The sequence below is a fragment of the Mesorhizobium sp. CO1-1-7 genome, assembly GCF_020164885.1.
GTDB lineage: Bacteria > Pseudomonadota > Alphaproteobacteria > Rhizobiales > Rhizobiaceae > Mesorhizobium > Mesorhizobium australicum.
Window position 1 is genome coordinate 224,754 of the sequence record NZ_JAIUHA010000007.1, and the last position, 112,126, is coordinate 336,879.

At 62.0% G+C, this 112,126-nt stretch carries 119 protein-coding genes and 1 tRNA gene (1 of these 120 running past the window's edge); 95 read left to right on the forward strand and 25 right to left on the reverse strand.

What is annotated here, in order from left to right; translation table 11 throughout:
* From LB516_RS17300 to LB516_RS17350, 11 genes are all read left to right on the forward strand, one after another.
* A protein-coding gene (locus LB516_RS17300; protein WP_224720060.1) for a group II truncated hemoglobin crosses the window boundary here: on the forward strand, nt 1-411 show its 3' portion. The gene continues 72 nt to the left of window position 1, outside the view; the window shows 411 of its 483 coding nt (coding positions 73-483); its start codon lies beyond the left edge, outside the window; it ends in the stop codon at nt 409-411.
* Between the two features lie 191 nt (nt 412-602).
* Nucleotides 603-678: transfer RNA gene (locus LB516_RS17305), tRNA-Trp, on the forward strand.
* A gap of 361 nt (nt 679-1,039) precedes the next feature.
* Nucleotides 1,040-1,243 (forward strand): preprotein translocase subunit SecE, encoded by a 204-nt coding sequence (secE, locus tag LB516_RS17310; RefSeq protein ID WP_013531408.1) that lies wholly within the window; start codon nt 1,040-1,042, stop codon nt 1,241-1,243.
* 27 nt (nt 1,244-1,270) lie between these two features.
* A complete protein-coding gene (nusG, locus tag LB516_RS17315; protein WP_015317996.1) occupies nt 1,271-1,798 on the forward strand; it encodes a transcription termination/antitermination protein NusG in 528 nt (175 codons plus the stop codon).
* 174 nt (nt 1,799-1,972) lie between these two features.
* The gene (rplK, locus tag LB516_RS17320) at nt 1,973-2,401 is read left to right on the forward strand and encodes a 50S ribosomal protein L11 (protein WP_010909262.1); all 429 of its coding nucleotides are present in this window, start codon (nt 1,973-1,975) and stop codon (nt 2,399-2,401) included.
* Nucleotides 2,402-2,405: 4 nt separating this feature from the next.
* Nucleotides 2,406-3,104 (forward strand): 50S ribosomal protein L1, encoded by a 699-nt coding sequence (gene rplA, locus LB516_RS17325; RefSeq protein ID WP_023775355.1) that lies wholly within the window; start codon nt 2,406-2,408, stop codon nt 3,102-3,104.
* Nucleotides 3,105-3,511: 407 nt separating this feature from the next.
* Entirely contained in the window at nt 3,512-4,030 is a 519-nt protein-coding gene (gene rplJ / locus LB516_RS17330; protein ID WP_015317994.1) for a 50S ribosomal protein L10, read from the forward strand.
* Between the two features lie 54 nt (nt 4,031-4,084).
* The gene (gene rplL / locus LB516_RS17335) at nt 4,085-4,462 is read left to right on the forward strand and encodes a 50S ribosomal protein L7/L12 (RefSeq protein ID WP_015317993.1); all 378 of its coding nucleotides are present in this window, start codon (nt 4,085-4,087) and stop codon (nt 4,460-4,462) included.
* Nucleotides 4,463-4,728: 266 nt separating this feature from the next.
* On the forward strand, nt 4,729-8,865 hold the full coding sequence (rpoB, locus tag LB516_RS17340) for a DNA-directed RNA polymerase subunit beta (RefSeq protein ID WP_140666025.1): 4,137 nt from the start codon (nt 4,729-4,731) through the stop codon (nt 8,863-8,865).
* A gap of 152 nt (nt 8,866-9,017) precedes the next feature.
* Nucleotides 9,018-13,214 carry a DNA-directed RNA polymerase subunit beta' gene (rpoC, locus tag LB516_RS17345; protein WP_224720061.1) on the forward strand — a complete coding sequence of 1,399 codons (4,197 nt, stop codon included), beginning with the start codon at nt 9,018-9,020 and terminating at the stop codon, nt 13,212-13,214.
* 82 nt (nt 13,215-13,296) lie between these two features.
* The gene (locus tag LB516_RS17350; RefSeq protein ID WP_224720062.1) at nt 13,297-13,962 is read left to right on the forward strand and encodes an O-methyltransferase; all 666 of its coding nucleotides are present in this window, start codon (nt 13,297-13,299) and stop codon (nt 13,960-13,962) included.
* 21 nt (nt 13,963-13,983) lie between these two features.
* Here LB516_RS17350 and LB516_RS17355 read toward each other — a convergent pair whose 3' ends face one another.
* A complete protein-coding gene (locus tag LB516_RS17355) occupies nt 13,984-14,907 on the reverse strand; it encodes a Gfo/Idh/MocA family protein (protein ID WP_224720128.1) in 924 nt (307 codons plus the stop codon).
* Between the two features lie 155 nt (nt 14,908-15,062).
* Entirely contained in the window at nt 15,063-15,344 is a 282-nt protein-coding gene (locus tag LB516_RS17360) for a hypothetical protein (RefSeq protein WP_015317988.1), read from the reverse strand.
* Between the two features lie 473 nt (nt 15,345-15,817).
* On the opposite strand from LB516_RS17360, the gene rpsL reads away from it, so the two are divergent.
* From rpsL to rplQ, 31 genes are all read left to right on the forward strand, one after another.
* The gene (rpsL, locus tag LB516_RS17365; RefSeq protein ID WP_006333356.1) at nt 15,818-16,189 is read left to right on the forward strand and encodes a 30S ribosomal protein S12; all 372 of its coding nucleotides are present in this window, start codon (nt 15,818-15,820) and stop codon (nt 16,187-16,189) included.
* 74 nt (nt 16,190-16,263) lie between these two features.
* Nucleotides 16,264-16,734 carry a 30S ribosomal protein S7 gene (gene rpsG / locus LB516_RS17370; RefSeq protein ID WP_008875664.1) on the forward strand — a complete coding sequence of 157 codons (471 nt, stop codon included), beginning with the start codon at nt 16,264-16,266 and terminating at the stop codon, nt 16,732-16,734.
* 29 nt (nt 16,735-16,763) lie between these two features.
* Nucleotides 16,764-18,854 (forward strand): elongation factor G, encoded by a 2,091-nt coding sequence (gene fusA / locus LB516_RS17375; protein ID WP_015317987.1) that lies wholly within the window; start codon nt 16,764-16,766, stop codon nt 18,852-18,854.
* A gap of 66 nt (nt 18,855-18,920) precedes the next feature.
* Nucleotides 18,921-20,096 carry an elongation factor Tu gene (gene tuf / locus LB516_RS17380; protein WP_015317986.1) on the forward strand — a complete coding sequence of 392 codons (1,176 nt, stop codon included), beginning with the start codon at nt 18,921-18,923 and terminating at the stop codon, nt 20,094-20,096.
* Nucleotides 20,097-20,165: 69 nt separating this feature from the next.
* Complete coding sequence (rpsJ, locus tag LB516_RS17385) at nt 20,166-20,474, forward strand: 30S ribosomal protein S10 (RefSeq protein WP_010909272.1); 309 nt, start codon at nt 20,166-20,168, stop codon at nt 20,472-20,474.
* A gap of 61 nt (nt 20,475-20,535) precedes the next feature.
* Nucleotides 20,536-21,258 carry a 50S ribosomal protein L3 gene (gene rplC / locus LB516_RS17390; RefSeq protein WP_015317985.1) on the forward strand — a complete coding sequence of 241 codons (723 nt, stop codon included), beginning with the start codon at nt 20,536-20,538 and terminating at the stop codon, nt 21,256-21,258.
* Nucleotides 21,258-21,878: a 50S ribosomal protein L4 gene (gene rplD / locus LB516_RS17395; RefSeq protein WP_224720063.1), complete on the forward strand. Its 621-nt coding sequence runs from the start codon at nt 21,258-21,260 to the stop codon at nt 21,876-21,878. The genes rplC and rplD overlap by 1 nt, the downstream gene beginning before the upstream one ends.
* Entirely contained in the window at nt 21,875-22,168 is a 294-nt protein-coding gene (locus LB516_RS17400) for a 50S ribosomal protein L23 (RefSeq protein WP_010909275.1), read from the forward strand. Before rplD ends, LB516_RS17400 begins: the two co-directional genes overlap by 4 nt.
* A gap of 23 nt (nt 22,169-22,191) precedes the next feature.
* The gene (gene rplB / locus LB516_RS17405) at nt 22,192-23,025 is read left to right on the forward strand and encodes a 50S ribosomal protein L2 (RefSeq protein WP_224720064.1); all 834 of its coding nucleotides are present in this window, start codon (nt 22,192-22,194) and stop codon (nt 23,023-23,025) included.
* A gap of 16 nt (nt 23,026-23,041) precedes the next feature.
* Entirely contained in the window at nt 23,042-23,320 is a 279-nt protein-coding gene (rpsS, locus tag LB516_RS17410; RefSeq protein ID WP_015317982.1) for a 30S ribosomal protein S19, read from the forward strand.
* Nucleotides 23,321-23,322: 2 nt separating this feature from the next.
* Complete coding sequence (gene rplV / locus LB516_RS17415; RefSeq protein ID WP_010909277.1) at nt 23,323-23,712, forward strand: 50S ribosomal protein L22; 390 nt, start codon at nt 23,323-23,325, stop codon at nt 23,710-23,712.
* Nucleotides 23,712-24,437 (forward strand): 30S ribosomal protein S3, encoded by a 726-nt coding sequence (gene rpsC / locus LB516_RS17420; protein ID WP_013895697.1) that lies wholly within the window; start codon nt 23,712-23,714, stop codon nt 24,435-24,437. Before rplV ends, rpsC begins: the two co-directional genes overlap by 1 nt.
* 27 nt (nt 24,438-24,464) lie before the next feature.
* Nucleotides 24,465-24,878: a 50S ribosomal protein L16 gene (gene rplP / locus LB516_RS17425; RefSeq protein ID WP_006205460.1), complete on the forward strand. Its 414-nt coding sequence runs from the start codon at nt 24,465-24,467 to the stop codon at nt 24,876-24,878.
* 13 nt (nt 24,879-24,891) lie between these two features.
* A complete protein-coding gene (gene rpmC, locus LB516_RS17430) occupies nt 24,892-25,092 on the forward strand; it encodes a 50S ribosomal protein L29 (protein WP_006205459.1) in 201 nt (66 codons plus the stop codon).
* Between the two features lie 11 nt (nt 25,093-25,103).
* The gene (gene rpsQ, locus LB516_RS17435; RefSeq protein ID WP_010909280.1) at nt 25,104-25,343 is read left to right on the forward strand and encodes a 30S ribosomal protein S17; all 240 of its coding nucleotides are present in this window, start codon (nt 25,104-25,106) and stop codon (nt 25,341-25,343) included.
* Nucleotides 25,344-25,415: 72 nt separating this feature from the next.
* Nucleotides 25,416-25,784 carry a 50S ribosomal protein L14 gene (gene rplN, locus LB516_RS17440; RefSeq protein ID WP_006205457.1) on the forward strand — a complete coding sequence of 123 codons (369 nt, stop codon included), beginning with the start codon at nt 25,416-25,418 and terminating at the stop codon, nt 25,782-25,784.
* 12 nt (nt 25,785-25,796) lie between these two features.
* Nucleotides 25,797-26,111, forward strand: a complete 315-nt coding sequence (gene rplX, locus LB516_RS17445; protein ID WP_006205456.1) for a 50S ribosomal protein L24 — start codon at nt 25,797-25,799, stop codon at nt 26,109-26,111.
* Complete coding sequence (gene rplE, locus LB516_RS17450; RefSeq protein WP_023773630.1) at nt 26,104-26,682, forward strand: 50S ribosomal protein L5; 579 nt, start codon at nt 26,104-26,106, stop codon at nt 26,680-26,682. Before rplX ends, rplE begins: the two co-directional genes overlap by 8 nt.
* Nucleotides 26,683-26,709: 27 nt before the next feature.
* Nucleotides 26,710-27,015 (forward strand): 30S ribosomal protein S14, encoded by a 306-nt coding sequence (gene rpsN, locus LB516_RS17455; protein WP_013895695.1) that lies wholly within the window; start codon nt 26,710-26,712, stop codon nt 27,013-27,015.
* Between the two features lie 12 nt (nt 27,016-27,027).
* On the forward strand, nt 27,028-27,426 hold the full coding sequence (gene rpsH / locus LB516_RS17460) for a 30S ribosomal protein S8 (protein ID WP_006205453.1): 399 nt from the start codon (nt 27,028-27,030) through the stop codon (nt 27,424-27,426).
* Between the two features lie 88 nt (nt 27,427-27,514).
* Complete coding sequence (gene rplF, locus LB516_RS17465) at nt 27,515-28,048, forward strand: 50S ribosomal protein L6 (RefSeq protein WP_013895694.1); 534 nt, start codon at nt 27,515-27,517, stop codon at nt 28,046-28,048.
* A gap of 137 nt (nt 28,049-28,185) precedes the next feature.
* The gene (gene rplR, locus LB516_RS17470) at nt 28,186-28,545 is read left to right on the forward strand and encodes a 50S ribosomal protein L18 (protein WP_015317978.1); all 360 of its coding nucleotides are present in this window, start codon (nt 28,186-28,188) and stop codon (nt 28,543-28,545) included.
* A gap of 132 nt (nt 28,546-28,677) precedes the next feature.
* Nucleotides 28,678-29,241, forward strand: coding sequence for a 30S ribosomal protein S5 (gene rpsE / locus LB516_RS17475; RefSeq protein WP_006333394.1), 564 nt, complete (start codon nt 28,678-28,680; stop codon nt 29,239-29,241).
* 24 nt (nt 29,242-29,265) lie between these two features.
* Complete coding sequence (rpmD, locus tag LB516_RS17480) at nt 29,266-29,463, forward strand: 50S ribosomal protein L30 (protein ID WP_006205449.1); 198 nt, start codon at nt 29,266-29,268, stop codon at nt 29,461-29,463.
* A gap of 22 nt (nt 29,464-29,485) precedes the next feature.
* Nucleotides 29,486-29,959, forward strand: a complete 474-nt coding sequence (gene rplO, locus LB516_RS17485) for a 50S ribosomal protein L15 (RefSeq protein WP_140720528.1) — start codon at nt 29,486-29,488, stop codon at nt 29,957-29,959.
* A 193-nt stretch (nt 29,960-30,152) separates the two neighbouring features.
* The gene (gene secY, locus LB516_RS17490; protein ID WP_015317976.1) at nt 30,153-31,493 is read left to right on the forward strand and encodes a preprotein translocase subunit SecY; all 1,341 of its coding nucleotides are present in this window, start codon (nt 30,153-30,155) and stop codon (nt 31,491-31,493) included.
* Nucleotides 31,490-32,086 (forward strand): adenylate kinase, encoded by a 597-nt coding sequence (locus LB516_RS17495; RefSeq protein WP_015317975.1) that lies wholly within the window; start codon nt 31,490-31,492, stop codon nt 32,084-32,086. Before secY ends, LB516_RS17495 begins: the two co-directional genes overlap by 4 nt.
* Before the next feature lie 199 nt (nt 32,087-32,285).
* On the forward strand, nt 32,286-32,654 hold the full coding sequence (gene rpsM / locus LB516_RS17500; RefSeq protein ID WP_006205445.1) for a 30S ribosomal protein S13: 369 nt from the start codon (nt 32,286-32,288) through the stop codon (nt 32,652-32,654).
* A gap of 122 nt (nt 32,655-32,776) precedes the next feature.
* The gene (gene rpsK, locus LB516_RS17505; RefSeq protein WP_006205444.1) at nt 32,777-33,166 is read left to right on the forward strand and encodes a 30S ribosomal protein S11; all 390 of its coding nucleotides are present in this window, start codon (nt 32,777-32,779) and stop codon (nt 33,164-33,166) included.
* 103 nt (nt 33,167-33,269) lie between these two features.
* Nucleotides 33,270-34,280: a DNA-directed RNA polymerase subunit alpha gene (locus LB516_RS17510; RefSeq protein ID WP_006205443.1), complete on the forward strand. Its 1,011-nt coding sequence runs from the start codon at nt 33,270-33,272 to the stop codon at nt 34,278-34,280.
* Between the two features lie 104 nt (nt 34,281-34,384).
* Entirely contained in the window at nt 34,385-34,816 is a 432-nt protein-coding gene (gene rplQ / locus LB516_RS17515; protein WP_015317974.1) for a 50S ribosomal protein L17, read from the forward strand.
* Nucleotides 34,817-34,879: 63 nt separating this feature from the next.
* Here rplQ and LB516_RS17520 read toward each other — a convergent pair whose 3' ends face one another.
* Nucleotides 34,880-35,491 (reverse strand): hypothetical protein, encoded by a 612-nt coding sequence (locus LB516_RS17520; RefSeq protein WP_140720527.1) that lies wholly within the window; start codon nt 35,489-35,491, stop codon nt 34,880-34,882.
* Between the two features lie 137 nt (nt 35,492-35,628).
* On the opposite strand from LB516_RS17520, the gene LB516_RS17525 reads away from it, so the two are divergent.
* The 9 genes from LB516_RS17525 to LB516_RS17565 all read left to right on the forward strand — a co-directional run bounded on the left by LB516_RS17525 (nt 35,629) and on the right by LB516_RS17565 (nt 45,643).
* On the forward strand, nt 35,629-37,122 hold the full coding sequence (locus LB516_RS17525; RefSeq protein WP_140720525.1) for a DegQ family serine endoprotease: 1,494 nt from the start codon (nt 35,629-35,631) through the stop codon (nt 37,120-37,122).
* Nucleotides 37,123-37,266: 144 nt separating this feature from the next.
* Entirely contained in the window at nt 37,267-38,574 is a 1,308-nt protein-coding gene (locus LB516_RS17530; protein ID WP_224720065.1) for a replication-associated recombination protein A, read from the forward strand.
* A gap of 293 nt (nt 38,575-38,867) precedes the next feature.
* Entirely contained in the window at nt 38,868-39,251 is a 384-nt protein-coding gene (locus LB516_RS17535) for a DUF930 domain-containing protein (protein WP_224720066.1), read from the forward strand.
* Between the two features lie 155 nt (nt 39,252-39,406).
* Nucleotides 39,407-40,237, forward strand: a complete 831-nt coding sequence (locus LB516_RS17540) for an aspartyl/asparaginyl beta-hydroxylase domain-containing protein (RefSeq protein WP_224720067.1) — start codon at nt 39,407-39,409, stop codon at nt 40,235-40,237.
* 196 nt (nt 40,238-40,433) lie between these two features.
* A complete protein-coding gene (gene crcB / locus LB516_RS17545) occupies nt 40,434-40,808 on the forward strand; it encodes a fluoride efflux transporter CrcB (protein ID WP_141907139.1) in 375 nt (124 codons plus the stop codon).
* 63 nt (nt 40,809-40,871) lie between these two features.
* A complete protein-coding gene (locus tag LB516_RS17550) occupies nt 40,872-41,852 on the forward strand; it encodes an RluA family pseudouridine synthase (protein ID WP_015317967.1) in 981 nt (326 codons plus the stop codon).
* A gap of 47 nt (nt 41,853-41,899) precedes the next feature.
* On the forward strand, nt 41,900-42,772 hold the full coding sequence (locus tag LB516_RS17555; RefSeq protein WP_224720129.1) for a DMT family transporter: 873 nt from the start codon (nt 41,900-41,902) through the stop codon (nt 42,770-42,772).
* 12 nt (nt 42,773-42,784) lie between these two features.
* The gene (locus tag LB516_RS17560) at nt 42,785-43,576 is read left to right on the forward strand and encodes an ATP12 family chaperone protein (protein ID WP_015317965.1); all 792 of its coding nucleotides are present in this window, start codon (nt 42,785-42,787) and stop codon (nt 43,574-43,576) included.
* Between the two features lie 177 nt (nt 43,577-43,753).
* Entirely contained in the window at nt 43,754-45,643 is a 1,890-nt protein-coding gene (locus tag LB516_RS17565) for an MFS transporter (RefSeq protein ID WP_015317964.1), read from the forward strand.
* A 75-nt stretch (nt 45,644-45,718) separates the two neighbouring features.
* Here LB516_RS17565 and LB516_RS17570 read toward each other — a convergent pair whose 3' ends face one another.
* The gene (locus LB516_RS17570; protein WP_140664352.1) at nt 45,719-45,913 is read right to left on the reverse strand and encodes a DUF2735 domain-containing protein; all 195 of its coding nucleotides are present in this window, start codon (nt 45,911-45,913) and stop codon (nt 45,719-45,721) included.
* 313 nt (nt 45,914-46,226) lie between these two features.
* On the opposite strand from LB516_RS17570, the gene LB516_RS17575 reads away from it, so the two are divergent.
* Nucleotides 46,227-47,267 (forward strand): glutamine synthetase beta-grasp domain-containing protein, encoded by a 1,041-nt coding sequence (locus LB516_RS17575; protein ID WP_015317962.1) that lies wholly within the window; start codon nt 46,227-46,229, stop codon nt 47,265-47,267.
* A gap of 666 nt (nt 47,268-47,933) precedes the next feature.
* On the opposite strand, the gene glnA is transcribed toward LB516_RS17575, so the two are convergent.
* Nucleotides 47,934-49,343: a type I glutamate--ammonia ligase gene (gene glnA / locus LB516_RS17580; protein WP_015317961.1), complete on the reverse strand. Its 1,410-nt coding sequence runs from the start codon at nt 49,341-49,343 to the stop codon at nt 47,934-47,936.
* A 67-nt stretch (nt 49,344-49,410) separates the two neighbouring features.
* A complete protein-coding gene (locus LB516_RS17585; RefSeq protein WP_006205430.1) occupies nt 49,411-49,749 on the reverse strand; it encodes a P-II family nitrogen regulator in 339 nt (112 codons plus the stop codon).
* A 357-nt stretch (nt 49,750-50,106) separates the two neighbouring features.
* Here LB516_RS17585 and LB516_RS17590 point away from each other — a divergent pair, with 357 nt between their 5' ends.
* Nucleotides 50,107-51,654, forward strand: coding sequence for an NAD(P)H-hydrate dehydratase (locus tag LB516_RS17590; protein WP_224720069.1), 1,548 nt, complete (start codon nt 50,107-50,109; stop codon nt 51,652-51,654).
* A 12-nt stretch (nt 51,655-51,666) separates the two neighbouring features.
* Here LB516_RS17590 and LB516_RS17595 read toward each other — a convergent pair whose 3' ends face one another.
* Nucleotides 51,667-53,199, reverse strand: coding sequence for an acyl-CoA carboxylase subunit beta (locus LB516_RS17595; RefSeq protein WP_224720070.1), 1,533 nt, complete (start codon nt 53,197-53,199; stop codon nt 51,667-51,669).
* Nucleotides 53,200-53,608: 409 nt separating this feature from the next.
* Between LB516_RS17595 and LB516_RS17600 the strand changes: the two genes are divergently transcribed.
* Nucleotides 53,609-55,030 carry a DEAD/DEAH box helicase gene (locus tag LB516_RS17600; protein WP_224720071.1) on the forward strand — a complete coding sequence of 474 codons (1,422 nt, stop codon included), beginning with the start codon at nt 53,609-53,611 and terminating at the stop codon, nt 55,028-55,030.
* 103 nt (nt 55,031-55,133) lie between these two features.
* Here LB516_RS17600 and LB516_RS17605 read toward each other — a convergent pair whose 3' ends face one another.
* Both LB516_RS17605 and LB516_RS17610 read right to left on the reverse strand, forming a co-directional pair.
* Nucleotides 55,134-56,108 (reverse strand): alpha/beta hydrolase, encoded by a 975-nt coding sequence (locus LB516_RS17605; protein ID WP_224530752.1) that lies wholly within the window; start codon nt 56,106-56,108, stop codon nt 55,134-55,136.
* A 91-nt stretch (nt 56,109-56,199) separates the two neighbouring features.
* Nucleotides 56,200-57,021: an SDR family oxidoreductase gene (locus LB516_RS17610; protein WP_140619562.1), complete on the reverse strand. Its 822-nt coding sequence runs from the start codon at nt 57,019-57,021 to the stop codon at nt 56,200-56,202.
* A 225-nt stretch (nt 57,022-57,246) separates the two neighbouring features.
* Between LB516_RS17610 and LB516_RS17615 the strand changes: the two genes are divergently transcribed.
* The 5 genes from LB516_RS17615 (at nt 57,247) to LB516_RS17635 (ending at nt 61,193) form a co-directional block, all read left to right on the forward strand.
* Nucleotides 57,247-58,281 (forward strand): cysteine synthase A, encoded by a 1,035-nt coding sequence (locus LB516_RS17615; protein WP_224720072.1) that lies wholly within the window; start codon nt 57,247-57,249, stop codon nt 58,279-58,281.
* Nucleotides 58,281-59,024: an alanyl-tRNA editing protein gene (locus LB516_RS17620; protein WP_140664369.1), complete on the forward strand. Its 744-nt coding sequence runs from the start codon at nt 58,281-58,283 to the stop codon at nt 59,022-59,024. Before LB516_RS17615 ends, LB516_RS17620 begins: the two co-directional genes overlap by 1 nt.
* Nucleotides 59,025-59,061: 37 nt before the next feature.
* The gene (gene sseA, locus LB516_RS17625) at nt 59,062-59,958 is read left to right on the forward strand and encodes a 3-mercaptopyruvate sulfurtransferase (RefSeq protein WP_015317953.1); all 897 of its coding nucleotides are present in this window, start codon (nt 59,062-59,064) and stop codon (nt 59,956-59,958) included.
* A gap of 4 nt (nt 59,959-59,962) precedes the next feature.
* Entirely contained in the window at nt 59,963-60,526 is a 564-nt protein-coding gene (locus LB516_RS17630) for a GNAT family N-acetyltransferase (protein WP_015317952.1), read from the forward strand.
* Between the two features lie 199 nt (nt 60,527-60,725).
* A complete protein-coding gene (locus LB516_RS17635) occupies nt 60,726-61,193 on the forward strand; it encodes a DUF1203 domain-containing protein (RefSeq protein WP_140664374.1) in 468 nt (155 codons plus the stop codon).
* A gap of 232 nt (nt 61,194-61,425) precedes the next feature.
* On the opposite strand, the gene LB516_RS17640 is transcribed toward LB516_RS17635, so the two are convergent.
* Nucleotides 61,426-62,730: an outer membrane protein gene (locus LB516_RS17640; protein WP_224720073.1), complete on the reverse strand. Its 1,305-nt coding sequence runs from the start codon at nt 62,728-62,730 to the stop codon at nt 61,426-61,428.
* A 225-nt stretch (nt 62,731-62,955) separates the two neighbouring features.
* Nucleotides 62,956-64,071 (reverse strand): alanine dehydrogenase, encoded by a 1,116-nt coding sequence (gene ald, locus LB516_RS17645; RefSeq protein ID WP_140793731.1) that lies wholly within the window; start codon nt 64,069-64,071, stop codon nt 62,956-62,958.
* 157 nt (nt 64,072-64,228) lie between these two features.
* Here ald and LB516_RS17650 point away from each other — a divergent pair, with 157 nt between their 5' ends.
* Nucleotides 64,229-64,702 carry an Lrp/AsnC family transcriptional regulator gene (locus tag LB516_RS17650; protein ID WP_224720074.1) on the forward strand — a complete coding sequence of 158 codons (474 nt, stop codon included), beginning with the start codon at nt 64,229-64,231 and terminating at the stop codon, nt 64,700-64,702.
* Nucleotides 64,703-64,705: 3 nt separating this feature from the next.
* Here the strand turns inward: LB516_RS17650 and LB516_RS17655 are convergent, their stop codons facing one another.
* Nucleotides 64,706-65,365: a 5-formyltetrahydrofolate cyclo-ligase gene (locus tag LB516_RS17655; RefSeq protein ID WP_140619572.1), complete on the reverse strand. Its 660-nt coding sequence runs from the start codon at nt 65,363-65,365 to the stop codon at nt 64,706-64,708.
* Nucleotides 65,366-65,529: 164 nt separating this feature from the next.
* On the opposite strand from LB516_RS17655, the gene LB516_RS17660 reads away from it, so the two are divergent.
* A complete protein-coding gene (locus LB516_RS17660) occupies nt 65,530-66,795 on the forward strand; it encodes an NAD(P)/FAD-dependent oxidoreductase (RefSeq protein ID WP_224720075.1) in 1,266 nt (421 codons plus the stop codon).
* A gap of 150 nt (nt 66,796-66,945) precedes the next feature.
* Nucleotides 66,946-68,925 (forward strand): bifunctional 2',3'-cyclic-nucleotide 2'-phosphodiesterase/3'-nucleotidase, encoded by a 1,980-nt coding sequence (locus LB516_RS17665; protein ID WP_224720077.1) that lies wholly within the window; start codon nt 66,946-66,948, stop codon nt 68,923-68,925.
* Between the two features lie 125 nt (nt 68,926-69,050).
* On the opposite strand, the gene LB516_RS17670 is transcribed toward LB516_RS17665, so the two are convergent.
* The gene (locus LB516_RS17670; protein ID WP_224720078.1) at nt 69,051-70,307 is read right to left on the reverse strand and encodes an SAM-dependent methyltransferase; all 1,257 of its coding nucleotides are present in this window, start codon (nt 70,305-70,307) and stop codon (nt 69,051-69,053) included.
* A 335-nt stretch (nt 70,308-70,642) separates the two neighbouring features.
* On the opposite strand from LB516_RS17670, the gene LB516_RS28890 reads away from it, so the two are divergent.
* The 6 genes from LB516_RS28890 to LB516_RS17695 all read left to right on the forward strand — a co-directional run bounded on the left by LB516_RS28890 (nt 70,643) and on the right by LB516_RS17695 (nt 73,834).
* Nucleotides 70,643-70,777, forward strand: coding sequence for a hypothetical protein (locus LB516_RS28890; RefSeq protein ID WP_023773660.1), 135 nt, complete (start codon nt 70,643-70,645; stop codon nt 70,775-70,777).
* 169 nt (nt 70,778-70,946) lie between these two features.
* Complete coding sequence (locus tag LB516_RS17675) at nt 70,947-71,237, forward strand: Dabb family protein (RefSeq protein ID WP_015317942.1); 291 nt, start codon at nt 70,947-70,949, stop codon at nt 71,235-71,237.
* Nucleotides 71,238-71,384: 147 nt separating this feature from the next.
* The gene (locus LB516_RS17680) at nt 71,385-72,266 is read left to right on the forward strand and encodes a VOC family protein (RefSeq protein WP_224720079.1); all 882 of its coding nucleotides are present in this window, start codon (nt 71,385-71,387) and stop codon (nt 72,264-72,266) included.
* Nucleotides 72,263-73,105, forward strand: coding sequence for a 3-deoxy-8-phosphooctulonate synthase (kdsA, locus tag LB516_RS17685; RefSeq protein ID WP_140664385.1), 843 nt, complete (start codon nt 72,263-72,265; stop codon nt 73,103-73,105). The genes LB516_RS17680 and kdsA overlap by 4 nt, the downstream gene beginning before the upstream one ends.
* Before the next feature lie 75 nt (nt 73,106-73,180).
* On the forward strand, nt 73,181-73,384 hold the full coding sequence (locus tag LB516_RS17690; RefSeq protein ID WP_015317939.1) for a dodecin family protein: 204 nt from the start codon (nt 73,181-73,183) through the stop codon (nt 73,382-73,384).
* Nucleotides 73,385-73,468: 84 nt separating this feature from the next.
* On the forward strand, nt 73,469-73,834 hold the full coding sequence (locus tag LB516_RS17695) for a PRC-barrel domain-containing protein (protein WP_015317938.1): 366 nt from the start codon (nt 73,469-73,471) through the stop codon (nt 73,832-73,834).
* Between the two features lie 56 nt (nt 73,835-73,890).
* Here the strand turns inward: LB516_RS17695 and LB516_RS28895 are convergent, their stop codons facing one another.
* Nucleotides 73,891-74,016, reverse strand: coding sequence for a hypothetical protein (locus LB516_RS28895; RefSeq protein WP_140619584.1), 126 nt, complete (start codon nt 74,014-74,016; stop codon nt 73,891-73,893).
* Between the two features lie 197 nt (nt 74,017-74,213).
* Between LB516_RS28895 and eno the strand changes: the two genes are divergently transcribed.
* The 11 genes from eno to LB516_RS17750 all read left to right on the forward strand — a co-directional run bounded on the left by eno (nt 74,214) and on the right by LB516_RS17750 (nt 84,493).
* Nucleotides 74,214-75,488: a phosphopyruvate hydratase gene (eno, locus tag LB516_RS17700; protein WP_015317936.1), complete on the forward strand. Its 1,275-nt coding sequence runs from the start codon at nt 74,214-74,216 to the stop codon at nt 75,486-75,488.
* A gap of 150 nt (nt 75,489-75,638) precedes the next feature.
* Nucleotides 75,639-75,962, forward strand: coding sequence for an FtsB family cell division protein (locus tag LB516_RS17705; RefSeq protein ID WP_140619588.1), 324 nt, complete (start codon nt 75,639-75,641; stop codon nt 75,960-75,962).
* A gap of 191 nt (nt 75,963-76,153) precedes the next feature.
* On the forward strand, nt 76,154-77,191 hold the full coding sequence (gene pdhA / locus LB516_RS17710; RefSeq protein ID WP_015317934.1) for a pyruvate dehydrogenase (acetyl-transferring) E1 component subunit alpha: 1,038 nt from the start codon (nt 76,154-76,156) through the stop codon (nt 77,189-77,191).
* Nucleotides 77,192-77,205: 14 nt separating this feature from the next.
* On the forward strand, nt 77,206-78,636 hold the full coding sequence (locus LB516_RS17715; RefSeq protein WP_224720080.1) for a pyruvate dehydrogenase complex E1 component subunit beta: 1,431 nt from the start codon (nt 77,206-77,208) through the stop codon (nt 78,634-78,636).
* An 18-nt stretch (nt 78,637-78,654) separates the two neighbouring features.
* Nucleotides 78,655-80,031 carry a pyruvate dehydrogenase complex dihydrolipoamide acetyltransferase gene (locus tag LB516_RS17720; RefSeq protein WP_224720082.1) on the forward strand — a complete coding sequence of 459 codons (1,377 nt, stop codon included), beginning with the start codon at nt 78,655-78,657 and terminating at the stop codon, nt 80,029-80,031.
* A gap of 14 nt (nt 80,032-80,045) precedes the next feature.
* Entirely contained in the window at nt 80,046-80,459 is a 414-nt protein-coding gene (locus LB516_RS17725) for a hypothetical protein (protein WP_224720084.1), read from the forward strand.
* A 4-nt stretch (nt 80,460-80,463) separates the two neighbouring features.
* Complete coding sequence (locus tag LB516_RS17730) at nt 80,464-81,099, forward strand: SGNH/GDSL hydrolase family protein (protein ID WP_140619598.1); 636 nt, start codon at nt 80,464-80,466, stop codon at nt 81,097-81,099.
* Between the two features lie 16 nt (nt 81,100-81,115).
* A complete protein-coding gene (gene lpdA, locus LB516_RS17735) occupies nt 81,116-82,564 on the forward strand; it encodes a dihydrolipoyl dehydrogenase (RefSeq protein WP_224720085.1) in 1,449 nt (482 codons plus the stop codon).
* A gap of 99 nt (nt 82,565-82,663) precedes the next feature.
* Nucleotides 82,664-82,921 carry a GlsB/YeaQ/YmgE family stress response membrane protein gene (locus LB516_RS17740; protein ID WP_140619600.1) on the forward strand — a complete coding sequence of 86 codons (258 nt, stop codon included), beginning with the start codon at nt 82,664-82,666 and terminating at the stop codon, nt 82,919-82,921.
* A gap of 137 nt (nt 82,922-83,058) precedes the next feature.
* Entirely contained in the window at nt 83,059-84,024 is a 966-nt protein-coding gene (gene lipA, locus LB516_RS17745) for a lipoyl synthase (protein ID WP_224720086.1), read from the forward strand.
* Between the two features lie 10 nt (nt 84,025-84,034).
* On the forward strand, nt 84,035-84,493 hold the full coding sequence (locus tag LB516_RS17750; protein WP_015317926.1) for a type II toxin-antitoxin system RatA family toxin: 459 nt from the start codon (nt 84,035-84,037) through the stop codon (nt 84,491-84,493).
* Here LB516_RS17750 and LB516_RS17755 read toward each other — a convergent pair.
* Entirely contained in the window at nt 84,469-84,978 is a 510-nt protein-coding gene (locus LB516_RS17755) for a CinA family protein (protein ID WP_224720087.1), read from the reverse strand. The two genes, LB516_RS17750 and LB516_RS17755, sit on opposite strands and share 25 nt — an antisense overlap.
* Nucleotides 84,975-86,204, reverse strand: coding sequence for a bifunctional 2-C-methyl-D-erythritol 4-phosphate cytidylyltransferase/2-C-methyl-D-erythritol 2,4-cyclodiphosphate synthase (locus LB516_RS17760; protein ID WP_015317924.1), 1,230 nt, complete (start codon nt 86,202-86,204; stop codon nt 84,975-84,977). The genes LB516_RS17755 and LB516_RS17760 overlap by 4 nt, the downstream gene beginning before the upstream one ends.
* Before the next feature lie 140 nt (nt 86,205-86,344).
* Here LB516_RS17760 and dusB point away from each other — a divergent pair, with 140 nt between their 5' ends.
* The 8 genes from dusB to hflX all read left to right on the forward strand — a co-directional run bounded on the left by dusB (nt 86,345) and on the right by hflX (nt 96,467).
* Nucleotides 86,345-87,373 (forward strand): tRNA dihydrouridine synthase DusB, encoded by a 1,029-nt coding sequence (gene dusB, locus LB516_RS17765; protein ID WP_224720088.1) that lies wholly within the window; start codon nt 86,345-86,347, stop codon nt 87,371-87,373.
* Nucleotides 87,370-88,512 carry a two-component system sensor histidine kinase NtrB gene (locus tag LB516_RS17770; protein WP_224720089.1) on the forward strand — a complete coding sequence of 381 codons (1,143 nt, stop codon included), beginning with the start codon at nt 87,370-87,372 and terminating at the stop codon, nt 88,510-88,512. The genes dusB and LB516_RS17770 overlap by 4 nt, the downstream gene beginning before the upstream one ends.
* Entirely contained in the window at nt 88,509-89,969 is a 1,461-nt protein-coding gene (gene ntrC / locus LB516_RS17775; protein ID WP_023783973.1) for a nitrogen regulation protein NR(I), read from the forward strand. The genes LB516_RS17770 and ntrC overlap by 4 nt, the downstream gene beginning before the upstream one ends.
* Before the next feature lie 84 nt (nt 89,970-90,053).
* Nucleotides 90,054-92,384, forward strand: coding sequence for an ATP-binding protein (locus LB516_RS17780; RefSeq protein ID WP_411969401.1), 2,331 nt, complete (start codon nt 90,054-90,056; stop codon nt 92,382-92,384).
* Complete coding sequence (locus LB516_RS17785) at nt 92,374-93,735, forward strand: sigma-54-dependent transcriptional regulator (protein ID WP_224720091.1); 1,362 nt, start codon at nt 92,374-92,376, stop codon at nt 93,733-93,735. The genes LB516_RS17780 and LB516_RS17785 overlap by 11 nt, the downstream gene beginning before the upstream one ends.
* 86 nt (nt 93,736-93,821) lie before the next feature.
* Complete coding sequence (locus LB516_RS17790; protein WP_015317918.1) at nt 93,822-94,685, forward strand: D-amino-acid transaminase; 864 nt, start codon at nt 93,822-93,824, stop codon at nt 94,683-94,685.
* Nucleotides 94,686-94,829: 144 nt separating this feature from the next.
* The gene (gene hfq / locus LB516_RS17795; protein WP_006202172.1) at nt 94,830-95,075 is read left to right on the forward strand and encodes an RNA chaperone Hfq; all 246 of its coding nucleotides are present in this window, start codon (nt 94,830-94,832) and stop codon (nt 95,073-95,075) included.
* Nucleotides 95,076-96,467: a GTPase HflX gene (gene hflX / locus LB516_RS17800; protein ID WP_015317917.1), complete on the forward strand. Its 1,392-nt coding sequence runs from the start codon at nt 95,076-95,078 to the stop codon at nt 96,465-96,467. It abuts the gene before it with no gap.
* 60 nt (nt 96,468-96,527) lie between these two features.
* Here hflX and mazG read toward each other — a convergent pair whose 3' ends face one another.
* Entirely contained in the window at nt 96,528-97,352 is an 825-nt protein-coding gene (gene mazG, locus LB516_RS17805) for a nucleoside triphosphate pyrophosphohydrolase (RefSeq protein ID WP_224597229.1), read from the reverse strand.
* A gap of 89 nt (nt 97,353-97,441) precedes the next feature.
* Nucleotides 97,442-98,626, reverse strand: a complete 1,185-nt coding sequence (locus LB516_RS17810) for an aromatic amino acid transaminase (RefSeq protein WP_224720130.1) — start codon at nt 98,624-98,626, stop codon at nt 97,442-97,444.
* A 130-nt stretch (nt 98,627-98,756) separates the two neighbouring features.
* Between LB516_RS17810 and LB516_RS17815 the strand changes: the two genes are divergently transcribed.
* The 5 genes from LB516_RS17815 (at nt 98,757) to LB516_RS17835 (ending at nt 102,582) form a co-directional block, all read left to right on the forward strand.
* Entirely contained in the window at nt 98,757-99,368 is a 612-nt protein-coding gene (locus LB516_RS17815; protein WP_224720093.1) for a histidine phosphatase family protein, read from the forward strand.
* A 90-nt stretch (nt 99,369-99,458) separates the two neighbouring features.
* Complete coding sequence (locus LB516_RS17820) at nt 99,459-99,989, forward strand: sigma-70 family RNA polymerase sigma factor (protein ID WP_411969405.1); 531 nt, start codon at nt 99,459-99,461, stop codon at nt 99,987-99,989.
* Nucleotides 99,986-100,759 (forward strand): anti-sigma factor family protein, encoded by a 774-nt coding sequence (locus LB516_RS17825; RefSeq protein ID WP_224720094.1) that lies wholly within the window; start codon nt 99,986-99,988, stop codon nt 100,757-100,759. The genes LB516_RS17820 and LB516_RS17825 overlap by 4 nt, the downstream gene beginning before the upstream one ends.
* Nucleotides 100,760-100,782: 23 nt before the next feature.
* Complete coding sequence (locus LB516_RS17830; RefSeq protein WP_015317911.1) at nt 100,783-101,499, forward strand: Bax inhibitor-1/YccA family protein; 717 nt, start codon at nt 100,783-100,785, stop codon at nt 101,497-101,499.
* A gap of 198 nt (nt 101,500-101,697) precedes the next feature.
* A complete protein-coding gene (locus LB516_RS17835) occupies nt 101,698-102,582 on the forward strand; it encodes an aldose 1-epimerase family protein (RefSeq protein ID WP_224720095.1) in 885 nt (294 codons plus the stop codon).
* A gap of 69 nt (nt 102,583-102,651) precedes the next feature.
* Here LB516_RS17835 and LB516_RS17840 read toward each other — a convergent pair whose 3' ends face one another.
* Nucleotides 102,652-103,563, reverse strand: a complete 912-nt coding sequence (locus LB516_RS17840) for an agmatinase (protein ID WP_224720096.1) — start codon at nt 103,561-103,563, stop codon at nt 102,652-102,654.
* Nucleotides 103,564-103,861: 298 nt separating this feature from the next.
* Between LB516_RS17840 and LB516_RS17845 the strand changes: the two genes are divergently transcribed.
* From LB516_RS17845 to LB516_RS17860, 3 genes are all read left to right on the forward strand, one after another.
* The gene (locus LB516_RS17845; RefSeq protein ID WP_015317908.1) at nt 103,862-104,185 is read left to right on the forward strand and encodes a hypothetical protein; all 324 of its coding nucleotides are present in this window, start codon (nt 103,862-103,864) and stop codon (nt 104,183-104,185) included.
* A gap of 272 nt (nt 104,186-104,457) precedes the next feature.
* Nucleotides 104,458-104,784, forward strand: coding sequence for a hypothetical protein (locus LB516_RS17855; RefSeq protein WP_140717220.1), 327 nt, complete (start codon nt 104,458-104,460; stop codon nt 104,782-104,784).
* A 151-nt stretch (nt 104,785-104,935) separates the two neighbouring features.
* Nucleotides 104,936-105,595 (forward strand): imm11 family protein, encoded by a 660-nt coding sequence (locus LB516_RS17860; protein ID WP_140664439.1) that lies wholly within the window; start codon nt 104,936-104,938, stop codon nt 105,593-105,595.
* A gap of 218 nt (nt 105,596-105,813) precedes the next feature.
* On the opposite strand, the gene LB516_RS17865 is transcribed toward LB516_RS17860, so the two are convergent.
* From LB516_RS17865 to LB516_RS17890, 6 genes are all read right to left on the reverse strand, one after another.
* Entirely contained in the window at nt 105,814-106,635 is an 822-nt protein-coding gene (locus tag LB516_RS17865; protein ID WP_224720097.1) for an MBL fold metallo-hydrolase, read from the reverse strand.
* The gene (locus tag LB516_RS17870) at nt 106,632-107,426 is read right to left on the reverse strand and encodes a TatD family hydrolase (RefSeq protein WP_015317903.1); all 795 of its coding nucleotides are present in this window, start codon (nt 107,424-107,426) and stop codon (nt 106,632-106,634) included. The genes LB516_RS17865 and LB516_RS17870 overlap by 4 nt, the downstream gene beginning before the upstream one ends.
* On the reverse strand, nt 107,426-108,979 hold the full coding sequence (metG, locus tag LB516_RS17875) for a methionine--tRNA ligase (protein ID WP_015317902.1): 1,554 nt from the start codon (nt 108,977-108,979) through the stop codon (nt 107,426-107,428). The genes LB516_RS17870 and metG overlap by 1 nt, the downstream gene beginning before the upstream one ends.
* A gap of 141 nt (nt 108,980-109,120) precedes the next feature.
* The gene (locus LB516_RS17880; RefSeq protein WP_224587338.1) at nt 109,121-110,176 is read right to left on the reverse strand and encodes a DNA polymerase III subunit delta'; all 1,056 of its coding nucleotides are present in this window, start codon (nt 110,174-110,176) and stop codon (nt 109,121-109,123) included.
* Entirely contained in the window at nt 110,173-110,847 is a 675-nt protein-coding gene (gene tmk / locus LB516_RS17885) for a dTMP kinase (protein ID WP_224720098.1), read from the reverse strand. The genes LB516_RS17880 and tmk overlap by 4 nt, the downstream gene beginning before the upstream one ends.
* 80 nt (nt 110,848-110,927) lie before the next feature.
* A complete protein-coding gene (locus LB516_RS17890) occupies nt 110,928-112,091 on the reverse strand; it encodes a D-alanyl-D-alanine carboxypeptidase family protein (RefSeq protein WP_015317899.1) in 1,164 nt (387 codons plus the stop codon).
* Nucleotides 112,092-112,126: the final 35 nt, after the last annotated feature.

The following is a 112,126-nucleotide window of genomic DNA, read 5'->3' on the forward strand; positions in this document are numbered from 1 at the left end:
TTCTACGACAAGGTGGCGCAAGATCCGGTCGTTGGCCCAGTGTTCAAGCACATGTCGCCGGACCACCCCGCCCATGTCGCGGCCTTCATCGGCGAGGTTTTCGGCGGACCGAAAACCTACAGCGAAACCTTTGGCGGCCACCGCGAAATGGTCATGCATCATCTGGGCAAGCACCTGACGGAGGAGCAACGCCGCCGCTGGATCAACCTTCTGGCCGACGCCGCGGATGAGGTCGGTCTGCCGGACGATCCGGAATTCCGTTCAGCATTCATGGGCTACGTCGAATGGGGATCGCGGCTGGCCAAGATGAATTCCAATCTCGGCGAGACCTGCGATCCCGAGACCGAACCGATGCCGGCCTGGGGCTGGGGCGTGCCTGGCGGTCCGTACCGGGTGCCGGACGCAAAATAGCTTCGGCTGCCGGCGATACCTCTATGAATCGCGCGCCAGCGACTTCAGGCGGGAGCTGGAGATCGATGCCGAGGGGCTGGTCGCCGACCATCTCGATTTCTGGCGCAGGGGTTAAGCACGTTTGCCTGCAAACCGCTCTTTACAGAGCGCGCGGAAGCTTTTAGGAAGCGCCTGCGCCGAAGCGCGCGTGTACGGGCATAGCTCAGTTGGTAGAGCGGCGGTCTCCAAAACCGCAGGTCGTAGGTTCGAGCCCTGCTGCCCGTGCCATTTCCTAAGACTGGCATCAAAACGATGTTTCGCGGGCCAGCCTTTGAAAATCGGCGAGCCGCTTGCCATATTAGCCCGATTGGGGCATAAGGGCGCCATAGCCGGGACGGAACGACTGGATGGTTCCGAGGCGGTGTTTGGTCATAAAGCGGGCACTTGCCACTTGCGTGGATCAAGAATCGGTTTTATGTAGACGAAACAGACACGCGACGCGTGGAGCTGGGAAGCCGGCTTTACGCGTCTGATTTGCATGGGCGAAATGATTGTGCTGATTCGGCGCAAGATTGGGCTCAGGCGGCACGTCCCGGCCAGCGGGATCATCCAGGGGGCCCGGCCAACGGGTCTTGAAGACAGGCGGCATATGGCTTCGAAAACCACAAATCCTTTCGTCTTTCTCCAGCAGGTGCGCGCGGAGACAGCCAAGGTGACTTGGCCGTCGCGCCGCGAGACGATGATCTCGACGGTCATGGTCCTGGCCTTTGCTGTGATTGCGATGATCTTCTTCTTCACCGCCGATCAGCTCATGGGCCTCGCGGTCGAGCAGATTCTGGGCATTGGACGCTAAGTCCGGCGATTAGGAGAAGTCGAAAAAATGGCTACGCGCTGGTACATCGTCCACGCCTATTCGAACTTCGAGAAGAAGGTCGCCGAGGACATCGAGAACAAGGCCAAGCAGAAGGGCCTGTCCGCCGATATCGAGCAGATCGTGGTGCCGACCGAGAAGGTCGTCGAGGTTCGTCGCGGCCGGAAGGTCGACGCCGAGCGCAAGTTCTTCCCGGGCTACGTGCTCTTGAAGGCCAACTTGACCGACGCCGTGTTCTCGCTGGTCAAGAACACGCCGAAGGTCACAGGTTTTCTCGGCGACTCCAAGCCGGTGCCGATCACCGAGGCCGAAGCCCAGCGCATCCTGAACCAGGTGCAGGAAGGCGTCGAGCGGCCGAAGCCCTCGGTCACTTTCGAGATCGGCGAGGCGATCCGCGTTTCGGATGGTCCCTTCGCGTCGTTCAACGGTTTCGTCCAGGAAGTGGACGAGGAGCGGGCGCGGCTCAAGGTGGAAGTTTCGATCTTCGGGCGCGCTGTGCCCGTCGATCTGGAATTCGGACAGGTCGAAAAGGGCTGATCCGAAATCCCTGATGCCGGTCCGGCGATCAGGGGAGGCGGCGCGGCAACGCGCGGCTTGAGAACGGTGGGAGGCGAAGGCGGCTTTAGCCGGCCGCAAGAACCGCACCACCAGACTGCAACCGCCGGTGTTTCCCAGATCGTGGAGCCGGCATAGACAAAGGCAGGAAAAGAGATGGCTAAGAAAATTGCAGGCCAGCTCAAGCTCCAGGTCTCCGCGGGATCGGCCACGCCGTCTCCCCCGATCGGCCCGGCACTTGGTCAGCGTGGCATCAACATCATGGAATTCTGCAAGGCGTTCAACGCGCAGACCCAGGAAATGGAAAAGGGATCGCCGGTTCCGGTCGTCATCACCTATTACCAGGACAAGTCGTTCACCTTCGTCATGAAGACGCCCCCGGTGAGCTACTTCCTGAAGAAGGCCGCGAACCTGAAGTCGGGCTCGAAGGAGCCGGGCAAGGTCAAGGCTGGCACGGTTTCGCGCGACAAGGTTCGCGAAATCGCGACCGCCAAGATGAAGGATCTGAACGCGAACGACGTCGAAGCGGCCATGCGCATGGTCGAGGGCTCCGCCCGCTCGATGGGTCTGGAAGTGGTGGGCTAAGATCATGGCAAAGATTGCAAAGCGTGTATCGAAGACCCGTGAAGGCATCGATCCCAACAAGGCTTATGCGCTCGGTGATGCGCTGAAGCTGCTCAAGGATCGTTCCTCGGTCAAGTTCGACGAGACCATCGAAGTGGCCATGAACCTCGGCGTCGACCCGCGTCATGCCGACCAGATGGTTCGCGGCGTGGTCAACCTGCCGAACGGCACCGGCCGCTCGGTCCGTGTCGCCGTGTTCGCCCGTGGCGACAAGGCCGAAGAGGCCAAGGCCGCCGGTGCCGACATCGTCGGTGCCGAGGATCTGGTCGACATCGTCCAGAAGGGCACGATCGATTTCGATCGCTGCATCGCCACGCCGGACATGATGCCGCTCGTCGGCCGTCTCGGTAAGGTGCTCGGCCCGCGCGGCATGATGCCGAACCCGAAGGTCGGCACCGTCACCACCGATGTCGCCGCGGCCGTCAAGGCTTCGAAGGGCGGCGCGGTCGAGTTCCGTGTCGAGAAGGCCGGCATCGTTCATGCCGGTGTCGGCAAGGTCTCTTTCGACGTCAAGGCGCTGGAAGAGAACGTCCGTGCCTTCGCCGATGCGGTGACCAAGGCAAAGCCGGCTGGCGCCAAGGGCAACTACGTCAAGAAGGTGTCCGTCACCTCGACGATGGGCCCGGGCCTCAAGCTCGACGTCTCGACGCTCGCCGCGTCCTGATTGGATTTGGATTGGCCTTTCGAAGGCTGATCCGTGACTGAATTCCGGGCCTTGGATTTATCCTGGGCCCGGTACCGGAAGCCGGAAGGCTTCCGGACATCCTGTCCGAGATTGCGGGCGGCCCGAACCTTGATTCAAGAGGAGGGCCTTAATTCATGTGGGCCTGCATGAGACGGGTGAAAACCGGACAACGGGGCAGCAAGCTCCAATGAAAGGTTCGAACCGTGTTTGCCTTTTGTCTGCGCATCGCCGGCTTTGCCGTCGATGTGGCGAAAGGGGGCAGGATCCTCGAGCGTCGTTCGGGAGATCCGTTACTGGATGGCCCGGCCGGCAAAAGGCAACCCGACGCCTGTCCTCGAAATGGGAATGTTCCCATTGGCAGGACTGGGGTCAACTGGAGATAGGCAGTGGACAGAGCGGAAAAACGCGAACTCGTCACGGGCCTGAATGATGCGTTTTCGGGCGCGGGTTCAGTCGTCGTGGCCCACTATGCCGGTATCACCGTCGCGCAAATGAACGACCTTCGGTCGAAGATGCGCGCTGCCGGTGGCACCGTTAAAGTCGCGAAGAACCGTCTCGCCAAAATCGCTCTTCAGGGCACGGACTCCGCATCGATCATCGAGCTGTTCAAGGGACAGACGCTGATCGCCTATTCGGAGGATCCGATTGCGGCGCCGAAGGTCGCGTCCGATTTCGCCAAGGGGAATGACAAGCTCGTCATTCTCGGCGGCGCAATGGGCACCACCTCGCTCAACGCCGACGGTGTGAAGGCACTCGCCACACTTCCGTCGCTCGATGAGCTGCGCGCCAGGCTGGTTGGCATGATCGCCACGCCGGCAACCCGGATCGCCCAGATCGTCAATGCGCCAGCGGCTTCGGTCGCGCGCGTCATCGGCGCTTACGCCCGGAAGGACGAGGCGGCATGAGGCCGTTCCTCGCTATCAAAAACACACGTTCGAACCTAACGAAGGAACACAACAATGGCTGATCTGGCAAAGATCGTAGACGACCTTTCGAAGCTGACCGTCCTCGAGGCGGCTGAGCTGTCGAAGCTTCTGGAAGAAAAGTGGGGCGTTTCGGCTGCTGCTCCGGTGGCGGTTGCCGCTGCTGGCGGTGCTGCCGCTGCTGCTGCTCCGGTCGAGGAAAAGACGGAATTCGACGTCGTTCTCACCGAGGCCGGCGCTCAGAAGATCAACGTCATCAAGGAAGTCCGCGCCATCACCGGCCTTGGCCTCAAGGAAGCCAAGGACCTGGTCGAAGCGGCTCCGAAGCCGGTCAAGGAAGGCGTTTCCAAGGCCGACGCTGACAAGTTCAAGGCCCAGCTGGAAGCAGCCGGCGCCAAGGTCGACCTGAAGTAAGCGTAAAAAGCGGCGGGCGGCCTCGCGCCGTCCGCCACTCCCTTGGGTGATCAGGGGAGGCTGCGTGACGCGAGATGTACGAGAACCTCTTTCTTGAGGGCCGTAACCCGGCCTTCAGGAAACGGGTTTTCTCCCGTTTTAGCCGGTAACCGCCAAGCAATTGGAGAGGCGGCCGGAGAACAGACAGAGAGCCGCCGCCCAGGTGGCTCAGTATGCAAGACGAACCGCGGCGAGGTTCGTCCCGAGTTTAGAGCTAAGGAGCGACGATGGCCCAGACCCAGACTTTCAATGGCCGCAGACGCGTACGCAAGTTCTTCGGGAAGATCCCGGAAGTTGCGGAGATGCCGAACCTTATCGAGGTTCAGAAGGCATCCTATGACCAGTTCCTGATGGTGGACGAGCCCAAGGGCGGACGTCCCGACGAAGGACTGCAGGCTGTTTTCAAGTCGGTCTTCCCGATCTCCGATTTTTCCGGCTCCTCCATGCTGGAGTTCGTGAAGTACGAGTTCGAAGGACCGAAATTCGACGTTGACGAATGCCGTCAGCGCGACCTGACCTATGCCGCGCCGCTGAAGGTGACGCTGCGCCTCATCGTGTTCGATATCGACGAGGATACCGGTGCCAAGTCGATCAAGGACATCAAGGAGCAGGACGTCTACATGGGCGACATGCCGCTCATGACCTTGAACGGCACCTTTATCGTCAACGGCACCGAGCGCGTCATCGTCTCGCAGATGCACCGCTCGCCGGGCGTCTTCTTCGACCACGACAAGGGCAAGTCGCACTCGTCGGGCAAGCTTCTGTTTGCCGCCCGTGTAATTCCCTACCGTGGCTCGTGGCTCGACATCGAGTTCGATTCCAAGGACGTCGTGCACGCCCGCATCGACCGTCGCCGCAAAATTCCGGTGACGTCGCTGCTGATGGCGCTCGGCATGGACGGCGAGGAGATCCTGTCGACCTTCTACAACAAGATCACCTACAAGCGCGCCGGCGACCATTGGCGCATTCCCTTCAACGTCGAGCGTTTCCGCGGCCTCAAGGCCGTCGGCGACCTGGTCGATGCCGACACCGGCGAGATCGTCGTCGAGGCGGGCAAGAAGATCACCGCTCGCCAGGCACGCCAGCTCGGCGAAAAGGGTCTCAAGGCGATCAAGGCGACCGACGAGGATCTGCTCGGCAACTACCTGGCCGAGGACATCGTCAACTACGCCACCGGCGAGATTTTCCTCGAGGCCGGCGATGAGATCGACGACAAGACGCTCAAGGTGCTGCTCGGCACCGGCGAGCAGGAGATCCAGGTCCTCGACATCGACCATGTCAATGTCGGCGCCTATATCCGCAACACGCTCGCCGTCGACAAGAACGAGAGCCGCCAGGACGCGCTGTTCGACATCTACCGTGTCATGCGCCCGGGCGAGCCGCCTACGCTCGAGACCGCCGAAGCCATGTTCAACTCGCTGTTCTTCGACAGCGAGCGCTACGACCTGTCCGCCGTCGGCCGCGTCAAGATGAACATGCGCCTCGAGCTCAAGGCCGAGGACACCGTGCGCGTGCTGCGCAAGGACGACATCCTGGCCGTGGTCAGGACGCTGGTCGAACTGCGTGATGGCAAGGGCGAGATCGACGACATCGACAATCTCGGCAACCGCCGCGTGCGTTCGGTCGGCGAGCTGATGGAGAACCAGTACCGCGTCGGCCTGCTGCGCATGGAGCGCGCGATCAAGGAACGCATGTCCTCGATCGAGATCGACACGGTCATGCCGCAGGACCTGATCAACGCCAAGCCGGCGGCCGCCGCCGTGCGCGAGTTCTTCGGTTCCTCGCAGCTGTCGCAGTTCATGGACCAGACCAACCCGCTGTCGGAGATCACCCACAAGCGTCGTCTCTCGGCGCTTGGACCGGGCGGTCTGACCCGCGAGCGTGCCGGCTTCGAAGTGCGCGACGTGCACCCGACGCATTACGGCCGTATCTGCCCGATCGAGACGCCGGAAGGCCCGAATATCGGTCTGATCAACTCGCTGGCGACCTTCGCGCGCGTCAACAAGTACGGCTTCATCGAAAGCCCGTACCGCAAGATCGTCGACGGCAAGCTGACCAATGACGTCGTCTATCTCTCGGCGATGGAAGAGGCCAAGCACCATGTCGCGCAGGCCAACGCCGAGCTCGACAAGAATGGCGGCTTCGTCGACGAGTTCGTCATTTGCCGCAGCGCCGGCGAAGTGATGATGGCGCCGCGCGAAAACGTCGACCTGATGGACGTGTCGCCCAAGCAGATGGTGTCTGTTGCCGCGGCGCTCATCCCGTTCCTCGAGAACGACGACGCCAACCGCGCTCTAATGGGCTCGAACATGCAGCGCCAGGCCGTGCCGCTGGTGCGCGCCGAGGCGCCGTTCGTCGGCACCGGCATGGAGCCGATCGTCGCCCGTGACTCGGGCGCCGCCATCGGCGCGCGTCGTGGCGGCATCGTCGACCAGGTGGACGCGACGCGTATCGTTATCCGCGCCACCGAGGATCTCGATCCGGGCAAGTCCGGCGTCGACATCTACCGGCTGATGAAGTTCCAGCGTTCGAACCAGAACACCTGCATCAACCAGCGTCCGCTGGTGCGCATGGGTGACCGGGTCAACAAGGGCGACATCATCGCCGATGGTCCCTCGACCGAACTCGGTGATCTGGCGCTCGGCCGCAACGTGCTGGTCGCGTTCATGCCGTGGAACGGCTACAACTACGAGGACTCGATCCTGCTCTCCGAGCGTATCGTGGCCGACGACGTCTTCACCTCGATCCACATCGAGGAGTTCGAGGTCATGGCGCGCGATACCAAGCTCGGTCCGGAGGAAATCACGCGCGATATTCCAAACGTCTCGGAAGAAGCGCTGAAGAACCTCGACGAAGCCGGCATCGTCTATATCGGTGCGGAAGTGCAGCCGGGCGACATCCTGGTCGGCAAGATCACGCCGAAGGGCGAGAGCCCGATGACGCCGGAAGAGAAGCTTCTGCGCGCCATCTTCGGCGAAAAGGCTTCCGACGTGCGCGACACTTCGATGCGCATGCCTCCGGGCACTTTCGGCACCGTCGTCGAGGTGCGCGTGTTCAATCGCCACGGTGTGGAGAAGGATGAGCGCGCCATGGCGATCGAGCGCGAGGAGATCGAACGCCTCGCCAAGGATCGCGACGACGAGCAGGCCATTCTGGACCGTAATGTCTATGCGCGTCTTTCCGACGTTCTCGTCGGCAAGGAAGCGATCGCTGGACCGAAGGGCTTCAAGAAGGGCTCGACGCTGTCCAAGGACACGCTCGACGAGTATCCGCGTTCGCAGTGGTGGCAGTTTGCGGTGGAGAACGAAAAGCTCCAAAGCGAACTGGAAGCCCTGCGTGGCCAGTACGACGATTCCAAGAAGGCGCTCGAACAGCGCTTCATGGACAAGGTCGAGAAGGTGCAGCGCGGCGACGAAATGCCTCCGGGCGTCATGAAGATGGTCAAGGTCTTCGTGGCGGTGAAGCGCAAGATGCAGCCCGGCGACAAGATGGCCGGCCGTCACGGCAACAAGGGTGTCGTGTCGCGTATCGTTCCGGTCGAGGACATGCCTTTCCTCGAGGACGGCACGCATGCCGATATCGTGCTCAACCCGCTGGGTGTGCCGAGCCGCATGAATGTCGGCCAGATCCTGGAAACGCATCTGGGCTGGGCCTGCGCTGGCATGGGCAGGAAGATCGGCGAGCTTATCGATGCGTACAAGACAGCCGGCGACATCAAGCCGCTGCGCAAGACGCTCGAGAGCTTCATGCCGGCCAACGACCGCAACGAGCCGGTTCGCGAATATGACGACGAGAGCATCGTTCGCCTGAGCGAGCAGATGCGCCGCGGCGTCTCCATCGCGACCCCGGTGTTCGACGGCGCGCATGAGGCTGACATCAACATCATGCTGGAGCAGGCGGGCCTGCACACCAGCGGTCAGTCGCAGCTCTATGACGGACGCACCGGCGAGCCGTTCGATCGCAAGGTGACGATGGGCTATATCTACATGCTCAAGCTTCACCACCTCGTGGACGACAAGATCCACGCGCGTTCGATCGGTCCGTACTCGCTCGTCACTCAGCAGCCGCTGGGCGGCAAGGCGCAGTTCGGCGGCCAGCGCTTCGGCGAGATGGAGGTCTGGGCACTGGAAGCCTACGGCGCCGCTTACACGCTGCAGGAAATGCTGACGGTGAAGTCGGACGACGTCGCCGGCCGCACCAAGGTCTACGAGGCGATCGTGCGTGGCGACGACACGTTCGAGGCAGGCATTCCCGAGAGCTTCAACGTGCTCGTCAAGGAAATGCGGTCTCTCGGCCTCAATGTCGAGCTCGAGAACACCAAGCTCGACGAAAACCCGATCCGGCTGCCCGATGCTGCCGAATAGGGGCGCGGCCGAGTAAACAAGACATCCGGGCGCGGGAGAGGGCTCTCGCGACCGGACGCACCAATTCTTCGGCCGGTGGGCCGACCACTCAGCGGGCATTCGGCCCGCGTTAGATGCAAGGGGTTTTCGAGGACCCCGAAAAGGAGAACGGCATGAACCAAGAGGTCATGAATCTCTTCAATCCGCAGGCGCCTGCGCAGGTGTTCGATTCCATCCGGATTTCGCTTGCCAGCCCTGAGAAGATTCTGTCCTGGTCGTTCGGCGAGATCAAAAAGCCGGAGACCATTAACTACCGCACCTTCAAGCCGGAGCGTGACGGTCTGTTCTGCGCGCGCATTTTTGGCCCGATCAAGGACTATGAATGCCTGTGCGGCAAGTACAAGCGCATGAAGTACAAGGGCGTGATCTGCGAGAAGTGCGGCGTCGAAGTCACGCTGTCGCGCGTCCGCCGCGAGCGCATGGGCCATATCGAGCTGGCGGCTCCCGTCGCTCACATCTGGTTCCTGAAGTCGCTGCCCTCGCGCATCGGCACGCTGCTCGACATGACGCTGAAGGACATCGAGCGCGTCCTCTACTTCGAGAACTACATCGTCACCGAGCCTGGCCTCACCGCGCTGAAGGAGCACCAGCTGCTCAGCGAGGAAGAGTACATGATCGCCGTCGACGAATATGGCGAGGATAGTTTCACCGCCATGATCGGCGCCGAGGCCATTCATGACCTTCTGGCCGGCATGGACCTGGAGAAGATCGCCGGCGACCTGCGTTCGGAACTGGCATCGACCACGTCCGAGCTGAAGCAGAAAAAGTATCTGAAGCGGCTCAAGGTCGTCGAGAACTTCATGGAATCCGGCAACCGTCCGGAATGGATGATCATGAAGGTGGTTCCGGTGATCCCGCCGGACCTGCGCCCGCTCGTCCCGCTGGACGGCGGTCGTTTCGCGACGTCCGATCTGAACGATCTCTACCGCCGCGTCATCAACCGCAACAACCGCCTGAAGCGGCTGATCGAGCTGCGGGCGCCGGGCATTATCGTGCGCAATGAAAAGCGCATGCTGCAGGAAGCCGTCGATGCGCTGTTCGACAACGGCCGTCGCGGCCGCGTCATCACCGGCGCCAACAAGCGTCCGCTGAAGTCGCTGTCCGACATGCTCAAGGGCAAGCAGGGCCGGTTCCGTCAGAACCTGCTCGGCAAGCGCGTCGACTATTCCGGACGCTCGGTTATCGTCACCGGTCCGGAGCTCAAGCTGCACCAGTGCGGCCTGCCGAAGAAGATGGCGCTCGAACTGTTCAAGCCCTTCATCTACGCCCGTCTCGACGCCAAGGGTTACTCCTCGACCGTCAAGCAGGCCAAGAAGCTGGTCGAGAAGGAGCGTCCGGAAGTCTGGGATATCCTCGATGAGGTCATCCGCGAGCATCCGGTGCTGCTCAACCGCGCGCCGACGCTGCACCGCCTGGGCATCCAGGCGTTCGAGCCGATCCTGATCGAAGGCAAGGCGATCCAGCTTCACCCGCTGGTCTGCACGGCCTTCAACGCCGACTTCGACGGCGACCAGATGGCCGTTCACGTGCCGCTGTCGCTGGAAGCGCAGTTGGAAGCCCGCGTGCTGATGATGTCGACCAACAACATCCTGCACCCGGCTTCCGGCGCGCCGATCATCGTGCCGTCGCAGGACATGGTCCTGGGTCTCTACTACCTCTCGATCGTCAACCAGAACGAGCCGGGCGAGGGCATGGTGTTTGCCGACATGGGCGAACTCCAGCACGCGCTCGAGACCAAGGCTGTGACCCTGCACGCCAAGATCAAGGGCCGCTTCCGCACGGTCGACGCCCAAGGAAAGGTCGTGTCGAAGATCCATGACACCACGCCTGGCCGCATGATCATTGGCGAGCTTCTGCCGAAGAACGTCAACGTGCCCTATGAGACCGCCAACCAGGAGATGACCAAGAAGAACATCTCCAAGATGATCGACACCGTCTACCGCCATTGCGGTCAGAAGGAGACGGTCATTTTCTGCGACCGCATCATGGCGCTCGGCTTTGCCCATGCCTGCCGTGCCGGCATTTCGTTCGGCAAGGACGACATGCTGATCCCGGACACCAAGATCAAGCTGGTGTCGGATACCGAGGCTTTGGCCAAGGAGTACGAGCAGCAGTACAATGACGGCCTGATCACGCAGGGCGAGAAGTACAATAAGGTCGTCGACGCCTGGGCCAAGTGCTCGGAAAAGGTCGCCGACGAAATGATGGCCCGCATCAAGGCGGTCGAGTTCGAGGACAACGGCCGTCAGAAGCCGATGAACTCGATCTACATGATGTCGCACTCCGGTGCGCGCGGCTCGCCCACCCAGATGCGCCAGCTCGCTGGCATGCGCGGCCTGATGGCCAAGCCGTCGGGTGAAATCATCGAGACGCCGATCATCTCGAACTTCAAGGAAGGCCTGACCGTGCTCGAGTACTTCAACTCGACCCACGGCGCCCGCAAGGGTCTGGCCGATACCGCCTTGAAGACGGCGAACTCGGGTTACCTCACCCGTCGTCTGGTCGACGTGGCGCAGGACTGCATCGTCAACTCCGTGGATTGCGGCACCGACAAGGGCCTCACCATGCAGCCGATCGTCGATGCCGGTCAGGTCGTTGCTTCGGTCGGCCAGCGCGTGCTGGGCCGTACATCGCTCGACGACATCACCCATCCGGTGTCGGGCGAGGTCCTGGTCAAGGCCGGAACGCTGATGGACGAGCGTGACGTGGAGCAGATCGAAAAGGCCGGCGTGCAGTCGGTCCGCATCCGCTCGGCCCTGACCTGCGAAGTCAGGATCGGCGTCTGCGCGGTCTGCTACGGACGCGATCTGGCCCGCGGCACCCCGGTCAACCAGGGCGAAGCCGTCGGCGTCATCGCGGCGCAGTCGATCGGCGAGCCGGGCACGCAGCTCACCATGCGTACCTTCCACATGGGCGGTACGGCGCAGGTGGTAGACAGCTCGTTCCTTGAAGCCTCCTATGAGGGCAAGGTCGAGATCCGCAACCGCAACGTGGTGCGCAACTCGGACGGCCAGCAGATGGTCATGGGCCGCAACATGGCGGTGCTGATCCTCGACGAAGCCGGCAAGGAGCGCGCCACGCACCGTGTCACCTATGGTTCGCGCATCTTCGTGGACGATGGCGACAAGGTGAAGCGCGGTCAGCGTATCGCCGAGTGGGATCCCTATACGCGTCCTGTCCTCACTGAAATCGAGGGCAAGGTGTCGTATGAGGATCTGGTCGACGGCATTTCCGTTCAGGAAACGGCCGACGAGTCGACCGGCATCACCAAGCGTGAGGTCATCGACTGGCGTTCGACGCCGCGCGGCAACGACCTCAAGCCCGCGATTGCCATCCTTGACACCAAGGGCAAGGTCGGCAAGCTGTCGAAGGGTGGCGACGCCCGCTTCCTGCTCTCGGTCGAGGCCATTCTCTCGGTCGAGCCGGGTGCTCAGGTTCGCCCCGGCGACGTGCTGGCGCGTATCCCGATGGAAAGCGCCAAGACCAAGGACATCACCGGCGGTCTGCCGCGTGTTGCCGAACTGTTCGAGGCACGTCGTCCGAAGGATCACGCCATCATCGCCGAGATCGATGGCACGATCCGCTTCGGCCGCGACTACAAGAACAAGCGCCGCATCATCATCGAGCCGCACGACTCGACGCTCGAGCCGGTCGAGTACCTGATCCCGAAGGGCAAGCCGTTCCATCTCCAGGACGGCGACGTCATCGAGAAGGGCGACTACATCCTCGACGGCAACCCGGCGCCGCACGACATCCTGGCGATCAAGGGCGTGGAGGCACTTGCTTCCTACCTCGTCAACGAGATCCAGGAAGTCTACCGCCTGCAGGGCGTCTCGATCAACGACAAGCACATCGAGGTGATCGTTCGCCAGATGCTGCAGAAGGTCGAGATCACGGTGCAGGGCGACTCGACCTATATCCCGGGCGACCACGTCGACGTGATCGAACTGGAAGAGGTCAACGAGCGCCTAGTCGAGGACGGCAAGAAGCCGGCCGAAGGCCAGCCGGTGCTCTTGGGCATCACCAAGGCATCGCTGCAGACGCCGTCCTTCATCTCGGCCGCCTCCTTCCAGGAGACGACCAGGGTGCTGACGGAAGCCGCGGTTGCCGGCAAGACCGACATGCTGCAGGGCTTGAAGGAAAACGTCATCGTCGGCCGGCTGATCCCGGCCGGTACCGGCGGCACGATGAGCCAGATCCGGCGCATCGCCACCTCGCGCGACGAACTGATCATCGACGAGCGCCGCAAGGCCTCCGGTGTGGAAGTCGCCGAGCCGATGCTGGCGGACATGACAACCGCCGCGCAGTAGGCGCGGCGGCAAAAATCTCAGGCAACAGAAGCCGTCGGGGCAACCCGGCGGCTTTTTCATTTTTGCGATCGGAGGAAAGCGGATGAACACGAAGACCTGGACGGCTGTCGATGACTACATCGTTTCTTCTCTTTTCGAGGCGGATCCCGTTCTCGACGCGGTTCTGGCGGCCAACCGCGGGCAGGGCCTGCCGGCGATCGACGTCTCGGCGGCGCAAGGAAAGCTGCTCTCGCTGCTGGTGCGCATCAGCGACGCGAAGAAGGTGCTCGAGATCGGCACGCTGGGTGGCTATTCGACCATCTGGATGGCGCGGGGATTGCCTGCTGACGGCAAGGTCGTGACACTCGAACTCGATCCGCACCATGCCAAGGTCGCGCGCTCGAATTTCGAGCGGGCAGGGGTTGCGGACCGTGTGGACCTGCGTGTCGGTTCGGCGCTCCAGTCGCTGACAGAACTGGGCGGCGAGAATGCCGGCCCGTTCGATCTCGTCTTCATCGACGCGGACAAGCCGAACAACCCGAACTATCTGGCCTGGGCCTTGCGGCTGTCGCGGTCAGGAACGGTCATCGTCTGCGATAACGTCATCCGCGATGGTGCCGTTCTGGATGAAGACGGACGCGATGCCAATGTTGAGGGCGCTCGCGCGGCATTTTCATTCATCGGTGGCGACAAACGGCTGGATGGCACCGCCATCCAGACGGTGGGCGCCAAGGGCTATGACGGGTTTGCGATTGCGATTGTCGACTGATGCCAGGGCGGCCCGGCGACCTCAGTCGAAAAACGCCTCGACCACGTTGCGCTTGCCGAGCATGAAGGCGTCGGCGACGTGCTGGAGCGGCGCAAGGTCCACATCCGACGTCCCGGCGTGCACGATTTCGGCAAAGCGCCGGTAGAGCATCGGATATTCCGCTTCCGGCTCCTCGTGTACGATATTGCCCTCGACGGCGAGCTTCGAGCCGCCACCCGAGAGCACCATCTGTCCGGCATCCGTATCGGCCAGGATGTCCCAGCTCTGCGGTCCGGTCTGCAACCAGTCGAGATCCATCGTCACATCCGATCCGTTCGCGGCCCGGAACGCGACCTGGGCCGCGATCGGCGCGTCACGGTTCGCCGGAAAGTCGAGCACGGCCGAAGTGATGTACATTGCCGGCAGGATGTAGGTTGCGATCGACAGCGCGTTGATGCCGGGATCGAAGACGCCGAAGCCGCCAGGCTGCCAGATCCAGTCCTGGTTTGGGTGCCAGCGGCGCACATCTTCCTTCCAGACGATCGCCGCCGATTTGATTTTGGTCGAAGCGAGGAATGTCCGCGCCGCTTCGACCGCCGGCGCGTAGCGCGAATGCCAGCTTGCGAACAGTGAGACGCCTTGTTTTGCCGCGAGCGCCTTCAGGTCCTCGACCTCGCTGACCGTGGCACCGGGCGGCTTTTCCAGGAAAACGTGCTTCCCAGCCTCGAGCGCCTTGCGCGCGGCGTCATAGCGGAACTGCGGCGGCATGCACAGCGACACTGCATCGAGTTCGGGGACCGCGCCAAGCATCGTCTCGATGTCGGGGAAATTCACAATGCCGTCGACCTTGCCGTGCCGGCTGGCCGCCGCGATCAGCTGGTAATCCCGATCCTTGGCCAGGGCGGGAAGGTGTTGGTCGCGGACGATCTTGCCGACGCCGACAATGCCGATTCTGATGGGCGAGATGGATGAGGACATGAGGCTCCGCCGGGTTTGGACGACTGCGCGTCTCTTAGCAGATCGGCCATGACGGGCAAGCGTCGGCCGTGCCGGCTATCCGAACGAATCGCGTCACGGCAAGCACGGCAAGGAAGGACACCGCGCCCATGACACGCCCATGATCAGATCGGCGCGTCGAAGGTGACGATCGACACTTCGCCTTCGAGCGCGCCCTGGTAGGCCGACAGATGCGGCTCGTCGTCGGGCACCCCGTCCATATCGCCGATCTGGTCGAGCTCGGCTTCGGCATAGCCTTCCGCCGCCAGCGATTCGAGGGCGCGTCGCACCGCCGAATCGTCATCAGGAGCGACCAGCATGACATGCACGCCTTCCACCTTGCCGCCTTTGCGCTTCCACACCCGGCCGGTGATGATGGTGACCGGGCGTTCTTCGTTGTCGTTCACGGCTGATTCCTCCTGGCAAGCGCGGGCGAGGGGATGTTGAGTGCTCAGGCCGCCTTTTCGCATAGAGAAAGGGCGCGCAAAAGCCAAAAGCCGGTCACTTTCTTCCTCGGTATTGCAAAATCGCGAAAGAAAATTACATGCGGTTTTCGCATGGCTGCCAAGTCCCGGCTTCGATGCAATATTTGCCACTGCGGGCTTGACGGTTCGCGGGCTTACGAGTAGAAGCCGCCCAGTCAGAACCGATGTGAGGCTCTCCCTTCCGAAGCGACACGCTTTGGAGTTTGCCTCAAACAGGGTTCGTTTTACGAGCGAAAAGACATTTCCGGCGTGCACGAAGCGGTTTCCGCTTCCTCTGCGATTTGTTCGGGCAAGACCGCGAGGCGCGGTTTGTGGCCCGAATTTGCGTATGGAAATGACGCTTTGAGCGAGCCTTGACCGGCACGAGACACGGAATTGAGAGACAAGAGGGTTTAATGCCTACCGTCAACCAGCTGATCCGCAAGCCGCGCATTGCGCCGGTGAAGCGCAACAAGGTCCCGGCCATGCAGCAGAACCCGCAGAAGCGGGGCGTCTGCACGCGCGTCTATACAACGACGCCGAAGAAGCCGAACTCGGCGCTGCGCAAGGTGGCCAAGATCCGCCTGACCAATGGTTTTGAAGTGATCGGTTACATCCCCGGCGAAGGTCACAACCTTCAGGAGCACTCCGTGGTCATGATCCGCGGCGGCCGCGTCAAGGATCTTCCGGGCGTGCGCTACCACATCATCCGCGGCGTGCTCGACACGCAGGGTGTGAAGAACCGCAAGCAGCGCCGTTCGAAGTACGGCGCCAAGCGTCCGAAGTAAGGCGTCCGAAGTAAGATTTTTCGGCCTTGGTGCTGCTTGAATGCGCCGGGCTACGAGATTGAGAGACAAAAGCCATGTCGCGTCGTCACAGTGCAGAAAAGCGTGAGATCAACCCGGATCCCAAGTTCGGCGATCTGATCGTCACCAAGTTCATGAATGCCGTCATGTATGACGGCAAGAAGTCGGTTGCCGAGACCATCGTCTACGGCGCGCTGGACCAGGTCCAGTCGAAGACCAAGCAGGAGCCGGTCACCGTCTTCCATCAGGCGCTCGACAATGTCGCGCCGCATGTGGAAGTGCGTTCGCGTCGCGTCGGCGGCGCCACCTACCAGGTTCCGGTCGACGTGCGCCCCGAGCGCCGCCAGGCGCTGGCGATCCGTTGGCTGATCGCCGCGGCCCGCAACCGCAACGAGACCACCATGGTCGACCGCCTCTCCGGCGAACTGATGGACGCGGCCAACAACCGCGGCACCGCCGTGAAGAAGCGTGAAGACACCCACAAGATGGCAGAAGCCAACCGCGCTTTCGCGCACTACCGCTGGTAAAGCGCGAACGAGACTGAGAGGCAGCTACGATGGCCCGCGAATACAAAATCGAAGACTACCGCAATTTCGGTATCATGGCGCATATTGACGCCGGCAAGACGACGACCACCGAGCGCGTCCTCTATTACACGGGCAAGTCGCACAAGATCGGCGAAGTGCACGACGGCGCTGCCACCATGGATTGGATGGAGCAGGAGCAGGAGCGCGGCATCACCATCACGTCCGCCGCGACCACGACCTTCTGGAAGGCTCGTGACGGCAAGATGCACCGCTTCAACATCATCGACACCCCCGGACACGTCGACTTCACCATCGAAGTCGAGCGTTCGCTGCGCGTGCTCGACGGCGCCATTGCGCTGCTCGATGCCAATGCCGGTGTCGAGCCGCAGACGGAAACCGTCTGGCGCCAGGCGGACAAGTACCGCGTTCCGCGCATGATCTTCTGCAACAAGATGGACAAGATTGGCGCCGACTTCTATCGCTCGGTCGAAATGATCGGTTCGCGCCTCGGCGCACATGCCGTCGTCATGCAGCTGCCGATCGGCGCCGAGACCGAATTCAAGGGCGTCGTCGACCTGGTCGAGATGAACGCGCTGGTCTGGCGCGACGAGACGCTGGGCGCTGCCTGGGACGTCGTCGAGATCCCGGCCGACCTTCAGGCTCGTGCGGAAGAATATCGCGAGAAGATGATCGAAGCCGCCGTCGAAATGGACGAGACGGCGCTTGAGAATTACCTCGAAGGCAAGATGCCGTCGAATGACGAGATCCGCGCGCTGATCCGCAAGGGCACCATCGCGGTGAAGTTCTACCCGATGTTTTGCGGCTCGGCCTTCAAGAACAAGGGCGTGCAGCCGCTGCTCGACGCCGTCGTCGAATACCTGCCGTCGCCGGCCGATGTTCCGGCCATCAAGGGCGTCGATGCCAAGACCGATGCCGAGATCGAGCGTCACGCCGACGACAACGAGCCGCTTTCGATGCTCGCCTTCAAGATCATGAACGACCCGTTCGTTGGTTCGTTGACCTTTGCCCGCATCTACTCGGGCAAGCTCACCAAGGGCATCTCGGTTGACAACACCGTGAAGGGCAAGAAGGAGCGCATTGGCCGCATGCTTCAGATGCATGCGAACTCGCGCGCCGACGTCGAAGAGGCTTTTGCCGGCGACATCGTCGCCCTGGCCGGCCTCAAGGACACCACCACCGGCGATACGCTGAGCGATCCGCTGCACCCGGTCATCCTCGAGCGCATGGAATTCCCCGATCCGGTCATCCAGATCGCCATCGAGCCGAAGACCAAGAACGACCAGGAAAAGATGGGCCTGGCCCTTCATCGCTTGGCCGCCGAGGACCCCTCCTTCCGCGTCAAGACCGACGAGGAATCAGGCCAGACCATCATTTCTGGCATGGGCGAGCTTCACCTCGACATCATCGTCGACCGCATGCGCCGCGAGTTCAAGGTTGAAGCCAACGTCGGTGCGCCGCAGGTGGCTTACCGTGAAACGATCACTCGCAAGCACGAGCAGGACTACACGCACAAGAAGCAGACCGGCGGTACCGGTCAGTTCGCCCGCGTCAAGATCCTGTTCGAGCCGAACCCGGAAAGCCCCGAGTTCGAGTTCGATACCAAGATCGTCGGCGGTGCTGTTCCGAAGGAATACATCCCGGGTGTCGAAAAGGGCATCAACAGCGTCATGTCGTCGGGTCCGTTCGCCGGCTTCCCGATGATCGGTGTCAAGGCGACGCTCATCGACGGCGCATACCACGACGTCGACTCCTCGGTGCTCGCCTTCGAAATCGCCGGCCGTGCCTGCTTCCGTGAAGCGGCGCCCAAGCTTGGCGTGCAGCTGCTCGAGCCGATCATGAAGGTCGAGGTCGTCACGCCGGAAGATTACGTCGGCAGCGTCATCGGTGACCTGAACGGCCGTCGCGGCCAGATCCAGGGCCAGGAAGCACGTGGCGTAGCGGTGGTTATCAACGCGATGGTGCCGCTCGCCAACATGTTCAAGTATGTCGACAACCTGCGCTCGATGAGCCAGGGCCGCGCGGCCTACACGATGCAGTTCGATCACTACGAGCCTGTGCCGACCGCGGTCGCCCAGGAAGTCCAGAAGAAATACGCGTAGCCCCGACGGGTTGCAGCAGTAACTTAAATCAAGGCCCGCACGGGCGAGCAGGATTGGAGACATCACATGGCAAAAGGTAAATTCGAGCGCACCAAGCCTCATGTGAACATCGGCACGATTGGTCACGTCGACCATGGCAAGACGTCGCTGACGGCGGCGATCACCAAGTATTTTGGCGAATACAAGCGCTATGACCAGATCGACGCGGCGCCTGAAGAGAAGGCGCGCGGCATCACGATCTCGACGGCTCACGTCGAATACGAGACCGCCAACCGCCACTATGCCCACGTCGACTGCCCCGGCCACGCCGACTATGTGAAGAACATGATCACCGGTGCCGCGCAGATGGACGGCGCGATCCTGGTCGTGTCGGCCGCCGACGGCCCGATGCCGCAGACCCGCGAGCATATCCTGCTTGCCCGTCAGGTCGGCGTGCCGTCGATCGTTGTGTTCCTGAACAAGGTCGACCAGGTCGACGACGCCGAGCTGCTCGAACTGGTCGAGCTCGAGGTTCGCGAACTGCTGTCGAAGAACGAATTCCCCGGCGACGACATTCCGATCGTCAAGGGTTCGGCGCTGGCTGCACTGGAAGATTCGGACAAGAAGATCGGTGAGGACGCGATCCGCGAGCTGATGGCTGCGGTCGACGCCTACATCCCGACGCCGGTTCGTCCGCTCGACAAGCCGTTCCTGATGCCGATCGAGGACGTGTTCTCGATCTCGGGCCGCGGCACGGTCGTCACCGGCCGCGTCGAGCGCGGCGTGGTCAAGGTCGGCGAGGAACTGGAGATCATCGGCATCCGTCCGACCACCAAGACGACCTGCACGGGCGTGGAAATGTTCCGCAAGCTGCTCGACCAGGGCCAGGCTGGCGACAACATCGGCGCGCTGCTGCGCGGCGTTGACCGTGAAGGTGTCGAGCGCGGCCAGGTTCTGGCCAAGCCGGGCACGGTGAAGCCGCACAAGAAGTTCGTGGCCGAAGCCTACATCCTGACCAAGGACGAAGGTGGCCGTCATACGCCGTTCTTCACCAACTACCGTCCGCAGTTCTACTTCCGCACGACCGACGTGACCGGCATCGTGTCGCTGCCGGAAGGCACCGAGATGGTGATGCCCGGCGACAACATCACGGTCGATGTCGAGCTGATCGTGCCGATCGCCATGGAAGAGAAGCTGCGCTTCGCCATCCGTGAAGGCGGCCGCACCGTCGGTGCCGGCATCGTCGTCACCATCAAAGAGTAATTTGGACTTAAACCGATCTGTCGCGGGCGCCGGAGTTGCCCGCGCCGCGCCAGAACAAGGAAGTGACGCATGAACGGACAGAATATCCGCATCCGCCTGAAGGCGTTTGATCACCGCGTGCTCGACGCCTCGACGAAGGAAATCGTGTCGACGGCCAAGCGCACCGGGGCAAACGTCCGCGGCCCCATTCCGCTGCCGACGCGGATCGAAAAGTTCACGGTCAACCGGTCGCCCCACGTCGACAAGAAGAGCCGCGAGCAGTTCGAGATGCGCACGCACAAGCGTCTGCTCGACATCGTCGATCCGACCCCGCAGACGGTCGATGCTTTGATGAAGCTCGATCTGGCCGCCGGCGTCGACGTCGAGATCAAGCTCTAAGGGAATGAGAGCGCGGTAAGGGGCGGTGCCCCTGGCCCGGAACTCTAAAGGAATTGAACCGATGCGTTCAGGTGTGATTGCAAAGAAGGTGGGAATGACCCGCATCTATAATGATGCCGGGGAACATGTTCCCGTCACCGTTCTCCAGATGGAGAACTGCCAGGTCGTGGCACAGCGCACGCAGGAGAAGAATGGCTACACCGCCGTTCAGCTCGGCGTTGGCCTCGCCAAGGTGAAGAACACGTCGAAGGCGATGCGCGGCCATTTCGCGACCGCCTCCGTCGAGCCGAAGGCGAAGGTCGCCGAGTTCCGCGTCTCTGCCGACAACATGATCGACGTCGGCGCCGAGATCACCGTCGACCATTTTGTCGCCGGCCAGAAGGTCGATGTGACGGGCACGACGATCGGCAAGGGTTTCCAGGGCGTCATCAAGCGCCACCACATGGGTGGTGGCCGCGCGACCCACGGTAACTCGGTCTCGCACCGTACACACGGCTCGACCGGTCAGCGCCAGGACCCGGGCAAGGTGTTCAAGGGCAAGCATATGGCTGGTCACATGGGCGACACCCGCGTGACAACACAGAATGTCGAGGTCGTTTCGACCGATGCCGACCGCGGCCTTATCCTGATCCGCGGTGCGGTTCCCGGATCGAAGGGCGCCTGGATCCTGGTCCGCGACGCGGCCAAGGTGGCACTGCCGGCCAATGCGCCGAAGCCCGCCGCGATCCGCGCCGTTGCGGCAGCTGCTAAGAACGAGGCTCCGGCCACAGAGGGAGCGGAATAATGGATCTCAAGATCACAACGCTCGGCGGCAAAGACGCCGGCAAGGTGGAACTTTCCGACGGAATTTTCGGCCTTGATCCGCGCGAGGACATCCTGCAGCGCGTCGTGCGCTGGCAGCTTGCCAAGAAGCAGCAGGGCACGCACAAGGCCAAGGGCCGCGCCGAAATCGCGCGCACCGGTGCCAAGATGTACAAGCAGAAGGGTACGGGCCGCGCCCGTCACCACTCGGCACGCGCTCCGCAGTTCCGCGGCGGCGGCAAGGCCCACGGCCCGGTCGTTCGCAGCCATGAGCATGAACTGCCCAAGAAGGTTCGTACGCTCGGCCTCAAGCATGCCCTTTCGGCCAAGGCCAAGAGCGCGTCGATCATCATCATCGACGAGCTGAAGCTGACCGAGGCCAAGACCAAGGCGCTGATCGCGAATTTCGCGACGCTGGGCCTGACCAACGCCCTGGTGATTGGCGGCGCCGAGCTTGACAAGAACTTCAAGCTGGCAGCCACCAACATCCCCAACATCGACGTGCTGCCCATCCAGGGCATCAACGTCTACGACATTCTGCGCCGCGGCACGCTGGTCCTTTCGAAGGCCGCCGTCGAGGCTCTCGAGGAGCGCTTTAAATGACCGACCTTCGTCACTACGACGTGATCGTCTCGCCGGCGATCACTGAAAAGTCGACCATGGCCTCCGAGCAGAACCAGGTCGTCTTCAACGTCGCCAAGAAGGCGTCGAAGCCCGAAATCAAGGCCGCCGTCGAAGCGCTGTTCGGCGTCAAGGTGATGGCCGTGAACACGCTTGTCCGCAAGGGCAAGATCAAGCGCTTCCGCGGCACGATCGGCCGCCAGAGCGACGTCAAGAAGGCGATCGTGACGCTGGCCGACGGCCAGTCGATCGACGTCGCGACGGGTCTCTGAGCAAGGCCGCGAGGACAACAACAATGACACTGAAAAAATTCAACCCGGTAACGCCGAGCACCCGCCAGCTGGTCATCGTCGACCGCTCGGGCCTCTACAAGGGCAAGCCCGTCAAGGGCCTGACCGAGGGTCTGACTAAGTCGGGCGGCCGCAACAATCACGGCCGTATCACCGCCCGCTTCATTGGTGGTGGCCACAAGCGTTCGTACCGCATCATCGACTTCAAGCGTCGCAAGTTCGACGTTGTCGGCACGGTCGAGCGCATTGAATACGATCCGAACCGCACCGCCTTCATCGCACTGATCAAGTATGATGATGGTGAGCTGTCCTACATCATCGCTCCGCAGCGCCTGGCTCCCGGCGACAAGATCGTGGCTGGCGAAGCGGTCGACGTGAAGCCGGGCAATGCGATGCCGCTGGCCTCGATGCCGGTCGGCACCATCGTCCACAACATCGAGTTGAAGCCGGGCAAGGGCGCCCAGGTCGCTCGTTCGGCAGGTGGCTACGGCCAGTTGGTCGGCCGTGACCAGGGCATGGCGATCCTGCGCCTCAACTCGGGCGAGCAGCGTGTCGTTCACGGCTCCTGCATGGCCACCGTCGGTGCCGTGTCCAATCCGGACCACGGCAACATCAACGACGGCAAGGCCGGCCGCACGGTTTGGCGTGGCAAGCGTCCGCACAATCGCGGCGTGACCATGAACCCGGTCGACCACCCGCATGGCGGTGGTGAAGGCCGCACCTCCGGTGGCCGTCATCCGGTCAGCCCGTGGGGCAAGCCGACCAAGGGCAAGAAGACGCGGTCCAACAAGGCGACCGACAAGTTCATCCTGCGCTCGCGCCATCAGCGCAAGAGCTAAGAAGAGGTAACGCCAAGTGACTCGTTCTATTTGGAAAGGCCCCTTCATCGACGGCTACCTTCTCAAGAAGGTGGATAAGGTTCGTGAAGGCGGTCGCAATGAGGTGATCAAGATGTGGAGCCGTCGCTCCACCATCCTGCCGCAGTTCGTCGGCCTCACCTTCGGTGTCTACAACGGCCAGAAGCATGTTCCCGTTTCGGTGAACGAGGACATGGTCGGTCACAAGTTCGGTGAATTCGCTCCGACCCGGACCTATTACGGTCACGGCGCGGATAAGAAGGCGAAGAGGAAATAATCATGGGCAAGGCCAAAGCTCCGCGCAGGCTTGCTGACAACGAAGCGCGCGCCGTGTTGCGCACGATCCGTATCAGCCCGCAGAAGCTGAACCTGGTTGCCGCGCTGATCCGCGGCAAGAAGGTCGCGACAGCGCTTTCCGATCTCGAATTCTCGGCCAAGCGGATTTCCGGCACGGTCAAGAAGACGCTGGAATCGGCAATCGCCAACGCGGAAAACAACCACGACCTCGATGTCGATGCGCTGGTGGTGGCGGAAGCCTATGTCGGCAAGTCGATCGTCATGAAGCGGTTCCACGCTCGTGGCCGTGGTCGCGCCAGCCGTATCGAGAAGCCGTTCTCGCACCTCACGATCGTCGTTCGTGAAGTCGAAGAAAAAGGGGAGGCCGCATAATGGGCCAGAAAGTCAATCCGATCGGTCTTCGCCTCGGCATCAACCGCACCTGGGATTCGCGCTGGTTCGCGAACACCGGCGAGTACGGCAAGCTGCTGCATGAGGACATCAAGATCCGCAAGTATCTTGAGAAGGAACTCAAGCAGGCCGCGATCTCGAAGGTCGTGATCGAGCGTCCGCACAAGAAGTGCCGCGTCACCATCCATGCCGCGCGCCCGGGTCTGATCATCGGCAAGAAGGGCGCCGACATCGAGAAGCTTCGCAAGAAGCTGATGGAGATGACGAAGTCCGAGACGCACCTCAACATCGTTGAAGTGCGCAAGCCGGAAATCGACGCGACCCTGGTCGCCCAGTCGATCGCCCAGCAGCTCGAGCGCCGTATCGCGTTCCGCCGCGCCATGAAGCGTGCCGTGCAGTCGGCCATGCGCCTCGGTGCCGAAGGCATCCGCATCAACTGCGCCGGCCGTCTTGGCGGCGCCGAGATCGCGCGTATGGAATGGTACCGTGAAGGTCGCGTGCCGCTGCATACGCTGCGCGCCGATGTCGATTACGGTACGGCCGAGGCGAACACGGCGTATGGCATCTGCGGCGTCAAGGTCTGGGTATTCAAGGGCGAGATCCTCGAGCACGATCCGATGGCTTCGGAACGTCGCGCGACCGAGGGTGATGCCGCGCATGGCGGTGGTGGTGATCGCGAACGCGGTCGTCGTCGCGAAAACGCCTGAGACATTTAGGAATTTGGAGTTAGAACGATGCTGCAGCCAAAGCGCACAAAGTTCCGCAAGCAGTTCAAGGGCCGTATCCATGGTACCGCAAAGGGCGGCACCAACCTGGATTTCGGTGGTTTCGGGCTGAAGGCGCTTGAGCCGAACCGCGTCACCGCGCGTGAGATCGAGGCGGCCCGCCGCGCGATCACTCGCGAAATGAAGCGTGCCGGCCGCGTCTGGATCCGCATTTTCCCGGACGTGCCGGTCACTTCGAAGCCGACCGAAGTCCGCATGGGCAAGGGCAAGGGCGCGGTCGATTACTGGGCGGCGCGCGTCAAGCCGGGCCGCATCATGTTCGAGATCGACGGCGTCAATGAAGAAACCGCCCGTGAGGCGCTGCGTCTCGGCGCGGCCAAGCTCTCGGTCAGGACGCGCTTCGTACAGCGCATCGCAGAATAAGGACGGGCTGATCATGAAAGCCGAAGACATCCGGACCAAGACCCAGGACCAGCTGACCGACGACCTGGCCAGCCTGAAGAAGGAGCAGTTCAACCTGCGCTTCCAGAAGGCCACCGGCCAGCTCGAGAAGACCGCGCGCGTGAGGCAGGTCCGCAAGGACATTGCGCGTATCAAGACCATCGCTGCGGAAAAGTCCGCGGCCAAGAAGGCTTAAGGACGAAAACCATGCCAAAGCGCATTCTGCAGGGCACCGTCGTCAGCGACAAGAACGAGAAGACGGTTGTCGTCAAGGTCGAACGGCGCTTCACGCATCCCGTGATGAAGAAGACCGTGCGCATGACCAAGAAGTACAAGGCGCACGACGAGAACAACGCCCACAAGGTCGGCGATCAGGTGTTCATCCAGGAATCGAAGCCGATTTCCAAGGATAAGCGCTGGATCGTCGTATCCTCGGATCAGGCGTAAACAAACGAATTTTGGACAGACCGGGGAGGGGCTTCGAGCCCATCCCGTTAGAAAAGAAGAAGGCGGCCAGTCATGATTCAGATGCAAACAAACCTCGACGTGGCGGATAATTCCGGCGCGCGTCGTGTCATGTGCATCAAGGTGCTGGGCGGCTCGAAGCGGAAATACGCTTCCGTGGGCGACATCATCGTGGTGTCGATCAAGGAAGCCATTCCGCGCGGCCGCGTTAAGAAGGGCGATGTGATGAAGGCGGTCGTGGTTCGCACGGCCAAGGACATCCGCCGCCCGGACGGCAGCGTGATCCGTTTCGACAAGAACGCGGCCGTTCTCGTCGACAACAAGAAAGAGCCGATCGGCACGCGTATCTTCGGACCGGTTCCGCGCGAACTTCGCGCCAAGAACCACATGAAGATCATCTCGCTCGCGCCTGAAGTGCTGTAAGGAGCCGGACCAATGCAAAAGATTAGAAAAGGCGACAAGGTCGTCGTGCTGGCTGGCAAGGACAAGGGCCGTTCGGGCGAAGTCCTCTCGGTTCAGCCGAAGGATGACACCGCGCTGGTGCGCGGCGTCAACATGATCCGTCGTCACCAGAAGCAGTCCCAGTCCCAAGAGGGCGGGATCATCACCAAGGAAGCGCCGATCCAGCTGTCGAACATCGCGCTGGCCGACCCGAAGGATGGCAAGCCGACCCGCGTCGGTTTCATCTTCCAGAAGGACGGCAAGAAGGTGCGCGTCGCCAAGCGCTCGGGAGAAGTCATCAATGGCTAAGGCTCAAACCAAGCAGGCGACTGCCAACAACACGCCGCGCCTCAAGCAGGTCTACAACGAGACCATCCGCAAGGCGCTGCAGGAGCAGTTCGGCTACGACAACGAGATGCAGGTTCCGCGCCTCGACAAGATCGTGCTGAACATGGGTGTGGGCGAAGCGACCGCCGATTCGAAGAAGCCTTCGGTCGCGGCCGAGGACCTGGCGATGATCGCCGGCCAGAAGGCCGTCGTCACCCGCGCCCGCAATTCGATCGCGGGCTTCAAGGTTCGCGAGAAGATGCCGATCGGCGCCAAGGTCACGCTGCGCAAGGAACGCATGTACGAGTTCCTCGACCGCCTCGTGAACATCGCGCTGCCGCGCGTCCGCGACTTCCGCGGACTGAACCCCAAGAGCTTCGATGGCCGTGGCAACTACGCCATGGGCATCAAGGAGCACATCGTGTTTCCGGAGATCAACTACGACAAGGTTGATCAGATCTGGGGCATGGACGTCATCGTTTGTACGACTGCGAAGACGGACGACGAAGCCAGGGCTTTGCTCAAGGCTTTCAACTTCCCCTTCCGCCAGTAACGGCAGCGAGAAAAGGAAAAATCTGAAATGGCAAAGACCAGCTCAGTCGAGAAGAACAACAGGCGCCGCAAGCTTGCCGACCAGTACGGTCCCAAGCGCGCTGCGCTCAAGGCGATCATCATGGATCAATCCAAGCCGATGGAAGAGCGCTTCCGCGCTCAGCTCAAGCTTGCCGCCATGCCGCGCAACTCGGCCAAAATCCGCATCCGCAACCGCTGCGAAGTCACCGGCCGCCCGCGTGCCTACTATCGCAAGCTCAAAGTATCGCGCATCGCGCTTCGGGACCTCGGCAATAACGGCCAGATCCCGGGCCTGGTCAAGTCGAGCTGGTAAGGAGGACATAACATGTCATTGAGCGATCCTCTCGGCGATATGCTGACCCGCATCCGCAACGCCTATGGCCGCAAGAAGTCGAGTGTCTCGACGCCGGCCTCGCGTCTGCGCACCCGCGTCCTCGACGTGCTGAAGGCTGAAGGCTATATCCGCGATTACAGCCAGACCGATTTCGACAACGGCAAGTCCGAGATCGAAATCGAGCTGAAGTATTTCGACGGTGCCCCGGTCGTGCGCGAAATCGCCCGCGTTTCGAAGCCCGGCCGCCGCGTTTACGTCTCGGCCAAGTCGATCCCGCACGTTGCCAACGGCCTCGGCATTGCCATCCTTTCGACACCGAAGGGCGTGATGGCCGACCATGAAGCACGCGAACAGAACGTCGGCGGCGAGATCCTCTGCCAGATCTTCTGATCCGGCAGCTTACCGCACGTGGAATTCGGTCTTCGGATCGTTCCCGAAGACAGAGACCTGAAACAAGAGAAGTGACGAGGACAACCTGATGTCTCGTATTGGAAAGAAACCCGTTTCGCTGCCGCAGGGCGTGACCGCGACCGTCAATGGCCAGACCGTGACGGCGAAGGGCCCCAAGGGCGAGCTGAAGTTCGTGGTGAACGACGAAGTCCTGGTCAAGATGGAAGGCAGCGAAATCGCTGTCCAGCCGCGCGACCAGACCAAGACCGCCCGCTCCAAGTGGGGCATGTCGCGCACGCAGATCGTCAACATCCTGCAGGGCGTGAAGGACGGTTTCGAGAAGAAGCTCGAGATCACCGGCGTCGGCTATCGCGCCGCCTTGCAGGGCAAGAACCTGCAACTGGCCCTTGGCTTCAGCCATGATGTCGTCTACGAGACGCCGGCCGGCATCACGATCACCGTGCCGAAGCCGACCGAAATCACCGTGGCCGGCATCGACAAGCAGCAGGTCGGCCAGGTCGCGGCGGAGATCCGCGAATACCGCGGTCCCGAGCCCTACAAGGGCAAGGGCGTCCGTTACGCTGGCGAGAAGATCGTCCGCAAGGAAGGCAAGAAGAAGTAATCGGCTTGGCCCTGAAAAGTTGCAGACTTTTGGCACAGGGACCAAGCCACGGAAGTTAACGCCGCGGGGAGCGGTCGCGGGAGGCGCTTCGCCTACCGCATATGGCGGCCCCCGTTTTTTGAAGGCAAGGGACTATCATGGCTATCAAGGAATCCATCCAGCGCCGCGCGCAGCGCGTGCGCCGTCAGATCAAGAAAGTCGCCGGCGAGCGTCCGCGTCTGTCGGTTCATCGCACGTCGAAGAACATCTACGTTCAGGTCATCGACGACGCCAAAGGCCACACCATTGCCGCCGCCTCGACGCTCGAGAAGGACCTCAAGGGGTCGCTCAAGACCGGCGCTGACACTGCTGCCGCCGCTGCGATCGGCAAGCTGATCGCCGAGCGCGCCACTAAGGCTGGCGTCAAGGAAGTCGTCTTCGATCGCGGCGCCTACATCTATCACGGCCGCGTCAAGGCGCTGGCTGAAGCGGCCCGCGAAGGCGGTCTCAGCTTCTAAGCATGACCCCGAAAAGTTGCAGACTTTTCGGATAAGATCATGCAAGGGAAGAACTAATTTTCACCGTCGGCGACCCAAAGCGGCGCCGGCAATCAGCAACCCGTGCTTCCGGAAAAGAACAAGGAACAGGATATGGCACAGGAACGTAGGGATGGCGGCCGCGGCCGCGATCGTGAAGAACGCGATGACGGCATGGTGGACAAGCTTGTCCACATCAACCGGGTCGCCAAGGTCGTCAAGGGCGGCCGTCGCTTTGGTTTTGCCGCGCTCGTCGTCGTCGGCGACCAGAAGGGCCGTGTTGGCTTTGGTCACGGCAAGGCGCGCGAAGTGCCGGAAGCTATCCGCAAGGCAACTGAATCCGCAAAGCGCGACATGATCTTCGTGCCGTTGCGCTCGGGCCGCACGCTGCACCATGACGTCGAGGGACGTTGGGGCGCTGGCCGCGTTCTGCTGCGCGCTGCCAAGCAGGGTACTGGCATCATCGCCGGCGGCCCGATGCGCGCCGTCTTCGAGACGCTCGGCATGCACGACGTGGTTGCCAAGTCGATGGGTTCGTCGAACCCGTACAACATGGTTCGCGCCACCTTCGACGCGCTGAAGAGCCAGATGCATCCCAAGGATGTGGCTGCCGCGCGTGGTATCAAGTATTCGACCCTTCAGGCCCGCCGCGGCACCGCCGTTGCGGCTGAAGAATAGTCGATCTGACCAGGGATTTTGACCATGGCCAAGAAAGCAACCAAGACCATCACCGTTGAGCAGATCGGTTCGCCGATCCGCCGCCCGAAGGAACAGCGCGCAACGCTGGTCGGCCTCGGCCTCAACAAGATGCACAAGCAGCGCACGCTGGAAGATACGCCTTCCGTGCGCGGCATGATCGCTGCCGTCCAGCATCTCGTCCGCGTCGTGGACGAGGGCTGAGCAAGAGCGCAGGAGAACCCAGATGAAACTCAATGATCTGCGTGACAAGGACGGCGCGACGCACTCCAAGAAGCGTCTCGGCCGCGGCATCGGCTCCGGCTCGGGCAAGACCGCCGGTCGCGGCGTCAAGGGCCAGAAGGCGCGCTCCGGCGTCGCCGTCAACGGCTTCGAGGGTGGCCAGATGCCGCTCTACAGGCGTCTGCCGAAGCGTGGCTTCAACAACATCTTCGCCAAGAGCTTCACCGTCGTGTCGCTGGCCCGTATCCAGGAAGCCGTCGATGCCAAGAAGCTTGACGTCAAGGCGACCGTGACGGCCGAGGCGCTTGTCGCCGCCGGCGTCATCCGTCGCGTCAAGGATGGCGTGCGCGTGCTGTCCGATGGCGAACTCAAAGCCAAGCTCGCCTTCGACGTCGCCGGCGCCTCCAAGGCCGCGATCGAGAAGATCGAAAAGGCCGGCGGTTCGGTCAAGCTGCCGGAAAAGGCACCCGCCGAGTAACGGCAATTTGAAGAGCGGTCGGCAAGAGTGGTATCCGTTTTTGCTTCCGATCGCGCTTTGACCTGCTCAATTTAGCGGCCGCGTCGACGCGGCCGCTTGCATGTTTACAGCCCGGAGCTTATCTCGTGAGCTTCGGTGAAACGCACCGCCTGACCTCACGGGCCATCAAGCGTTACCAAGCGGAGAATCAGGCATGGCTTCGGCTGCTGAACAACTAGCCTCGAATCTGAATTTCTCGGCCTTCGCCAAGGCGGAGGACCTTAAGAAACGCATCTGGTTCACCATCGGCGCGTTGCTCGTCTATCGCCTCGGCACCTACATCCCGCTTCCCGGCATCAATCCCGACGCTTTCGCCCAGGCCTTCTCCTCGCAGAGCAAGGGCGTGCTCGGCATGTTCAACATGTTCGCCGGCGGTGCCGTGCAGCGCATGGCGATCTTTGCACTCGGCATCATGCCCTACATCTCCGCTTCCATCATCATGCAGCTGATGACCTCGGTCATTCCCTCGCTGGAAGCGCTGAAGAAGGAAGGCGAGCAGGGCCGCAAGGTCATCAACCAGTACACGCGCTACGGCACCGTGCTCCTGGCGCTGGTACAGGCCTATGGCATTTCGGTGGGACTGGAGAACGGCAACGGCATCGTCAGCGATCCCGGCATGTTCTTCCGCATCTCCACCGTCGTCACGCTGGTCGGCGGCACCATGTTCCTGATGTGGCTGGGCGAGCAGATCACAGCGCGCGGCATCGGCAACGGCATTTCGCTGATCATCTTCTCCGGCATCGTCGCCGGCTTGCCGCATGCCATTTCCGGCACACTGGAACTCGGCCGTACCGGCGCCCTGTCGACCGGCCTGATCCTGGCGATCATCGTGCTGGCCATCGTCGTCATAGCGCTTATCGTGTTCTTCGAGCGCGCCCAGCGCCGCCTGCTGATCCAGTATCCGAAGCGCCAGGTCGGCAACCGCATGTTCCAGGGCGATACCTCGCATCTGCCGCTTAAGCTCAACACCTCGGGCGTCATCCCGCCGATCTTCGCGTCGTCGCTGCTTCTGCTGCCGGCCACCGTCGCCGGCTTCTCGCAGACGACCAACATGCCGGCCTGGGCCAGCACCATCCTGGCCTCGCTTGGCCACGGCCAGCCGCTCTACATGGCATTCTATGCGGCGATGATCGTGTTCTTCGCCTTCTTCTACACAGCGATCGTGTTCAACCCGAAGGACACCGCCGACCAGCTCAAGAAGCATTCGGGCTTCATCCCTGGCTATCGTCCGGGCGAGCGCACCGCCGACTATATTGATTACGTCCTTACCCGCATCACCGTCGTCGGCGCCATCTACCTGGTGCTGGTGTGCCTGCTGCCGGAGTTCCTGATCTCGGCGACTGGCGTACCATTCTACCTCGGTGGCACATCGCTTCTGATCGTGGTCAGTGTCACGCTCGATACGGTTGCGCAGATTCAGGGTCACCTGATCGCGCACCAGTATGAAGGCCTGATCAAGAAGTCGAAGCTGCGCGGGGGGAAGAAAGCCAGATGAGGTTGATTTTGCTTGGGCCGCCAGGAGCGGGCAAGGGGACACAAGCACAAAGACTGGTAGAAAAACACGGCATACCCCAGCTCTCGACGGGTGATATGCTGCGTGCCGCCGTTCAGGCCGGTACCGAGGTCGGCAAGCGTGCCAAGGCGGTGATGGATGCCGGCGAGCTGGTGTCCGACGCCATCGTCAACGCCATCGTCGCCGAGCGTATCGATCAGGCTGACTGCGCCAAGGGTTTTATCCTCGACGGCTATCCGCGCACGCTGGTGCAGGCGGATGCGGTTGAATCGATGCTTTCAGAGCGCGGCATTGGTCTCGACACCGTCATCGAACTGGTCGTCGACGACAGGGCCCTGGTTGGTCGAATCGTCAAGCGCGCCGATGATGCAAAGGCCGCCGGCCAGCCGGTGCGCAAGGACGACAATCCCGCCGTGTTCGAAGAGCGGCTGCGGGAGTACTACAAGAAGACCGCTCCGCTGACCGGCTACTATTACGCCAAGGGCAAGCTCAAGACTGTGGACGGCATGGCCAGTATCGACGCGGTAACCGCCGAGATTGAAGCCGTTCTCGCGGCGGCCGAGAAGGCGCGGTAGGGGAATTTAAAGATTAAGCTTGACGGAGACGACTTGCTGCGGTATGGCGGCCCGTCTTCCTATCAGATGCGCGCTTTGCCTGTCCGCAAGGGCAGGGCAGTCGCTTTGAACTGGAAACTCCCGCAAGGGCCGGCCTCCACCGGACGCGGGGCAATCTGAATAATGCCGGCTTGTCCGGCCCACATGGAGAAGAGAAGATATGGCTCGTATAGCCGGCGTCAACATTCCGACCAACAAGCGCGTCGTCATCGCCCTTCAGTACATTCACGGCATTGGCAAGAAGTTCGCCCAGGAGATCGTCGACAAGGTCGGCATCCCGGCCGAGCGCCGCGTCAACCAGCTGACCGATGCGGAGGTGCTGCAGATCCGCGAGACCATCGACCGCGACTATCAGGTCGAAGGCGACCTGCGCCGCGAAGTGTCGATGAACATCAAGCGGCTCATGGACCTTGGCTGCTACCGCGGCCTGCGTCACCGCCGCTCGCTGCCGGTTCGCGGCCAGCGCACGCACACCAATGCACGTACCCGCAAGGGCCCGGCCAAGTCGATCGCCGGCAAGAAGAAGTAATAAGAGTGAGTGGCTGGTAGTGGGTGGTGAGGACGTCATCGCTACTCACTAATTCACTATTCACTTTTCCAGGTGGAGCCGCTGGCATTACGGCGGTGTAGAGATCAACTGAAAGGACTATCATGGCCAAGGAAGCCGCTCGTGTTCGCCGTCGCGAACGCAAGAACATTTCGTCGGGCGTTGCCCACGTCAATTCGACCTTCAACAACACGATGATCACCATCACCGACGCGCAGGGCAATTCGATTGCCTGGTCGTCGGCCGGTGCCCAGGGCTTCAAGGGTTCGCGCAAGTCGACCCCGTTCGCCGCCCAGATGGCTGCCGAGGACGTTGCCAAGAAGGCCCAGGAACACGGCATGCGCATGCTCGAAGTCGAGGTCTGCGGACCGGGCTCCGGTCGTGAATCGGCGCTGCGCGCCCTGCAGGCGGCCGGCTTCACCATCACCTCGATCCGTGATGTGACGCCGATCCCGCACAATGGCTGCCGCCCGCGCAAGAAGCGCCGCGTCTAAGCAATTTATCGAACGCCGCGTGAGCGCCCAAGGGCGTTCCTCCACGGTATTCCAGGTCGCCCGCCACGATTGGATGGTGGCGGGTCAACGGAAGGAAAGCATCATGATCCAGAAAAATTGGCAGGAACTGATCAAGCCGAACAAGATCGAGTTCTCGTCGAAGAAGAAGACGCTGACCACGCTGGTCGCCGAGCCGCTCGAGCGTGGCTTTGGTCTGACGCTTGGCAACGCGCTCCGCCGCGTGCTTCTGTCTTCGCTGCGCGGGGCGGCCGTCACCGCCGTGCAGATCGACGGTGTTCTGCATGAATTCTCGTCCATCGCCGGCGTGCGCGAGGACGTGACCGACATCGTCCTGAACATCAAGGAAATCGCAATCCGCATGGAAGGCGATGGCCCCAAGCGCATGGTCGTTCGCAAGCAGGGCCCGGGTGCGGTTCTTGCCGGCGACATCCAGACGGTTGGCGACGTCGAGATCCTCAACCCCGACCACGTCATCTGCACGCTGGACGAAGGCGCTGAAATCCGCATGGAATTCACCGTCGACACCGGCAAGGGCTACGTGCCTGCCGAGCGCAACCGCGCCGAGGACGCGCCGATCGGCCTGATCCCGGTGGACAGCCTCTATTCGCCGGTGAAGAAGGTCTCCTACAAGGTCGAGAACACCCGCGAGGGCCAGGTTCTCGACTATGACAAGCTGACCATGACCATCGAGACCGACGGTTCGATCTCGGGCGAGGACGCGGTGGCTTTCGCCGCCCGCATCCTGCAGGACCAGCTTGGCCTGTTCGTCAACTTCGACGAGCCGCAGAAGGAAGTCGCCGCCGAAGCCGTCACCGAGCTCGCCTTCAACCCGGCGCTGCTCAAGAAGGTCGACGAACTCGAGCTTTCGGTGCGTTCGGCCAACTGCCTGAAGAACGACAACATCGTCTATATCGGCGATCTCATCCAGAAGACCGAAGCCGAGATGCTGCGCACCCCGAACTTCGGCCGCAAGTCGCTCAACGAGATCAAGGAAGTGTTGGCGGCGATGGGCCTGCACCTCGGCATGGAAGTGCCGGACTGGCCGCCGGAAAACATCGAAGACCTCGCCAAGCGTTACGAAGACCAATATTGAGCATGAATTCCAAGGATCGGCGGCGTGAGCCGCTCGATCCGACGGTCATGCGGAAAACCCTCGGAGGCCGTGGCCTCTTGAACAACTGAAGAAGGAAAAGAGCCATGCGCCACGGTTTCAAAGGCCGCCGCTTCGCCCGCAGCATAAGCCACCGCAAGTCGATGTTCGCCAATCTGGCGGTGTCGCTGCTCGAGCACGAGCAGATCGTCACCACCTTGCCGAAGGCGAAGGACCTGCGTCCGATCGTCGAGAAGCTGGTGACGCTCGGCAAGCGCGGCGACCTGCACGCGCGCCGCCAGGTGATCGCGCAGATCGGCAATGAGGGCGTCGTCAAGCGCCTGTTCGACACCATCGCCCCGCGCTATGCCACCCGCAACGGCGGCTATCTGCGCATCATGAAGGCCGGCTTCCGTCACGGCGACAATGCCGCGATGGCGGTCATCGAGTTCGTCGATCGCGACACCTCGGCCAAGGGCGCCGGCGATCGCGCCCGCATCGAAGCCGAAGCCACCGACGCGGATGCCGCGGCCGCATAAGGCTCGGTCTTTCCGAATTGAATTGAAGGGGCCTGCGGGCCCCTTTTTACGTCTGCCGATGTTTTACCGTCCGCTGGCAAGCGCCAGATACTGGCTTCCACTCAACAGCTTCCAATTGAATGCGCCCGGTACCTCTTCAGTCTTCGGGCTGGGGTAAGAATAGATACTGTCGAGGACGGCCCGAGAATCGATCTCCCTCATCGATTGCGACGTGGAGGACGCGCCCAAATACGCTTCGGTGTCCTGATCGCCGATGAAGTCAGTAGCCACATGAAAATGAATCTGAATCAGTCCGGCGCAGATATTCATCCCGATGTCATGGCCAGACGTAGCGTAGAAAACTTTAGCCTGATCTGGAAGCCAAAGGCCGGCCCCCAGGAACTCTGATGGCTTTGTCTTTCCGCTGAGCCCATCTAGAGCAAGCGCAAAGCAATCGGTGACAGTCTCCGACTTGCCTTTGAGATAACCGGCCTCTTCGATTTGAAACCAGTTCATCTGGTGCGGTGGCTCGATATCAAAGGAAATTTCGAGCTTTCCGAACGTCCAAAAGTCCGGGTCAGCATGCTCAGGCGTGCCGAGCACCTCGACAATCTCGGCCATTGTCATGTCGGGGCGGATCGGCCCCAAGCTGCCGGTCTTCAAAAAGTCACGGAATGACAGGAGTTGTTTTTTCATGTGAGCTGACGAGGTTTTCGGCTTCAGGTTCAGCTTTAGCTGCTTTTACTGCTTAAAAAATCGGATTTCAGCGGCTTAGCCTTTCATTTTGCACATTCGTCGGGACAATGCGCCCGAACTCGCTTGGAGGATTCGCAATGCGCGCCAAAAGACTGTCCCTTGTTCTGCTCTGCGCCTTCATGGTGTTCGCAGCCGCACCGGCAGTTCGGCAGGCGCAGGCCGAAGACGCCGCCAAGCCCGCCGATCCAGGCCTCTCAGATGTGTTGACGGACTTGCTGCATGGCGTCGAAGGCGAGAATGCCACTTCAGGTCCGGACAAGCGCGTGCCTTTCGGCCGCGAGGAGGTCCAGCTTTCATTCGCGCCGCTGGTCAAGCAAACGGCACCCGCGGTGGTCAACGTCTATGCCTCGCAGACCGCCAAGGTGACATCGCCTTTCGAAGGCGATCCATTCTTCGAGGAATTCTTCGGCCGTGCCCAGCCGCGTGCGCAGTCTTCGCTCGGCTCGGGCGTGCTCGTCGATCCGAGCGGTGTCATCGTCACCAATTTCCACGTCATCAAGGATGCCGACGAGGTCAAGGTGGCGACCGCCGACGGCCGCGAATTCACCAGCAAGGTGATGCTGAAGGACGAGACGCTCGATCTCGCCGTGCTCAAGATCGAGTCCGACAAGCCGTTCCCGGTCATCGCCATCGGGGATTCCGACGCGCTCGAGGTCGGCGACCTTGTGCTGGCCATCGGCAACCCGTTCGGTGTTGGCCAGACCACCACCAGCGGTATCGTTTCCGCGCTCGCCCGCAGCCATATCGGCGTTTCGGATTCGGGTTATTTCATCCAGACGGACGCCGCCATCAATCCCGGCAATTCCGGCGGCGCGCTGATCAACATGGGCGGTCAGCTGGTCGGCATCAACACCGCCATCTACAGCCGCAGCGGCGGCTCGATCGGCATCGGGTTCGCCATCCCCGCCAACATGGTGCGGGCTTTCGCCGATGCCGCCAAGGCCGGTCTCGATTTCTTCGAACGGCCCTATATCGGCGCCGAATTCGAAGCGGTGACGCCGCAGATCGCCGAATCACTGGGCATGGAAAAGCCGACCGGGGCGCTGGTCTCCTCGGTCGACGCGACGGGTCCCGCCGGCAAGGCAGGGTTGAAGCCGGGCGATGTCGTGCTGCAGATCAATGGCAAGCCGGTCGAGAGCATCGAGGCGCTCGACTACCGCATGGCGACACTGTCGATCGGCACCAAGGCGAATTTCGCGATCCTGACCAAGGGTCAGCAAGCGGCGATGGACATTGCGCTGGAGCGCGCGCCGGAGGGGGCAAAAGCCTCGGAAGTGACGCTGCATGGCCGCAGCCCGTTCTCGGGCGCGAAGGTCTCGGAACTGTCGCCGCGGCTTGCCCAGAAGCTTGGCTTGCGTACCGACCTCAAGGGTGTGACGGTGATCGATATCAATCGCGATTCGCCGGCCGCCGATTTCGGCTTTCAGCCAGGCGACATCGTGCGCGAGGTCAACGGCACCACCATCGACACCGCCGCAGTGCTGGCGCAGGTAGCCCAGCAGGATACGCGCTGGTGGCGCTTTACCGTCGAGCGCGGCGGGCAGATACTGCGCCAGGTTTTGCGTTACTGAGTTCGACCCTGAAGGGATCGCGCTCCAAACTTGGAGCAGGTCGGCGTTTCACCAAAACGCCGACCTGCCCTATATCCTTGTTTTGACGCAATCCCGGACGGAAAGTCGCTTCACACTTTTCCGGGAATTGCTCTGAGGAAGTGCATGGCCGATCTGTTCAGCGTTGACGAACCGGAAAAGGTGCCGCCCGGACGGCCGCTGGCCGACAGGCTGCGTCCGAAGAATCTTGGGGAGGTCGTTGGCCAGGAACATCTGACGGGACCCGATGGCGCGCTGACCCGGTTGATCGGCTCCGGTTCGCTGGGATCGATGATCTTCTGGGGGCCGCCAGGCACCGGCAAGACCACGGTGGCGAGGCTGCTTGCCGGCGAGACCAGCCTTGCCTTCGAGCAGATATCGGCGGTCTTTTCCGGCGTCGCCGACCTGAAGAAAGTGTTCGAGGCGGCCAAGCTGCGCCGTGCCAACGGCCGCCAGACTTTGCTCTTCGTCGACGAGATTCATCGTTTCAACCGCGCCCAGCAGGATTCATTCCTCCCCGTCATGGAGGATGGGACGGTCGTGCTGGTGGGCGCCACCACCGAAAACCCGTCCTTCGAACTCAACGCGGCCTTGTTGTCGCGCGCGCGGGTCATGATCTTTCATTCGCTGGGTGAGGACAGCATCGCCAAGCTGATGACGCGGGCGGAGGAGGCGGAGGGCAGGGCGCTGCCGCTTGATGATGAAGCACGCACGATGCTCATTCGTATGAGCGATGGCGACGGACGCGCATCGCTGACCCTGGCAGAAGAGGTCTGGCGCGCGGCCAAGCCGGGCGAGATATTCGATCCCGAAGGGCTTCAGCGCATCGTCCAGCGCCGTGCGCCGATCTACGACAAGGGCCAGGACGGCCATTACAACCTGATCTCGGCCCTGCACAAGTCGGTGCGCGGCTCGGATCCCGATGCCGCCCTCTACTATCTCGCGCGCATGTTCGATGCCGGGGAGGATCCGCTCTATCTCGGCCGCCGGCTGGTTCGCATGGCGATGGAGGACATTGGTCTGGCCGATCCGCAGGCCCTGGTCGTCGCCAACGCGGCCAAGGATGCCTATGACTATCTCGGCTCTCCGGAGGGCGAACTCGCCTTTGCCGAGGCCACCGTCTATCTCGCCACCGCGCCCAAATCCAATGCCGTTTACACTGCCTTCAAGGCTGCCACGCGGGCCGCCAAGGAACATGGCTCGCTGCTGCCGCCGAAGCACATTCTCAACGCGCCGACCAAGCTGATGAAGGAAGAGGATTACGGCGCCGGCTACCGCTACGACCATGATGAGCCAGATGCCTTTTCAGGCCAGGATTATTTTCCGGAAAAGATGGGCCGCCAGACCTTCTACGATCCGCCCGAGCGTGGTTTCGAGCGCGACATCAGGAAGCGGCTCGACTACTGGGCAAAGCTGCGCAAAGAGCGGGAATAGCCGGCTTGCGGAGCCCGGTGGCCTTGTCAGTGCGAAACGAGGCCTCGCCCTGGGGGATTTCCACTTCGGTTCTCCTGCATGGGCTGCTCGCCGCCAGCGTTATGTTGTTACCATCGCCGAAGCGCTCGAGCGGGCCAGAGGAGGAGCGCGTGTCGGTCGCCATCCTGACGCCACGGCAATTCGAGGTTTCGACAAGGCCGCCCGCACCTCCCATCGAGGAGGCACCCCGCGCACCCATGCCCGAGGCACCGGCGCTTGCTCCAAGCGCTCCTCGATTTCCTGCCACACCCGCCATGATCCGCCCAACGCGGATGCTGTCGGCCAAGACGCTCGCCGATCCGCGCAGCAAGCAGGCCCGCGCCGATCTCAGGACCTTCGCATCCGATGAGCGCATGGTGCAGCTTTGCAATCTGGAGGCCATGGACCAAATCCGCCAATGGTATGCGGATTTCCAGCCGGAGCGGGTGGTGCCCTACGCGACCGCGGAGGAGAAGATCACCGGCACGACGATCGCCGCTAACGGTGCGGCCTTTCGCAGCCGTAAAAACTGGTACAGTCTGAAGTTCAAATGCCAGCTCGCCAAGGACGGCGAAAGCGTCATTGGCTTTGAATTTCTAGTCGGCGATCCCGTGGCCAGGGACAAATGGGACGAGCTTGGCTTGCCGGCAGTGCATTGACGCCCGGCAAACTCCACCAGGCAACCAGCCCGGCCAGACACCATGGCCGTTGTGCGGTGACCCAAAAAACCTTATCAAGGCGCACGGTCGGGCGGTGGCCGTTGCCATGATTGGGCACCTCATTCGCAACAGGATCGCGCTTCGCGCGTGGAAAAATGACAAAAACCCTTCGCAAATCCCTTCGCAAATTCGCCATTGCCATCCCGCTTCTCGCCCTTGGCTTCTATTTCATCCCCATCCTGACGACGATCTTCATCGTCTGTGGTCTGATCGACGTGTTGCGCAACGACAGGAAGGATTTGCCGCTGTTCAGTGGCTACTTCCTTGGCAACGGGCTCTTCACCTGGTTGCTGTCGCCCTTCAACCTGCTGGTCGATCTCCTGTGCTATAGAAATCCGGGCGTGTGGACGCTGGAGCAGTTTCCCGCCGACTACCAGCGTGAGGTCAATGAGGTCCTTGATGTCTTCAAGGCGCGCAAGGATGAGATCATCGCCGACATCGACGCCAATTTCGGCGCCGGCCGGCGCGGCATGTATGTCTACCAGTGGTACGGCAAGCACAGGATCGACAACGTCGAGGAATTCAACAAGGATTTCAAATACATCAAGACAATTGCCGTTTCCGTCTTCAGCAAGCGCGAATCGACCTCCTGGCATTTCGGACCGCTGCGGCTCAGCCTGCGCATCCTCTACAATCTAATCCCGGTGAAAGCGGAGATTTTCGTCGAATGCGGCAACGTCAAGAACTACTGGTACGACAATCCGCAGTTCATTTTCGACGACACGCTGCTGCATCGCTCGGTCAACGAGTATGATGGCCGCCGCTATTGCGTGTTCATGGATATTATCAGGCCGTCCCCGGTGCCCCGCCTAATCGCTGGCATGCTTGCGGTCGTCTCGGTGAGCGTCGAGCGCATCAACTCGATGTTCTACAAGAACTGGAAGATGATTGGCTCGACAAAGCCAAAGAAGGTCGAAACCACCTAAGTTGAAGATCTGTCGATACTGCCGGCAGAGCCGGCAGTATCCTGAATGCGTCACGGCAGTGATTGCGCCACGAGTGATTGCGCTACGTGAGTTGGAAGCCCGGTTCTTGATAGGTCGACTATCTCTGCCATCCCGAAGCTGCGTCACCTCGCTCAAGGGATTGACGCCGGCGCCCTCGCGGGGGCAGTAACGTTCTATGTTCAATCTGCTTCTCGTAGCCGTCGGCGGCGGCATCGGCGCCGGCATCCGTCATCTGACCAGCATGGGCGCGCTGCGCCTCGTCGGTCCCAACTATCCCTGGGGCACGATGGCGATCAACATCTTCGGCTCGTTTGCGATGGGGCTGTTCATCGCCATCCTTGCGCGTCGCGGCGGGTCCAATGAGGTCAGGCTGTTCGTTGCCACCGGCATTCTCGGAGGCTTCACCACCTTCTCCGCCTTTTCGCTCGATTTCGCCGCCCTGTGGGAACGAGGCTCGACACTGCCGGCATTCGGATATGCGCTTGCCAGCGTCGTTGGCGCGATCATTGCCCTGTTTCTGGGACTTTGGCTCGCAAGAACCGTTTCATAATGTTATTGCCGCGCCAAGCGCAGGCCAAGAGCCCTGCTCGGGAAACGGATAAGCGAAGAAGACATGGCAGGCGTTGAACAGATCACTGTGGAGGCCGGCGAGGCGGGCATGCGGCTCGATCGCTGGTTCAAGACGCATTTCCCGGGCCTTGGCTTCGGCCATCTACAGAAGCTGCTGCGCTCCGGCCAGATCCGCGTCGATGGCGGCCGGGTCAAGGCCGACACCCGCGTCGAGCCGGGGCAGATGGTCCGCGTTCCGCCGCTCGAGGTGGACAAGAAGGGCGAGAGCGCGCTCACCGGCCACTCGATCCGCAACCAGGGCGACGCCGATGTGCTCGCCAAGATGCTGATCCACGAGGACCCAAAGGTCTTCGTCTTCAACAAGCCGGCGGGCCTCGCCGTTCAGGGCGGCTCCGGCGTTACCCGCAATGTCGACGACATGCTGGAAGCCTGGCGCAGCCAGAAAGGCGAGAAGCCGCGGCTGGTGCACCGGCTCGACCGCGACACGTCGGGCGTGCTGGTGGTGGCCCGCACCAGGCTGGCCGCGATGAAGCTTTCAGAGGCGTTCCGGGCGCGGGAAACCAAGAAGACCTACTGGGCGCTGGTCAAGGGCGTGCCGCCCAAGCGCGAGGACAAGATCTCGACCTGGCTGATCAAGGAGGCTACGCCGGACGGCGACCGCGTGCGCATTGCCGCGCATGGCGAAAAAGGCGCCGACCATGCCGTGTCCTATTATCGCATTATCGAGCAGGCGGCGCAGACCATGACCTGGCTGGAGATGGAACCTTATACCGGCCGCACACACCAGCTTCGCGTCCATGCCGCCCATATCGGCTGCCCGATCATCGGCGACCCGAAATACTTCGAGGCCGACACCAACTGGGATTTTCCTGGCGGCATACAAAACCGCCTGCATCTGCACGCGCGCCGCATCATTATCCCGCACCCGGACAAGGGCGTCATCGACGTCACCGCTCCGATGCCGCCGCATATGCGCCAGAGCTGGAACCTGATCGGCTTCGACGACGCCAGCGCGGAGGACTAACCGTGAGCGGCGCCACCGATGCGCTCGATCGGCGCGACGCGGTCGACATGGCCGCAGCCGCCATCATGGTCGGCCTGACCTTTTCCTGGGGGCTGAACTACGTCGCCGCCAAGATCTCCTATGCAGGCTATGATCCCGTCTTCCTATCGATCGCGCGTTCGGTCATCGGTGGTTTCTGCGTCTTTCTCTGGTGCTGCTGGCGCGGCATTGCGCTGTTCAGCAGGGATGGGACATTGCCGGCGGGCATTGCGGTCGGCGTGCTTTTCGGCGTTGAGTTCCTTTGTCTCTACGTTGGCCTGGAGCATACGACCGTGGCGCGCAATACGCTGCTGGTCAACTCAATGCCGTTCTGGATGCTGATCGGCGGCCATTTCCTGCTCGGCGAACAGATCACCATGCGCAAGTCCCTCGGCCTGCTGTTGGCCTTCGCCGGTCTTGCCACGGTCTTTTCCGACAAGCTCGGCGGTAGCGGAGACATGCTGTTCGGTGATCTCCTGAGCCTCGGTTCGGGGTTTTTCTGGGCACTGACCAATATCCTTATCAAACGATCAAAACTGGTCGAGGCGAGTGCGGAAAAACTGCTGCTCTATCAACTCGCCGGCGCGGCGATCGTTGGCATGATGGTGCTACCTCTTGCCGGCCCACCGGTGCGCGATCCGTCCCTGTTGCCGACATTGGCGCTGCTTTTCCAGGCGGTCTATATCGTCGCTTTCACCTATGTGCTCTGGTTCTGGCTGCTGCGCCGTTATCCGGCTTCAGGCTTGTCCAGCTTCACCTTCCTGTCGCCGGTCTTCGGTGTCCTGTGCGGTGCGATCATCTTGAACGAGCCGCTGACCATTCGCATTTTTCTTGCACTTGGCTTGATTGCGGCCGGCCTGATCATCGTCAACCGGCCGGCACGCAAGCTGATACCGGTGTAAGAAAGGCACTTCATGCGTGATATCCTCAACGACCTCGAAGCGGGCAAGTATCTTTCCGATCCGGATCCGGTGCGTCGCGCCCAGATCCAGATGAAGACGCCGCTGCCCAAGCGCTTCTATAAGGAGGTCTCGGTCGCGTCGGCGGAAGGTGGCTTTGCCGTCCATCTCGACGGCAAGCCGGTGCGCACGCCGGGCAAGGCAATGCTGGCGCTGCCGACCGAGGCGGCCGCGACGCTGGTTGCCGGCGAGTTCGCGGAACAGGGCGAGACGATCAATCCGATGACGATGCCGGTGATGCGGCTGGTCAACACCGCCATCGATGGCGTGGCCAGCGATCCGCAGGCGGTGCTGGAAGACATTCTGCGTTTTGCCTCGTCGGATCTGCTCTGTTATCGCGCCGATGCCCCGCAAGGGCTGGTCGAGCGGCAGAACGAGCGGTGGGATCCCGTCATCGACTGGGCTCGCGCAGCACTTGGGGCCCGTTTCAACCTTGCCGAGGGCATCATCCATGTCGAGCAGCCACGCGAAACCATTGCCGTGCTGGGCAGCCATCTGGCGCAACGCGCCGAACCGCTGCGCCTTGCCGCCATCCATGTCATGACATCGTTGACCGGCTCGGCATTGCTGGCGTTGGCGGTCGATTTCGGCGAGCTCGACGGCGAGGAGGCCTGGGCCGCCGGCCATGTCGATGAGGACTGGCAGATCGCACAGTGGGGACAGGACGCCGAAGCCGTCGCGCGCCGCGCCGCTCGCAAACGGGACATGATGGCCGCCGTCAGCTTGCTCGAAGCGCTGCGGGCCTGAGGGCTTCGCTCCGCCTTCGCACCGCACCTAATACGAAAGTCATAATCCCATCGTCGCGGTGCCCTTTCCCCGCCCTTTCTGCCATTTTTCCTGTGTTGGCTGCGTCTTTGAGTCCGCGTTCGGAGGAGAACGCGGACGTCGGCGCACAGCATCGAAGTCTCACGGGAGGATAGCTCTATGGCAATGGCATCGACCGCCGGCGGAACGAGCCGCGGCATGACGCGGGAGGAGAAGAAAGTCATCTTCGCTTCCTCGCTCGGCACTGTTTTCGAATGGTACGATTTCTATCTCTACGGCTCACTGGCGGCTTTCATCGGCTCGACCTTTTTCAGTCCGACCATTCCCGAGGCAACGCGCAACATCTTCGCGCTGCTGGCCTTTGCCGCAGGCTTCCTGGTTCGCCCGTTCGGCGCGCTGCTGTTCGGTCGCATCGGCGACCTCGTCGGCCGCAAATACACGTTCCTGGTCACAATGACGATCATGGGCCTGTCGACCTTCCTGGTCGGTCTGCTGCCCGGCTATGCAACCTTGGGCATCGCGGCTCCGGTGATCCTTATCGTCCTGCGCATGCTGCAGGGTTTGGCGCTGGGCGGCGAATATGGCGGCGCTGCGACCTATGTCGCCGAACATGCACCCGATGACCGCCGTGGCTTCTACACCTCATGGATCCAGACAACAGCGACGCTCGGCCTGTTCCTGTCGCTGATCGTCATCCTGATCGTACAGGGATCGCTGAGCAAGGAGACCTACGCCGCCTGGGGCTGGCGCATTCCGTTCATCGTCTCTTTCCTGCTGCTCGCCGTTTCGATCTGGATCCGGTTGTCACTCTCGGAGTCTCCGACCTTCCAGAAGATGAAGGACGAAGGCAAGGGCTCAAAGGCGCCGCTCTCGGAAGCCTTTGGTCAGTGGAAGAACGCCAAGATCGCGCTCCTGGCGCTGCTCGGCCTCACAGCCGGTCAGGCCGTGGTTTGGTACAACGGCCAGTTCTACGCGCTGTTCTTCCTGCAGAATGTGCTGAAGGTCGACGCGCAGTCGGTCAACATCATGATCGCCATCGCGCTGGCTATCGGCTCGATCTTCTTCGTCGTCTTCGGCTGGCTCTCCGACAAGATCGGCCGCAAGCCGATCATCATGGCTGGCCTTGCGCTGGCCATTGTCTGTACCTTCCCGCTGTTCAAGGCGTTGACCTGGGCCGCTAATCCGGCGCTCGCCAAGGCTCAGCAGAGCACTCGGGCAACGGTGACGGCAGCTCCCGGCGACTGCAAGTTCCAGTTCAATCCGGTCGGCACGGCGAAGTTCACGACGTCCTGCGACATCGCGACTTCGTTCCTGACCAAGAACTCGGTTCCCTATGAAGTGGTGTCGACGGCTGCGGCCGGGACGCCTGCGTCAGTCAAGATCGGTACAGAGACAGTGGCGTCCTACGATGCGGTCGCCGCCGGCGATCAGGCCAAGGCCAAGGACGCCGCCTTCGTCAAGGCAGTCAACATGTCCTTGCAGGACGGCGGCTATCCGTTGAAGCGAGGGGCGATCAAGGTCGCGGACCAGAAACTCGATGCCTTCATCGCAGCCAATCCTGAACTTAAGCTCGACGCAGCCGCCATCCGCGGCGGCGAAAAGGCAGCGGTGCCGACCGACCAGGCGGTTAAGGACAAGCTCTTGACCGCCGATGAGGCAGCGGGCGCCCCCGAGGTCACCGTCTACAACATACCGGGCGGCGGTGCCTTTGCCATGTTCGCCGATCCGGCGGCGGTTAACTGGCCGATGACGATCGGCATCCTGTTCATCCTGGTCCTGTTCGTGACCATGGTCTATGGGCCGATCGCGGCGATCCTTGTCGAGATGTTCCCGACTCGCATTCGGTACACGGGCATGTCATTGCCCTACCACATCGGCAACGGCTGGTTCGGCGGCCTGCTGCCGGCGACGGTGTTCGCGCTCAGCGCCTACAAGGGCGACATCTACTACGGTCTTTGGTATCCGGTGGTCATCGCGGCGATGACGCTGATCATCGGCATGATCTTCGTCAAGGACACGCTCGGCACCGACCTGCACGCCAAGGAATAGTCGGTAGGCCAGAACGAAAAGCCCGGCGCGAGCGATCGCGCCGGGCTTTTTTATTCAAGATCGACGTGGAAGGGTTCAGCCCTTCCGCTGCGGGTCTTCTTCCTCGACGGCGGCCTCGTGGTACCAGCCATCGAAATCGGCGTGCTCGCCGCGAAGCGCGGCAAGCTCTGCCGCGAATTTGGCCTTGGCGCCTAAATTTAAGGCAGACCTGCGCGCTGCCAGCGGGAACATCAGGATTTTCGCCGACGGACGCGATTGCGTGACTTGCATTGCCGGTCTCCCCGCTTTTTCAGGCGTTCGTTGATTCAGCTTTCACCAAAATAGGTCCTGCGATTCATTTAGGCAATATGCCTATGAAAAGATCATGATTTGCCTATGATTTAAGCAATATTGCTGCCTGGATCATCCGCAAGCATTGCTGAGGCGGCTCATTAAAATAATCGCCTGGGCACGATCATTTTGCCGCACCCTGCGAGAGCCGAGTGGCACACGAATTGCTTTTTATCCATCGGCAGGCCGGCCTGTTTCGGCCATGCATCGACATCCGCCTGCTTGCGGTGTCCAAGCAACGAGAGGCTCTAGAATGACCAAATACAAGCTCGAGTATATCTGGCTCGATGGATACACCCCGGTCCCGAATCTTCGCGGCAAGACGCAGATCAAGGAATTCGCTGAGTTCCCGACGCTCGAGCAGCTGCCGCTGTGGGGTTTCGACGGATCCTCGACGCAGCAGGCCGAGGGCCACAGCTCCGATTGCGTGCTGAAGCCGGTCGCGGTCTATCCCGATCCGGCCCGCACCAACGGCGTGCTCGTCATGTGCGAAGTCATGATGCCCGACGGCGTTACGCCGCATGCATCCAACAAGCGCGCCACCATCCTCGACGACGAAGGCGCCTGGTTCGGCTTCGAGCAGGAGTATTTCTTCTACAAGGACGGCCGTCCGCTCGGCTTCCCCGAGAGCGGCTATCCCGCACCGCAGGGGCCGTACTATACCGGCGTCGGCTATTCGAATGTCGGCTCCGTTGCGCGCCAGATCGTCGAGGAACATCTTGATCTCTGCCTCGCGGCCGGCATCAATCATGAAGGCATCAACGCCGAAGTGGCGAAGGGGCAGTGGGAGTTCCAGATTTTCGGCAAGGGTTCCAAAAAGGCCGCCGACCAGATGTGGATGGCCCGCTATCTGATGCAGCGCTTGACCGAAAAGTACGGCATCGACATCGAATACCACTGCAAGCCCCTCGGCGACACCGACTGGAACGGCTCGGGCATGCATGCCAATTTCTCGACCACCTATATGCGTGAAGTCGGCGGCAAGGCCTATTTCGAAGCGCTGATGGCGGCTTTCGACAAGAACCTGATGGACCACATCGCCGTCTACGGCCCGGACAACGACAAACGTCTGACCGGCAAGCACGAGACCGCGCCGTGGAACAGGTTCAGCTATGGCATCGCCGATCGCGGCGCCTCGATCCGCGTCCCGCATTCGTTCGTCAAGAACGATTACAAGGGCTATCTGGAAGACCGCCGTCCGAACTCGCAGGGCGACCCCTACCAGATCGCCTCACAGATCCTGAAGACGATCGCTTCGGTGCCGGCGAGCGCAGAGATTTCGGCCGCCGCCTGATCCGTTTTGCGGCGCGCTTCAATGCGCGGCAGATAGATGTTCTTGCAATACAGGCCTGGGCGGAAGCGCCCGGGCCTTTCTTCTTTACCGACCCGACATGACGCCACGCGCGGTCAGCGTCGTCACCGACTGCCCTGGAGCGGCGAATTCCCCCAAAAAAAGTCAGGTTGAAAAACAACGAGCGGTTTCACCGAAACGAGCGGCTTTGGCTGACGCTCCTTGCCGCTACTCGTCTCGTGCGGTTCCAAGTTTTCATTGAAAAAGCCCGGAAAACAGCCTGTTTCAGCTCGGTTCATGCGCGGCGGTCCTTTATATAAGCCACTGTTCATACATTGAAATCGGCGATTTATGCCTCCGTGTGGCGGCGTTGACAGGCTACGCCGCGGCATGCGTATTCGTGGCCTTGGGGTTACGCCAAGCGATGCTGTTCGAACGGGGCGGGGGTTTCGTGAACGACGGCATTGGCGGGGGCGCCGGACGAGCGGGCATTGCAGCCTGAGGCAGTGTGCCGCTCGCTCCTGGCGATTGATTGCGTCCCCGAAAAAGCAAGTTGACCATCGTTGCGTGGCTGGCCGCACGCAATCCATCGATGAGCCTTTGGATCAGCAAAAAGCCCTTGAAGGGGGAAAACCTTCAAGGGCCTTGAAACATTATTCGAGCGGAATCCTAGACCGAATAGTACATGTCGTACTCGACCGGATGCGGGGTCATTTCGAAGCGCATCACTTCGGCCATCTTGAGCTCGATATAGCTATCGATCTGGTCGTCGTCGAAGACGCCGCCGGCCTTCAGGAAGCCGCGGTCCTTGTCGAGGCTCTGGAGCGCTTCGCGCAGCGAACCGCAGACGGTCGGGATCTTCTTCAGTTCCTTCGGCGGCAGGTCGTAGAGATCCTTGTCCATCGGCTGTCCCGGATGGATCTTGTTCTTGATGCCGTCGAGACCTGCCATCAGCATGGCGGCGAAAGCGAGGTAGGGGTTCGCGCCCGGATCGGGGAAGCGGACTTCGACGCGCTTGGCCTTTGGTGAGCTGCCGAACGGGATGCGGCAGGAAGCCGAACGGTTGCGCGCCGAATAGGCAAGCAGCACCGGCGCCTCGTAGCCCGGCACCAGGCGCTTGTAGGAGTTGGTCAGCGGGTTGGTGAAGGCGTTGATCGCCTTGGCATGCTTGATGATGCCGCCGATGTAGAACAGGCAGCTCTCCGAAAGACCGGCATATTCATTGCCGGCGAAAGTCGGCTTGCCGCCTTTCCAGATCGACTGGTGAACGTGCATGCCCGAGCCGTTATCGCCGAAGATCGGCTTCGGCATGAAGGTGGCCGTCTTGCCATAGGCATTAGCGACCTGGTGCACGACGTACTTGTAGATCAGCATCTTGTCGGCGTTGCGGACAAGCGTGTCGAACTTGATGCCGAGCTCGTGCTGGGCGGCTGCCACCTCGTGGTGGTGCTTTTCGACGCGCACGCCCATTTCGGCGAGTACGGTCAGCATTTCGGAGCGCATGTCCTGCGCCGAATCGATCGGCGGCACCGGGAAATAGCCGCCCTTGATGCGCGGGCGGTGGCCGAGGTTGCCGGTCTCGTAATCGGTGTCGTCGTTCGACGGCAGTTCCGTCGAATCGAGCTTGAAGCCGGTGTTATACGGATCGGCCTTGTATTTCACGTCGTCGAACACGAAGAACTCGGCTTCCGGGCCGACATAGATGGTGTCGCCGATGCCTTCCGACTTCATGTAGGCCTCGGCCTTCTTGGCGGTGCCGCGCGGGTCGCGGTTGTAGGATTCGCCCGAGACCGGATCGAGAATGTCGCACAGGATGACCATGGTCGACTGCGCGAAGAACGGATCCATGTGGACGGTGTCCGGATCGGGCATCAGCACCATGTCGGACTCGTTGATGGCCTTCCAGCCGGCGATCGAGGAGCCGTCGAACATGACACCGTCGGCGAACATGTCTTCCTCGACCTCGACGACATCCATGGTGACGTGCTGCAGCTTGCCCTTCGGGTCGGTGAAGCGCAGGTCGACGAATTTCACGTCGTTGTCCTTGATCTGCTTCATGATGTCTTTGGCTGTCGTCATGTCATGTAATCCCTGTGTGCTGACGTTTTTTGATAGATGACGTTTCTTAGAGGATGGCCGGCTCGGATCAAACCGCGTCCATTCCGGTTTCGCCGGTGCGGATGCGCACCACTTCCTCGATGTTGGAGACGAAGATCTTGCCGTCGCCGATGCGGCCGGTCTGGGCCGCCTTGCGGATAGCCTCGATCGCGCCTTCCACGGCATCGTCGCCGAGCACGACCTCGATTTTCACCTTGGGCAGGAAGTCGACGACATATTCGGCGCCGCGGTAGAGTTCGGTATGACCCTTCTGGCGGCCGAAGCCTTTGGCCTCGGTCACGGTAATGCCTTGCAGTCCGGCCTCCTGAAGCGCTTCCTTCACTTCGTCCAGCTTGAATGGCTTGATGATCGCTTCGATCTTTTTCATGTAAAAAGTGGCCTCCACTGCCAAAAAAACGGGTTGTGAGCCCCCGCTTGCGCCTCAATCAAGCACGAACTGTGCCAGTCGGAGGGAACAGAAGCGGTGTCATACGATTTCAAAGTCATGTCACCCCCATATGCAAATTCGCGTCATTCGCTGCATCGGAAGCGGCATAGATGGCTGCAGCCTACCCGGCACGACTGTGCATGTCTGCCCAATATTCGGGCAAATTGCTCATCCTGCGGGCAGATCGGTGCCTGCAATCCTCGCGCCGATCGACGTGCTCATGACAGCGCCAACTCCTCCCCGTTTGCGTCGAGCCGAAAACTGGACAATGCTTGATCGAATGCGGATCGGCAATCCATGAGCCACGAACTTCTTACCTCCGCCGAGATGGGCGAGGCGGATCGGCTGACAATTGCAGCAGGTCCAACCGACGGCGTTGGATTGATGCGCCGTGCCGGGCAGGCCGTCGCGACCGAAGTGCTCAGCCGCTATCCCTCGGCAGCGCATGTCCATGTGTTATGCGGCCCGGGCAACAATGGCGGCGACGGTTATGTCGTCGCTCGCATTCTGGCCGGCAGCGGTGTCGCCACCACGGTCTGGACGTCTGGCCCGCCGAGGCCGGGTAGCGACGCGGCACTCGCCGCCGCGGAATGCGCCATCAAGCCCCGGCCGCTATCGGACTTTGATCCCGGTCCCCGCTCGATCGTGGTCGATGCGCTTTATGGGGCAGGGCTGTCCAAGCCGCTGTCCGGCGAAGCCGCCAGGGCGGTCGATCTGGCGGCCAAGCTGAACTTGCGGGTTGTCGCGGTCGACCTCCCTTCCGGCATTTCCGCCGACAGCGGCAAAGTGCTCGGAACGTCGTTTTCAGCAGACCTCACAGTGACCTTCGCGCGCAAGAAGCCCGGCCATCTGCTGCTGCCGGGCCGGGAAAGATGCGGCGAGATCGTGCTTGCCGATATCGGCATCGGGGCGGAGATCATCGCAACGCTGCAGCCCCGCACGTTCGAGAACGGACCAGCGCTTTGGCAGCGCGAATTGCCGGTGCCGGCCATCGATGCCCACAAATACAAGCGCGGTCATGTCGGCGTCTTTTCCGGCGGGCCGAGCGCCACCGGCGCGGCGCGGCTCTCAGCCCTTGCCGCTGCCCGAAGCGGGGCAGGGGCGGTGACGGTGCTGTCGCCGGGCAACGCCATGCAGGTCAATGCCGCGCACCTGACCTCGATCATGCTGCGCAAGGCCGACGAAGCTGCCGACATTGAAGCATTCGTCGGGGAGCGCCGGCCATCGGCCTTTGTTCTCGGGCCCGGCTTTGGCATTGGCGAAAAAACCCGGGCGTTCGCACTTGCGCTACTCGCGTCGGGCAAGCCGGCCGCGTCCACCGGAATTGACGGCCTGGTCTTCGACGCCGACGCGATCACCTCGTTTCGTGAGGCGCCGGATGTCTTGTTCGAAGCCGCCCGCAGGCCGGACGCGCCCGCGCTGGTGATGACACCGCACGAAGGCGAATTCGCCAGGCTGTTCGCAGATATCGCCGATGACAATGTCTCGTCCAAGCTGGACAAGGCACGCGCGGCGGCAGCGCGCGCCAATGCCGTCATCGTCTACAAGGGCGCCGACACGGTGGTCGCCGCTCCCGATGGCAGGGCGGCGATCAATTCCAACGGCGCGGCCTGGCTTGCCACCGCAGGATCGGGCGATGTGTTGTCCGGCATCACGACCGGACTGCTTGCCCAAGGCATGCCGGCTTTCGAAGCGGCCTGCGCGGCGGTCTGGATCCATGCCGAGACCGGCAGAAGGTTCGGACCGGGGTTGATCGCCGAGGATTTGCCGCTGGCGATGGTGCCGGTGCTGCGCGAACTGGTGGCTGCCGGAGGAGGGCGCTGTTCAACCGCACTTGAGCGATGACCTCGATGCCGTTCACAGCGGGATGTTGTCGTGCTTCTTCCAGGGGTTCTGGATATCCTTGTTGCGCAGCATGCGAAGCGCCCGGGCCATGCGGCGGCGGGTCGAATGCGGCATGATCACCTCGTCGACATAGCCGCGCTCGGCGGCCACGAAAGGCGACAGGAAGCGGTCTTCGTATGCCTTTGTATGGGCCGCGATCTTTTCGGCATCGCCGATGTCCTTGCGGTAGATGATCTCGACCGCGCCTCTCGCCCCCATGACGGCGATCTGCGCCGTCGGCCAGGCATAGTTCATGTCGCCGCGCAGATGTTTTGACGCCATCACATCATAGGCGCCGCCATAGGCCTTGCGGGTGATCACGGTGATCTTCGGCACGGTCGCCTCGGCATAGGCGAAAAGCAGCTTGGCGCCGTGCTTGATCAGCCCGCCATATTCCTGCGCCGTGCCCGGCAAGAAGCCTGGAACATCGACGAAGGTGACGATGGGAATAGAAAAACAGTCGCAGAAGCGCACGAAGCGCGCCGCCTTGCGGCTGGCGTCGGAATCGAGCACGCCGGCCAGCACCATCGGCTGGTTGGCGACAAAGCCGACGGTCCGGCCTTCGACCCGGCCGAAACCGGTCACGATGTTCTTGGCAAAACTCTGCTGGATCTCGAAGAAATCGCCCTCGTCGGCGACCTTCAGGATCAATTCCTTGATGTCGTAAGGCTTGTTGGCGTTGTCGGGGATCAGCCGGTCGAGCGACATGTCATGGTCGGTGACCGACTGGAAGCATTCGATCTCGGGGATCTCCGACGTGTTGGAAGCTGGCAACAGGTCGATCAGCCGCCGCATCTGCAGGAGCGCCTCGACGTCATTGTCATAGGCGCCGTCGGCGATCGAGGACTTCGTCGTGTGCACCGACGCGCCGCCGAGGCTCTCGGCGGTCACCGTCTCATTGGTTACGGTCTTCACCACGTCCGGTCCGGTGACGAACATGTAGGAGGTGTCGCGCACCATGAAGATGAAGTCGGTCATGGCGGGCGAATAGACGTCACCGCCGGCGCATGGGCCCATGATGACCGAAATCTGCGGAATGACGCCGGACGCAAGCACGTTGCGCTGAAAGATCTCGGCATAGCCGCCGAGGGCTGCCACGCCCTCCTGGATACGCGCCCCGCCGGCATCGTAGAGGCCGATGATTGGCGCACGGTTGCGCAGCGCCATCTCCTGCACCTTGATGACCTTCTCGGCATGGGCTTCCGACAGCGAACCGCCGAACACGGTGAAATCCTTGGCGAAGAGGTAAACGGGACGGCCATTGACCGTGCCCCAGCCGGTGACGACGCCATCGCCGGCGATCTTTGTCTTCTCCATGCCGAAATCGGTCGAGCGGTGCTCGACATACATGTCGAATTCCTCGAACGAGCCTTCGTCGAGAAACACTTCGATGCGTTCGCGCGCGGTGAGCTTGCCCTTCTTGTGCTGCGCATCGATACGGGCCTGGCCACCACCCATGCGGGCGATGTCGCGCCGCCGCTCGAGTTCCTTCAGCACGTCCTTCATCGTTCGATCCCCAAAATCGGAAGCTGCGTTTGTGGTAATGATGCCGGTCGGGGAGTGCAAGCGTCGGCTTTTTGGCTGGTTTTTGCTGCACCGCAACATTGCGCCCCTTGCATTCCAGGCCGAACTCAGCCATATGCAGCCCATAGGCGCTTGGGCCGGGAGATTCCGGCCTTCTCGACAAATGAGACTGGTTGCGTCTGTTTTCCCTCTTTCCGGTATATCGGCCCTCTTCCGATACATCACAAAGTGGCGAAAAAGCCCCGTGGCATGATGCCTGCGGGCACGACAGCGCAGCCGAGTGGACGCCCGCGTCCGCCCGCCTTGTCGTTTCATATAAAATTTTCGACGGCAGGTTGCGCCCTGCCGCCATTGACGTTTGCGGCCAGAGGCCGCGTGAAAGAAGATTATTTTGACCAACGAAAACACATTGCCCCGCAACGACACCGCGGAACTCTCCGGTTTCGCGGCGCTGGGAATTACCGGTGCGCTGCTCAAGGCCACCCACGATGCCGGCTTCGCCGAACCGAAGCCGATCCAGATGCAGGCGATCCCGCCGCAGCTGGAAGGCCGTGACATTTTCGGCATCGCCCAGACCGGCTCCGGCAAGACCGCTGCCTTCGCGCTGCCGATCCTGTCGAAGATCATCGCACTCGGCACCAAGCGGCGCGCCAAGACGACCCGGGCGCTCATCCTGGCGCCGACCCGCGAACTCGCGGTGCAAATCGAGGACACCATCAAGATCCTCGCCAAGGGCGCGCATGTCTCGACGGCACTCGTGCTGGGCGGTGTATCGCGCTTCAGCCAGGTGAAGAAGGTTGCTCCCGGCGTCGATATCCTCATCGCCACGCCCGGCCGGTTGACCGACCTGGTGCGCGAGGGCGACCTCATCCTCTCCGACACCAAATGGCTGGTGCTGGACGAGGGCGACCGCATGCTCGACATGGGCTTCATCAACGATGTCAAGCGCATCGCCAAGGCGACCGCGCCCGATCGTCAGACGGCGCTGTTCTCGGCCACCATGCCGGACGAGATCGCCGAACTCGCCAAGGGCCTCCTGAAGAACCCGGTCCGCATCGAGGTCTCGCCGCAAAGCACCGCGGCGGCAGAGATCGTCCAGGGCGTCGTCTTCGCCCGCACCAAGCAGAAGCGCCAGGTTCTGTCGACGATGCTCGCCGACGAAGCGATGAAGTCCGTCATCATCTTCTCGCGCACCAAGCATGGCGCGGACCGGGTGACCAAGGACCTCGAGCGCGACGGCTTCAAGGCCGCCGTCATTCACGGCAACAAGTCGCAGAATGCCCGTCAGAAGGCACTGAACGATTTCCGTGATGGATCGGTGCGCATTCTGGTCGCGACCGACATCGCCGCGCGCGGCATCGACGTGCCCGGCATCAGCCATGTCGTGAATTTCGACCTGCCGGACGAAGCCGAAAGCTATGTCCACCGTATCGGCCGCACCGGCCGCAACGGTATGGATGGCATCGCGATCACGCTCTGCGATCCTTCGGAGAACAGCAAGCTGCGTCAGGTCGAGCGCATCATCCGCACGAAGCTGCCAATCGTTGCCGACCATCTCGGCAGCCCCGATCCCGCACGCAATCCTGCGGAAAAGAACGAGCGCTTCGAACCTGCCAACGATCGCGACCGCAATGGCCGTCGCGACGGCAGGCGGCCGGGCGGCGAGAAGAAGCCGAACAACGGCTTCGGCAAGAAGCGTTTCGGCGACAAGCCGGCCTTTGCCGGTGAGCGCAAGCCGGAAGGTGCAAAACCCTTCAAGGGCAACAACAAGCGCCGCTTCGGCGGCAAGCGTCCGGCCGCACGGGCTGCCTAACGAAACCTCGCGGCAACCGGCCAGTTCCTAACGGTTGCCTGGTGCCGACTACGAATGAAACGGCGGCTGAACATTGCTTCAGCCGCCGTTTTGTCTTCGAACCTCACTTCGCCACCGCTTCGATCCAGACGGCAATCCGTTGCGCCAGGAATGCGGTGGTGGATGGCGATAGCGCGTCGCCGGCAATGACATGGTTGTCTGGATCGCCAGTGCTTTCGATGGGCACCAGCTCATGCGCGGCACCCCAGCGCGCGGCGATCTCACGCGTGCGGTCGGGTCGCACGACCTTGTCTATATCCGAGAAGATGAACAGGGCGGGAATGGTCGCCTTCTCCACCGGCGCGCCATAGGCAAGGTCGGTCAGCGCCTGCATCGGCATCGTCGCGGCGATCGGATATCTGGTGGTCCAGAATTTCTCATGCAGCGCGTTGCGCGGCGCGAAGCTGCGTTCCTTGCCGGCGACGAGTTCGGCGATCTGCTTGCCCCAGGGCATGGTCAGGATCTCGGCGCCGGATGCTTTCACGCCGAAATTGGGCGAGATGAATGCAATGGCCGCCACACCCTCGGATGCCCCGGGCTGCGTCGCTGCCCAGGCCGCCAGCGCGCCGCCGGTCGACGTCGAGATGACGATCACCTTGTCGCCGATTGCCCGGCCGATGGCGAGCGCCTCCTCATAGTCGTTGATCCAGGCGTTGACGCTGCCTTGCGTCATCGCCGCGCCGTCCTGCCCGTGGCCGGTGAGGCGGGTGTAGAACAGGTTGGCGTCGAGCTGGTCGGCCACGTCGTCGGGCAAGGGTCGGATCTCGCCCTTCGATGCGGAAAAGCCGTGGATGTAGACGATCGACAGCGGTGTCTTTGCGTGCACCATTGGGTTGGCCCAGACGATCTCCTTCTCCAGCCCGTCGCGGATACCGGGTACGGCAGCCTCCACTTTTGCCACATAGGCCTGTGGGTCGTCGCCGATGGCGGAAGGATCGAAATGGATCGTGGTGTCGACGGGTACGCGTGGACCCAGTAGGAAGGTCAGTGCAAGGACGGCGATCAGGCCCAGCACAGCAAGCACGATCCGTCGCCCCATCGCAGACTCCACGCAACAACATTCAAACTATGGTGGTGGCCATGAACAGGCAACGGCCGTTCAGGCGGCCAAGCCACCAATCCTGTGGGCATTATTTGTTGGGCGGTTTGCGCTCATAATGCAGCGGGCGCGCTTTCCAGCTGGTCGTCAGGCTGATCACCCATCGGCATAGCGGCCTTGGCAGCATGCCGAGAATTTTCAACGGCCAGCTCGTTCTGTACGGGAACGTCACTTCGAAGCCGCCGGATTTGATTCCCCGCACCATGCGGCGCGTCGCGCGGCCGACCGGCATCAGGCCAGGCATCGGCAGCATGTTCTTTTCGGTCAATGGCGTGTCGACAAAACCGGGGTTAATCACCTGGACGCGGATGTTCATCTTGTCGAAATCATATTTCAGCGACTCGGCCAGAATGTTGATAGCCGCCTTGGTACCGCCATAGGCCGCCGTGGTCGGCCAGCCGAAATAGGCGGTCACCGAGCCGACCAGAACGACATGCCCACGCGCGCGCACCCGCATATGCTCGACGACAGGCACCAGCCCATTGATGATGCCGAAATAGTTGACTTCGAAGGAGCGGCGGAAATCCTTGACGACGAGGGACTCTCCGGGTGTCGAGATGTAATTTCCGGCATTGAAGATGGCGAGCACGATCGGCCCGAGGTCGTTCTCGATCGCCGCCACCGTTCTTGCCATGCGCGGCTCGTCGGTGACGTCGCAGGGAAAGGACACGACTTTGCCCGGCATCTGCGCGGTCTCGACGATGAGCGTGTCGATCGGATCGTCGTCCAGCGCTGTCACAGCCACCGCATAGCCTTGTGACGCCAGATCCCTGGCCAGCGAGCGGCCAATGCCGCTGCTGCCGCCGGTGACCCAGGCTACGCCGTGTTTCGGATCGGCCCGATAGAGTGTCATGCTGCGCCCTGCCGAGTTGTTGATGTCTTGCTCTAGCGGTGGAGAAATCGAATGAAAAGAGTGCTTCTCGACGCCGGGTGCAAATGAACTGTCCGGTGTCCACCGGTCCCCGGCGACATCCATACACCGCAGCGCCGGAAATGCGACTGGACCAGACGAATTCTTGCCTTGAAACCGAAGCGTTGGGTTTCTAGGGTTTCGGCGCACGCATACAAGGAATCCCGAATGCCCCGTTCAGTGATCGACGCGATCGGCAACACGCCCCTGATCCGCCTCAACAAGGCTTCCGAAGAAACCGGCTGCGAGATCCTGGGCAAGGCCGAGTTCATGAATCCGGGGCAGTCGGTTAAGGATCGCGCCGGCCTGTTCATCATCCGTGATGCCGAACAACGCGGCCTGTTGCAGCCGGGCGGTGTCATCGTCGAGGGAACCGCCGGCAACACCGGCATTGGGCTGACGCTCGTCGCCAAGGCGCTGGGCTATCGCACTGTCATCGTCATTCCGGATACGCAGAGCCAGGAAAAGAAGGACACGATCAGGCTGCTGGGCGCCGAGCTGATCGAAGTGCCGGCCGTGCCTTACAGGAACCCCAACAACTACGTGAAACTGTCGGGACGGCTGGCGGAGCAGATGGCCAGGAGCGAACCGAACGGCGCGATCTGGGCCAACCAATTCGACAATGTCGCCAACCGCGATGGCCATATCCGCACCACGGCCGAGGAAATCTGGGCCCAGACCGGCGGCAAGGTCGACGGTTTTGTCTCGGCGGTGGGTTCGGGCGGAACGCTGGCCGGTGTCGGGCTCGGATTGAGGGCCAAGAGCAAAAACGTCAAGATCGCGCTCGCCGACCCTCTCGGCGCCGCGCTCTACAGTTTCTACACCAGCGGCGAGCTGAAGTCCGAAGGCAGTTCGATCACCGAAGGCATCGGGCAGGGGCGCATCACCGCCAATCTCGAAGGCTTCACGCCTGACTTCTCCTACCAGATCAGGGATGAGGACGCGCTGCCGATCGTCTTCGACCTGATCCAGGAGGAAGGCCTGTGCGTCGGCGGCTCGACCGGCATCAACATCGCCGGCGCGATGCGGCTGGCTGCGGAATTGGGTCCGGGCCACACCATCGTGACGATCCTTTGCGACTACGGGACGCGCTACCAGTCGAAGCTATTCAACCCCGAATTCCTGCGCGAAAAGCAACTGCCGGTACCAGGCTGGATGGAATTGCAGAGCAAGATTTCAGTGCCCTTCGAGAAGGTCACGTGATGGCGCACCGGACCGAAGCGCTGTTTCGCGACGACGCCTATCTCCGCACGGCGGATGCCACGGTCGTCGCCATCAATGAGCGCGGCGGCATCATCCTCGACCGGACGATCTTCTATGCCACTTCCGGCGGCCAGCCGGGCGATAGCGGCACGTTGGAGCGTGCCGACGGCAGCCGCGTCGCAATTGCCGCCACGATCACTGGCGAGACCAAGGACGAGATCATCCATGTGCCGTCACCGGAGCAGGCCTTGCCGGAGGTGGGCGAGACGGTGAAGCTCGCCATCGACTGGGAGCGCCGGCATCTGCTGATGCGCATGCACGCGGCTTGCCACCTGCTCACCGTTGTCTGCCCGTTCCCGATCACCGGGGCGGCGGTTTCCGAGGACGACAGCCGTGTCGATTTTGACATTCCAGACGCCAGCTTCACCAAGGAAGAGGTGACCGCCGGCATGATGGATCTGGTGCGGGCCGATCATCCCATCTTCACCAGGCTGATCAGCGACGAGGAATTGGCCGCGAATCCTGGCTTGGTGAAGTCCAAGAACGTCCGACCGCCTGTTGGCACCGGCAAGATCCGTCTGGTCTGCATCGGTGACAATGCCTCGGTGGACAGCCAGCCCTGCGGCGGCACCCATGTGAGGAGCACCGGCGAAATCGGCGAAATCCACATCGGCAAGATCGAAAAGAAGGGCCGGGAGAACAGGCGCTTCCGCATCCGCTTCGGCCCGATGCCGGCGAACTGAACAGACAGACACCATCAAAAGGCGGCAGGAGAAAAGAATGGCCGAAGACAGTCCTTTTACCGTCGATGCGGACTGGCTGCAGGAACGCCTCGGCCAGCCGGGCCTGACGATCATTGACGCCTCCTGGTATCTGCCTGCACAAAGGCGCGACGCGCGCGCCGAGTATGATGCGGCTCACATTCCTGGCGCCCGTTTCCTGGACCAGGACGCGGTTTCGGATCCTGACGCTGCCTTGCCGCATACACTGCCATCCCCGCAGCATTTCGCCCAATATGTCGGCGCGATGGGCGTTTCGGCCGATGATACCATCGTCGTCTATGATGGCCCGGGCTTTTTCTCCGCACCGCGGGCATGGTGGATGTTCCGGATCATGGGTGTCTTCCAGACCTATATTCTGGACGGCGGCTTTGATGGTTGGAAGGCGACCGGCCGGCCGGTAACGGCCGAGCCGACGAAGATCGCGCCAAGCGTCTTTCATGCCGATTTCGACGCCGGTCGCGTCGTCGGTCTGGCCGATATGCGCCGGATTGTCGATACAAAGACAGCACAGATCGCCGATGCCCGTGGGCCGGGCCGCTTCACCGGCAGCGAACCCGAGCCCCGCGCTGGCATCCGCTCCGGCCACATGCCGGGCGCGCGCAATGTGCCGTACTCCGCACTGTCGGAAAACGGCAGGCTGCTGCCGAAGGACCGTTTGCGCAAGGTGATAGAGGACGCCGGTATCGACCTATCCAAACCCGTGGTCACATCCTGCGGCTCCGGCGTCACCGCCGCGGTGGTCACGCTGGCGCTGGAGACGCTTGGCCATACCGACAACAGGCTTTATGACGGCTCATGGACCGAGTGGGGCGGATTGCCCAATACACCAGTCGTGACCGGCCCAGCGACCACCGGCCCTACAACGACCGGCCCAGCAACGACCGGCAAGGAATGAATTGATGGAAAACGGCGTGCTGCAGGACATTGAGGTCACGGTGACTTTTCTCGAAATGCATGCCCCACCGCCCGTCTCGCCGCCGGTACCCTACAACCGTCAGGTCGCACTTCTGAAGACCAGGGACATTCCCTTGCATTTCTATCGCTACCTGATGGACCGGGTGGGACGCAAATGGCACTGGGTGAATGTTCTGAGGCTGAATGACGATGAGCTGTCAGCCGGAATCCACCGCGAGGATCGCGACATCAGGGTGCTCTATCTCGACGGTGCGCCGGCCGGCTTCTTCGATCTCAAGCCGCATCTGCCCGAGGAAGTCGAACTCGCCTATTTCGGCATGATGGAACATGCCACCGGTCAAGGCATCGGTCGCTGGTTCCTTGGTTCGGCGATTGCCGCGGCATGGTCGTATGGGCCGAAAAGGGTGACGGTGCAGACCTGCACGCTCGACCACCCGGCCGCGCTACCGCTCTACCAGAAGCTCGGTTTCAAGCCGGTGGCGCAGAAGAAGGAAGTCGTGCATCCCCTGCCTTTCGCCGAGCGCTCGGCCAGCGTCATGCGGCCGTAAGTTCAGCCGGAATCTGCCGCCGCTTCGATGATTCATCAAGGGATTGTCGAACTGATTAGCCGATTAACGACTTCGTGCCCTCCCGGAGCTCGAAGGGAGGATCCGACATCGGATCGGCTCATGCACGCTTGGCGGGAATCGGGTGGGAAGCACGGCGGCGAGCGCATAGTTTCCGGTCGCCAGTTCCGGAGATCTTACGATGACCATCCAATTCACAGCTCTGCCGACCGAAAATGTCAGGGCGCTGCAGCGCGGCGGCCCCGATGCCTATGGCCGTACGCCCGAGCGGAAAATCTCTGACGGCGACGGGATGCCTTGCCGTCATTGTCTCAGGAATATCGCCGCCGGCGATGTCTATCTCATCCTCGCCTACCGGCCATTTCCAGACCCTCAGCCCTATGCAGAAACCGGGCCGATCTTCCTGCATGCCCAGGAATGCGAGCGTGCCGTCGGGACAAGGGAGCCGCCGGAGATCCTCGACAGCCCGGACTATATCGTGCGCGGCTATGGCGGCGATGATCGCATCGTCTACGGCAGCGGTGGCATTATCCCGACCGGAGCAATTGCCGCACGAGCCGAGACTTTGTTGGAGCGTGAGGACATTGCCTATGTGCATGTCCGCTCGGCGCGCAACAATTGCTATCAGTGCCGCATCGAGCGCGCATAAGATCAAGGGATTGGCGGCAGAAAGTCTCTGTCGCACTGCTGTCGCATAGACGCGCTAGAAAGCCAGTGTCGATCGATTGGCCGACCGCGGATGAACCGGCGGCAATCTCGATATCGAGGAAGCGGGGCTTTGGCTCCGCTTTTTTGTTGCCCGCGTTCGGCCCTAACGTCTTTCGCCGCAAAAAAGCCCGCCGGCATGGCCGACGGGCTTCGACTGTTTGCCTGGAGGGGGCTTAGTTGAACTTGTACTTCGCGCCGATACGCACGGTATGGAAGGAAGCCTTGGAAGTGATGGAGTCGTCGGGGAGGCCGAGATCCGACGAGAAATCCTTCTCGGCAAACTGCGAATAGCGGTATTCCAGACCGAGCGTGACGTTGCTCGACACTGCCGTTTCCAGGCCACCACCGACTGAGAAGCCGCTGGAACCCCAGTCGATGATATCACCGACCGGATCGGAAGCGTTCAGATCGAAATGCTGCCAGCTATAGCCAGCCAGTGCATAGGCAAGGGTCGATTCGTTCATCTTCATGCCGACGCGGCCCAGCACATCGAAGCCGTAGTCCGTATCAAGATTGATCGAGCCGCCTGGGATGTCGAGCTGGCTGGTCATGCCCGAATAACGAGCATCGACCATGACACCCGCAACCCAGCTGCCGAAGTCATGATCATAGCCGACGTTCAACTCGCCAAGCACGCCTTCACCACCAAGGCCGTTGAACTTGGCACCGAGAAGCGGCGGGATTTCGAGCTGGTGCACCGATGCGCCGGCGCCCAAGCCACCACCGATATAGAAGCCGGTCCAGTTGTAGGCGGGTGTTTCAAACGAAGCGGCGGCTCCGTTCTGCGCACCGAAGCGATAGCTGGCGGCAACCTGGAATGTGTGACGCGACGTGTCGAGATTGAGTGCGCCGTCCGGCGAAGGAATGCCAGCTTCGGAAAGGAGATCGTCCTTGGTGCCGAAGCGGGTGTAGCGGTATTCTGTTTTGATCGTCCAGTTGCTGTTGATCGCGGTTTCGAGACCACCCCCGACGAAATATCCGCTCTGGTCCCAATCGAAGCCGAAACCGGCATTGGTATCGAGCTTGTACTTCTGCCAGGAATAGCCGCCCATGACGTAGCCCAGCGTAGTCGGCGTGATCAGGTAACCAGCACGCAAACCGGCATCGAAGCCGTATGTCTCCTGAATAGACGCGTCGAAAGGGCCGACATCCAGCGACGTTTCAATGTTGCCAACATGGACATCGACAAGCCCACCCAGAAGGAAGCGGGGCGACACCATATAGTCGTAACCAGCGGTAAGTTCGCCGTAGACCCCTTCACCGCCGATGCCATCCAAAGACAGACCGGGGATGAAATCGCTGCTGAGCTTGTGCGAGTTGGCTCCGGCGCCGATACCGAAGCCAACATAAACGCCACTCCAGTTAAAACCGGATGCCTCGACCGGTTGCACAACATCAGCGGCATGCGCGACCGACATAATTGCCACCGCCGATACTGCACTAAGAAGAATAGATTTCGCTGAAACGCGAAGAAACATAGCCCGTACCCCTAATCAATAAGCCCAAGATGTTCCTAGCAGGGAGTCGGCCAAGACGGGTATGACAAAAATGCAACAATAGGGGGTAAAGTGCCCTTACGGCACACGCTTCGATGGTCCTCTGGGAAGCGGGTTTGGCGCATCATTGCCCAAAGCAAAAGCCCGCCGGAGTGAACCGGCGGGCAAGAGTGTGAGTTGACTTTTTCTGGGTATATTCCGGGTATATTAAGCCGCCAGCACTGCTTTCGGCTCGACCAGTTCGTAGCCGAGCGCTTCGGCGACCGCGCGGTTGGTGATCTTGCCCTTGTGGACATTGAGGCCGTTGCGCAGGTGATGGTCGTCGACCAGAGCCTTCAGGCCCTTGTCCGCGAGTTGCAGACCATAGTGCAGTGTCGCGTTGTTGAGCGCGTGGGCCGAAGTGACCGGCACGGCACCTGGCATGTTGGCGACGCAGTAGTGGATGACACCGTCGACTTCGTAGGTCGGCTCGGCGTGGGTGGTGGCATGCGAGGTCTCGAAGCAGCCGCCCTGGTCGATCGCGACATCGACCAGTACCGAGCCCTTCTTCATGCCGGACAGCATTTCGCGGCTGACGAGCTTCGGTGCGGCGGCGCCCGGGATGAGCACGGCGCCGACGACGATGTCGGCCGAGAAGCATTCTTCCTCGAGCGCCTCGACGGTCGAGTAACGGGTGTGGACCCGGCCGGCGAAGAGGTCGTCGAGCTGGCGCAGGCGCGGGATCGACCGGTCGATGATGGTGACATCGGCGCCGAGGCCGGCTGCCATACGGGCCGCGTGCAGGCCAACGACGCCGCCGCCAAGCACGGTGACCTTGCCCGGCAGCACGCCGGGTACGCCGCCGAGCAGCACGCCGCGGCCGCCATTGGCCTTCTGCAGCGCCGTGGCGCCGGCCTGGATCGACAAGCGGCCGGCGACTTCCGACATCGGGGCCAGCAGCGGCAGGCCGCCACGATCGTCGGTCACGGTTTCGTAGGCGATCGCCGTCACGCCCGAGGCGAGCAGGCCCTTGGTCTGCTCCGGATCCGGAGCCAAATGGAGATAGGTGTACAGGATCTGGCCTTCGCGCAGCTGTGCCCATTCATTGGGCTGCGGCTCCTTGACCTTCACGATCATGTCCGACTTGGCGAACACGTCGGCGGCCGTCTTGGCGATGACGGCGCCGGCAGCGCGGTAGGCATTGTCATCGGCGCCGATGCCGGCTCCCGCGCCGGTCTCGACCAGCACTTCATGGCCATGGGCGACATATTCGCGAACCGAGCCCGGCGTCAGGCCGACACGGTATTCGTGGTTCTTGATTTCCTTGGGGCAGCCGATGCGCATTTTCTTCTCCTGATCCGGGCCCTTTTGGGCTCACTCCCTGTAGTGCTGGAGTGAACCATGAATCGGCGTGCAGGTGTTTGCGAATGCGCTTGCGTGGACGGGCCAGTTTCGATATTCGTTGCAAAAAATAAACGGATTTTCGCAGGAATCACGAAAAATGGCGCTCGACAGGATTGATATCGCCATTCTTGAGACTTTGCAGAAGGACGGGCGGATGCCGAACGCGGCCCTTGCCGAGAAGGTTGGCCTGTCGCAGTCGGCCTGCTCGCGGCGGCTCGACAATTTGGAGAAGTCCGGAACCATCCGCGGCTATCACGCCCGGCTGTCCAACGCGGCCCTTGGCCACCAGATGACGGCGATCGTTCACATATCGCTCTCCGGCCAGTTCGAAAAGACGCTGTCGGATTTCGAGGCGGCGATCAAACGCTGCCCCAACGTGCTGTCGTGCCACCTGATGTCGGGCGAGTACGACTATATCCTGAGGATCGCGGCCAAGGATCTCGTCGACTACGAGCGCATCCACAAGGAATGGCTGTCGGCGATGCCGCATGTGACGAAGATCAATTCGTCCTTCGCCCTGCGCGAAATCGTCGACCGGACGGCAATGGGTCTGAAGCCGGAGATGGCCTAGAGCCTATACCGTGGCCGTCTCCGTCACGATCCGATCCATCGGGATGTCGTGCGGCTGCGGATAGATGGTGGCGATACGCTGCAACTCGTAGCCGACACCGATGACAAGTGGCTTGAACGGCATGGCGGCCAGCGTACGGTCGAAGAAGCCGCCGCCATAGCCCAGGCGATAGCTTGCCGGATCAATGCCGACAATGGGCGAGATGACGATGTCCGGCAGCACCGGATCACCCTCTGCCGGAATCGGGATGTTCCAGACGCCCTTTTCCAACCGGTCGCCCGGTTTGTAGGCGCGGAAGATCAGCGGTTGCCCTTTCTCGACAACGATGGGCAGCGCGGTGCGGCCGCCACGCTCATTGACGGACGCCATCCAGGGCCGCAGATCCGGCTCGCCGCGAAACGGCCAGTAAAGGCTGACCATGCGGCCCGCGATCTCGCCGACAAGTGCATCCAGCCCGCCGGCGATGCGTTGCGACATTGCTGTTCGGGCGTCGGCGGAAACTTCAAGCCGGGCGGCGATTAGCCTTTCGCGCTCGGCTTTGCGCCAACGCCGCACGTCGGTCCAGTCGCTGAGTGGTGCCTGGAACGCAGGGTCGAGCTCGTGCATGAAGCAGGGCGGCGAAGAGTATTGCGCCGGGCCCTGGTTGTCATGATCGTTAGCCATGCCTCACCTCATCTCATGTTCGATGACGCTATACCTCGCGATACGATAGAACATGTGCATTCACGACATGGAACGACGAGTCTCAAGCACTGTCCTGCCATTGTTGCATTGCACAAGATACCTACATCTAGGGCAGGCAATCTTGCCCATCAGGGGTGAATCAAATGAGCGATGCCAGACATCATGTCGTCGTCGTCGGTGCCGGGTTCGGCGGTCTCGAATTCACCCGCGCACTGGCCGGTGCACCGGTGCGCATTACCATGATCGACAAGCGCAACCATCATCTGTTCCAGCCGCTGCTCTATCAGGTGGCAACCACGGCGCTGGCAACCTCGGAGGTTGCCTGGCCGATCCGCCATCTCCTGCGCAAGCGCAAGGATGTGACGACACTGCTCGCCAATGTCACGGGTGTCGACCGGTCCGGCAAACGCGTTCTGCTCGACGACGGCAGCGTCGTCGCCTACGACACGCTGGTGCTCGCCACCGGCGCGCGCCATGCCTATTTCGGCCATGACGAATGGGAGCCTTTCGCGCCGGGCCTGAAGACTTTGGAGGATGCCACCACCATTCGGCGCTGCATTCTTCTGGCCTTCGAGCAGGCGGAGCGGGAATCTGACCCTGCTAGGCGCCAAGCGCTGCTGACCATTGTCATCGTCGGCGGCGGGCCGACCGGGGTCGAACTCGCCGGAACCATTGCCGAACTGGCACATGACACGCTGCGCGGCGAATTCCGCAACATCGATACGCGCCAGACGCGGGTGGTGCTGATCGAGGCCGGCGACCGCATTCTGGCCAATTTCGCGCCAAAGCTCTCCGACTACGCTCGGAAGGCGCTGGAACGGCTTGGCGTTTCGGTCGAGCTCGGCCGGGCCGTTACGCGCTGCGATGCCGACGGCGTGGTTTTTGGCGACACGATTCTGCCGGCCCGCACGATCCTGTGGGCAGCCGGCGTTGCCGCTTCGCCAGCCGCCGAATGGCTGGAAGCGAAGGCGGATCGGGCGGGCAGGGTGTTGGTCGAGCCTGATCTCAGCGTGCCCGGCAGCCCGGAGATTTTTGTCATCGGCGACGCCGCCCACGTGCTGCGGCCCGACGGGCGGCCCGTGCCCGGCGTCGCGCCTTCCGCCAAGCAGGAGGGACGGCATGTTGCCGCGACCGTCAAGGCCAGGCTTGCCGGCGACACCAGCCCGCGGCCTTTCCACTACAAGCACGCCGGCGATCTGGCGACGATCGGCAAGCGCGCCGCCGCCATTGATTTCGGCTGGATCAAGCTCACCGGTTGGCTTGCGTGGTGGCTTTGGGGCATTGCACATATCTATTTCCTGATCGGTTTTCGCAATCGGCTTGCGGTTTCGCTGAGCTGGCTATGGATCTACGTCACAGGCCAGCGCAGCGCCCGGCTGATCACCCAGGGCGACGACGACAAGACCTGACTTTCTTCACCGCGCCTTTCATCCGGCCGTCATCTGTTGCTGATGGATTGGCGTGCCAATGCGCGCGACTTCTTGAGTGGACTTGAGCTGATTTCAGCGCGAAGTTCGCTTCGGGGCAGGACTCGTCAGGTCGTTGAAGAAGGAGAAAACATGTCGCAACTGCTCCATCCCGTCTCTCGCCGTGGTCTCCTAGCCGGGGCCGCCGCCACAGGGGCGCTGATCGTGCTTCATCCCTTCTCCGCCCGGGCGCAGGCCAACCAGGCGCATCTAAGGATCATGGAAACCACCGATATCCATGTGAACGTGCTGCCTTATGACTACTACGCCGACAAAGCCAATGACACGATGGGCCTGTCGCGCACGGCCTCCCTCATCGACGCGGTGCGCAAGGAAGCCGCCAATTCGATGCTGATCGACAATGGCGACCTTTTGCAGGGCAACCCGATGGGCGACTACATCGCCTATGAGAAGGGCCTGAAGGAGGGCGATCTCCATCCGATCATGAAAGGCATGAACCTGCTCGGCTACGAGTGTTCGACACTGGGCAATCACGAATTCAACTATGGCCTGTCCTTTTTGGACAAGGTGCTGGCCGGCGCCAATTTCCCGTTCGTCTGCGCCAACCTGATCCGGGGTACCGAGCTTGCCGCCAACCCGCGCGACGACAAGCTCTACCTCAAGCCTTACGTAATCCTGGACAAGAAGATCAAGGACGGGTCAGGCTCGGAACAGCCGATCAGGGTCGGCATCATCGGTTTCGTGCCGCCGCAGATCATGGTCTGGGACCTCAAGAACCTCGAAGGCAACGTCAAGACACGCGACATTGTCGAAGCGGCGAGGGCGTGGGTGCCGCGGATGAAGGAGGAGGGCGCCGACATCGTCATCGCGCTCTCGCATTCCGGCATCGACGTCAAGCAGGGTGACATGATGGAGAATGCCTCGTTCTTCGTCGCCGGCGTCGAAGGCATCGACGCGGTCTTCACCGGCCACCAGCATCTGGTCTTCCCCGGCAAGAAAGATTTCCAGGCGCTCGAGGGCGTCGACGCACAGAAGGGGACGCTGCAAGGCAAGCCCGCCGTCATGGGCGGTTTCTGGGGTTCACATATGGGCCTGATCGACCTGATGCTGGAGCGCGACGGGTCGAAGTGGAAAGTGGTCTCGGCGACATCGGAGGCGCGGCCCATCTTCGAGCGTGTCGACAACAAGAACAAGCCGACCGTCCCGGACGACAAGCGCATCATCGCCGCTCTCGAGCAGGACCATCAGGCGACGCTCGCCTATGTGCGCCGCCCTGTCGGAAAGACGTCCGCGCCGCTCTATTCCTATTTCGCGCTGGTCGCTGACGACCCGTCGGTGCAGGTCGTCAGCCAGGCGCAAACCTGGTACCTGAAGGACATATTGAAAAGCACACAGTGGAAGGACGTGCCGTTGCTGTCGGCGGCGGCCCCGTTCAAAGCCGGTGGACGCAACGGCGCCGATTACTATACCGATGTGCCGGCGGGCGACATCGCCATCAAAAACGTCGCCGACCTCTACCTCTATCCCAACACGGTGCGCGCCGTGGAAATCACCGGGGCTCAGGTCAAGGAATGGCTGGAAATGTCGGCCGGCATCTTCAACAAGATCGAGGCGGGGAAGGCTGACCAGGTCCTGATCAACACTGATTTTCCGTCCTACAATTTCGACGTCATCGACGGCGTCACCTACAGGATAGATCTGTCGCAGCCGCCGAAATACGATGCCAAGGGCGGCGTCGCCAATGCCGGTTCCAATCGCATTGTTGAGCTTATGTTCGACGGAAAACCGATTGATCCGGCAGCGAAATTCGTCGTCGCGACCAACAATTACCGGGCTGGCGGCGGTGGCAATTTCCCCGACATCAATGCCGCGAAGATCATCTACGAGGCGCCGGACACCAACCGCGACGTCATCGTCCGCTACATCGTCAGCCAGGGCACCATCAACCCGTCGGCCGACGACAACTGGTCGTTCGCGCCGTTGCCGGGAACCAGCGTCGTCTTCGACACCGGCGTCAAGGCAAAGGACTTCATCGCCGATGTGAAGTCGCTGAAGATCGAACCTGCCGGCGAGGGTGAAGCTGGCTTTGCCAGATATCGCATCCTTCTCTGATCAGGCCGTCAAAGCTGGATGCGGTCAGCCTTGGAGGGGACGGCGGCACGAATCGCCCGGCATGACAAGATCCAGCGCATCGATGGAAATGCCGCCCGCAAAAGGAAGTCGACGTGCGTACCCAGCTACGCCTTGTAGACCACCTGGCGCACATCGATGTAGCTGGCTCGGAAGCCGGCTTCGCAATAGTGCAGGTAGAACTCCCAGAGTTTCTTGAAACGATCGTCGAAACCGAGCGGTACGATTTTCTCCCACGACCCTCGGAAGCGCTGGCGCCATTCGGCAAGCGTACGGGCATAGTCTTCGGGGAAAACGCGTTCGCGCAGATGAGCAAGGCCGTGCGCGGCGCCAAGTGATTTCAAGATGGACGGCGTCGGCAGCATGCCGCCCGGGAAGACGTAGCGCTGGATGAAATCCGGCCTTGCGCGATAGGTGTCGTAGGCGGCTTCGTTGATGGTGATGATCTGCAGTCCAGCCATGCCGCCGGGCTTCAGGCAGTCCTTCATCTTGGAGAAGAACACCGGCCAGTATTTCTCGCCGACCGCCTCGAACATCTCGATCGAGGCGATGCGATCGTAGGTGCCCGTTTCGTCGCGGTAATCCTGCAACTTGATGTCGACCTTTTCGGCAAGGCCGGCCTTGGCGATGCGCGCCTTGGCGAAGTCGTGCTGCTCGCGGCTGATGGTCAATCCGGTAACCCGGCAACCGATTTCGCGTGCCGCGAATTCGGCAAAGCCGCCCCAGCCGCAGCCTATCTCCAGCACATGATCCTTCCCGCCTATGCCGGTATCCCTGGCCAGCGCCCGGTATTTGGCGGCCTGGGCGCTCTCGAGATCGTTGACGCCATTGGCGTAAAGCGCCGAGGAATAGGTCATGCTCGGGTCAAGCCATTCCTTGTAGAAGGCGTTGCCGAGATCGTAGTGCGCCGAGATATTACGCTTCGATCCGGTGCGTGTGTTCTCGTTGAACCAGTGACGGATGCGCTGGACTGTGTTGATGAGCCAGCTGGCGCCGCCGGCAACCCTCTCACCGAAGGCGGAGTTGACCACGAATAATTCCAGGAAGCTGGTGACGTCAGGGCTTTCCCAATCGCCGTCCATATAGGATTCGGCAACACCAATTGTGCCGCTGGAAAAGGCGCGGCCCGGCAGGCGCCAGTTCTTGAGCACCAGTTCGGCATCGGGCCCCGGCGCCTTTCCGCCGACGAGAACGGCGCGGCCGTCCGGCATCCAGACTTTCAGCGAACCGCGCGGCAGGTTCATCGCCGCCGACAGCACCATGCGCGCCTTGGCCGGCAGGCCCTTGACGATCTCGGCGAAATTGAACTCGTCGAGCCTGACCGCGTCGCCCGGCGCTATGCCATGATGTTCCCCGTGTGTCATTCCAAGCCCCTGGATCTCCGTGGTGCCGGCGCGATCGCCGAGCCGCGGTTCTCTTGGTTCATCCGCCGGGTTCGAACGCCATTGCCTGGTCCCGGTAGCTTGCGGATCCGGCGACAGGCGGGCTCGAACGAAGCGCGCGCCCCTTAGCCAGAGCTTCAGCGCTTCCCGATGAATGCCTGCGCCAATCTTCCACGCCATGAGGCGGAACTTCAAGAGGCATGCCAAGAGCTGGACTGTGCCACGCGGGCGGCTGGCATCCGCCGCCTTGCGGCAGGCTGCTGCCCGAAATCGAAAACGTCTATGGCAGCCGCGGCGCTAGTGCGATAGCTTTAGCCATGCGTTATGTGATTGTCATTGCCGCCATCGCGTTCTTCCTGATCTGGGACGGTCTCTACAATCAGGGCCGGTATCTCGACGTCACGGTCAGGGAACTCTCCCATGTCGTGCGCTACGTCACCGGAAAAGCCTGATATCCCCTCTTGAGATAGCAGCCTGGCGCCTCATTTGAGGTGCTCACCGGTGTGAGACGAGGTCCAGCCCGATCGAGGCGCGTCGCAAGGACGCGTGGCGCCATGACCGGTTGACGCAAAGAGACCGCCGTCACAAAAGACCCCGACATTTCAGATCGAGGAGGCGGGATTGATCCGGCATATCGTTTTCTTCAGCGCGCGCCGCAAGGAAGATGTGGAAGCAGTTCGCACCGGACTGCTGGCGCTTGGGGACATTCCTCATTCCAGTCTCTTCGAGGTCACGTTGAACACCAAGGTCGACCCGCTGTCGGATGAAGTCGATGTCGTCGTCTACGCGGAATTTGCCGATGACGCGGCGCTGGCAGCCTACAAGTCGCATCCGCTCTATGCGCAGACCACCAGCAAGGTCAAACCATTGCGCGAGCTGCGCTATTCCGCTGATGTCGTGGCTGGAAGCTGATCCCGTGCCGGGATAGCCTCATGTCAAGTCCAGTTGCGGCGGAAGGGAAAGTCCACGGCTGTTTCAGGTGGTTGTTGCGGGGCCGCCGCCGGCGGCATTGCGATCAAGTCTTGAACCGATCTTCCGAATGATGCACATCGCGCTTCCATGACCTCGTCAGGCATTCATCCGCTCGATCATCTGGTTCTGCCGACGCAGAGCCTCGATGTGGCGCGTGCCCGGCTCAACGCCCTTGGCTTCGTCGTCGCTCCGGCCGGAATCCATCCGTTTGGCACGGAAAACTGCTGCGTTTTCCTCGCCGACGGCACCTATCTGGAGCCGCTTGCGATCGGCCGTGAACAGGCTGCGACAGAGGCGGCTGCCGAGGGCAATGTCTTCGTTGCGCGCGATCGCCTCTATCGCGAAAGTCGTGGCAACGAGGGATTTTCCGCGGTGGTGCTTGGCACGGACAATGCCGATGACGACCATGAACGCTATGTCGAAGCGGGTCTGTCGGCGGGAGACAAGCTGAGCTTCTCCCGAGCCTTCACCGACACGGCGGGCAAAAGCGATACGGCGTCATTCAAGCTCGCCTTTGCCGCGGCTCCCGGCCAAACGGACGCATTTCTTTTTGCCTGTCAGCGCATCAACGCGCCGAGAGTAGACCGAGGAGCCTTGCAGGCTCACCCCAATGGGGTCGACGGAATTGTCGAGGTGGTTGCAATCAGCAGCGCTTCCGCCGAGCAGCATCGGCTGATTTCAGTGGCGGTCAATGATCAGGCCGCCGATGCGCACGACGGCGTTTTTCATCTGCCGAACGCGGTCTTGACCGTGCTGGACACCGCCGCTTTCATGGCGAGATTCGGCATACCGGCCGGTACGCCATCAGAATTGCACTTCGCCGCCGTGGTTTTTTCGATCCGCGACATTGGCGCCACCGCAGGTCTGCTTGCGGCCAATGCCGTCCAGCACGATATGTCGGGCAATGACATCATCGTGCGGCCGGCATCCGGGCAGGGCGCGGCTTTCATCTTTCGGGAGATCCCATGAGCAACCCCCTGGCGCCCAATTCGTCAGTAACCGTCGGCAACGTCGTCTTCGACAATGCGGGACCCCTGGCGCTGATCGCCGGCCCTTGCCAGTTCGAATCGCGCCAGCATGCCTTCGACATGGCCGGCACGCTGAAGGAGCTGACCGGCAGGCTCGGCATCGGCCTCGTCTACAAGACGAGTTACGACAAGGCCAATCGCACCTCGCTGTCGGCAACGCGGGGTGCTGGCATGGACGCCGCGCTTCCCGTCTTCGACGAGTTGCGCAAGGAATTCTCGCTTCCCGTGCTGACCGATGTCCACACCGAGGAACAGTGCGCGATCGTGGCGCCGCATGTCGACGTGCTGCAGATTCCGGCCTTCCTGTCGCGCCAGACCGATATGCTGGTCGCCGCCGCGAGGACGGGCAAGGTCATCAATGTGAAGAAGGGGCAGTTCCTCGCGCCCTGGGACATGAAGAACGTCGTCGCCAAGATCACCGGCTCAGGCAATGCCAATGTGCTGACCACCGAGCGCGGCGCTTCTTTCGGCTACAACACGCTGGTGTCGGATATGCGGGCGCTGCCTGTCATGGCCGAGATCGGCGCCCCGGTGATCTTCGACGCCACCCATTCGGTGCAGCAGCCGGGCGGGCAGGGCGGATCGTCTGGCGGGGAGCGCCGCTTTGTCGAGACGCTGGCCCGCGCGGCCGTTGCCGTCGGCGTTGCCGGCGTCTTCATCGAGACCCACCAGGACCCCGACAATTCGACTTCCTCCGACGGTCCCAACATGCTGCCGCTAAAGGATATGCCGGCACTGCTGGAAAGGCTGATGGCCTTCGACAGGATTGCAAAGGGCTGAAAAGCCAATGTCGTAGCGGATAAGCCCCGGTTGTAGGCTCGTCCGGCAAATGAGCGCTTTGGCAAGAGGAAGCCAATGTCCGTCGCCCGCGTCACCGAAATCACCTCGTCGTCCAGGAAAAGCTTTCAAGACGCCATCGAGAAGGGAATTGCGCGCGCCGCGAAGACCCTGAAGAACGTCGAAGGCGCCTGGATCCAGGACCAGAAGATCGTCGTCGAGGATGGCAAGATCGCGGCCTATCGCGTCAATATGAAGGTGACTTTCATCCTCGCGGAGTGATTGGGCAGCCGCCAAAAAAGTCGGGAACTTTCGCCCGCGCCCCTCATTGTCAAAGTGCGGATTAACGACAACGAGGAGCAAACAATGACGACGCAAACAGGCCACACCGAAGCCATTGCCGCTTCGCGAGTCATCGGCACGACCGTCTACAACACCCAAGGCGACAGCATCGGCAGCATCGAGGACGTCATGCTCGACAAGACATCGAACGGCATCATGTTCGCGGTGATTGGATTTGGCGGCTTTCTCGGCATTGGCGAGAAGTACCACGCCATCCCCTGGGCAAGCCTCGACTATGATGAAGCAAGGGGCGGCTATGTCATACCCTTCTCCAAGGAACAGCTGAAGGCAGCGCCTGCCCATTCCATCAACGAACTGGCCGGCGCGGATGGCGAGAGCGCGCGCGACGAGTCATACGAATATTACAAGGTCGCGCCCTACTGGCATTGACGCCACAATCGAAAAGGGGGTCGTTTCCACGGCCCCCTTTTTGATTCAATGCAACGCTATTCGCTGATGTGCAAAGCCGGCAAAGACGCAATAGCCTTTGGCGGCGACTGCTGGTTGTCGCATGACGTCAGGAACGCCGCGGCGATCAGGAACAGACTGACAATACCGCTCAACTCAGACATGGCGAACCCCTCCTGTTTCGCCCCACGATAACATTCCTAACCCGAAATGCGCGTCCGGTGGCATGACTTATGATGACAGGAAATTGCGCTTCGTGAATCGGGCGGGCGGCACTATTCGATCAGGCCCCGATTGCCTTTTGCGTCGCTTTGGCTAAGACGGGCGCGACGTTTTCTCCAGATCAATCGAGGACATCGCAATGACCGCCATCATCGACATTGTCGGGCGTGAAATCCTGGACAGCCGTGGAAACCCGACCGTCGAGGTCGATGTTGTTCTCGAAGACGGTTCGATGGGCCGCGCCGCGGTGCCGTCGGGTGCCTCCACCGGCGCCCACGAAGCCGTCGAGCTTCGCGACGGCGGCGCCCGCTACCTTGGCAAGGGCGTGCTCAGGGCCGTCGAGGCGGTCAATGGCGAATTGTTCGAGGCGATCGGCGGCATGGAAGCCGAAAACCAGATCCATATCGATCAGACCATGATTGAGCTTGATGGCACGCCCAACAAGAGCCGGCTCGGCGCCAACGCCATCTTGGGCGTTTCGCTGGCGGTCGCGAAGGCCGCGGCCGATGCAGCCGGGCTGCCGCTCTACCGCTATGTCGGCGGCACCAAGGCGCATGTCCTGCCTGTGCCGATGATGAACATCATCAATGGTGGCGCGCATGCCGACAATCCGATCGACTTCCAGGAATTCATGATCCTGCCGGTCGGTGCGCCGACGCTGCGCGAAGGCGTGCGCTGGGGCTCGGAAATCTTCCACACGCTGCGCAAGAAGCTGAAGGATGCCGGCCACAACACCAATGTCGGCGACGAGGGCGGCTTCGCCCCGAACCTGAAGAGCGCGCCGGTGGCGCTCGACTTCATCATGGAATCGATCGAGAAGGCCGGATTCAAACCAGGTGAAGAGATCGCGCTCGGCCTCGATTGCGCCGCGACCGAGTTCTTCAAGGACGGCAACTATGTCTATGAGGGCGAGAAGAAGACGCGCGATCCCAAGGCGCAAGCCAAGTACCTCGCCAAGCTCGCGGCCGACTATCCGATCATCTCGATCGAGGATGGCCTTGCCGAGGACGATTGGGAAGGCTGGAAGTACCTGACCGACCTGATCGGCAAGAAGACGCAGCTCGTTGGTGACGATCTCTTCGTCACCAACACGGCGCGCCTGCGCGACGGCATCCGCATGGGCGTCGCCAACTCGATCCTGGTCAAGGTCAACCAGATCGGCTCGCTGACCGAGACGCTGGATGCGGTCGAGACCGCGCACAAGGCTGCCTACACCGCCGTCATGTCGCACCGTTCGGGCGAAACCGAGGATTCGACCATTGCCGATCTCGCCGTCGCCACCAATTGCGGGCAGATCAAGACCGGCTCGCTGTCGCGCTCCGACCGCATGGCCAAATACAACCAGCTGATCCGCATCGAGGAAGAACTCGGCAAGCAGGCGCATTACGCCGGCAAGTCGGTGATCAAGGGCTGATCCGGCCGCACATCGTTGATACGGAGAGGGCGGGACATCCCGCCCTTTTTCATTTCGGGCCGGCATGGCGGTCTCCCGTAACCGTCCGTTAAGCACAATCAGGCGAAAAAGACTTCGAGCCGTTTGAGTTCGCGGCACGGGGAATCGGTTATGTGGACGCGTCAGCACAAGCAGAGAAACACCGGCCGGCTGATCATTCCCTCGCTGTGCGTGCTGTTCCTGGCTTATTTCGGCTTCCATGCCTATCACGGTGAATTCGGCATCAATTCGAAATACAAGCTTGAGGCCGAGACGGTTGCGTTGCAGGGTCAGCTCGATGCGATCAAGGCACGCAGGATGGAACTCGAGCGGCGCGTCAAGCTCATGCACGACGGCACGCTGGAGAAGGACATGCTGGACGAGCAGGCGCGCAAGGCACTCAATCTGTCGCAGGCCGACGAGATCACCATCATGCTGCCGGCTCCGGCGAAGTAACCAATTTCAGGTTAATCACCAATATTTTCAATGATTTTAATTGCTTAGGCGCATGCCAGCTATGCAATTTCGACATGGCGGAACGCCTTTCTACGTGTTAGCCTCCCATAAATCGAAGGGGAGGGCGATCTCCCCGGAGCAGTTTGATCTTGCTCCAGTGTCCGCAAAGAGACGCCAACAGGGAGTGATGCATGGCCACCGCAGCCAGAAAAGCGCCTGCCAAATCGAAATCCGACGGCAAACCCGGTCTATCAGCACCCAAGCCTGTTGACTTCACCAAGGACGAAGAGCTTGCCGCCTACCGGCACATGCTGCTCATCCGCCGTTTCGAGGAGAAGGCCGGCCAGCTCTACGGCATGGGCTTCATTGGCGGTTTCTGTCACCTCTATATCGGCCAGGAAGCGGTCGTCACCGGCATGAAGATGGCGCTGATCGACGGCGATCAGATGATCACGGCCTATCGCGATCACGGCCACATGCTGGCGATGGAGCTGTCGCCGCGTGGCGTGATGGCCGAGCTGACCGGACGCCGCGGCGGCTTGTCCAGAGGCAAGGGCGGTTCCATGCACATGTTCTCCAAGGAGAAGCATTTCTATGGCGGTCACGGCATTGTCGGTGCGCAGGTGTCGCTTGGAACAGGTCTGGCCTTTGCCAACCGCTACCGCGACAACAACAATGTCTCGCTGACCTATTTCGGCGACGGCGCCGCCAACCAGGGCCAGGTCTACGAAAGCTTCAACATGGCCTCGCTGTGGAAGCTGCCGGTGATCTACATCATCGAGAACAACCGCTACGCCATGGGCACCTCGGTGTCGCGCTCTTCGGCGGAAACCAATTTTTCGCATCGTGGCGCGTCGTTCAAGATTCCGGGCATCCAGGTCGACGGCATGGATGTGCGTGCGGTGAAGGCGGCTGGCGATCTGGCTACCGAGTGGTGCCGTGCCGGCAACGGGCCGATCATTCTCGAAATGCAGACTTATCGCTATCGCGGCCACTCGATGTCCGACCCGGCGAAATATCGCTCCAAGGAAGAAGTCCAGAAGATGCGCTCCGATCATGATCCGATCGAGCAGGTCAAGGCGCGGCTCATCGAGAAGAAGTGGGCGACCGAGGACGAACTCAAAACCGTCGACAAGGAGGTTCGCGACATCGTCGCCGACGCCGCCGAATTTGCCCAGCACGACGCGGAGCCGGATCCGTCCGAGCTCTGGACCGATATCGTATTGTAAGGGAGGGCCAGGACATGCCGATCGAAATTCTCATGCCCGCCCTCTCGCCGACCATGGAAGAGGGCAATCTTTCCAAGTGGTTGAAGAACGAGGGCGACAAGGTCGTCGCCGGCGACGTCATTGCCGAGATCGAAACCGACAAGGCGACGATGGAAGTCGAAGCCGTCGACGAAGGTACGCTGGGCAAGATCCTGATCGCCGCCGGCACCGAAGGCGTCAAGGTCAACACGCCGATCGCCGTTCTGCTGCAGGATGGCGAAAGTTCTGGCGACATCGACAAGGCCTCCAAGGCGGCTCCCGCCTCGACGCAAGACGCGGTGTCAACTGGTGGGCAGCGCGCCGACGCGGCCGAGGAAGGCTCGCATCGGGCGCCGCAGGATGCTGGAGAGGCGCCGAAAGCCTCCGTCCCCGCCGCCCCGGTGGTCAACCTCGCTGCCGATCCGGACATTCCTGCCGGCACCGAAATGGTCTCGACCACGGTGCGCGAGGCGCTGCGTGATGCCATGGCCGAGGAAATGCGCCGCGACGGCGATGTCTTCGTCATGGGTGAGGAAGTCGCCGAATACCAGGGCGCCTACAAGATCACACAGGGCTTGCTGCAGGAATTTGGGCCGCGGCGCGTCGTTGACACGCCGATTACCGAGCATGGTTTTGCCGGCGTTGGTGTCGGCGCGGCGATGGCTGGGCTGAAGCCGATCGTCGAGTTCATGACCTTCAACTTCGCCATGCAGGCGATTGACCAGATCATCAACTCCGCCGCCAAGACGCTTTATATGTCGGGCGGCCAGATGGGCGCGCCGATCGTGTTCCGCGGGCCAAATGGCGCGGCGGCCCGCGTCGCGGCGCAGCACTCGCAGTGCTATGCCGCCTGGTACAGCCACATTCCAGGCCTGAAGGTCGTTATGCCGTATACGGCCGCCGACGCCAAGGGCCTGCTCAAGGCAGCGATCCGCGATCCGAACCCGGTCATCTTCCTCGAGAATGAAATCCTCTACGGCCAGTCCTTCGACGTTCCGAAGCTGGACGACTTCGTGCTGCCGATCGGCAAGGCGCGCATCCACAAGGCAGGCAAGGATGTCACCATCGTCTCTTTCGGCATTGGCATGACCTATGCGGTGAAGGCTGAAGCGGAGCTGCGCGGCATGGGGATCGACGCCGAGATCATCGACCTCAGGACTATCCGTCCGCTCGATCTCGACACCGTCATCGCCTCGGTCAAGAAGACCAACCGGCTGGTCGTGGTCGAAGAAGGCTACCCGCAGAATTCGGTTGGCGACCACATCGCCAACCAGGTCTCGCAGCGCGCCTTCGATTTCCTCGACGCACCGGTCATCACCATTGCCGGCAAGGACGTGCCGATGCCTTATGCGGCGAACCTCGAAAAACTGGCTTTGCCGAATGTCGGCGAGGTCATCGAGGCCGTCAAAGCCGTCGCATATCGCTGAACCGGGTGGGAGGACAATATGCCAATCAACATCACCATGCCGGCGCTCTCGCCCACTATGGAAGAGGGCAATCTTTCCAAGTGGCTGGTCAAGGAAGGCGACAAGGTTTCGCCCGGCGACGTGATCGCCGAGATCGAAACCGACAAGGCGACGATGGAGGTCGAAGCCGTCGATGAGGGCACGGTTGCCAAGCTCGTCGTGCCGGCCGGAACCGAAGGGGTCAAGGTCAACGCGGTGATCGCGGTGCTTGCGGCGGAAGGCGAAGATGCCGGCGCCGCGGCGAAAAGCGGCGGCGCCACACCGGCGAAAGCCGAAGCTCCGAAAGCGGATACGCCTAAAGCCGAAGCGCCTAAAGCCGAAGCGCCGAATGCTGAAGCGCCAAAGGCCGAGGCCGAGGCCCCAAAGGCGCAGGCGGCTCCGGCCGCCAATGGCAACGCGGCTGGCGACCGCACCTTTGCATCGCCGCTTGCCCGCCGTATCGCCAAGGACGCCGGCGTCGACGTCTCTGGGGTCACCGGCACCGGCCCGCACGGCCGCGTGGTCAAGGCTGACGTAGATGCCGCGATTGCCGGTGGTGGCGCCAAGGCGGCACCGGCTGCCAAGGCTCCGGCCGGCGCGCCTGCCTCCGCCCCGGCGGTAAAGGCGATGTCGGACGAGCAGGTGCTGAAACTGTTCGAGGAAGGCTCCTACGAACTCGTCTCGCACGACAATATGCGCAAGACCATCGCGCGGCGCCTGGTCGAAGCAAAAACCACCATCCCGCATTTCTATCTGACGCTCGACTGCGAACTCGACGCGCTGCTGGCTTTGCGCACTCAGCTCAATGCCGCGGCACCGGTGAAGAAGACCGACAAGGGCGAGGCGCCCGCCTACAAGCTGTCGGTCAACGACATGGTGATCAAGGCGATGGCGATGGCCTTGAAGGCGGTGCCGGATGCCAATGCCTCATGGACCGAGAGCGCCATGGTCAAGCACAGGCATGCCGATGTCGGCGTCGCCGTTTCGATCCCCGGTGGCCTGATCACGCCGATCATCCGGCATGCCGATGAAAAGACGCTGTCGGTCATCTCTAACGAGGTGAAGGACCTGGCCAGCCGCGCCCGCAGCCGCAAGCTGAAGCCGGAGGAATATCAAGGCGGCACGACCGCCGTCTCCAATCTCGGCATGTTCGGCATCAAGGACTTTGCCGCCGTCATCAACCCGCCGCATGCGACGATCCTGGCGGTCGGCGCGGGCGAGGAGCGGGCGGTGGTCAAGAATGGTGAGATCAAGATCGCCACCGTGATGTCGGTGACGCTGTCGACTGACCATCGTGCGGTTGATGGCGCGCTGGGGGCCGAACTGCTGGTCGCCTTCAAGAAGCTGATCGAGAATCCGATGGGCATGCTGGTCTAGGAAAGGGAAAGGCTGTGCGGATATTCTTCACCAGCCTTTTCGCCTTTTTGATTTCCGGCTTGGCCGGCGGCCTTATCGCGCAATGGTTGGCTGTCGCCACCGGCGCCGAGGAAGAATACATCATCGTCTTCATGTTCTCGGTGCTGGTGACTTTTGTCGCCACCTTCATCTTCTTCATTGCGCAATTGACGAACGATCCGGTCGCGGCCGTTGCCAGGGCGGGCAAGTGGACGCTGATTGCCTTTGTGGCGCTTCTCGTCCTGCTGGTCGCGCTGATCCTCTACAGCGACAGCAGCGGCGCGGTGGTCAGGAAAGACATACCGATGGTTGCCGGTCTCGGTCTGCCGGGCCTGGTGACGATCGTCATCCATTGGTTGTTCGTACGCTGGCGCGTGAAGCGCGGCGTGGCCGACACAAAGGCAGGTTGAACGGATGAAGACGGTGCTTTGTTACGGCGACTCGCTGACCTGGGGCTACAATGCCGAGGGCGGCCGTCATGGGCTCGGGGATCGCTGGCCAAGCGTCCTGCAAGCAGGCCTCGGCGGAGGCGTTCAAGTCGTCGCCGAGGGGCTCAATGGCCGCACCACCGCCTTCGACGATCATCTGGCCGGAGCCGATCGCAACGGCGCGCGGCTGCTGCCGACAGTGTTGACGACGCATGCGCCGATCGACCTGATCGTCATCATGCTCGGCGCCAATGACATGAAGCCATGGATCCATGGCAACCCGGTTGCCGCCAAGCAAGGCATCCAGCGGCTGATCGATATCGTGCGTGGCCACGACTATCCGTTCGACTGGCCGGCACCGCAGATACTGATCGTTTCGCCGCCTCTTGTCAGCCGCACCGAAAATGCCGACTTCAGGGAGATGTTCGCCGGCGGCGATGAGGCCTCGAAGCAGCTTGCGCCGCAATACGCCGCACTCGCCGACGAGGTCGGCTGCGGCTTCTTCGACGCTGGCACGGTGGCGCAAACAACACCTCTCGATGGCGTCCACCTCGATGCCGAGAATACGCGAAACATTGGCGAGGCGCTGACGCCGGTCGTGCGCGTCATGCTGGAATTGTGATTGAAGGAGAAAACCCGTGGCTGAGAACTACGACGTCATCATCATCGGCTCCGGTCCCGGCGGCTATGTCACCGCGGTGCGCTCCGCCCAGCTCGGCTTCAAGACGGCGATCGTCGAGCGCGAGCATCTGGGCGGCATCTGTCTGAATTGGGGCTGTATTCCGACCAAGGCGCTGCTGCGGTCGGCCGAGATCATGCATTATTCCGATCATCTGAAGGATTACGGCCTGAAGCTCGATGGCGGCAAGATCCGTGCCGATACCGCTGCCGTCGTCGATCGGTCGCGAAAAGTGTCGCTCAGGCTCAATGGCGGCGTCGCCTTCCTGATGAAGAAGAACAAGGTCGACGTCATCTGGGGCGAGGCCAAACTATCCAAGCCCGGTGAGATCGTGGTTTCCAAGACGGCCAAGAAGCCGATGGAGCCGCAGCCGCCGGTGCCGAAAGGCGTCAAGGGCGAGGGCACCTACACCGCCAAGCACATCATCCTGGCGACCGGCGCCCGGCCGCGCGCTCTGCCCGGCATAGAGCCGGACGGCAAGCTGATCTGGACCTATTTCGAAGCCATGGTGCCGAAGGAGATGCCGAAGTCGCTGCTGGTGATGGGCTCAGGCGCCATCGGCATCGAATTCGCCTCCTTCTATCGCACAATGGGCGCCGACGTCACGGTCGTCGAGCTGCTGCCGGCGGTGATGCCGGTCGAGGACGCAGAGGTCTCGAAATTCGCGCAAAAGCAGTTCGAGAAGCAAGGCATGAAGATCATCCTCGAGGCCAAGGTAACCAAGGTCGAGAAGGGGGCGAACTCGATTACCGCGCATGTCGAGATGAAGGACGGCAAGGCCGAGAAGATCACCGCCGACCGCATGATCTCGGCCGTTGGCGTCCAGGGCAATATCGAGAACCTCGGACTTGAAGCACTTGGTGTTAAGACCGAGCGCGGTTGCGTGGTCATCGACGGTTACGGCAAGACCAATGTGCCTGGTATCTACGCCATCGGCGATGTCGCCGGTCCGCCCATGCTTGCTCACAAGGCCGAGCACGAGGGCGTCGTGTGCGTCGAGAAGATCGCGAATTTCCCCGGTGTTCATGCCACGGACAAGCTCAAGATCCCCGGCTGCACCTACTGCAATCCGCAGGTCGCCTCGGTCGGACTGACGGAAGCAAAAGCCAAGGCCGAGGGCAAGGATATCCGCGTCGGCCGGTTCCAGTTCGGAGCCAACGGCAAAGCCATTGCGCTTGGGGAAGACCAGGGCTTCATCAAGACCATCTTCGACAAGAAGACCGGTCAGTTGCTCGGCGCACACATGGTCGGCGCCGAAGTTACGGAACTGATCCAGGGTTTTGTCGTGGCGATGAACCTCGAAACCACCGAGGAAGAGCTGATGCACACCATCTTCCCGCATCCGACGCTGTCCGAGATGATGAAGGAAAGCGTGCTCGACGCCTATGGCCGCGCCTTGAACGCATGATAGATTCCCCGCGGGAGACTCAGCTGTCAAAGCCGTGGGATCTCGACGGCGAGGCAGTTCGTTTCCGAATGCATTTTTACTGGCGCAAGGAGAAGGCATATGCACTTGAACGGCGTGGGCTGGATCGCAGCAATCATTATCGGCGGCCTGGCAGGCTGGTTGGCCGAAATGGTCATGAAGAGCAACACCGGCATATTCATGAACATTATCATGGGCATCGTTGGCGCGGTGGTGCTGAATGCAGTCCTGCAGGCCCTCAACATCGGCGTATTCGGCGTCGGCTGGACCGCTTATCTGATCACCGGATTCATCGGTGCCTGCCTGCTGATCTGGGTAGGTCGCCTGGTGCGCCGTTAGTCGATATCGTTTTCGGCTATGCGAAAACGGTTGTAGCGGCATGCGCCGCTGCAGCCTTTTTCTTTGTCCCGAAAAGTCCTAGATGACGTTAAGGTGACGATCGCCGACGGGCGGTCGCAAGAAAGGCCAGGGTTCAGATGGTCACTGTCCTCGACACGATCGCCAACGCGCCGCGGCTGCGGCATCCCGAGAAGGCCCACAAGCCCGACCAGGAGGTATTGCGCAAGCCGGACTGGATCCGCGTCAAGGCGCCGGTGTCGAAGGGATATGCCGAGACACGTGAGATCGTGAAATCGCACAAGCTGGTGACCGTATGCGAAGAGGCCGGTTGCCCGAACATCGGCGAGTGCTGGGAAAAGAAGCACGCCACCTTCATGATCATGGGCGAGATCTGCACGCGCGCCTGCGCCTTCTGCAATGTCGCCACTGGCATCCCGACCGCGCTCGACTCCGACGAGCCCGCGCGTGTCGCGCATGCCGTCAAGCAAATGGGCCTCAGCCACGTCGTCATCACCTCCGTTGACCGCGACGATCTCGACGATGGCGGTGCGCAGCACTTCGCCGATGTCATCCGTGCGATCCGGGCGGCAACGCCTCTGACGACGATCGAAATCCTGACGCCCGATTTCCTGCGCAAGGAAGGCGCGCTGGAGGTCGTCGTGGCGGCCAGGCCCGACGTCTTCAACCACAATCTCGAAACCGTGCCATCGAATTATCTGAAGGTCCGGCCGGGCGCCCGCTATTTCCACTCGATCCGGCTGCTGCAGCGGGTCAAGGAACTCGATCCGTCGATTTTCACCAAGTCCGGCATCATGGTCGGCCTTGGCGAGGAGCGGAACGAAATCCTGCAATTAATGGACGATCTGCGTTCGGCCAATGTCGACTTCATGACCATCGGCCAATACCTGCAGCCGTCGAAGAAGCACCACCCGGTGATCCGCTTCGTCACGCCGGAGGAATTCAAGTCCTTCGAGACGATCGGCAAGACAAAGGGTTTCCTGCTGGTGGCATCGAGCCCGCTGACACGCTCTTCGCACCATGCCGGCGACGATTTCGCCCGGCTGCGCGCCGCGCGCGAAGCGCAGCTCCAGAAATTGGTCTAACGCCGGTTTCATGCCGAAATTCGAAGCCACCCGCCGCGTCGCCCACACGCCTGAGCAGATGTTCGCGCTGGTCGCCGACATCGAAACTTACCCGCAATTCCTGCCGCTTTGCGAAGCGTTGGCGGTCCGCTCGCGCAAGGAGCGTGACGGCCGCACCATCCTCGTGGCCGACATGAGCATCGGCTATAAGGCGATCCGGGAGACTTTCACGACGCAGGTGCTGCTCAAGCCCGACGAACATGCCATCGACGTGAAGTATATTGACGGCCCGTTCAAATATCTGAGCAATGTCTGGCGGTTCGAGCCGGATGGTGCCGGTTGTGCCGTGCGCTTCTTCATCGACTATGAATTCAAGAGCCGCATCCTGGGTGCGCTGATGGGCACGATGTTCGATCGTGCCTTCCGCATGTTCGCCGAAGCTTTTGAAAAGCGCGCCGACATCATCTACGGCAAGAAACCGGCGGCCTGACTCTCGCCAAGCGCCTGCAAGCCGATCTCAAGTGCATGATGGACCGTTTCCCGGCGGATGAAGTCACGGCCATTGTCGGCAAACAGCTTGCGTTCAGCCGTCACGGGTCGGCCGTTCACCGCAACGCCAAACCAGACCAGCCCGACCGGCTTTTCCCTGGAACCGCCACCCGGACCGGCAATGCCGGTGACGGCCAGCGCCAGCCCGGCACGCGAACGGGCGAGCGCTCCAGCGGCCATCTCGATGGCTGCCTCGCGGGAGACCGCACCATGCACGTCGAGCGTGGCGGCGCGAACACCGAGCATGTCCATCTTGGCTTCATTGGAATAGGTGATGAAGCCGCGATCGACCACGGCGGAAGAACCGGCAATGTCGGTCAGCGCGGCGATGATCATCCCGCCGGTACAGCTTTCCGCGGTCGCCAGCATGATGCCGCGCTCCCGGCACGCCTCAAACAGGGCGATTGCCAGTTCGCTGTTGGTCATTCCGGAACCTCGCCTGGAAACACCACACTGGCGGTGGCGATCGCCGCGATACCTTCCTCGCGGCCGACAAAGCCGAGCTTCTCGTTGGTTGTCGCCTTGACCGAGATGCGGTCGGCGGAAATGCCCAGCATCTGCGAAAGGACTGATGTCATCGCCTCGCGGTGCGGGCCGACGCGCGGCGCCTCGCAGATCAGCGTGATATCGGCATTGGCGATGCGTCCGCCGCGCTCGCGCACCAGTCTTGCCGCATGTTCGACGAATATCCGCGATGCAGCGCCTTTCCACTGCGGATCGGATGGAGGAAAGTGCGTGCCGATATCGCCGGCCCCGCAGGTCGCCAGCAGCGCGTCGGTCAGGGCGTGCAGGCCGACATCCGCGTCGGAATGGCCCGACAGTTTCCTGTCATGCGGGATGGCGACGCCACAAAGCGTAACATGGTCGCCGGGCTCGAAGGCGTGGACATCGTAGCCATTGCCGGTGCGGATGTCGGGAAAGTGTGTCCGCTCGCTAGAAAGTCGCTGGTGCGCCATGGCGATATCCCGTGCCCATGTGAGTTTGACATTGTCGGGCGATCCAGGAACGAGCTTCACCGGCATTTGCATCCATTCGGCGATCGACGCGTCGTCTGTAAAGTCGGATTTGCCGCTGTCATAGGCTTGCTCATGCATCGTCATGATCGCGAGGAAGGGAAAGCCTTGCGGCGTTTGCGCCGCGTGCAGCCCGCTCCTTGGCACCGTTTCGCCGACCATGCCGGTCGCCGATTCGCGTTTCAGCGTGTCGGCGACCGGCAGGGCGGGAAGCGCGCCTTCACGTTCGCCGATGGCCGCGATGGTGCGGTCGATCAGATCCATGTCTACAAAGGGGCGCGCGGCGTCGTGGATGAGGACCTTGTCCGGCGCGTAGCTTCTCAGCGCCTGCAGCCCGAGCCGAACCGAATCCTGCCTGGTCGCGCCTCCGGCAATTGCCGTTACCCGATCCGCATCGGTTCCGACCGCTTGCTGAAAAAGCTCGCGGTCTTCGGCATGGATGGCCACGACGACCCGGCCGATGAGCGGGTGCGCCAGAAAAATGTCTATGACACGAGCGATGACGGCGCGTCCGCCAATTCGTTGATATTGCTTAGGACCATCGGCTTGTCCGGCGCGCGCGCCGCGGCCGGCCGCGACGATAACCACCGCGACTTTGCCACCCGGATCCGGAGCCTGATTTTCGGTTGCGCCAGTCATGCAGTCCGGTCCTAGTCGCGGCCAAGGCCGAAGGCCAGCATTTTCCCAATTGCGCCTTAATGTGGCGTCATTCCGCGTTGCACATTTCTCTCCATCTGGCTAGAGAATGTGCAACGAATGGACGTGCTTGGTTTTTGTGCATGGTTAACTTGACCGGATTGGCCCAGGCTCTTGACCTCGGCGGCGTCAGAATACGCAACCGCGTCTTCCTCGCGCCGATGTCGGGGATCACGGACGAGGCGTTCAGGCAGCGCGCCCATGGGCATGGCGCAGGCCTGGTCGTGTCCGAAATGGTGGCCAGCGGCGAACTCGCCAAGGGCAGGGCGGGTTGTGGCCTGCGGATACGCCATTCCGGACTGCCCGTCCATATGGTGCAGCTTGCCGGGCGCGAGGCCATGCATATGGCTGAAGGCGCGCGGATCGCCGCCGGCGAGGGCGCCGACATCATCGACATCAACATGGGCTGCCCGGCCAAGAAGGTTACCGGTGGCTATGCCGGTTCGGCATTGATGCTGGATCTCGATCACGCGCTCTCGCTGATCGAGGCCGTGGTAGGCGCGGTCAAGGTGCCGGTGACGGTCAAGATGCGGCTGGGTTGGGACGAAGGCGCGCTCAACGCTCCTGTCCTGGCGCGCCGGGCCGAACAGGCGGGCGTCAGGATGGTCACGGTCCATGGCCGCACACGCTGCCAGTTCTACCAGGGCAAGGCGGACTGGCGCGCCATCGCTCGCGTCAAGGAGGCCGTTTCCATTCCGGTCGTCGCCAATGGCGATGTCTGCTCCCCAAGCGAGGCAGCTGCCGTTCTCGAACAGTCCGGCGCCGACGCGTTGATGGTCGGTCGCGCCCATTATGGCGCGCCGTGGGTCGCCGGCGGCATCGCTGCGGCTGCCGCCGGGACATTTTCGCCCGGCATTCCCGAGACCGCGCAAGAGCTTACCGATTATGTCGTCGCCCACTACGAGGACATGCTGGCGCTTTACGGCTTCGAGAGCGGCCTGCGCCAGGCGCGCAAGCATCTGGGCTGGTATCTCGACCGACATGCCGGGGGTGTCGCTGGCGAGAGTAGGAAAGCGATATTGACCGCGTCCGAACCGGCCCGCGTCATTGCCTTGCTGCGTGACGTGTTTTCGCGCGATCCGCAAACCTTGAACCTGCGGAGCGCCGCATGACCGCAACCCCTGGCCAAGGCGTTGACATGGCGGATGCTGCCCAGATCGTGCTAAACACGATCCGCCGCCCGGTGATCATGATCAGCGAGGAAGGCTTCATCACCTTCGCCAATGCCGATGCCGAGGACTTCTTTCGCTCCAGCGCGACCATGCTGGCGCGCAACACCCTGTCCAAGCTCATACCCTTCGGCAGTCCGCTGCTGACACTGGTCGACCAGGTGCGCGAGCGCCGCGCGCCCGTCAACGAATATCGGGTCGACGTTTCGTCGCCGCGCCTCGGCATCGAAAAGGTCGTCGATCTCTATGTCGCGCCGGTGCCGGAGTTTCCGGGCTCCGTCGTGGTCATGTTCCAGGAGCGGTCGATGGCCGACAAGATCGACCGGCAGATGACGCATCGCGGCGCGGCGCGCTCGGTGACCGGTCTGGCGGCGATGCTGGCGCATGAGATCAAGAACCCGCTCTCCGGCATCAGGGGGGCGGCTCAGCTGCTCGAGCTGTCCGCTTCCGATGAGGATCGCGCGCTGACGCGGCTGATCACCGACGAGACGGACCGTATCGTATCGCTGGTCGACCGCATGGAGGTGTTTTCCGACGAGCGGCCGATCGACCGCTATCCCGTCAACATCCATGTGGTGCTCGATCACGTGAAAGCGATCGCAAAGAACGGTTTCGCTAGGAAAATCAAGATACTGGAGGACTATGATCCATCATTGCCTCCGGTGTTTGCCAATCGTGATCAGCTGATCCAGGTGTTCCTTAATCTGATCAAGAACGCCGCCGAGGCAATCGGTGGCGACCCCCAGGGCGAGATCGTGCTGTCCACCGCCTTCCGGCCCGGTATTCGCGTTTCGGTTCCGGGGACGCAGGACCGCGTGTCGCTGCCTCTGGAGTTCTGCGTGCGCGACAATGGTTCCGGCGTGTCGGAGGATATCCTGCCGATCCTGTTCGATCCCTTCATCACCACCAAGCCGAACGGCTCGGGGCTCGGGCTGGCGCTGGTCGCCAAGATCGTCGGTGAACATGGCGGCATCATCGAATGCGATTCGACGCCGCGCGCGACAACATTCCGGGTCCTGATGCCGGCCTGGAAGGAAACGGCGCTTGGCGCTGATCAAGACGGTGAAGGAGACCGCAAATGACCGTTCGCGGCAATATTCTGGTCGCCGACGACGATGCTGCGATCCGCACCGTTCTCAATCAGGCCCTGTCGCGTGTCGGTCACGAGGTGCGCGTCACCTCCAACGCGTCGACCCTGTGGCGCTGGGTCGCGGCCGGCGAGGGTGATCTCGTCATCACCGACGTCGTGATGCCGGACGAGAACGCTTTCGACATGCTGCCGCGCATCAAGAAGGCGCGGCCGGAACTGCCTGTCATCGTGATGAGCGCCCAGAATACCTTCATGACGGCGATCCGCGCTTCCGAAACGGGCGCCTATGAATATCTGCCGAAGCCTTTCGACCTGACCGAACTCCTCAACATCGTCAACCGCGCTTTGTCCGAGCCCCGGCGGCCGAAGATCGATGCCAGGCAAGAAGAGCCGCCCGAAACGATGCCGCTGGTCGGCCGTTCGGCGGCCATGCAGGACATCTACCGCATGCTGGCGCGCATGATGCAGACCGACCTGACGGTGATGATTTCGGGCGAATCGGGCACCGGCAAGGAACTGGTGGCACGAGCGCTGCATGAATATGGGCGCCGTCGTGGCGGCCCGTTCGTTGCCATCAACATGGCGGCTATCCCGCGCGACCTTATTGAATCGGAACTGTTCGGTCACGAGAAGGGCGCCTTCACCGGCGCGCAGAGCCGCTCGACTGGCCGTTTCGAGCAGGCGGAGGGCGGCACGCTGTTCCTTGACGAGATCGGCGACATGCCGATGGAGGCGCAGACGCGCTTGCTGCGCGTCCTGCAGCAGGGCGAGTACACGACTGTCGGCGGCCGCACGCCGATCAAGACCGATGTGCGAATTGTCGCCGCCACCAACAAGGACCTGCGTACGCTGATCAACCAGGGCCTCTTCCGCGAGGATCTTTTCTACCGTCTCAATGTCGTGCCGCTCAGGTTGCCGGCCTTGCGCGAACGCTCCGAGGATGTGCCCGATCTGGTGCGCCATTTCTTCAAGCTCGGCGAAATGGAGGGGCTGCAGACCAAGCGCATCTCTTCCGGCGGCATCGAACTGATGAAGCGCTATCCCTGGCCAGGCAATGTGCGCGAGCTGGAAAACCTGGTCCGCAGGCTCGCCGCGCTTTATTCGCAGGACGAGATTTCCGCCGAGATCATCGAGACGGAGCTCAAGACAGGCGAACGCCCCGTGGTACCGGGTGGCGGCAACCTCATTCCCGACGATCTTTCCATCGGGCAGGCGGTGGAGCACTTCCTGCAGCGCTATTTCGCCTCCTTTGCGGGCGAATTGCCGCCTGCCGGTCTGTACGAGCGTATCCTGTCCGAAGTCGAATATCCGTTGGTGCTGGCTTCGATGACGGCAACCCGCGGCAACCAGATCAAGGCCGCGGAGCTCCTGGGACTCAATCGCAACACCCTGCGCAAGAAGATTCGCGAATTAGGCGTCAACGTTTACAAGTCCTCCCGCCAGACCTGAGCGCGCGCTGCATACAGGATCTTTTCAGGGGACCGACCGGGGAAAGAGTCCTGTAGTTGTCACACTTGTTGCATAATCGCCACAATGCGTTGCATAGATCGGACGCAATCACTGGCTCTAGACGGCGACATGGCTCCGCAGACACCTGTACTCAACAAACCGCTCTTCAGCGAACCTGGCGCGCGCGACGGGCGCCGGCTGCTGGCACTCCCTGGCGTGGTGGCGGTCGTCGGTGCCTTGGTCATGGCGGCTATTTCGTTCGCCATCCTGGTCGGTGCGACACCGATTGCGCCTGACGCCAAAACGACCTGGGCGCTGATCGCTCTCAACGCCGCCTTCGTGCTCTTCCTCATCGCGCTGGTTGGACGCGAGGTGCATCGCATCGTCATGGCGCGCCGGCATGGCAAAGCGGCTTCTCGGCTGCATGTGCGCATCGTTGCCATGTTCGCTCTCGTTGCCGCCATTCCCGCCATCATGGTGGCGATCATCGCCTCGATCACGCTCGATATCGGCCTTGATCGCTGGTTCGAAATTCGCACCAAGACGATCGTCAATTCGTCCCTGTCGATCGCCGACGCCTATGTGCAGGAGAACGCGCGCAACCTGCAGGGTACGACGTTGTCGATGGCCTACGATCTCGATGCGTCGCGAACGCTCTACGGCCTCGATCGCACCGGCTTTCTCGATCTCATGAACAAGGAAGCCGTGGGGCGCTCGCTGGCGCATGCCGCCCTGATCAAGCCCGATGGCTCCTTCGTCATGAGCGCCAAGACCGATGCCGATTTCGCCATGCCGGAACCGCCGGAAGGAGCGGTGGCCACCGCCACCGACGGCAAGCCGGTGCTGATCGAGCCGCGCACGCGCAACATCATGGGCGCCATCGTCAAGCTGCGCGAGCTCGATGGCCTCTATCTCTACACCATCCGTCTGGTCGACCCCGAGGTGATCAAGGCGCGGCAGATCGTCAGGTCCAACACCGACGAGTATCGCAATCTCGAGGATAACAGGCGTACCTCGCAAGTGGCGTTTGCGCTGCCCTATCTGTCGCTGACCCTGATCATCATCCTGTCGGCAATCTGGACCGGCATAGCTGTTGCCGACCGGCTCGTGCGGCCGATCCGTCAGCTGATCGGCGCTGCCGACGAAGTCGCGACCGGCAATCTCGACGTCGCGGTGCCGGTGCGGCCATCCGATGGCGATGTCGCCTCGCTCGGCGACACGTTCAACAAGATGCTGCTGGAGCTCAAATCGCAGCGCAACGAGATCCTGTCGGCGAAGGACCTGATCGATGAGAGGCGGCGTTTTTCCGAAGCCGTGCTTGCCGGAGTCACCGCCGGCGTCATCGGCGTCGACCCTTACGGCATCATCACCATCGTCAATCGTTCTGCCGAATCGATGCTGGCCGTTTCCGCCAGCGCGGCACTTGGGCAGAATCTTTCCGCGATCCTGCCGCATGTCGGCCGCGTCTTCGAGATCGGTCGTAAATCCGGCAAGCCGGTCTACCGCGAACAGGTGACCTTCTATCGCGCCGGCGCCGAGCGGACCTTCAATGTGCAGGTCACCATCGAGGCAGGCGACGACGGCTCGGAGGAAAAATCCTATGTCGTGACCGTCGACGACATCACCGATCTGGTTCAGGCCCAGCGCTCATCCGCTTGGGCCGACGTGGCGCGGCGCATCGCCCACGAGATCAAGAATCCGCTGACGCCGATCCAGCTTTCCGCCGAACGCATCAAGCGCCGCTACGGCAAGGTCATCACCGAAGACCGCGAGGTTTTCGACCAGTGCACCGACACCATTATCCGGCAGGTGGAGGATATCGGCCGCATGGTCGACGAGTTCTCGGCTTTCGCGCGCATGCCAAAGCCCGAGATGAAGGCCATCGACCTGCGCGAATCGCTGCGCGAGGCTTCCTTCCTGGTCGAAGTCAGCCGCGCCGACATCACCTTCGAGCGGATATTCGGGAACGAGCCGCTCAAGGGCACGTTCGACAGCCGGCTGATCGCCCAGGCTTTCGGCAATGTGATCAAGAATGCCGCCGAGGCGATCGACGGACTGGAACATAAGGACGGTTCGCACGGCATAATCCGGATTCAAGCCGGCCGTCAGAATGGCGCGATTCGCATCGATGTCATCGACAATGGCAAAGGCCTGCCGCGCGAGAATCGCCAACGGTTGCTGGAGCCCTATATGACCACGCGTGAAAAGGGCACCGGGCTTGGTCTCGCTATCGTCAAGAAGATCGTGGAGGACCATGGCGGCAGGCTGGAACTCCATGACGCGCCTGCGGATTTCCACGGCGGGCGCGGCGCGATGATCAGCATCATCCTGCCGCCTGCAACCAGCGCGCTGCCGCGCGGCGAAACCAAGGCGGACCACGAAAGAGAAACTGAAAAGGTCGATAATGGCGTCTGATATTCTCATCGTCGATGACGAGGAAGACATCCGCGAACTCGTCGCGGGCATCCTGAGTGACGAGGGTCACGAAACCCGTACGGCATTCGATGCCGACAGCGCACTGGCGGCTGTCGCCGACCGAGCGCCGAGGCTGATCTTCCTGGATATCTGGCTGCAGGGCTCGCGTCTGGACGGCTTGGCGCTGCTCGACGAGATCAAGACCATGCACCCGAACCTGCCCGTGGTGATGATTTCAGGCCACGGCAACATCGAAACGGCGGTTTCCGCCATCCGTCGCGGCGCCTATGATTTCATCGAAAAACCGTTCAAGGCCGACAGGCTGATCCTCATTGCCGAACGCGCACTCGAGACCTCGAAACTGCGCCGCGAAGTTTCCGACCTCAAGCTGCGCAGCGGCGAGACTTTCGATTTGATCGGCATGTCCTCGGCGATGAGCCAGTTGCGCCAGACCATCGAGCGTGTCGCGCCGACCAACAGCCGGGTGATGATCGTTGGCCCTTCCGGATCGGGCAAGGAACTGGCCGCCCGCGCCATTCATACGCTGTCGGCGCGCAAGGGCGGGCCGTTCGTGACGCTGAGTGCCGCCAATATCACGCCTGAACGCATGGAGATCGAACTGTTCGGCACCGAATCGAACGGGGTCGAACGTAAGGTGGGGGCGCTGGAGGAGGCCCATCGCGGCATTCTCTACATCGACGAAGTGGCCGACATGCCGCGCGAGACGCAGAACAAGATTTTGCGCGTGCTGGTCGAACAGCAATTCGAGCGGGTGGGCGGTACTAAGCGGGTCAAGGTCGACGTCCGCATCATTTCCTCGACCTCGCAGAACCTTGAGGCGATGATCGCCGACGGGCGTTTCCGCGAGGATCTCTATCACCGGCTCGCCGTGGTTCCGGTCATGGTGCCGGGACTGGCCGAGCGGCGCGAGGACATTCCCTATCTCGTCGACAACTTCATGAAGCAGATCGCCCGCCAAGCTGGCATCAAGCCACGCCGTATCGGCGACGACGCGCTGGCCGTGCTGCAGGCGCACAACTGGCCGGGCAACGTGCGCCAGTTGCGCAACAACGTCGAGCGACTGATGATCCTGGCGCGCGGCGAGGACGTGGACGCGCCGATCACCGCGGATCTGCTGCCGTCCGAAATCGGGGATGTCATGCCGCGCACGCCGAACCAGTCGGACCAGCATATAATGGCGCTGCCGCTGCGCGAGGCACGCGAACAGTTCGAAAAGGACTATCTGATCGCCCAGATCAACCGGTTCGGCGGCAACATTTCGAAGACAGCCGAGTTCATCGGCATGGAGCGTTCCGCCTTGCACCGCAAGCTGAAGTCGCTGGGCGTCTGACCCAATCCTCGGTGGCCCACGCGATTGTCCGTTACCTGCACGGCGGAATCGCTTAAACAGGCCGAACCAAATCTCCCGAGGTGACCATGCCGCGCATTGCCTATGTGAACGGGCGCTACATCACTCATGCCGATGCCGCCGTGCATATCGAGGATCGCGGCTACCAGTTCGCCGACGGCGTTTACGAGGTCTGCGAGGTGGCGCGCGGCTTCATCGTCGACATGCCGCGTCACCTTGCCCGGCTGAACCGCTCGCTGACCGAACTGTCGATCGCCTGGCCGGTGACACGCAATGTGTTGCCGCTGATCCTACGCGAAGTGGTCAACCGCAATCATGTCGTCAACGGCCTGGTCTATGTTCAGGTGACGCGCGGTGTCGCCAGCCGGGAATTTGTCTTCCCATCGGCGAACGTCAAGCCCGCGCTGGTGGTGACAGCCAGGAAGGCCGATCCTGCCGCGGGAGCCAAGCGAGCCGAGACCGGCATCGCCGTCATCACCGTGCCGGAGAACCGGTGGGACCGTGTCGACATCAAGACCGTCGGGCTGCTGCCCAATGTATTGGCCAAGCAGAAGGCCAAGGAAGCGGGCGCACAGGAGGCGTGGTTCGTGGATGCCGACGGCAACGTCAAGGAAGGCGGGTCGTCGAATGCCTGGATCGTTAACAGGGATGGCGTTCTGGTCACCCGGCCGGCCGAACATGGCATTCTGCGCGGCATCACGCGCACCACCATGTTCGAAGTCGCGGCAAGGCTCGGCCTGAAGATCGAGGAACGGGAATTTTCCGTCGCCGAGGCCAAAGCGGCCCGCGAAGCATTCATCAGTTCCGCGACGACTATTGCCATGCCGATCGTGGCCATTGACGGCGATCCCATAGCCAATGGCCACCCCGGCTCAATAACACTTTCGTTGCGGCATGCCTTTTTTGACATTGCGGAAAAAAGTCCAGCCTGATAACCGCACAGGTGGAATGAACATCAATATATCTCGTTCTGCTTGTCGTTACTGACGGCAAGAGGGTGTTTGCGCGCTTGACATGTGCCCGCTAATTTGGCGCATTGGCTGCAAACCGAAGGGGATCGGCGAAAGACAAAAACAATGGCGGAACGATCGCAAAACCTTCAGGACCTGTTCCTGAATTCAGTTCGCAAGAGCAAGAACCCGCTCACCATCTTTCTTATCAACGGCGTGAAGCTGACCGGCGTGGTCACTTCTTTCGATAATTTCTGCGTCCTGCTGCGCCGCGACGGTCACTCCCAACTCGTCTACAAGCACGCCATTTCCACGATCATGCCGAGCCAGCCGGTTCAGATGTTCGATGGCGAGGAAAGCCAGGGCGCCTGATTGGCACGTGAGAAGGACGCGGACGGCACGGTTCGCGGAAAACCAGCGCATCATCCCGGGACGGAAGCCAAGGGTCCGACCCGGGCTGTTGTCATTGTGCCTGTGCTTACGCGCCAACCGCGTAACGACGATGACACGAACCGTCCGCGGCTGACGCGCTCGGCCGAGGCGCGCCACGACGAAGCAGTCGGCCTTGCCCGCGCCATCGACCTTGATCTGATCCATACGGCGGTCGTGACCGTCAACGACCCGCGCCCGGCGACGTTGCTGGGCAGCGGCAAGGTCGAGGAGTTCGCCGGGATCGTCAGGGAAGGGCACGCGGAAGTGGTCATCGTCGACCATCCGCTGACGCCGGTGCAACAGCGCAATCTCGAGAAGCAATTCAACGCCAAGGTGCTGGATCGCACCGGGCTGATCCTGGAGATTTTCGGCGAGCGCGCGCGCACCAAGGAAGGCACGCTGCAGGTCGAGCTTGCCCATCTCAACTACCAGAAGGGCCGCCTGGTGCGCAGCTGGACCCACCTGGAGCGTCAGCGTGGCGGTGCAGGCTTCCTCGGTGGCCCCGGTGAAACGCAGATCGAATCCGATCGGCGGCAGTTGCAGGAAAAGATCATAAAGCTGAAGCACGAGCTGGAAACCGTGCGCCGCACCCGCGACCTGCACCGCGCCAAGCGCAAGAAGGTGCCGTTTCCAGTGGTGGCGATCGTCGGCTACACCAACGCTGGCAAGTCGACGCTGTTCAACAAGCTGACCGGAGCAGGGGTGCTGGCGCAGGACATGCTGTTCGCCACGCTGGATCCGACACTGCGCCGCGTGCGGCTGCCGCATGGCACGCCGATCATTCTTTCCGACACGGTGGGCTTCATTTCGGACCTGCCGACGCATCTGATCGCAGCGTTCCGGGCGACCTTGGAAGAGGTGGTCGAGGCCGATCTCGTCATCCATTTGCGCGACATTTCCGATCCCGACACGGCGGCGCAGGCCGAGGATGTCGAGCGCATCCTCGCCGATCTCGGCGTCGACGCCAGCGACACCAGGCGCGTGATCGAAGTCTGGAACAAGATCGACCTGCTGGACGAAGGCAACAGGCAGCGGCTGCTCGCCGATAGCACCGACGGTTCCAAGGAGCCGCCGATTGCCGTATCGGCGGTGTCAGGCGAAGGCATCGATGCGCTGAAAGCGGTTATCGAAACGCGGATGGCCGGCGAACTGCAAGACCTGACAGTGACGATCGAGCCGGCACAATTCGGCCTGGTCGACTGGCTTTATCGCAATGGCGATGTCGTTTCGCGAACCGACAATGACGATGGCAGCGCCACCGTTTCGCTGAAGGCCACGCAAAGCGCCCGAGAAGAGATTGAAAGCCGATTGCGACGCAAAAACAACGGCTAACGCGCAGAAGTTCCAGGATAAGTATCGCGCTTTCCGTCCGGAATTGCCGGAGCTATAGGCTTACCTTGCAGTCTTTGCTTCCTGCCAGAGAGCTTCCATCTCCTCCAGGCTAGCTTCCTCCAGCGAGCCGCCTGATTTTTCCAGGGCTCGCTCGACATAGTGGAAGCGTGAGCGGAATTTCTCGTTGGTGCCGCTGAGTGCCGCCTCCGAATCGAGCTTCAGGTGACGGCCGAGATTGACGACGGCAAACAACATGTCGCCGAACTCGTCCTTGATCGAGGCCGTCTCACCCCTGGCCAAAGCCTCGCGCAACTCCCCGATCTCTTCCTCGATCTTGTCCAGGATGGGAGCAGCCTCGCTCCAGTCGAAGCCGACGCGGGCGGCTTTTTCCTGAAGCTTCAGCGCTCGCGTCAAGGCGGGCAGGGCGACCGGAACGCTGTCCAGGAACCCCTTGCCGTTGTCCTCCGGGTCAAGACCGCGCGCGAGCCGGGCTTGTCGCTTCTCGGCCTTCTCCTGCGCCTTGATCTTCTCCCACATGCCCTTGGCCATGCCGGCGCTGCGGGCCTTCTCATCGCCAAAGACGTGCGGATGGCGGCGGATCATCTTGGTGGTGATGGCCTGGACAACGTCAGGGAAGGCGAATTCGCCGGCTTCCTGCGCCATCTGGGCATGGTAGACGACCTGCAGCAGGAGGTCACCGAGTTCGTCGCGCAAATCGTCGAGATCGCCGCGCGCGATGGCATCCGCCACCTCGTAGGCCTCCTCGATCGTGTAGGGCGCGATGGTGGAGAAGTCCTGCTCGATGTCCCACGGGCAGCCGGTCTTCGGCGCGCGCAACGCCGCCATGATCTCGATCAGGCGTGAAATGTCTTTCGATGGCGTCATGGTGCGGATGCTATCGCGCGAACCGCCACTCGGCCAACGCTGTCAGCCGGCGAGGGGACCTTGTCCACAGGCGCACCGTAGCCGCCTCGTCAGTCCAGCACGGAAACGATCGCCTTGGCGAGGTCATCCATGCCGTCCTCGGGCAGGCCGGCGACGTTGATGCGGCTGTCGCCGACCATGTAGACGGCGTGCTCGGCGCGCAGCCTTTCGACCTGCGCTTCCGTGAGGCCGAGCCGCGAGAACATGCCGCGATGGCTGGCAACGAAGTCGAAGCGGTCGGAATTGGATTGCCGGCGCAGCGCCTCGGCGAATGCGTCCCTAAGCCTCAGCATACGAAGACGCATCTCTTCCAGTTCTGCTTCCCAGTCGGCACGCAGCGCGGCGTCTTCCAGGACGATGCGCACCGCCGCCGCGCCATGGTCGGGTGGCATCGAATACATGGCGCGCGCCGCCGACAGCATCTGGCTCATCGCGACGTCGGCCTGCGCGCCGTCCCTGGCCAGGATCATCGCCGCGCCGACCCGGTCGCGGTACACCGCGAAATTCTTCGAGCAGCTCGACGCGACAACCATTTCTGGAACTTTCGCGGCCAGCAGCCGCAAGCCGAGGGCATCGGCCTCCAGGCCGTCGCCAAAGCCTTGATAGGCGATGTCGACAAATGGCAGCAGGCCGCGCTCGACGACCAGATCGGCGATGGCCTCCCACTGGGCCGCGTCCAGATTGGCGCCGGTCGGATTGTGGCAGCAGCCATGCAGCAGCACCACGTCGCCGCTGTTGGCCGACCGCAGCGCCGCCAGCATGTCGTCGAAACGAACCGCTCCCGAGGCCGCATCGAAATAGGGATATTCGCGAATCTGCAGGCCGGCGGCACGCATCACCGGCATATGGTTCGGCCAGGTCGGGTCAGAGACCCAGACCGTGGCATCCGAACGCGTCCGCTTGAGCAGTTCTGCCACCAGCCGCAGCGCGCCGGAGCCACCGGGCGCCTGTGCCGCCCGGATGCGCGACAGGTCCGCGCCTGGACCGAAGGCGAGCTTGGCCATCATAGTGTTGAACCCGGTATCGCCGGCAAGGCCGAGATAGGTCTTGGTATCCTGGCTCTGCAGCAGTCGCTTCTCGGCCTCGCGCACGGCCCGCATAACCGGCGTCTTGCCGTCGTGATCCTTGTAGACGCCGACACCGAGATCGACCTTGCCAGGGCGTGGATCGGCGCGATAGAGGCCGATCAGCGCAAGAATCTTGTCGGCGGCAGCTGGCTGCAGGTCTTCGAACATCATTATGGTTCCGTTGGCGCGGCGGAGTGATACGCAAATTGGCCACGTTTCACCAGCGGTTTTGATCGCGCCGGCGCGAAAGGCGGCACCTGCTGGTGCGGCTTTTCAACCACTTCAGAGAAGGCATGCCATGCTCGTCCGTCTGACCATGATCTGCGCCGGTGCCACGGCGGCGACCCGGAAAGGGCGGTTTCCCTCGGATGAACCGCTGGAGCCACGATCGCTGACATTGGCAAAGGCGATGCGCGGGACGCTGCGTCGCGCCGACCGTGTGTGGACAGCGCCGGCGCTTCGCGCCTGTCAGACCGCCGACGCGCTGTCGCTGAACGCGACTGTCGATCCGATGCTGGCCGACCAGAATAACGGACGATGGGCAGGCAAGAGCTTTGAAGAGGTGCAGGCGCGACAGCCTGAAGAAATTGCCGCATGGCTTACGGATCCGAATGTGGCCCCGCATGGTGGTGAGTCGCTGGCCGATGTTGCTCGACGGACCGCTGGATTGATGGATCGATTGATCGCCGAACGTGGCCATACCATCGCCGTGACCCATGCCAGCGTCATCCGCGCCGCGATCCTGCATGTTCTCGGGGCGCCGCTTGCCGCCAGCTCAAAGATCGACGTCGAGCCACTGAGCATCACCGATTTTCGTAGCGACGGCCGCCGGTGGGTGTTGCGCGCGTGCGGTGTCACGGTTCCCCAGCCGGCAAAACCACTTGGACCTAAGGGCGCTCACGGCACCTAGGCGAGACGAAATACCTGCAACCGATATTTTCGCGCGAAGAAAAATCGGCAGGGCCGGGATTAAAATCCCCACATGCTCCGTAAACAGGGCATGAAACGGTCGATGCCACGCTTTGACATCCTAGGACAGCTCGGGTCGCTGCGGCGCTACGCCCGTTCGCTGACGCGCGACGGCGTCGAGGCCGAGGATCTCGTCCACGACGCGCTGGTGCGCGCCTATGAGCGGCGCGGCTCGTTCCGCTCGGGCGGAAACCTGCGCGCCTGGCTGCTGTCGATCGTCCACAACACCTTCATCGACCGTCTGCGCTCGCGCCGCTCGGAAGCCGCTCGCCTCGAACAGGCCCGATATCTGGCCGACGGCAGCACCCCGGCGCCGCAGGACCATTCCGTGCGCCTGGCGCAGGTTCGCGAAGCCTTTTTCAGCCTGCCGGAAGAGCAGCGCTCGGCACTGCATCTGGTCGCCATCGAAGGGCTCTCTTACCAGCAGGCCGCCAACGCCAGCGGCGTGCCGCTGGGCACGCTCATGTCGCGTATCGGCAGGGCGCGCGCCGCCCTGCGCCAGATGGAAGAGGCGCCGGCACGCGGAAAAAATCATCTCAGGATCGTGGGAGGTGACTCATGACCGCTCTTGTCGACCCGGTTACGGACGTCGATCTCGACGCCTATGTCGACGACCAGCTCGACGTTAGCCGCCGCATCGAGGTCGAAGCCTTCCTGTCGGCGCGTCCGGACAGTGCCGCGCGTGTGATGTCGGATCTGCGCACCCGCGATGAATTGCGCGTGGCGCTGGCCGGCTCCGAAGGCATGGCGCGGCCGGCGACGGCCGATGCGGCGCGGCGGCTGGAGAGGGGGCTTGGCCGGGGCCGCATCTTCGGTGTGCTGCAACGCGCGGCAGCGGTCGCCGCTTTCGTTGCCGCCGGTTGGCTGGCCAACGGCATCGTCGGGCCGATGTCGGTGACCAAGGTCGTCGCTTCACCGCAGCCGCCCGCCTATGTCGACGAGGCGGTACAGGCACACAGGACCACGCTGCTGCGCGAAAACATGCCCTCGCAGACCGAGGCGCCTAATTACAATGCCGGCGAGATCCGCGCCGCCACCGCCATCGTCATGCCGGCGCTGCCGAAGGATTGGAAGGTCCGCGACGTGCAGATCTATCCGTCGCGCTTCGGCCCGAGTGTCGAGATTGCGGTCGACACCAAGGAGATGGGCCTGGTTTCGCTGTTTGCGATCCGGCCGGGCACTTTCGATGTAGTCAAGCCGACCATGGCGCCCTCGGGCGACATCTCCTCGGCCTATTTCCAGATCGGCGATGTCGCCTACGCTGTCGTCGCCAAGAGCGAGGTTCATGATCTCGACCGCGCCGCCGAAACGCTCGCCAGAACGCTTTACTGACCAATCCACAAAGGAGACCTCGAATGAATACGCCCAATCTTGGATACCGCGTGGGCACAGGCGCCCGGACTGGAGCCGTCTATGACGAGGGCCTGCGCCAGCACATGCTGCGCGTCTACAATTATATGGGTCTTGGCCTGGTGGTTACCGGCCTTGTCGCCTTCCTGGTGTCGTCGACGCCGGCGCTTTATGTGCCGATCTTTTCCAGCCCGCTGAAATGGGTGGTGATGCTGGCGCCGCTCGCCTTCGTGCTCCTGTTTTCGTTCAAGATGCAGACCATGTCAGCGGCAAGCGCGCAGGCGATGTTTTGGGCCTTCTGTGCCGTCATGGGCCTGTCGCTGGCTTCGGTGTTCCTCGTCTTCACCGGCACCAGCATCGCGCGCACCTTCTTCATCGCCGCCACCATGTTCGGCGCCACCAGCCTCTATGGCTACACGACAAGGCGCGACCTGACGCAGTTCTCGTCCTTCCTGATCATGGGCCTGATCGGCGTGGTGATCGCCAGCATCGTCAACATCTTCCTCGGCTCGACCGCGCTGCAGTTCGCCATCTCGGTCATCGGCATCGCCGTGTTCATTGGCCTGACGGCCTGGGACACGCAGACGATCAAGGAGCAATACGCGGAGAATTTCGATGCGGAGTCGCGCCAGAAGCTCGCCGTCTTCGGTGCCTTCTCGCTCTATCTGAACTTCATCAACATCTTCCAGCTGCTGCTGAATTTTACCGGCGAGCGGGAATAGTCCGGACCGTAGCAGGCAACAGCTTTGAGCCTTGGCTGGCCGGAGGGAAACCTCCGGCCATCTTCTTTCGAAAGGGGCGCCTGGCCCACCATCAAGGTTCATCGGGATCGCGTGAAATGCAAATGCCGTCCGCCACCTTGAGTTCACGCCCGGCCATTTGCTAGCCTGCCGGCCACGCCGGACGAACCGCGAGGACATATGGAACAGGACAGTCTGACGCTTCATGGCGAGGGCATATCGGCAACCATCATCGCCCACGGCGCAGAGTTGGTTTCCCTGCGGGATGCACGAGGATTTGAGTTCCTGTGGCAGGCTGGACCGGCCTGGCGGCGCCATTCGCCGGTGCTGTTTCCGATCGTCGGCCGGCTGAATGGCGATCACCTGCACCATCGCGGCCAGACCTATCCGATGACGCAGCACGGCTTCGCCCGCGACAAGCCTTTTATGTGGGCGGAGAGGGGGCCTCGATCCTGCACGCTGGTGCTCGCCGACGACGCGGAAACCCGAACGCACTACCCGTTCGCATTTCGACTGGCCGTGACCTATACGCTGGGCGAGGCGCAACTCGACATAGAATTCGAGATTACCAACCCGGGCGACGAACCGATGCCGGCGTCGATCGGGGCGCATCCGGCGTTCAACTGGCCGGTTCTGCCCGATATGGCCAAGGACGCCTATCGCCTGACGTTTGTCCAGGCAGAGCCAGCGCCGATCCGCCGGCTGAAGGATGGCCTGCTCATCGCAACGCCGCAGCCAACGCCGGTCAAAGGCACTGTGCTCGAGCTGTCCGAACGGCTGTTTGACGACGACGCTGTGATCCTGGACCGGCCGGCCAGCAACAGCGTTCGCTATGGCGCCGATGACGGTCCGGCGATCGAGGTCTCATGGCAGGGATTTCAGGAAGTGGGCATCTGGTCCAAACCCGGTGGCGCACCGTTCCTGTGCATCGAGCCCTGGCACGGCATTGCCAGTCCGTTGGATTTCGATGGCGAGTTCACCGACAAGCCCGGCCTGATGCTGATCGCGCCGGGCGCGAAGCGTTCGCTGAGTTACCGGATCAGCCTGGAGCAGGGGCCTCGGTAAAAGTTTTCCTGCAAGCCATGAAGCGGGCGCAAAGGCGGACCGGGGCTGTATTCGACCTCAGGTCGGGTCTCAAACCTGCCTGACCAGGGCGCCGATAACATTGACAAGAAGGCGCGCGGCGGTGAGCGCCGACAGGCCGTCAATGTCGTATGGCGGATAGAGCTCCACAAGATCGAATCCGGCGATCCTCGCTCGCTTGCCCAGGCCCGCGATGAGATCGATGACCTGCGTATAGGTGAGGCCGCCGGGCGTACGCGCGGCCACGCCCGGCATGATGCCGGGGTCGAGACTGTCGCAGTCGAGGGTAACGACGACTCGCGCGCCTTCCGGAATATGGCCGAGCGTCGCTTCGACACCCAGGGCATGGACCTCGCGAGCGGTGACGAAACGGCTGCCATAGCGCCGCGCCGCTTCGATTTCCGTGAGGCGTGCGCTGCCGACGCTGCGCAGTCCGACCTGCACCATGCCGGCGACATGCGCCATCTCGCTCGCGCGGCGCATCGGGCTGGAGTAGCCGTGGCGTTCGCCATGCACCTCGTCTCGCCAGTCGATATGGGCGTCGATCTGCAGGATCCAGACAGGCCCGTGATCCGCGAAGCCGGCGAGGAAGGGACTGACCACGGAATCGTCGCCGCCGAGCAGGATGGGCACGGCCGGCAAGGACAGGACCTCGCGCGTCTTCGCCTCGATCCGGGCGCGGTTGCCGGCATTGTCATGCATGATGGTCAGGATGTCGCCGGCGTCGACGCAGCAGACCGGCTTGCCGTCGAACAGCGGGCCGCCGAGATCGAAATCCCAATGCTCGACGAGCGCGGCATCACCCTGGCTCGCAACGCGGATGGCATCGGCGGCCAAGGCATGACCGCTGCTGTCCTTGCCGGGATAGGTGCTGCCGTGCCCAGCGCCGAAGATCACCGCGCGGGGGGCCGTGTCATCGACGAGGCGATCGGGCAAGCCGAGAAAGGAAGATCGTGTGGTCATTCTTGATAAGCCTTTGAGTCCAGCCGAGGCGTGATGGATTGAAGCTAGCGTAGTTGCTGGGATGGTCGAATTCCATTGCCGAAATCGCCGTCCAGAAGTTCCGTCGGTTCCAAGCTGGAGGCGGCCCTGAGACGGGGACATTGAGCTTGCTAAAGTGGGTAAACGTTGCAGATTACTGGAACTGCGATAAAGCGAATGGACCGACCGAGGAAAATCCGCATGATCTATCTTTGTTGTCGAGTGCCGCGGTTCTTATGGCCGAACGCATCCGCATAGATGTGGTTGATGGGGGAAGGGAATGACATTGCCAAAGTTCTCATGGCAGGCAGGTCTCCTTTTCGGCCTATGCGCTACTCCCGTTGCCTTCCTGCTGGCACTCTTTTCGGCCGGAGCTGGGCATGGCGACTATGTGCTAGCCCGCATTCTCTATCCAATCCCCATGTTGGCAACTCTTTTGACCGACAACACGATTACCGGCCTTTCCCTAGGGTTGGCTGTGGCACAGTTTCCTGCCTATGGGGCATTTGTTGCTCAAGCCGGCCGCGCCGGTTGGTTGGCGCTTGGCCTCGTCCACGTCATTGCAATAGCAACTGCTTTCAGCGGGGTGCTCGACTATTTTTAGGAACGCCTACGACGCCTCGCTGCCGCTACGCGCAACGGGACCAGCCAGCAGATAGCGCTGCGCTGGCAGCTATGCCTATTTGCGCGAAAGACAGCCGCCGACTCTCATCGCCTGGGGACCGGAAGATGGCTACATGCCGGCGCAGTGAAAGGCGCCGGCCACTGGCTTCTGGAAACCCATTTCGATAGCGCGCTTCCGCTGGTGCGGGACTTCCTGACGCGCGTCCATGGCTCAGCAGAAGGATTTGAAGAGGTGCAAAAGGAGAAAGATCGATGACGACAACGCCGACCATCGCACGCATCTGGCGCGGCCGTACCCGGGCTGACGTAGGCGACGCTTACGAAGTCTATTTGAGAGCCGAAGGTATTCCGCCGCTTGAGAAGACCGCCCTGGGCGTCCAGCTGTTTCGCGAGGATCGCGAAGGGGAAAGCTGGTTCACCACCATCTCGTACTGGCCCGACCACGAATCGATGACGGCTTTCACCAAGGGTGAGCCAACCAAGGTCCACCATCTCGACCGCGACCCGGAGTTCCTGATCGAATTACCGGAGCGAATCCAGATCCACCGCATCCTGCTCGACCACCGGAGGCTGCCCTGATGCGACCGGTCGCGATGTAGGAACACATGGAAAGCGTCGCGCGCCGCCGCCGCGTCATCTGGCATGATATGCTCGGTACGGGCGTCCGCCAAACCGGACGCGATGTCTCGAGCGACGTCCCGGTGTCGGCGGCGCCGGGTCAGGAGGTCGGGTGAAAATCTATAGTCCGCGTGTAGTGGAGGGACAGGAATGGGTTCTTCCCCAACAAGCCGAGGACTACCAGCTATTCGCGAGCCTCGGCGACCTGGGCCAGAAGCGATGGCGTCCGCCGCGGATGAAATTCCTGCGCGAGCAAGAAGACGGAACACCCCGGCTATATTCCGATTTTCCTTGGCTCGGCGAGCACGTGCTCATTCTGAGGAGCACGGCGTTGAAGTTGCTAAGGCCGATTCTAGAACCGTATGGTGACTTCCTGTCGCTTCGTGCTGACGAACCCATATCGCTGTTCAACGTCACCAATGTGGTCGATGCGATGGACGAAGAACGTTCAAGAACCGTCCGGTTTGACGATGGCGGTATCATGATGATCGAAAATCTCGTCCTTCGGCCGGAGGCCATCGGCGGGGCCGAGATATTCAAGTTGCCGGAGCGGCCCGATGGCGTGCGACTATCCGATATCTATCTGCAAGAGACCATCGTGCGTCAGATCGGCGAGCTCGGATTCAAAGGCATCGCCTTTGAATTGGTCTGGAATGACGAAGCGGTCGGTCGCGACAGGATCGAATACCGCGGCATGGAGCGGCGTGCGCTAGTTTCATTCGCGAGTTTGAGACGCTTTTGGTCCGGTCTGCTTCGGAAGCCCGGGCTGTGAAGCAGGGCTGTGAGATGGATTCGAGATGCTTTTCACGTTGTGATAAAAGTCGCATAAGATAGATTATGGAACCTACGCACGTAGCGCGGCCGGGGAATTGCTGCGGTTCCGACCGCTGTCGGCAAACATCATGAATGGGCGCCACCGGCACTTCACGACCTCGAACCCATGGTCGAGCGTTCAAACGACGACTTGAAACGCCAACTGAGCAGCAGCCTCTACCGGTTTGACTCGTATGGGATTTCGATCACCATGCCATCATAGGCTGGTTCGACATTGTCGGGCGTCTCGGCCATCACGGCGGTGTAATCGAGCGGCACGTGCATGTGCGTCAGCACGGCGCTCCCAGGCGAAAGCGCCTCGATCCAGTCCAGCGCCTGGCCAAGCGAAAGATGGCTTGGATGCGTGTTGTATTGCAAAGCGTCGATGACGAGCATGTCGAGACCTCGCAGCCGTTCTGCGGTGGTCTTGGGAAAGTCGCTGACATCGGGACAGTAGGCGAGCCCACCGATGCGGAAACCCAGCGAAATGATGTCGCCATGGATCTGGGGCAGCGGCTCGAAGGTGAGGGCGCCCCCCTCTCCTTCGATCACGATCGGCCGGGTATGATCGATGATGTGGGCGTCGACGATCGGCGGATAGGAACTGCCTACCGGCGTCTGGAAGCAATAGCCGAACGCCTCGCGCAGCCGCAGCATGGTCGGCTCGTCGGCATGGATGCCGATGCGGTGCCGTTGTTCCAGCACATAGCCGCGCAGGTCATCGATGCCGTGGATGTGGTCGGCATGCGGATGGGTGTAGATCACCCCGTCGATGCGCCGGACTGAAGCCATCAGCATCTGCTCGCGGAAATCCGGGCCGGTGTCGATGACGACCGTGGTGCGGCCGCCATTGACGGCAATGCGCTCGACAAGTGCCGCCGTGCGCATGCGCCGGTTCCTGGGATTGGCGGGATCGCAATTGCCCCAGTCGCCGGTGATGCGCGGCGTGCCTGGCGACGACCCGCAGCCGAGAATTGTCAGGCGCAGCCGGTCGCTCATGTCTCGAGCGCCTGCTGGCGAGGCATTTTTCCAAACAGCCGAAAGAAATTATCGGTCGTCACCGCCGCGATCTCAGCCTCGCTGACGCCGATTGTCTCGGCCAGCACCTTGGCGGTTTGCGCGACGTAAGCCGGCTCGTTGCGCTTGCCGCGGAACGGCACCGGCGCCAGATATGGCGCGTCGGTCTCGACCAGCAGCCGGTCACGCGGCAAATCGGCGGCGATGGCACGCAATTCGATCGAGTTCTTGAAGGTCAGGATGCCCGAGAACGACACATAGCCGCCAAACGACACGCCGACCTCGGCGAGCCGCCGTCCCGACGAAAAACAATGCAGGATGAACGGGAAGGCGCCCTTCCCTGTCTCGTCCTCGAGAATGGCGGCCATGTCGTCGTCGGCATCGCGTGAATGGATGACGAGAGGCAGCCCGGTCTCGCGGGCGGCGGCGATATGAGCGCGAAAACCCTGCGCCTGCGCATCGCGCGGTGCCTTGTCGTAGAAATAATCGAGACCTGCTTCGCCGATCGCCACCACCTTTGGGTGAGTGGACAGGCGGACAAGGTCGGCGGTGGTGACGTCGAGCTCCTCGGCGGCATTGTGCGGGTGAGTGCCGACCGAGCAATAGACTTCGTCGAAAGTCTCCGCGATCTCAAGAACTTGCTGAAACCGCTTCACGCGCGTGGAGATCGTCACCATGCGGCCGATTCCGGCCGCCTTGGCGCGGGCGACAATGGCCGCCCGCTCCTCGGCGAAGTCCGGAAAGTCCAGATGACAATGGCTGTCGACGAGCATCAGGCGTTCGCGTCCGTCTGTTCGACATAGCGCGGAAACACGCCCTCCGGCGCAGGCAGCGCCGTCCCGGAAACAAGCGCGTGGTCGGCGTGGACATGCACGAACTCGCGATAATCCGCCGGCACCGCCAGCAGGTCGAGCAGCTTGCCGGCCGAGCCCGGAATGAAGGGCTGGCATAGAACCGCCACGCGCCGGACCACTTCGGCCGTAGTCCACAGCACCGTTTCCATGCGCTCGGGATTGGTTTTCTTGAGCGCCCAGGGTTCCTGTCCGGCGAAATACCGGTCGGCTTCCGCAACCACGCCGAAGATCGCCGCCAGTGCCAGATGGATGCCCTGTTCGGCCATTGCCTTGCGCGCGGTGGCGAGAGCGTCGATCGCTTGATCCAGGATCACCTTGTCGGCTTCCGCCAGGTCGCCGCGCTTCGGTACCACGCCGCCGCAATTCTTGGCGATCATCGACAGCGAGCGCTGCGCCAGATTGCCGAGACCGTTGGCCAGATCGGCGTTGGTGCGGTTGACGATCGCTTCATGGCTGTAGCTGCCGTCCTGGCCGAACGGCACTTCGCGCAGGAAGAAGTAGCGTACCTGGTCGAGGCCATAATGCTCGATCATGGTGAACGGGTCGATGACGTTGCCGACCGATTTCGACATCTTCTCGCCGCGGTTGAACAGAAAGCCGTGGCCGAAGACGCGCTTCGGCAGCGGGATGCCGGCCGACATCAGGAAGGCCGGCCAATAAACCGCGTGGAAGCGCACGATGTCCTTGCCGATGATGTGCGCATCGGCTGGCCAGAACTTCCATTTCTCATCTTTTTCATCGGGATAGCCGACGCCGGTGATGTAGTTGGTCAGCGCGTCGACCCACACATACATGACATGCTTTTCGTCGCCGGGTACCGGCACGCCCCAGTCAAATGTGGTGCGCGAGATCGACAGGTCCTTCAGTCCCGACTTGACGAAGCTCATCACCTCGTTGCGGCGCTCGGCCGGACCTATGAAGTCGGGCTGGCCTTCATAAAGCGCGACGAGCTTGTCCTGATAGGCCGACAGGCGGAAGAAGTAGCTCTCTTCCTCGACCCATTCGACCGGCGTTCCCTGCGGCCCGTAGCGGACATTGTCGGGACGGACCTCGGTCTCCTCCTCGCCGTAATAGGCTTCGTCGCGCACCGAGTACCAGCCGGCATAGCCGCCCTTATAGACGTCGCCATTGGCGGCCATCGCCTTCCAGATCGCCTGCGAAGCAGCGTAATGGCGCTCCTCGGTGGTGCGGATGAAATCGTCGTTGGAGGCGTTGAGCGCGGTCGCCATGCGCTTGAACTCGGCTGAATTGCGGTCGGCCAGTTCGCGCGCAGAAATGCCTTCGCGCTTGGCTGTCTGCAGCATCTTGATGCCGTGCTCGTCGGTGCCGGTAAGGAAGAAGACCTGCTTGCCGTCGAGCCGCTGGAAGCGGGCAAGAGCATCGGTGGCGATCAGCTCGTAGGCATGGCCGATATGCGGCTTGCCGTTCGGATAGGAAATCGCGGTCGTGATGTAGAATGTGTCGCGTGACATGAATGAACCGTCATGAATGTCTGAATGGAGGCCGTGGCGGTGGATATCGCATCGGAATGGCGATTGCCATCCCGAGACCAGTGCATGCCGCCCAAAAGTGGCCCCGGTTTAAGGGGCAACGGCATGCACCAAAAAAGCCCGTCACATTCGCATTGCAGAATTCAGGCGGTCGATCATGGTCAGGGCGTGCTGCTTTTTGTCGAGATTGTAGGTGTCCGTCTCAGATATAGCGTCCAGCGCCTCATGCCAACTGTCCGACAGCGCTTTGGCCCGCTTGAGATCGCCAGCCCGCGCCGCCTGGCTTGCCGCATCCGACAGAAGGTCCAGCGCCCGGCGATTGAAGATGTCGAACTGTATCGCCTGGTCCTTGCCCGCGACCGCCTCGGCCAGGCGATAGGCGCCGCCAATATCGCTCTTTCCCGTCGCCACCAGTCCATCCAGCGTCCGCGCGATCTCCAGCCCGCCATACTGCGTCAACAGGATCGCGTTGCGGGCGCTGCCCCCTGCCCGCTCGACCAATGCAGCCCTCGCGGCCGGATCGTCGGGCGGCGGCGGCTCCGCTGTCTCCAGCACCGCCATCAGTTCGTTGGCGTCGAGCGGTGTCAGCCGCACCACCTGGCAGCGCGAGCGGATCGTCGGCAGCAGACTGCCGGGTGCATGGACGATGAGAATGAACAGGGTCCGTGCCGGTGGTTCCTCGAGATTCTTCAGCAAGGCATTGGCCGCATTGGCATTCATGTCGTCGGCCGGATCGACGATCACCACCCGGTAGCTGCCGTCATGCGAAGTCAGCGACAGAAAGCGGCTGACCTTGCGGATTTCGTCGACGGTGACGACGGTCTTGAAACTCTTGGTCTTGTCGTTCAACGGGCGGGTCAGATGCAGTACGCCGGGATGCGCGCCGGTTGCGATCTGGCGAAACAGCGGCGAGGCCGGATCGGGAACTGCTAGGTTGCCAGGCGCCTGGTCGAAGGCCGGATGCTTCAAAAGGTGGTGGGCGAGATGGAAGGCGAGCGTCGCCTTTCCGATCCCGACCGGACCGGCGAAGATAAGCGCATGAGGCAGCTTTCCCGCACGATAGGCGGCGGCAAGCATGGTGACGGCCTGCCCGTGTCCGACCAGACGCGGTGTTTCGGAGGGTTCCGGCACACCGTCCAGCGTATCATGCTGTTCCGGCGCGATGCGTTCGAAGATCATACGGGTGCGACCTGCCTGTTGCGCTCGGACGCCCTTGCCTCCAGTGCCGCGAACACGGTCGCCGTGACGACATCCTCCACCGTGTCCGGATCGGCGGACGCATCGACGACGATGCAGCGTTCCGGCTCTGCCGCGGCGATCGCCAGGAACGCTTCGCGGCGGGCCTTGTGGATGGCCAGCGTCTCTTTTTCGAAGCGGTCGGCTGTGGCATCGCTGCCACGCCGCAATGTCGCGCGCTTCAAACCCTCGGCCGGGTCGATATCGAAGATCAGCGTCATGTCGGGCATCATGCCGTTGATGGCGACCTGTTCCAGCATGGCCATGAATGCCGGATCGATCCCACCCGTAACGCCTTGATAGACACGCGAGGAATCCAGGAAGCGGTCACAAAGCACGATGGAGCCGCGTTCGACCGCCGGACGGATGACCTGCTCGACGTGGTCGGAACGCGCGGCTGCGAAGAGCAGCGCTTCCATCTTGGGCCCGAACGGTTCGGCGGCACCCGAAAGCAGCACATGCCTGACCGCTTCGGCGCCCGGCGAGCCGCCCGGCTCGCGTGTCCGTACGACATCATACTTCTTGGCGCGCATCTTGGTGGCCAGCCGCTCGATCTGTGTCGACTTGCCTGCGCCTTCGCCGCCTTCGAAGGTGATGAAAAAACCGCGCGCCAACCGAGGGCCTTTGTTCGTGTTCGAGTGGATTGTTGGGCTGTAGATAGTCCGCGTTCGGGAAAACGTCCATGCCGTCGGCGCTATCGAAGCCAGCCGATCGCTAGTTCCTTGACGGCATCGAGAGCGCGTTGCGGCAACGTGCCGACGCTGATCGACTCGGCGGCGAACAACGGTGTCTCCTGGCTCAGCGTGTCGCCGATCCAGACGCGCAGTGCGCCCACCGGCTGCCCCTCCTCCACCGGTGCCGCGACCGGGCCGGTGTAGATGATCCTGGCCGTCAGCTTGTCGCGGTTGGTGATCGGCAGGAAGATGTCGATCGGACCTTTTGCCTTGAGCGTCACGCCGGATTTCATGCCGCCAAAAACCTGGGCCTCTCCGACCACCTCGTCCTTGGCGAAGATTTCGGTCTTCTCGAACGAGCGAACGCCCCAATCGAGCAGTTTGCGTGCCTCTTCTGCGCGCTCCTTATCATTTGCCAGCCCGCTCATCGCCGCGATCACCCGCGTGCCGTTGTGGCTGGCCGAAGCCACGATGCCGAAACCGGATGTCTCGCTTGCGCCGACAGCCAGGCCGTCGGCGCCGATGTCCATCGCCAGCAACGGGTTGCGGTTCCTCTGCGAGATCTTGTTCCAGGTGAAATCCTTCAACCCGTAATACCGGTAGAAATCGGGGTATTCGCGCCATAGATGCAGGGCGAGCTGCGCCAATTCGCGCACGTTTGTCTGCTGGCCGTCGGCCGGCAGGCCAGTGGAGTTCACGAAAGTCGACGTCTTGAGGCCGATCTGGCGCGCACGTTCGGTCATCTCTCCGGCAAAATTGTCCTCGGATCCGGCCATGCCTTCGGCGATGACGATACAGCCGTCATTGGCGGCCTGCACGGTCACGCCCTGGATCAGGTCCTCGAGCCGGATCGCCGATTTGAGCTTGGCGAACATCGTCGAGGTTCCCGACGGCGCGCCACCTTTGCGCCAGGCGTTTTCGCTGACCACGAACGTATCGTCGAGTTTGAGGCGCCCGGATTTGAGGGCGTTGAAAACCACTTCCATCGTCATCAGCTTGGCCATCGAAGCCGGCGGAATGGGTTTATCGGCATCTTTCGAAAACAGCACCGTGCCGGTATCGGCATCGATCATGAAGGCTTGCGCGGCCTTGGTCTCGAAAAGCTGCGCTTGGGCCGGCGAAAGCGTAAGCAGGAGGCTGAGGAGAAAAAAAACGGCGAAAGGCTGTAGCAAGCGAAACTGCATGAAAATCGACCCGTTGGCCGGCCCCTCCGGCGTCC

Bases quoted from the DNA above. Each gene is read 5' to 3' on its own strand.
- sseA (WP_015317953.1), top strand. From the start codon at position 59,062: ATGGCCGAAGACAGTCCTTTTACCGTCGATGCGGACTGGCTGCAGGAA.
- kdsA (WP_140664385.1), top strand. From the start codon at position 72,263: ATGAGCAACCCCCTGGCGCCCAATTCGTCAGTAACCGTCGGCAACGTC.
- LB516_RS17350 (WP_224720062.1), top strand. From the start codon at position 13,297: ATGAACACGAAGACCTGGACGGCTGTCGATGACTACATCGTTTCTTCT.
- LB516_RS28895 (WP_140619584.1), bottom strand. From the start codon at position 74,016: ATGTCTGAGTTGAGCGGTATTGTCAGTCTGTTCCTGATCGCCGCGGCG.
- rpoC (WP_224720061.1), top strand. From the start codon at position 9,018: ATGAACCAAGAGGTCATGAATCTCTTCAATCCGCAGGCGCCTGCGCAG.
- rplV (WP_010909277.1), top strand. From the start codon at position 23,323: ATGGGCAAGGCCAAAGCTCCGCGCAGGCTTGCTGACAACGAAGCGCGC.
- LB516_RS17820 (WP_411969405.1), top strand. From the start codon at position 99,459: ATGAAACGGTCGATGCCACGCTTTGACATCCTAGGACAGCTCGGGTCG.
- LB516_RS17620 (WP_140664369.1), top strand. From the start codon at position 58,281: ATGGCGCACCGGACCGAAGCGCTGTTTCGCGACGACGCCTATCTCCGC.
- rplX (WP_006205456.1), top strand. From the start codon at position 25,797: ATGCAAAAGATTAGAAAAGGCGACAAGGTCGTCGTGCTGGCTGGCAAG.
- LB516_RS17590 (WP_224720069.1), top strand. From the start codon at position 50,107: ATGAGCCACGAACTTCTTACCTCCGCCGAGATGGGCGAGGCGGATCGG.
- glnA (WP_015317961.1), bottom strand. From the start codon at position 49,343: ATGACGACAGCCAAAGACATCATGAAGCAGATCAAGGACAACGACGTG.
- LB516_RS17630 (WP_015317952.1), top strand. From the start codon at position 59,963: ATGGAAAACGGCGTGCTGCAGGACATTGAGGTCACGGTGACTTTTCTC.
- rpsG (WP_008875664.1), top strand. From the start codon at position 16,264: ATGTCGCGTCGTCACAGTGCAGAAAAGCGTGAGATCAACCCGGATCCC.
- LB516_RS17845 (WP_015317908.1), top strand. From the start codon at position 103,862: ATGACATTGCCAAAGTTCTCATGGCAGGCAGGTCTCCTTTTCGGCCTA.
- LB516_RS17575 (WP_015317962.1), top strand. From the start codon at position 46,227: ATGACCAAATACAAGCTCGAGTATATCTGGCTCGATGGATACACCCCG.
- LB516_RS17530 (WP_224720065.1), top strand. From the start codon at position 37,267: ATGGCCGATCTGTTCAGCGTTGACGAACCGGAAAAGGTGCCGCCCGGA.
- LB516_RS17840 (WP_224720096.1), bottom strand. From the start codon at position 103,563: ATGACCACACGATCTTCCTTTCTCGGCTTGCCCGATCGCCTCGTCGAT.
- LB516_RS17690 (WP_015317939.1), top strand. From the start codon at position 73,181: ATGTCCGTCGCCCGCGTCACCGAAATCACCTCGTCGTCCAGGAAAAGC.
- LB516_RS17550 (WP_015317967.1), top strand. From the start codon at position 40,872: ATGGCAGGCGTTGAACAGATCACTGTGGAGGCCGGCGAGGCGGGCATG.
- LB516_RS17555 (WP_224720129.1), top strand. From the start codon at position 41,900: ATGGCCGCAGCCGCCATCATGGTCGGCCTGACCTTTTCCTGGGGGCTG.
- LB516_RS28890 (WP_023773660.1), top strand. From the start codon at position 70,643: ATGCGTTATGTGATTGTCATTGCCGCCATCGCGTTCTTCCTGATCTGG.
- metG (WP_015317902.1), bottom strand. From the start codon at position 108,979: ATGTCACGCGACACATTCTACATCACGACCGCGATTTCCTATCCGAAC.
- hfq (WP_006202172.1), top strand. From the start codon at position 94,830: ATGGCGGAACGATCGCAAAACCTTCAGGACCTGTTCCTGAATTCAGTT.
- rplE (WP_023773630.1), top strand. From the start codon at position 26,104: ATGGCTAAGGCTCAAACCAAGCAGGCGACTGCCAACAACACGCCGCGC.
- LB516_RS17655 (WP_140619572.1), bottom strand. From the start codon at position 65,365: ATGGCTAACGATCATGACAACCAGGGCCCGGCGCAATACTCTTCGCCG.
- LB516_RS17810 (WP_224720130.1), bottom strand. From the start codon at position 98,626: ATGTTCGAAGACCTGCAGCCAGCTGCCGCCGACAAGATTCTTGCGCTG.
- LB516_RS17790 (WP_015317918.1), top strand. From the start codon at position 93,822: ATGCCGCGCATTGCCTATGTGAACGGGCGCTACATCACTCATGCCGAT.
- ald (WP_140793731.1), bottom strand. From the start codon at position 64,071: ATGCGCATCGGCTGCCCCAAGGAAATCAAGAACCACGAATACCGTGTC.
- rplK (WP_010909262.1), top strand. From the start codon at position 1,973: ATGGCTAAGAAAATTGCAGGCCAGCTCAAGCTCCAGGTCTCCGCGGGA.
- rpsC (WP_013895697.1), top strand. From the start codon at position 23,712: ATGGGCCAGAAAGTCAATCCGATCGGTCTTCGCCTCGGCATCAACCGC.
- LB516_RS17510 (WP_006205443.1), top strand. From the start codon at position 33,270: ATGATCCAGAAAAATTGGCAGGAACTGATCAAGCCGAACAAGATCGAG.
- ntrC (WP_023783973.1), top strand. From the start codon at position 88,509: ATGACCGTTCGCGGCAATATTCTGGTCGCCGACGACGATGCTGCGATC.
- mazG (WP_224597229.1), bottom strand. From the start codon at position 97,352: ATGACGCCATCGAAAGACATTTCACGCCTGATCGAGATCATGGCGGCG.
- LB516_RS17605 (WP_224530752.1), bottom strand. From the start codon at position 56,108: ATGGGGCGACGGATCGTGCTTGCTGTGCTGGGCCTGATCGCCGTCCTT.
- LB516_RS17815 (WP_224720093.1), top strand. From the start codon at position 98,757: ATGCTCGTCCGTCTGACCATGATCTGCGCCGGTGCCACGGCGGCGACC.
- secE (WP_013531408.1), top strand. From the start codon at position 1,040: ATGGCTTCGAAAACCACAAATCCTTTCGTCTTTCTCCAGCAGGTGCGC.
- LB516_RS17570 (WP_140664352.1), bottom strand. From the start codon at position 45,913: ATGCAAGTCACGCAATCGCGTCCGTCGGCGAAAATCCTGATGTTCCCG.
- LB516_RS17495 (WP_015317975.1), top strand. From the start codon at position 31,490: ATGAGGTTGATTTTGCTTGGGCCGCCAGGAGCGGGCAAGGGGACACAA.
- LB516_RS17835 (WP_224720095.1), top strand. From the start codon at position 101,698: ATGGAACAGGACAGTCTGACGCTTCATGGCGAGGGCATATCGGCAACC.
- LB516_RS17560 (WP_015317965.1), top strand. From the start codon at position 42,785: ATGCGTGATATCCTCAACGACCTCGAAGCGGGCAAGTATCTTTCCGAT.
- LB516_RS17635 (WP_140664374.1), top strand. From the start codon at position 60,726: ATGACCATCCAATTCACAGCTCTGCCGACCGAAAATGTCAGGGCGCTG.
- LB516_RS17730 (WP_140619598.1), top strand. From the start codon at position 80,464: ATGAAGACGGTGCTTTGTTACGGCGACTCGCTGACCTGGGGCTACAAT.
- LB516_RS17535 (WP_224720066.1), top strand. From the start codon at position 38,868: ATGATCCGCCCAACGCGGATGCTGTCGGCCAAGACGCTCGCCGATCCG.
- rplB (WP_224720064.1), top strand. From the start codon at position 22,192: ATGACACTGAAAAAATTCAACCCGGTAACGCCGAGCACCCGCCAGCTG.
- rpsE (WP_006333394.1), top strand. From the start codon at position 28,678: ATGGCACAGGAACGTAGGGATGGCGGCCGCGGCCGCGATCGTGAAGAA.
- fusA (WP_015317987.1), top strand. From the start codon at position 16,764: ATGGCCCGCGAATACAAAATCGAAGACTACCGCAATTTCGGTATCATG.
- rpsK (WP_006205444.1), top strand. From the start codon at position 32,777: ATGGCCAAGGAAGCCGCTCGTGTTCGCCGTCGCGAACGCAAGAACATT.
- rplN (WP_006205457.1), top strand. From the start codon at position 25,416: ATGATTCAGATGCAAACAAACCTCGACGTGGCGGATAATTCCGGCGCG.
- LB516_RS17880 (WP_224587338.1), bottom strand. From the start codon at position 110,176: ATGATCTTCGAACGCATCGCGCCGGAACAGCATGATACGCTGGACGGT.
- rplL (WP_015317993.1), top strand. From the start codon at position 4,085: ATGGCTGATCTGGCAAAGATCGTAGACGACCTTTCGAAGCTGACCGTC.
- LB516_RS17565 (WP_015317964.1), top strand. From the start codon at position 43,754: ATGGCAATGGCATCGACCGCCGGCGGAACGAGCCGCGGCATGACGCGG.
- LB516_RS17720 (WP_224720082.1), top strand. From the start codon at position 78,655: ATGCCAATCAACATCACCATGCCGGCGCTCTCGCCCACTATGGAAGAG.
- LB516_RS17780 (WP_411969401.1), top strand. From the start codon at position 90,054: ATGCGTTGCATAGATCGGACGCAATCACTGGCTCTAGACGGCGACATG.
- LB516_RS17615 (WP_224720072.1), top strand. From the start codon at position 57,247: ATGCCCCGTTCAGTGATCGACGCGATCGGCAACACGCCCCTGATCCGC.
- eno (WP_015317936.1), top strand. From the start codon at position 74,214: ATGACCGCCATCATCGACATTGTCGGGCGTGAAATCCTGGACAGCCGT.
- LB516_RS17640 (WP_224720073.1), bottom strand. From the start codon at position 62,730: ATGTTTCTTCGCGTTTCAGCGAAATCTATTCTTCTTAGTGCAGTATCG.
- LB516_RS17755 (WP_224720087.1), bottom strand. From the start codon at position 84,978: ATGACCAACAGCGAACTGGCAATCGCCCTGTTTGAGGCGTGCCGGGAG.
- LB516_RS17785 (WP_224720091.1), top strand. From the start codon at position 92,374: ATGGCGTCTGATATTCTCATCGTCGATGACGAGGAAGACATCCGCGAA.
- rpoB (WP_140666025.1), top strand. From the start codon at position 4,729: ATGGCCCAGACCCAGACTTTCAATGGCCGCAGACGCGTACGCAAGTTC.
- crcB (WP_141907139.1), top strand. From the start codon at position 40,434: ATGTTCAATCTGCTTCTCGTAGCCGTCGGCGGCGGCATCGGCGCCGGC.
- tuf (WP_015317986.1), top strand. From the start codon at position 18,921: ATGGCAAAAGGTAAATTCGAGCGCACCAAGCCTCATGTGAACATCGGC.
- lipA (WP_224720086.1), top strand. From the start codon at position 83,059: ATGGTCACTGTCCTCGACACGATCGCCAACGCGCCGCGGCTGCGGCAT.
- LB516_RS17585 (WP_006205430.1), bottom strand. From the start codon at position 49,749: ATGAAAAAGATCGAAGCGATCATCAAGCCATTCAAGCTGGACGAAGTG.
- LB516_RS17680 (WP_224720079.1), top strand. From the start codon at position 71,385: ATGACCTCGTCAGGCATTCATCCGCTCGATCATCTGGTTCTGCCGACG.
- LB516_RS17825 (WP_224720094.1), top strand. From the start codon at position 99,986: ATGACCGCTCTTGTCGACCCGGTTACGGACGTCGATCTCGACGCCTAT.
- LB516_RS17400 (WP_010909275.1), top strand. From the start codon at position 21,875: ATGACCGACCTTCGTCACTACGACGTGATCGTCTCGCCGGCGATCACT.
- LB516_RS17610 (WP_140619562.1), bottom strand. From the start codon at position 57,021: ATGACACTCTATCGGGCCGATCCGAAACACGGCGTAGCCTGGGTCACC.
- rpsN (WP_013895695.1), top strand. From the start codon at position 26,710: ATGGCAAAGACCAGCTCAGTCGAGAAGAACAACAGGCGCCGCAAGCTT.
- LB516_RS17670 (WP_224720078.1), bottom strand. From the start codon at position 70,307: ATGACACACGGGGAACATCATGGCATAGCGCCGGGCGACGCGGTCAGG.
- rpmD (WP_006205449.1), top strand. From the start codon at position 29,266: ATGGCCAAGAAAGCAACCAAGACCATCACCGTTGAGCAGATCGGTTCG.
- rplP (WP_006205460.1), top strand. From the start codon at position 24,465: ATGCTGCAGCCAAAGCGCACAAAGTTCCGCAAGCAGTTCAAGGGCCGT.
- LB516_RS17715 (WP_224720080.1), top strand. From the start codon at position 77,206: ATGCCGATCGAAATTCTCATGCCCGCCCTCTCGCCGACCATGGAAGAG.
- LB516_RS17870 (WP_015317903.1), bottom strand. From the start codon at position 107,426: ATGCTCGTCGACAGCCATTGTCATCTGGACTTTCCGGACTTCGCCGAG.
- rplQ (WP_015317974.1), top strand. From the start codon at position 34,385: ATGCGCCACGGTTTCAAAGGCCGCCGCTTCGCCCGCAGCATAAGCCAC.
- rpsJ (WP_010909272.1), top strand. From the start codon at position 20,166: ATGAACGGACAGAATATCCGCATCCGCCTGAAGGCGTTTGATCACCGC.
- LB516_RS17865 (WP_224720097.1), bottom strand. From the start codon at position 106,635: ATGAGCGACCGGCTGCGCCTGACAATTCTCGGCTGCGGGTCGTCGCCA.
- LB516_RS17770 (WP_224720089.1), top strand. From the start codon at position 87,370: ATGACCGCAACCCCTGGCCAAGGCGTTGACATGGCGGATGCTGCCCAG.
- LB516_RS17705 (WP_140619588.1), top strand. From the start codon at position 75,639: ATGTGGACGCGTCAGCACAAGCAGAGAAACACCGGCCGGCTGATCATT.
- rpsQ (WP_010909280.1), top strand. From the start codon at position 25,104: ATGCCAAAGCGCATTCTGCAGGGCACCGTCGTCAGCGACAAGAACGAG.
- dusB (WP_224720088.1), top strand. From the start codon at position 86,345: ATGGTTAACTTGACCGGATTGGCCCAGGCTCTTGACCTCGGCGGCGTC.
- rpsL (WP_006333356.1), top strand. From the start codon at position 15,818: ATGCCTACCGTCAACCAGCTGATCCGCAAGCCGCGCATTGCGCCGGTG.
- secY (WP_015317976.1), top strand. From the start codon at position 30,153: ATGGCTTCGGCTGCTGAACAACTAGCCTCGAATCTGAATTTCTCGGCC.
- LB516_RS17660 (WP_224720075.1), top strand. From the start codon at position 65,530: ATGAGCGATGCCAGACATCATGTCGTCGTCGTCGGTGCCGGGTTCGGC.
- rplF (WP_013895694.1), top strand. From the start codon at position 27,515: ATGTCTCGTATTGGAAAGAAACCCGTTTCGCTGCCGCAGGGCGTGACC.
- rpsH (WP_006205453.1), top strand. From the start codon at position 27,028: ATGTCATTGAGCGATCCTCTCGGCGATATGCTGACCCGCATCCGCAAC.
- LB516_RS17760 (WP_015317924.1), bottom strand. From the start codon at position 86,204: ATGACTGGCGCAACCGAAAATCAGGCTCCGGATCCGGGTGGCAAAGTC.
- LB516_RS17740 (WP_140619600.1), top strand. From the start codon at position 82,664: ATGCACTTGAACGGCGTGGGCTGGATCGCAGCAATCATTATCGGCGGC.
- LB516_RS17695 (WP_015317938.1), top strand. From the start codon at position 73,469: ATGACGACGCAAACAGGCCACACCGAAGCCATTGCCGCTTCGCGAGTC.
- rplD (WP_224720063.1), top strand. From the start codon at position 21,258: ATGGATCTCAAGATCACAACGCTCGGCGGCAAAGACGCCGGCAAGGTG.
- rplA (WP_023775355.1), top strand. From the start codon at position 2,406: ATGGCAAAGATTGCAAAGCGTGTATCGAAGACCCGTGAAGGCATCGAT.
- LB516_RS17520 (WP_140720527.1), bottom strand. From the start codon at position 35,491: ATGAAAAAACAACTCCTGTCATTCCGTGACTTTTTGAAGACCGGCAGC.
- LB516_RS17750 (WP_015317926.1), top strand. From the start codon at position 84,035: ATGCCGAAATTCGAAGCCACCCGCCGCGTCGCCCACACGCCTGAGCAG.
- nusG (WP_015317996.1), top strand. From the start codon at position 1,271: ATGGCTACGCGCTGGTACATCGTCCACGCCTATTCGAACTTCGAGAAG.
- LB516_RS17525 (WP_140720525.1), top strand. From the start codon at position 35,629: ATGCGCGCCAAAAGACTGTCCCTTGTTCTGCTCTGCGCCTTCATGGTG.
- rplR (WP_015317978.1), top strand. From the start codon at position 28,186: ATGGCTATCAAGGAATCCATCCAGCGCCGCGCGCAGCGCGTGCGCCGT.
- LB516_RS17665 (WP_224720077.1), top strand. From the start codon at position 66,946: ATGTCGCAACTGCTCCATCCCGTCTCTCGCCGTGGTCTCCTAGCCGGG.
- LB516_RS17890 (WP_015317899.1), bottom strand. From the start codon at position 112,091: ATGCAGTTTCGCTTGCTACAGCCTTTCGCCGTTTTTTTTCTCCTCAGC.
- LB516_RS17830 (WP_015317911.1), top strand. From the start codon at position 100,783: ATGAATACGCCCAATCTTGGATACCGCGTGGGCACAGGCGCCCGGACT.
- rpmC (WP_006205459.1), top strand. From the start codon at position 24,892: ATGAAAGCCGAAGACATCCGGACCAAGACCCAGGACCAGCTGACCGAC.
- rpsM (WP_006205445.1), top strand. From the start codon at position 32,286: ATGGCTCGTATAGCCGGCGTCAACATTCCGACCAACAAGCGCGTCGTC.
- rplO (WP_140720528.1), top strand. From the start codon at position 29,486: ATGAAACTCAATGATCTGCGTGACAAGGACGGCGCGACGCACTCCAAG.
- LB516_RS17540 (WP_224720067.1), top strand. From the start codon at position 39,407: ATGACAAAAACCCTTCGCAAATCCCTTCGCAAATTCGCCATTGCCATC.
- LB516_RS17650 (WP_224720074.1), top strand. From the start codon at position 64,229: ATGGCGCTCGACAGGATTGATATCGCCATTCTTGAGACTTTGCAGAAG.
- rplC (WP_015317985.1), top strand. From the start codon at position 20,536: ATGCGTTCAGGTGTGATTGCAAAGAAGGTGGGAATGACCCGCATCTAT.
- LB516_RS17595 (WP_224720070.1), bottom strand. From the start codon at position 53,199: ATGAAGGACGTGCTGAAGGAACTCGAGCGGCGGCGCGACATCGCCCGC.
- pdhA (WP_015317934.1), top strand. From the start codon at position 76,154: ATGGCCACCGCAGCCAGAAAAGCGCCTGCCAAATCGAAATCCGACGGC.
- LB516_RS17855 (WP_140717220.1), top strand. From the start codon at position 104,458: ATGACGACAACGCCGACCATCGCACGCATCTGGCGCGGCCGTACCCGG.